This window comes from Nonomuraea jiangxiensis (genome assembly GCF_900099965.1).
Taxonomy (GTDB): domain Bacteria; phylum Actinomycetota; class Actinomycetes; order Streptosporangiales; family Streptosporangiaceae; genus Nonomuraea; species Nonomuraea jiangxiensis.
Genome location: NZ_FNDJ01000015.1, coordinates 1 through 114,593 on the forward strand (window position 1 = coordinate 1; position 114,593 = coordinate 114,593).

Sequence of the window (114,593 nt, forward strand, 5' to 3'; positions counted from 1 at the left end):
CCCCCACCCCCGCCACAAGCACCGCCGCTCACACGGCGCCCCCGACGCCACCAACGCCGTCGCCGCCCACGGCCCCGCCCCTGCCACAAGCACCGCCGCTGACGCCGCCCGCACCGCCTCTCACGCCGCAGCCCCTGCCACAAGCACGGCCGCTGAATGCCGCCCGCACGGCCACCCCCGCCGCTCACGCCGCCACCCCGCCGCTGCTGACGCCCCCCATTCGCCGCTGAGGCGCCCCCTCCCTCACCTGAAGGTGCGCCCACCCTGACATGCGCGGGTGCTCCGCGACGGGCTGCCGGGTGCGGGGCCGGAGGCGGTCAGGGGTTGTCGCGCATCTAAATCCTGGGCCGCCCCTGCCCCCGGGCCGCCCCTGCCCCCGGGCCGCCCCTGCCCCCGGGGCGCATCTGCATCCCAGGGGCACGGCGGCCCGGTTGCGCATCTGCATCCCGGGCGTCACCCGGTTCCGCGGCGCCGCCGCCTTCCCGCACGCCTCGAGGGCGTGGCCCGTCGTCGCGAAGGGCTCAAGGTCGCACTGCTTCCGGGGCCGGACCGGAGGGGGGCTCGTTGGTGCCCGCCCGGTGCGTGGCGGTCAGGTAGAGCAGGGACAGCAGGGCCAGCGCCGCGCTCGCGCCCAGGGCGACCGGCACGCTCACGGGCAGGAGCAGCCCGCCGAGCGCCGTGCCCGCCGCGATGCCGAGGTAGAGGGCGGAACCGTTCAACCCCACCACCACGGCGGTTCGGCCAGGAGCAGGGCGGCCCCCGGAACGGCTATCCGACGGCGGTCCGGCGAGCGGCGGCGCTGTCCTAAGGTCGTGGCTCCGGCCCCCGTCCGATGGCCAAGGGAGGCGGCGTGATCATCACCCCGCACGCCGTCACCGATCCCGTCGCCGAGCACGGGGAGAGACCCGTGTGTTAGATCGCTGGGGCGGGCTGCGATGGGTGGACCTGCCGGCCGGCGACGTGCTGGCGCTCGACGGCGAGGGCGGGGTTCCGGCTGGCTGACATGGAGGCACGGGGTGCGGGGCCGCCACGTGGGTGCCGTGGCCGCCGCCCTGCGTCCGCGCGTCTCCGGCGGGTGCGTGGTTGCCGCCGAACGCGACCTGCTGCTGTCCGACTCCGACGACCTGGAGGCCCCGCTGCGCGTGTTCGACTACGACCCGGCGGGCGGGCTGACGGGCGGGCGGCCGTTCGGCGTCGTCGATCCCGGGCACTGCGCCGCGGACGGCCTGACCGTGGACGCCGGGGGCGAGGGGCTCGGCCCCTTGTTCGTCACGGCCTCCGCCCTGGGCGTGGACCGCGCCGAGCAGCCGGCCGCGGGTGCCCTCTTCGCGGCCGACCCCGGTGTCCGGGGGCGGCACGTGCTGCCGACAACCCTCTGAGCCGGATAAAAGGGTTTGCAGCACCGAGCCTAATGCTCCTAGGTTTGGTCTAGAGAAGCTAGGTAGGAGACTTCACCATGAACCCGATTACCGAACACGATATCCGAACGTCCTTCATCAACTGCTCCAAGGGTGAGGCCCGCAGGCTCAACCTGCCGCGTGACCTGGCCGCGTCCCCCTGGCCCGACCTCGACTTCCTGGGCTGGCGCGATCCGGGGGCGCCCGAGCGCGCCTACCTGGTCGCCGAGCGCGACGGCGGGCTCGTCGGCATCGCCCTGCGCCTGTCGCAGGACGTACGCAGGAGCTTCACCAAGTCCACCTTGTGCTCGGTATGCGTGACCCCGCACTCGGGCGCCGGAGTCGCCCTGTTCACCGCGCCCAGGGTCGGCGCGGCCGGCCGCCAGGGCAACACGGTCGGCCTCTACATGTGCGCCGATCTGGCCTGCTCGCTCTACGTGCGCGGCAGGAAGCAGACCGAGCTCGGCGAGCGGTTCGAGTCGCTGACCGTCGAGGAGCGCGTTCTACGGGCCGTGACCAACCTGGACGCCTTCCTCGACCGCGTACGGGAGGACAACGCGGCCCCCACCGCGTAGCTGGTGGGGGGCGACGTCCAGCGCGCGCCAGCGGACGGGAAGGGCCGTACGCGGCGTCAGCCGGCTCGCCCCCGCAACACCCGGTCGCCTGCCAGGCGACCGCCCGGGCGGTAGGGCGCCGGCGTGAACGTCGCCCATGACTTGGACAGCGCTTCCCCGCCCTGCGGTTCCATCAAGATGCGAACCGGCTCACCGGAAACGCTTCACCGAGATGAGAACGGGCCCACCGAGGACGTTCCATCGAGATGAGAGCGGGCTCAGCGCGGAAGCCCCGCTCCTCAGCGTGAGCGCCTCACGGAACGGGCCGGGTGGCTGGGTGCCATGACGATGGGCGGCGCGTCACGGAACGGGCCGGGTGGCTGGGTGCCATGACGATGGGCGGCGCGTCACGGAACGGGCCGGGTGGCTGGGCGCCATGACGATGGGCGGCGCGTCACTGGACGGAGTCGGTGGCCGGGCTCCGTGATGGTGGGTGGCGCTTCACGGGTGGTGGGTGGTGGCGGCGGCGTGGCAGGCGCCGAAGCCGTGGGCGCGCAGGGTGATCCGGCCGGACTCGATCCTGATCGCCGTTTCCGTGCCGTCGCCGGGCTCCGCCACCCCGGCGGCCGCTGCCACCTCGCCCGACTCGTCGTACACCACCCGTAGTCGCGGCCAGGCCGGGCGCGGGAAGGACTGGCGCAGGCAGCTGGACAGCTCGGCGATCGCCAGCCGGGCCAGCGGCAGCAGCTCCTGGGGTGCGCTCGTCACCACCACGGCGGTGACCTCGGCGCCGGGCGGCGCGGCGCGTACGGCCTCCTCGGCCGCCGAGAGCCGGTGGACCCCCAGCACCGCCACCACCCCGTCATCGGCCAGGCGCGCGGGCTCGCCGGTGAGCGCGTCCGGCGCCGGGGGCGGCGCCCACGGCTCGTCGGCCCGCCGCACCTCGGGGAGCATCGGCGCCACCGCCCACCGATCGCCCAGGTCGAGGTCGGCGAGCTGCTCGCACACCCGGATGACGTTGAACGGCTCCACGAACCCCGGCGCCGCGGCCGACAACTGCCCGGCCCCCTGCAGCACGGTGAGAACGGCCTCGGCCAGCCGTACCAGCCGCCCGTCCGGCTCCCGTGGCGGACGCAGGCGCTCGATGGCGAGTCCGAGGAGGATCGCGTTCAGCTTCATGAGCTCCGCGAACGGGCGCCGGGTGACCTCGTCGGCGAGGATCTCGGGCATCAGGTACATGCCCAGCCGGGTGGGGCCGTGCTCGTCGTCGGTGACCAGCGGCAGCCGGGTCACCCAGGCGCGGGCCACCGCGGACAGCGCCTCCCGCACGGTGAGGGCCGGCTCCGCCGGCTCGGTCACGGGAGCGCGCTCGGCCAGGTCGGCCAGGACGGCGAAATACAGCGCCCGCTTGCCGGGGAAGTTGGAGTAGACCGCGCCGCGCGTCAGCTCGGCGCGGTCGGCGATGTCGTCGATCTTCGCGTCCCGGAATCCGCGCTCGGCGAACTCCTGTCTGGCCGCGGCCAGCACTTTCGCGCGATTTCGCTCCTGCGTCTCCGCCCTGGTGAGCCGGACCATCGTGCTCCTCGTTGCCGTTCACTCCCAGGCCAAGATACCGTGAACATCCAGATGATGGGATCATTCGAAATTGGGGAGCAGTGATGGGCGAGGTGCCTGAGGTCGACCTGACCGACATGGCGGTGCTGACGGACCCGTTCGGCGCGTACGGGCGGGTCAGGGAGCAGTCGCCGGTGGCGCGGTTGAGCGCGCCCGGATACGCGTTCTGGACCGTGACCAGGCACGAGGAGGCCAGGGCGATGCTCGCCGACCCGCGCCTGGAGATCAAAGCCGGCAGCTTCATGCGGCCCGACGTGCCCGAGCAGTACCTGCCTTACATGCGCACCATGGCCGAGACGAACGGCGCCGAGCACGCGCGGCTGCGCAGGCTGGTGGCACCCGCGTTCATGCCGCGCAAGGCCACCGAGTTCGCGCCGCGGATCCAGCGGATCGTCGACGGCCTGCTCGACGAGGTGGCGCGGCAGGCCACGGGCGGTCCGGTGGACCTGCTGGAGCACTTCGCGCGGCCGCTGCCGATCGAGGTGATCTGCGAGCTGGTCGGCATTCCCGAGGCCGACCGCCCCCGCTGGCGCGAGTACGGCGCCGCGATCGCGGCCGGGCACGGGGACAAGTTCCAGGAAGCCCTACCAGAGATCATGGAGGGCGCCAGGGCGGCGGCCGCCCGGGGCGGCGCGGAGCCCGGTGACGACCTGATCTCCGACCTCGCCCAGATCATGGAGGAGGACGGCGACCGGCTGAGCGACACCGAGCTGATCACCATGGTCTGGCTGCTCGTCCTGGCCGGCCAGACGCCGACGCACCTCATCGCCAACGCCGTGGCGGCCCTGCTGGAGCACCCCGAGCAACTCGCGACGCTGCGGGACGACCCGGACCTCATGCCGCGCGCCGTGGAGGAGCTGGTGCGCTGGGCCGGTCCAGGGCTGCTGACCATCCCCCGCTTCCCCAGCGAGGACGTTGAGATCGGCGGCGTGATCATCCCCAAGGGGGAGCCGGTCACCGCCGCGATCGCCGCGGCCAACAGGGACCCGCGGGTGTTCGCCGACCCGGACCGGCTCGACCTCTCGCGGGAGCCGGCCGGCCACCTTGGCTTCGCGCACGGGCCGCACTTCTGCGTCGGCGCGTCGCTGGCCCGGGTGGAGACCGGCATCGCGCTCGGCACGCTGCTGCGCCGCTTCCCCGGCCTGGCGCTCGCCGGCGAGGCCCGGCAGAACCCCGACCCGGGCATGTGGCGCCTGCCGTCCCTGCCCGTGACCCTGGCCGGCTGAGGCACCGGTGGCACACCCCAGGACGCCCGCCGCCGTGCCCGGCTGCTCGTTCTGCGAGAAGAGCCAGCAGGAGGTGCGCAAGCTCATCGCGGGCCCGCCGTCGGTCTACATCTGCGACGAATGCGTGGGACTGTGCACCGAGCTCATGGAGGAGGAGCGCCGGACCACCGCCGTCCCCGAGGTGCCCACGCCACGCGAGATCTTCGCCTTCCTGGAGCAGTACGTGATCGGCCAGGAACCGGCCAAGAAGGCCCTGTCGGTGGCGGTCTACAACCACTACAAGCGGATCGGCCCGCCCGCCACCGCCGAGCCGGAGCCCGTCGAGCTCGGCAAGTCCAACATCCTGCTGGTCGGCCCCACCGGCAGCGGCAAGACGCACCTGGTCCAGACGCTGGCCCGGCTGCTCGACGTGCCGTTCGCGCACGCCGACGCCACCGCGCTCACCGAGGCCGGCTACGTCGGCGAGGACGTCGAGAACATGCTGCTCAAGCTCATCCAGGCGGCCGGCGGGGACGTCGCCAGAGCACAGACGGGCATCGTCTACATCGACGAGATCGACAAGGTCGCGCGCAAGTCCGAGAACCCGTCGATCACCCGGGACGTCTCCGGGGAGGGCGTGCAGCAGGCGCTGCTGAAGATCCTGGAGGGCACGGTCGCGAGCGTGCCGCCGCAGGGCGGCAGGAAGCATCCGCACCAGGACCTCCTGCAGATCGACACGACGAACGTGCTGTTCATCGCAGGCGGCGCGTTCGAGGGGCTGGCGGAGATCATCGGGCGCCGGGCGGGGCGGGGGCACGCCGGCTTCGGGGCGGTGCCGGGGGTCGCGGGCGACGGACTCCCGCTCCCGGTCATGCCCCAGGACCTGGTGGCCTACGGGCTGATCCCCGAGCTCGCCGGGCGGCTGCCCGTGGTGACGGCGCTGCGTCCGCTGGACCGGACGGCGCTGATCCGCATGCTCACCGAGCCGCGTAACGCGCTGCTCAAGCAGTACCGCAGGTTGTTCGAGCTGGACGGGGTGGAGCTGGAGTTCGACGAGGACGCCGTCGCCGCCGTCGCCGAGCAGGCGCTGCTCCGCCGTACCGGCGCGAGGGCCGCTCGGGCCGTCCTGGAGGAGGTGCTGCTCAACCTGATGTACGAGGTGCCGAGCCGGGACGACGTGACCCGCGTCGTGATCACCCGCGACATGGTGCTCGCCAACGTCAACCCGACCCTGGTGCCCCGCGACCGCCACGACGCCGACCGCCACGACGCCGAACGCCACGACGCCGAACGCCACGACGCCGAACGCCACGACGCCGAACGCCACGACGCCGAACGCCACGACCGCACCGCCTGACCCCGCCCGATGGGGGCGGGGTCCCGTGTGAAGGTGCCGACATGCCTGCCACCCGGGCGGGACCGCCTTCCGCCCGGGTGGCAGCGGGTCTCGGAGTCCTTGGCCCGGTCCGGAGGCGGGCGGTCCGAGACCCCGGTGGCCGGAGGCCCGGGTGGCGTGGGCCCCCATGCCGTGGGTAGTCGTCCGGTGCTATCCGGCCAGCCGCTCGATCGGCCGCGCCGTGTCCGTGAGGCCGCTCCACGGATCCTCGCCGAGCGCCTCCCCCCGCCGTACGATCTCCACCGTGGCGAACTGAGCCCGCCTCGGGTGCCGGGAAACGCGGACGGCGGAAGCGCAGCAGGCCGCCGCGATTTCGCCGCCGAACGCCTCCAGGTCATCGGCGCAAATCCCCGCCCTGAGCAACAGGTAAGCCTTTTCCCCGGGCTCTGTCGGAGTAATCCAGAGGATCAGCGGAATTCTGCCCCGCCGGGTGTGCATGGGCGTCTCCAAGAAGACCCGCTGCAACCGGTGCCGGGAATACAGGCACCAGAAGCGGCGGGCGATCCATTTCCGCCCCGCGGGCACCGTCGCGGGCACGGACACGGTGCCGGCGAGCGCGAACAGCGCCCACCACGACCCCTGCCCCGCGGCCGCCGCCATCACCGCCGCCGCGCCGGCCGCCAGGGCGACCAGCGCGAGCTCGGTACGCCAGCGCCACAGCGTGACGAGGACACCCGGCCGAGGAGCCAGGATCAGCGCCTCGACCGGCGCGTACGGATTGTGTCGCAGGTTTCGCATGGTCATGACGATCACCTCCGGGCGCCGGTGCTCACGGGGGTCCGCTCGGCGAGCCGGGCGGCCTTGAGGGCGTCGAAGCGGGGGTCGCGGTAGCGCCTCGCGCCGAACCCTGTCTTGGTGACCGTCCACCCGCGCCGGCGGGCCCGGTCATCCTCTTCCGCGCACAATTCGTGGTCGGCACGGGCGACGAGTGAGCTGACCCATGCCGTCATTCGCGATAGTCGCTCGGTGACGTGAAACATTTCGGTCGCCACTTCCTCTCCATTTGTCGCCTCAGCAGAAATGCCTTATCTCTCCCATGGACTCTGCCGTCTCCGGCGTCGTTCCCGTTCGTGTCACCCCGGCCGTCCCGCCGGGTTCACTGATTTCTCCCGTCGCGCCAAGTCTCCTCTTGGCCCGTCAAATCTTCGATAAAGGTGGCTCCCGACTTCGGGGTTCGGTTTTCCGCACCGGGACGGTGGTGTCCCCGGGGCCGATCTGCGGATATTGAGTGTGTTCCGCCGGAGGGCTACGGTTTGGTGGTGAGGTCGCTCCGGATAGTGATCGCCGAGGACAATCTCCTGGTGCGCACGGGCATCCAGGCGCTGGTAGCCACCGAGGACGGCGTCGAGGTCGTCGGCGTCTGCTCCGGTTACGACGCGTTGATGGACTCCGTCGTCAAGGACGCGCCCGACGTGGTCGTCACGGATATTCGCATGCCGCCGACCTTGACCGACGAGGGCATCAGGGCGGCCACGGCGTTGCGTCAGACGCACCCGGAGATCGCCGTCCTGGTGCTGTCGCAGTTCCTCGACCCCGGCTACCTGCTGGCGCTCATCGCGCAGGGCAGCAGCCGGCGTGGCTACCTGCTCAAGGAGCGCGTCGCCGCCCCGGGCGAGCTGGTCTCCGCGGTCCGCACGGTCGCCTCCGGCGGGTCGTTCATCGACTCCGTGGTGGTCGACTCGCTGGTGTCGGCCAAGGCCCGCGACGAGACGGGCACGCTGCGGCAGCTCACCCCGCGCGAGCGGGAGACGCTGGCCGAGGTCGCCGCGGGCAGGTCGAACCTGGCGATCGCGGCCGGGTTCGGCGTCACCGAACGCGCGGTGGAGAAGTACATCAACTCGATCTTCCTGAAGCTGGGCCTGCGCGGGGACCGCGACACCAACCGCAGGGTCAAGGCGGTTCTGATGTTTTTGGACTCGCGTTCGGTGGCGGATTAGCGCGGGGCGGAGGATGCTGAGGACAGAACCGGGGCCGGTGCCCGGGAGACAAGGCCGGGGATAGTGATGGTGGCACCACCGACAGAACGGCGATCGGGTGCGACCATCTGCCTTGTGGAGCAAGAACTCGTGCGCGTTCTGGTGGTGGACGACCTGCCGTCGTTCCGCCGGGCGGTGGCGGGCGTGATCGCCGTGGCCGACGGGTTCGAGCTGGCGGGGGAGGCCGCCAGCGGTGAGGAGGCGCTCGGGTTCCTGGCTGATCACACCGTCGGCATGGTGCTGATGGACGTGAACATGCCGGGCATGGGGGGACTGGAGGCCGCGCGGCGGATCAGGTGCCGATATCCCGACGTCCTGGTGGTGTTGCTCTCGGTCAACAACACCGAGGACCTGCCCCGGGACGCGATGGTGATGGGCGCGGAATACCGGCACAAGGACCGCTTCGGGCCCGACGAACTGGAGGCGTTGTGGAGCGACGGGGGGCACGTTCAGCTCTAGCGGGTTTACGGGGGCACGAGATCATCGAAATCGGCGCGCCCGAATGGGAGCGTCTGCGCACCTACATCCAGGCCGACCTGGTCGGCGTCGTGGTGGCCGCCGCCTGGCTGACGGCGCTCAGGTTCGTGGTCGTGTTCGACGACTGGCTCATCGCGATCGTCTCGCTGCTGCTGGTCATGGCCGCGTTCCTGGTCAGGGCCATCCACATGATCCACCGCTACCGGCGCTTCGCCGCGGTCGTCGTCTTCGCCACGGCCAACTGGGTCGTGGCGATCCTCGTCACCGCGATCGTGCCGTTCGCGCTGGCCACCCTGGCGCTGGCGGTGCTGCTGCCGGTGCTGGTGGCCGTGCAGCACATGAACCACGCCCGGCTGTCGGCGATGCTCGGCGCGACCATGCTGGCGGGGACGGCGCTGGTGGTGGTCGGCAGGGTGTACGGCGGGGTCGGCGTCGCGGCGCCGGCGCCGGTCACGCACGCGCTGGCCATCGTGTTCATCCCGTTCATCACCGTACTGGTGTCGCTGGCCGCCTGGCAGAACCACGTGATGCTGGTGGCCAGGGCCGAGGCGCTGCAGGAGTCGCGGGCCCGGCTGGTGGCGGCGGCCGACCGGGAGCGCCGCGAGATCGAGCGCAACCTGCGCGACGGGGCCCAGCAGCGCCTGGTGGCGGCGGCCGAGCAGGCGCGGCTGGCGCAGTGCCTGCTGGCCACCCGGCCCGACCGGGTCGGCCCGCTGCTCGGCCGGCTCTCGGACGACCTCCAGGAGGCCAGCGCCGAGCTGCGCAAGCTGGCCCACGGGATCTATCCGCCGCAACTGGCCCAGTACGGGCTGGAGACGGCACTGCGGGCGGTGGCGCAGCACAGCCCGCTGCCGACGACCGTGAACGCGGTCGGCATCGGCCGGTACCCGCCGGAGATCGAGATCAACATCTACTTCTGCCTGCTCGAAGCCCTGCAGAACGCCACCAAGCACGCCGGCGGTCAGGCCACGGTCACCATCGCCCTGCTGGACCGCAACGGGCTGTCCTTCGACTTCCGCGACACCGGCAGGGGCGCCAGCCCCGCCCACCTGCGGGCCGGCGACGGCATGATCAACATGAACGACCGCCTGGGCGCCATCGGCGGAACCCTCACCATCGACACCAGGTCCGGCGGCGGGATGCGCCTGCACGGCCACCTGCCCAGGTCCGCGCTGGAGAGCGCCGGCGTGCGGCGGTCCACGCGGGAGCCCGGCAGGGCCGTACGCGCGGCACTGGTGGGCACCTGGCAGTTCATCGCCCGGCTCTACACCGGGGTGCAGCGCACCACGCATCCGCACCCGCAGCGCTACATCGCCGCCGGCCTGTGGACGATGCTGGGCTTCGCGCTCGGCGCGGGCGCCCTGGCCCTCCTGGGGTACGCCGCCACCGGCCTCCGGTGGTCGCTTGCCGCGGCGGCCGGGTGCGGGGTGGCGGCGCTGCTGATCCTGGTGACCCTGCGCCTGCTCCGGCGCCAGCGGGTAGAACGTGCCATCGCCATCTCCGCGGCCATCACCTGGTGCTTCGCCCTGGGGCTGACGGCGATGGTCCCGGACGCGCTCCCGTACGCCACGCTCGTGACGGTGGCGCCGGTCCTGCTGTCGGTCGCGTACCTGCGCCGCCAGCGCTTCAAGCTCGTCATGGCCTGCACGGTCGGCACCGCGGTCGCCATCACCCTGGCCGGTCGTTACCTGCCCGGCATCGGGCTCGGCGGGCACGGCCGGGAGTGGCTGGTGGACCTCCTCGTGATCGCCCTGGTTGTCCTGGGCTTCACCAGGGCCTCGTTCCTCGCCTGGCAGAACCACGTGATGTTGGTGGCCAGGGCGGAGGACCTGCAGGAGTCGCGGGCCCGGCTGGTGGCGGCGGCCGACCGGGAGCGCCGGGAGATCGAGCGCAACCTGCACGACGGCGCCCAGCAGCGCCTGGTCGCGGCGGCGGTGCAGTCGCGGGTGGCCCAGCGCCTGCTGGCCACCCAGCCCGACCGGGTGGGCCCGCTGCTCGGCCAGCTCACGGACGACCTTCAGGAGGCCGGCGCCGACCTGCGCGACCTGGCGCACGGGATCTATCCGCCGCAACTGGCCCAGTACGGACTGGAGACGGCGTTGCGGGCGGTGGCCCAGCACAGCCCGCTGCCGACGACCGTGAACGCGGTCGGCATCGGCCGGTACGCGCCGGAGATCGAGATCAACCTCTACTTCTGCCTCCTGGAGGCGATGCAGAACGCCATCAAGCACGCGGGGGAGAAGGCCACGGTCACCATCGACCTGCGGGACCAGGACGGGCTGTCCTTCGACTTCCGCGACGACGGCGTCGGCGGCAGCCCCCAGCTGATCCGCTCCGGGCACGGGATCACCAACATGTACGACCGCCTGGGCGCCATCGGCGGCACCCTCACCATCGACACGAGCCCCGGTGCCGGGGTGCACCTGCACGGCGACATTCCGGCCGGGGCCCTGCCGGGGACGCCCGCGTGCGGAAGGTGAGGGCCGTTCTGCTACTGTGAGGCCCAAAGATCGGCCCGAGGAGGTGAGACCCATTACCGCTTGTCAGGCTGGGTGCTCCCGTCCTGCGGCCGTATGGACGGCCCACCGGGACTAGGCCGCCGCGGGAGCGCCCATCGGCATTCCGAAAGGCTCCCATGTCGGTTTCCTCCTCTCCCATCCCCGCCGCCGCCGCCGCTGTCGTCGCCAGACTCCGGGCCGCCGGATGCGTCTTCGCCGAGGACGAGGCGCGGCTGCTCCTGTCCAGCGCGCACACGGCGGCCGAGCTCGAGACCATGGTCGGGCGCCGGGTCGCCGGCGAGCCGCTCGAACACGTCGTCGGCTGGGCGGACTTCTGCGGCCTGCGGGTGGCCGTGGGGCCGGGGGTGTTCGTGCCCCGGCCGCGTACCGAGTTCCTGGTCCAGCAGGCCGCCGCGCTGGCCCGCGAGGTCGCGGGCACGCCGGTCGTGCTGGACATGTGCTGCGGCACGGGCGCGCTGGGGCTGGCGCTGGCCGCCCGGCTCGGCCGGGCCGAGCTGCACGCCGCCGACCTCGACCCGGCCGCCGTGCGCTGCGCCCGGCGCAACCTGCCCGCCGGCCGCGTTCACGAGGGCGACCTGTACGAGCCGCTGCCCGCCTCGTTGCGCGGCCGGGTGGACATCCTGATCGCCAGTCCGCCCTACGTGCCGTCGCGGTCGATCGGGCTGCTGCCCCCCGAGGCCCGGCTGCACGAGCCGCTCCTGGCGCTCGACGGCGGCGGCGACGGGCTCGACGTGGTGCGCCGGGTGATCGCCGGCGCCCCCGAGTGGCTCGCGCCCGGCGGTCACCTGCTGGTGGAGACCGGCGAACGGCAGGCGGAGGCGGCCGTCCTGGCCGTCGCCGAGGCCGGACTGGCCGGGCGGGCGGCGGTCAGCGACGAGCGGGACGCCACCGCCGTCATCGGGACCCGCATTCTCTGATCTACAATGTAAAGGGCCGGCTACCGGATGAATTCTGGTGACCGGTCCTTTATGCACTGCGACGTACCCGTTATAGGTGCGGGACTTTGCTCGGATTTCGCGGTTTCATTTCTCCGTCAGTTCGGCCGGCGGTTCGGTGGCTTCGGGGGAATGAAATGAGTCGTTCGCGAAAAATAATGGCGTTTTCCGTCGCGTTCGCGGTGGCGTCGGTGGGCCTCGCGCCCCCGGTGTCGGCGGCGGAACCGCACGAGCCGGTGCGGATCACCCGCTTCCTGGGGGAGCAGCGGATCCCGCACAAGATGATGTTCGGCGGCACCACCGTGGGCGGTATCTCGGGGCTCGACCGGGACCCGCGCACCGGCACCTGGTACTTCATCTCCGACGACCGCTGGCGCTACAACCCGGCCCGCTTCTACACCGGCAGGCTCGACATCGACCGGCAGACCGGCGCGTTCACCGGGGTCCGGCTGACCGGGGTCACCACGCTCACCCGGACCGACGGGACGCCGTTCCCCGGCTACGGCAGGGCGCAGGCGGCCGACCCTGAGTCGATCAGGTTCGACCGGTGGGGCAAGCGGCTGCTGTGGGGGGACGAGGGCGACCGGCCAGACGCCGGCAATCCCGACATCCCGCTCTCGCCCGCCGCCGTACGCGGGATGAACCTGCAGGGGCGGCAGGTCAGCGAGCTGCGGATACCGTCCAACCTGCGGCTGACCGACGGCGAGAGCGGGCCGCGGCGTAATTTCGGCTTCGAGGGGCTGGCCGTCACCGAGCGCACGATCACAGCCGTGACGGAGGGCCCGCGTTACGAGGACGGGCAGGTCCCGACGGCGGAGCGGGGCGCGCCCGCGCGGCTGACCGTGTGGAGCCGCCAGGGCGCCCTGCGGGCCCAGTACGTCTACCCGCTGGACCCGTTGCCGGCCGCGCCGGTCCCGGCCGGCGGGATGGCCGACACCGGGGTCTCGGAGATCCTGCCCATCGACAAGTCCCGCTTCCTCGCCCTGGAGCGGGCCTGGATCGAGGGTGTCGGCTACCGGGTGCGGCTCTACGAGATCGACCTCGGTGCCGCCACGAACGTGCTCAACAGGAACGAACTCGGGGACGGCGACTCGTACGAGCCGGTGACCAAGCGCCTGGTCTACGACCTCGGCTCGTTCCGTGCGCCGGTGCAGAACCTGGAGAGCCTGGCCTGGGGGCCGCGGCTGGCCGGCGGGGAGTGCACGCTGGTGATCGGCTCGGACGACAACTTCGACCGGAGCGAGGTCACGCAGTTCATGGTGTTCGGCGTGTCGGGCTGCCGGTAGGGCTCACATGCCGTGGATGCGGCGGCCGGTGATCTGGCACGGCACGACGCGGATGTAGAGCTGGCGCTCGCCGCCCGCCCACGGCGTGACGCCGCAGCCGGCCACCTCGTCCATCTCGTCGGGCGGCACGTGGTGGGCGGCGCCCTGCACCAGGACGCTCCAGCCCTCCCGGTTGGGCTCGTCGATCATGTCGATCTCGAACGCGATCTTGATGTCGACGCCCTCCAGCCCGGTACGCAGGTCCTGGTCCATGGGGCCGCCCGCGGCGGTGCGGAAGATGACCGCACCCCGGTACATCTTGTAGTTGACGGGCAGCACCGTCGGCCCGTGCACGCTGTTGAAGGCCACCCGCCCGATCCCGCCGGGCTCGATCAGCCGCAGGCACTCCTCCTGGGCCAGGGCCTCCAGGGTCGGGTGGGACATGGCGGGCCCATGCCCCGGCGGGCGGTCCCGGCCGCCCCCCAGCAGCTCGTCGACCGTGGTGTGCAGGGCGTCGGCGAGGCGGTAGAGGGAGCCGGTGTCCGGGGTGTCGGCGTTCTCCTCCAGATAGGCGACATAGCCGGCCGACATGTCGGCACGCTCGGCGACCTGTTCCCGGGTCAGCCCGAGGCGTTCGCGGTGGTGGATGATCCGGCGGCCCAGATCTCCGGTGCCAGTCATGATCGATTCTCCTCGTCGGTAGGAACGGCGTGCGGTGCCGTTGACCCGCGCCTCGTGGTCGTCGGCGTCGATGAAGATCTGGCGCCCGTGGTAGCGGATCGGCATGGACAGCAGGCCGATCCGCTCGGGCACCCGGGGGTCCAGCCGGAACCCGTCCCGCTGGAGTTCGAGGCCCAGGTAGCAGCGCTGGAGGAGGTCGAGTGTGCCGCCCATGGCGCCCAGGTGGATGCCTTCGGCGGTGGTGCCGCGCTGCACGTCGTCGAGGTCGCCGCGCAGGGCCTCGGTGAAGAATTCCCAGGACTCGGCCCGGTTCGAGCGGGCCAGGACCCAGGCGTGCACGACGGCGCTGAGGGTGGAGCCGTGGCTGGTGCGCTGGAGGTAGTAGGCGACCGTCCGGGGGATCAGGCCGGGCTCGACGGGGTAGCCGAGGCGTTCGAGGACGGCGGCCAGCTCGCCACTGGTCAGCAGGTAGGAGAGCATGAGGGTGTCGGCCTGCTTGGAGGCCTTGTAGCGGTTGACGTCGTCACCCTCGGCCTCAAGCGCGCGGTCGAGGCGGCGCACCCCGCGATAGCGGTCCCAGTCGAGCTCCAGCAGGTCGGCGTAACCGGTGAACTGGCTGATGACGCCGTCGTGGAAGTCGACCCGCAGGCGGCGGCTGATCTCGTCCCAGCGGTCCAGCTCGGCGGCGGTGGGCGCCAGGTGGGGGGCCAGGGCGGCGGTCTCGCGGGCGCGGACGAGGAGCCAGGCGGTCATGATGTTGGTGTAGGCGTTGTTGGCCAGGCCGGGGACGGGTGCGCCGGGGTGACCGTCGTGATATTCGTCGGGGCCCATGACGCCGCGGATCTCGTACCGGCCCTGGTGCGGGACGGCCATCGAGGCGAAGCACCTGGCGATGTCGAGCAGCAGCTCGGCGCACCACGGCGGCATGGAGCCGGTGGCCTGGTAGTGGTGCCAGACGTTGTAGGCGATGGCCAGGCCGACGTGCCGCTGCAGGCGGGAGTGGTCGGGAAGCCAGCGGCCGGAGACCGGGTTGAGGTGCAGGGTCTGGGTCTCCTCGCGGCCGTCGCTGCCGCTCTGCCAGGGGAACATCGCGCCGTCGTAACCGGCCGCCCTGGCGGCGTCCCTGGCCTCCGGCAGGCGGCGCCAGCGGTAGCGCAGCAGGCCGAGCGAGATCTCGGGGAAGCGCAGGTCGAGCCAGGGCTGGACGAACAGCTCGTCCCAGAACACGTGTCCCCGGTACGCCTCTCCGTGCAGTCCGCGCGCGGGCACCCCGACGTCGAGGTCGGCGGTGTGCGGGGAGAGGGTCTGCAGCAGGTGGAAGACGTGCAGGTGCAGGTGGCGTGACAAATCGGGGCTGGTGACGTCGATGCGGGCACGCCGCCACAGGCGGTCCCATGCCCGCTTGTGGCGGGCCAGGAGGTCGTCGAAGGGGGGCGCCCGGCGTACGTGGCGCAGCGCCGCCGAGCGGGCGTCGTGACTGGCGTGATCGCGCGAGGTCGTCAGCGCGACGATCTTCGTGAGCCGGGCCGGCTCGCCCCTGGCCAGGTCGAGGACGTGGTCGGAGGTGATGTGGTCGGTGGCGAGGGACGGCCGGGCGGGCATGCCGTCGGTGTCGATCCTGGCGGCCAGCGCGACGGTGATGTGCGAGCAGCGGGTGACGGCGGTCAGCCAGGCCAGGTCGTCCTCCGAGCCGGTTTCGTGGCCGGTGAGGTGGTCGCCGCGCAGGTCCAGGTAGCGGGGCACGCCGCGGTTGGCGACCCGGCCCTCCAGGACGGCGTGGACGCGCAGGGGGCCGTGCCAGTTCTCGGCGGTGAAGGTGGTCTCCAGGGCGGCCAGGTAGGGGTCGGCCATGGAGACCAGGCGGCGTTGCCGGGAGCGGGTGACGCGGCCCGCGCCGTCGCGCCAGCTCAGGTCGCGCACCAGCACGCCGTGGCGCAGGTCGAGCTCGTGGCGGTAGTGCAGCAGGTCGGCCTCCTGCGGGCGGAACCAGCCGGATCCCGGCGTGGCGCACGTGAGGGGGAGCCAGTCGGGCAGGTTGACGAGGTCCTCGTTGGTGACGGTGTGCCCGGCGACGACGGAGTCGAGGCGGTCGTAGCAGCCGGCCACGTAGGTGCCCGGGGTGCGCGGCCGGCCGTCGGGGGTGGCGCCGCGGGTGGCGAGGCGGCCGTTGCCCAGGGTGCACAGGGCCTCGCGCAGGCTCTCTCCTTCCGGGTCGAAGCCGTCGTAGACGAGCCGCCAGGCATCGTTCATCGTCGCCCCACGGGCACGCGCCCGGTGACGCTCATCTCGGCCAGGTCCCCGACCACGACGTCCGCCCCCTCGGCCCGCCACCGCCGCTCGGCGAGATCCGCGGAAGCTCTCGCGGCGGTCCCGGCGGCGCTCCTGGCTACGGCCACGACCAGCCCGAAGCCGCCCCGGCGGCCGGCCTCGACACCCGGCAGCGCGTCGTCCACCACCGCGACCTCGGCGGCGGGCAGCGCCAGGCGGCGCGCGGCCTCCAGGAACAGCGCGGGATCGGGCCGGCCCGGCAGGCCCAGCTCGGCGGCGTCGATGCCGTCCACCAGCACGTCGAACAGGTGCAGCACGCCCGCCGAGGCCACGACGGCCCGGCAGTGCCTGCTGGCCGACACGACCGCGGTGCGGCAGCCGCGCCGCCGCAGCTCGTGCAGCAGGTCGACGGTGGAGGGGAAGGCGGCCACCCCGTGCTGCTCGATCTGCTGGGCGAACAGGGCGTCCTTGGCCAGCCCCAGCCCGTGCACGGTCGCCGTCCCCGGCGCGTCGTCCGGGCCGCCCTCGGGCAGCGAGATGCCGCGCGAGGCGAGGAACGTACGCACTCCGTCCAGCGGTGCCCGGCCGTCCACGTGCCGCAGGTAGTCGGCCCGGATGTCGAACGGCGCCGAACGCCCGCGCAGGAAGGCGTCGAAGACGTGCTTCCAGGCGGCGGCGTGCGCCCGTGCGGTGTCGGTGACCACGCCGTCGGCGTCGAAGGCGACCGCGCGGAGCCTGGTCAGGTCGAAGGTGGCCATGATGGAACGCTACCCGCGCACGGGCGGCCCAGCCCTGCGCCGCCGTACCCGCTGAGCTGGGGGTTCTTTTCGTGAAGGGGGTCGCCGCGAGGCGGGTACGTCTCTTGGTGAGGCCGGGAGGTGCCAATGGGACGGTTCGGCGGACGTGTGGTGCCGTTGCTGATCGGGGTCGGGCTGATCGTCACGGGCTGCGGGAACGAGTCGAGGCAGGCAGGCACGGCCACGGCGACGTCGCCGCCCCGGTCCTCCTCCGGGTCCGCCGATCCGCCGGGCGAGTCCGCCGCCCCGCCGACCAGGTCCCAGGCCCCGCCTGAGTCGCCGCCGGCGGCCACGACCCCCAGCCCCCGGCCCGAAGGGGTGCTGGTCGCCGGGCGGTACCAGCCGCTGTGGCCGTTCTCGGGACCGGAGGAGGTGGCGGACTGGGAGCGGGCCTACCGCGCGGAGGGGCGGGAGGCCTGGCGGCTGGACGCGGCCCGTACCGCGCTCGCCTTCACCCGCGACTACCTCGGATTCACCGACATCGACCGGGCCGTGAAGACCGTGCGCGAGGGGCGGCACGCGCGGGTGCACGTCGGCTCCACCCCCGAGGAGGGCTCCCGGCCGCTGGTCGCGGCCATCGTCCACCTCATCAGGTACGGCTCCGGCGAGCACGCGCCGTGGGAGGTGGTCGGCACGGACGACACGACGTTCTCGCTCACCGTGCCCCGGTACGGCGCGTCGGTGGGCTCGCCGCTGACCGTGGGCGGGCGCATCACGGGCGTGGACGAGAGCGTCCGGGTCCAGGTGCGCCACCCGGGCACGGCCGAGCCGGTGGGCGAGTCGTGCTGCGTGAGCGCGGGCGGGGAGAACGCGCCCTGGTCGGGCCGGGTCGCCTTCCGGGCGGCACCGGGACGGACGCTGACCGTCGTGGTCTCCACCGGCGGGCACGTCGCGCCCGTGGAGCGCTTCGCGGTGACCGGCGTGACCACCTAGAAGCATCAGGTATGGCCGGCGTTGCTGTTAGCATGCGCGGTTATGGAACTGCGCCAGCTCGAATACTTCGTGGCCGTCGCCGAGGAGGCGGGCTTCACCCGGGCGGCGGCCCGGCTGCACGTGGCGCAGCCCGGCGTGAGCGCGCAGATCCGCCAGCTGGAGCGGGAGATGGGGGAGGAGCTGTTCGACCGGTCGGGGCGTACGGTGCGGCTGACGGCGGTGGGCGAGGCCGTGCTGCCGTACGCGCGGGCGGCGCTGGCGGCGGTGGACGGGATGCGGCTGGTGGTGGACGAGTTCACCGGGTTGCTGCGCGGCCGCGTCATGATCGGCGGGGTGTCCGCGCCGTCGGTGCTCGACCTGCCCGGCATGCTGGCGGAGTTCCACGAGCGGCACCCGGCCGTGGAGATCTCGCTCGTGGAGACCGATCCGGAGACGCTGCTCGACGACGTCCAGAGCGGGCGGCTCGACCTGGGCATCCTGGGGCTCGGCGGCCGGATGCCGGACGGGGTGCGGGTGCAGGTCGTCGTGGACCAGGCGCTCGTGGCGGCCGTGCACCGCGGCCACGAGCTGGCCGGGCGGAGCTCGATCACGGTGGCGGAGCTGCGCGACCTGCCGCTGATCTCCCTGCCCGTCGGCACCGGGCTGCGGACGGCGCTGGAGGAGGTGTGCGCGCAGGCCGGGTTCGGGCCGCACGTGGCGTTCGAGGCCAGCGATCCGCTGGTGGCGGGGCAGCTGGCCGGGCGCGGGCTGGGAGTGGCCATCCTGCCCGAGTCGGCGGTCGCCAGGGCCGCGTCCGAGCTGGGCGTGCTGGCCGTGACCGAGCCGGTCATGCGCGGCAGGATGGGGCTGATCTGGCGGGAGAGCGGGCCGAAGAGCCCGGCTGCCAGGGCGTTCATCGAGCACGCCCGCCGTCACCTGCCCGACCTGGCAGGCTGACTCGCGAGCCGTCGGAGGAGACCGGAGCATGGGCAGGCCACGCACCACCAGCGACGAGGCGATCCTGCGGGCCGTCGCCCGCGCGATCGGGCGGCACGGGCCGCAGGGGCTCACGCTGGCCGCCGTCGCCCGCGAGGCGGGGCTGGCCCCGGCGACGCTGGTGCAGCGGTTCGGCTCGAAGCGGGGGCTGCTGCTGGCGCTCGCCGAGCACTCCGCGCGGACCGCGGGCCGGCCGTTCGAGCAGGCCCGGGCGGAGCACGGCTCGCCGATCGAGGCGCTGCGGGCCGCCCTGGTCCACCTGTCGGCCGGGGTGTCCACCCCCGAGGAGCTGGCCGGCAGCCTCGGCTTCCTGCAGCTCGACCTGACCGATCCGGAGTTCCGCGGGCACGCGGCCGCGCACGCCGGGCACGTCCGCGACGAGATCGCCGCCCTGCTGGCGGAGGCGGTGGCCCGCGGGGAGCTGAGGGGCGAGGTGGCTGTCGGGCGGCTGGCCCGCGCGGTCCAGGTGACGTACAACGGGGTGCTCGTCCTGTGGGCGCTGACCGGTGAGGACCGGCTCGCCGACGCCCTGCGGGAGGCCGTGGACGAGACGCTGCGGCCCTATCTCCGCTGACCGGCTCGATTCCCGTGACGCTCCCGTCAGAAAACTGGACCGGCACCCCCCGTGGCAGGGCAAGATCGTGAGGTGAACGGCCCATCGGTCACAGAGGTGCAACATGAGCCAAGTGGAGAGCGGTTCGCCGGAGTCGCTGGCCGAACTCGCCAGGAGGTACGGGCTCCGGCCCGCCATCGGGCGGCCGCGGTTCCCGCTGTACGTGCGGCAGTTGTGGCAGCGGCGGCATTTCATCCTGACATATGCCTCGTCGCGCAATGTGTCGCGATATTCCGGGTCGGCGCTGGGGCAACTGTGGCAGGTGCTCACACCGCTGCTGAACGCCGGGATCTACTACGTGATGTTCGGCCTGATCCTGGGCGGCAGCCGGGGGATCGACAACTACGTGGGGTTCCTGCTGACCGGGATGTTCGTCTTCACCTACACGCAGCGCACGGTCACGGCCGGGGCCAAGTCGATCTCCGGCAACCTGTCGCTGATCCGCGCCCTGCACTTCCCGCGGGCCTCGTTGCCGCTGGCGTACACGATCCAGGAGCTGCAGCAGCTCTTCATCTCCATAGGGGTGCTGCTGGTCATCGTGCTGATCATCGGGGAGCCGCTGAACTGGTTCTGGCTGATGATCCCGGTGGTGCTGCTGCTGCAGACGATGTTCAACATCGGCGCGGGGCTGTTCCTGGCGCGGGTCGGGGCCTCGCTGCGGGATCTCAACCAGTTGCTGCCGTTCATCATGCGTACGTGGCTGTACGCCTCCGGGGTGTTCTTCGCGATCCATGACAAGGTCGTCGGCAGTGCCCGGTTGCCGGAGTGGGTGGCGACCGTGATGTACCTGAATCCGGCGGCCTCCTACATCGAGTGGATGCGGGACATCCTCATCGCCGGCCACACGCCGCCGCGGCTGGTGTGGATGTCGTGCCTGGCTTGGGCGGTGTTCGCGCTGGGGGCGGGCTTCTGGTACTTCTGGCGAGCCGAGGACCGCTACGGTCGCGGCTGACCCGCCCGCCCGGCCCGGCCGGCGGCGGCTGACACGCTCACCCGGGCCTGGCCGGCGGTGGGTGGGGGCGCCGGGCGGCTCGGGTTCGCAGGGCGGGCTTGTGGGGCTCGGGTTTGCAGGGCGGGCTTGTGGGGCTCGGGTTCGCGGGGGTCAGGAGCCTCCGCCGCCGCAACCTCCGCCACCGCCTCCGCCACAACCGCTGCCTCCGCCGCCCCCGCCGCAGCTGCTGCCTCCACCCCCGCCGCCGAAGTCGCCGCCGCCGTACGAGCCGTGGGAGCCGTGGGAGCCGCCGAAGTCGAAGAGGCCGCCGAGGTCGAAGAAGCCGCCGCCCGAGCCGGAGTCGGTGGAGCCGCCGTCGAGGACGTAGACGCTGCCCCCGCCGTACGAGCCGCAGCGGCCGGGAGCGCAGCACGACGCGACCGACCCCCCGCGGGTCCTGGCGCGCGTGTCGCGCCGCAGCGTGTCGGCCAGCCGCCGGTCCGGCAGCTTGGTCAGCCCGTGCAGCGCCACCAGCCCGACCTCCTCCGAGGCCCGCCAGGAGCCGATCGCCGGGGCCGTGCCGGCCTGCGCCAGGGCGGCCCGCCCGGCCTTCGTCAGCGGGATCGCCAGCCGGCGCCGCGCCCAGAAGAAGCAGGCCGCCCCGGCGACGGCCGCCGCGGCCGCGATCACGATGGCGCCCAGCGGCCCGCGCAGGAACGGGCTCACCAGCGCCACGACGGCCGCCAGCGCGGCCAGGACGACGAGCAGGCTCGTCCGCCGCCGCGACCGTACCCGATCGGCCGGCGCCAGCAGCAGTCCCCGCTGCCACAGCGGCGTGGACAGCAGCCGCATCGCGTCGTCACCGCTCGCGCTGTGGCGCACCTTCGCCGTGGTACGCCGGCCCACCCCGGCCTTGACGTGCCGGTAGACCGCTCGTTCGACCGGGACCCGCTTGTCCGGCCGGTAGCCCTGCACCGGCGTGACGATCCCCTCCCGCGAGATCCGCACCCCGCCCTGCGCGACCAGCGACACCAGCGCCGTGTTGATCACCCGGCGGGGCCCGCCCGCGAGGTACGCCGCCTCGTACACGTCCAGCGGCGGGGGCGTCCCCTCGCCCCTGCGGGCGGACGCCAGCGTCAGGTGTGTCCGGATAGCGGTGAAAGCGATGAATGCGAACAATGCGATGGCGGCTGTGTAGAAAACCCCGTCGTCCATGTGAATCCCCCTGACGTCCGAATGCAAGCACCTCTTTTTCTGCGGTCCTTTCGCCTGCATTGACGTTTCCCGGATGAGCCGAGGTTCCCGGAGAAATAAGCAGAATGAGCAGAAGGCGCAGCAGATTTGTACCGCCGCATTCCGTGACGTTCGGCGCGGCGGAATGGGGGCCCGCCTCAGTCCGCCGCGAGGCCGGCGGCGCGCCCGGCCAGGAACTCCTGCTCGGCCGCGTTGTCCGTCAGCGCCAGCGCCGCCCGGTAGGCCGGCACCGCCTCCGCGTCCCGCCCCAGCCGGTGCAGCAGGTCGGCCTTGGTGGCGGGCAGGTAACGGTAGCCGGCCAGCCGGCCGTCGCGTTCGAGCGCCTCGACCTCGGCCAGCGCCGCCGCCGGGCCCTCCACCATCGACAGGGCGACCGCCCGGTTGAGCGCGACGACGGGCGAGGGCCAGATCCGCAGCAGCTCGCCGTACAGGGTGAGGATCTGCGGCCAGTCCGTCCGCTCGTAGTCCTCCGCCTGGGCGTGCACGGCCGCGATGGCCGCCTGCAACGTGAACGGCCCGGCCGGCCCGGCGGTCAGCGCAGCCACCAGCAGCCGGTCGGCCTCGGCGATCAGCTGCCGGTCCCAGGCCGAGCGGTCCTGCTCCTCCAGGCGGAGCAGTCTCCCGTGCCCGTCGGTACGGGTGGCCCGCCGCGCGTGGTGCACCAGCAGCAGCGCCAGCAGCCCGGCGGCCTCCCGGTCGGCGGGCAGCAGCCGGTGCAGCAGCCGCGCCAGGTCCAGCGCCCGGTCCGTCAGGTCGTCACGTACCAGGTCCCGGCCGGAAGGGGCGGTGTGACCGGTGGCGTAGAGCAGGTGGATGACGGTCAGCACGGCGTACATCCGCGCGGGCAACTCCTCGGCGGACGGCACCCGGTACGGGATGCGCGCCGTGGCGATCTTCTTCTTGGCCCGGGTGAGCCGGGCGGCCATGGTGGTCTCGGTCACCAGGAAGGCCCGCGCGATGTCCGGCGTCGCCACCCCGCACACCAGCCGCAGCGTGAGGGCGACGCGGGCCTCGGGGGAGAGCGCCGGATGGCAGCAGGTGAAGATCAGCCGCAGCCGGTCGTCGGGGATGGCGGTGTCGGGCTCGGGCATCTCGGCCTCCTCCGGCTCCGGCAGCAGCGGCAGCTTCCGCTCCAGCGTCTTGCGGCGGTGCAGCACGTTGAGCGCGTTACGCCGCGCGACCGTGGTCAGCCACGCGCCGGCCCGCTCGGGCACCCCGTCCCGCGGCCACGTGCGCAGCGCCTGGACGTAGGCGTCCTGCACCGCCTCCTCCGCCGTGTCCAGGTCGCGCGTCACCCGCACCGTCGCGGCGAGCACGAAGGCCCACTCGCGACGGTGCGCCTCGGCGACGGCCGCTTCGACCGGGGTCAGGGCCGCTCCAGGACTTCGAGGCCGGCCAGCGGCCGGACCTCCACCCCGCCCTGCACGACGGGGGTCAGCCCGGCCAGGACCAGCGCGTGGTCGAGGTCGCGGGCCTCCATGACGAAGACGCCCCCGAGCACCTCCTTCGTCTCGATGAACGGCCCGTCCGTCACCAGGTCGCCGCGGATCGCCGTGGCCGTGTCAGGGTGCTCCAGGGCCAGCCCCATGACGATCCGCCCGCCCAGCTCGGCCACCCGCTCGGGCATCCGCAGGTGCGCCTGCTTCACCTCTTCGGGCAGGTCCGCCGGCGGCACCCGCTCGTACAGCAGCACGGCGTACTGGGCCATCACGCCACCTCCAGGGCGGCCGGGTCAGTGGGCCACCGCTCCTCGAACTGCCGGGACATGTCATCGGCCTCCGTTTTCGCTCGTCTCGGCTCCTTCTACAACACCGACAACCGGGCACGGCGGGATTCGACCGCCGTGCCAGAGAATTTCCGGCTCACTTCGCCGCGGGCCGGGCGCGTACGTGCAGGCGCTCGCCCTGCGGTCCGAAGAGGGCGAGCACCTCGGAGGGCTCGTCGTCCGGGTTGAGGAAGGCGTGCGGCGTGCGCGTGTCGAACTCGGCCACCTCACCCGCCGTCAGCATCACGTCGTGCGGCCCGAGCAGCAGGCGTAACCGCCCGGACAGCACGTACAGCCACTCGTAGCCTTCGTGCACCTGCTGCTCCGGCTCGTAGCCCGGCCAGCGCGGCGGGTAGATCTGCTTGAACGCCTGCAGCCCGCCCGGTCGGCGGCTCAGCGGGATGTACGTGGTGCCGTGGCGCTTGATCGGGCGCATGTGCACCCGCGGATCGCCGGTCGCCGGCGCGTCGACCAGCTCGTCGAGCTGGACCTGGTGCGCCCGGGCCAGCGGGAGCAGCAGCTCCAGGGTCGGTTTGCGCTGCCCCGACTCCAGGCGCGACAGGGTGCTGACGGAGATGCCGGTGCTCTTGGAGAGCTGTGCCAGGGTCGCCCCGCGCTCCAGCCGCAACGCTCGCAGCCGGGGGCCGACCGACTGAAGCACGTCATCGAGGTCGTCCATGCGCCCAGATTGCCATTTCAGCAAGGAAGTTTGTCAAATCGCCGGTCTGCCGCGGACAGTGGCGCATCGGATGAAACGAGAGGAGCGTCGCGATGGACGCGAGGTATGACGTGGTGGTGATCGGGGGCGGAGCCGCCGGGTTGAGCGGCGCGCTCACGCTGGCCAGGGCCCGCCGCCGGGTGCTGGTGATCGACTCAGGGCAGCCGCGCAACGCCCCGGCGGACGGCGTGCACGTGTACCTGGGCCGCGAGGGCACCCCGCCGCGCGAGCTGCTGGCCACCGGTCGCGAGGAGGTGCGCGGGTACGGCGGCGAGATCGTCACGGGCACCGTCACGACCGCCGAGCGGATGGCGGACGGGCGGTTCCGGGTCGTGCTGGCGGACGGCTCGGCGGTCGAGGCCGCCCGGCTGCTGGTCGCCACCGGCCTGGTGGACGAGCTGCCGGAGGTGCCGGGACTGGCCGAGCTGTGGGGGCACGACGTGCTGCACTGCCCGTACTGCCACGGCTGGGAGGTACGCGACCAGCCGATCGGCGTCATCGGCGGCAGCCCGCTCACCGTGCACCAGGCGCTGCTGTGGCGGCAGTGGAGCGACGACGTGACCCTCTTCCACCACACCGCGCCCGAGTTGTCGGCCGACGAGCGCGAGCGGCTCGCCGCCAGGGGCGTCACCGTGGTGGAGGGCCTGGTGAGCGGGCTGGAGACGGACGGCGGCAGGCTCACCGGGGTACGCCTGGCCGACGGGCGGCTGGTTCCCCGCCGGGCCCTCGCGGTCGCCACCCGCCTGAGCGCCCGCGCCGGTGTCCTGACGGACCTGGGCCTGAAGGTGGAGGAGCAGGAGATGGGCGGCCATGCGGTCGGCACGGGCGTCGCCGCTGACCCGTCGGGGGCGACGAGCGTGCCGGGCGTGTGGGTGGCCGGGAACGTGACCAGCCTGGTCGAGCAGGTCATCGGGTCGGCGGCGGCAGGCGTACGCGCGGGAGCCGCCATCAACGCCGACCTGATCGCCGCCGAGACCAGCGCCGCCGTCACCGCCCACCGCACCCGCTCGGCGTCCGCGCACGCTCACCACGCCGACCCCGCGTCCGGGCACGCTCATCACGCCGACCCCGCGTCCGGGCACGCTCACCATGCCGGGTCCGGGTCCGCGGCTTCGGAGGAGGAGTTCTGGGACGCCCGTTACTCTGAGAAGGAGCGGATCTGGAGCGGGAACCCCAACGTCATGCTGGTCCGCGAGATCACGGACCTGGCGCCGGGCACGGCGCTGGACCTGGGATGCGGCGAGGGCGCCGACGCGATCTGGCTCGCCAGGCGCGGCTGGCGGGTCACCGCCGCCGACATCTCCGGCGTCGCCCTCGGCCGCGCCGCCGAGCAGGCCGAGGCCGCCGGGGTCGCGGATCGCATCGACTGGCAGCGGCACGACCTTGCCAGGTCGTTCCCCGCGGGCACGTTCGACCTCGTCGCCGCCTCGTTCCTGCACTCCCCGGTCGACCTGCCGCGCGAGGGGATCCTGCGGACGGCGGCGGCGGCCGTCGCGCCGGGCGGGGTGCTGCTCGTCATCGGCCACGCCGGCTGGCCGTCGTGGGAGCACGAGCCGCTCCCCGGCGTGCACTTCCCCACTCCGCAGGACGTGCTCGACGCCCTCGAACTGCCGGAGGGGGAGTGGGAGGTGCAGCTCAGCGAGGAGTACGAGCGCACCCAGAACGCCCCCGACGGCGCCCCCGGCACCCGCAACGACAACGTACTCAAGCTCCGCCGACTCCCCTGATCACGGCATCGCCCACGTGGTCAGGCCGGTGAGGGCAGGGCGCGGTAGGTGGTGCCCTTGCCGGTGAGGGAGGTCGGGGGCGCGGCGGCCGGGACGAACGCCGACTCGCCCGGCCGCAACGTCAGCTCGGCGCCGAGCCGCGCCTCGCCCTCGATGCAGACCACGATCTGCGGCTCCCCGCCCGGGATCGTGTGCGTGTTCCCCGCGCCGAGGTCATAGCGGGTCAGCGCGAACTCGGGGACCGGCGGCCGGTAGTGGTGCTCGCCCGGCCCCCCGTCCTCCGGCCGCACCAGGAACGGGTCGCCGGGGGTGAAGTCCACGACGCGCATCAGCTCGGGCACGTCGATGTGCTTGGTGGTGAGCCCGCAGCGCAGCACGTTGTCCGAGTTGGCCATGATCTCGACCCCGATGCCACCGAGGTAGGCGTGCGGCACGCCGGCACCGAGATAGAGCGCCTGGCCGGGGAGCAGGGTGACGTGGTGCAGCAGGAGCGCGGCCACCACGCCCGGGTCGCCGGGGCAGGCACGGGCGATGTCGGCGTGGACGGCGAGGTCGTCGCCGTCCCGCCCGAGCGGGCCCAGGTCGAGCAGGGCCCGCTCGACCTGGGCGCGGAGCGGGCGCGAGGCGTCGTCGAGCATCGAGGAGAACACGGCCCGCAGCGCCGCCCCGGGCTCCAGCGTGCGGAGCGTGTCGATCCACGGCCGCAGGTCGGGCAGGCCGAGGCGTTCGAGGAGGGCGGCGGTGGCGGCGGGCTCGCGGAAGCCGCACAGCCCGTGGAAGGGGGTGATCGCGCAGACCATCTCGGGCTTGTGCGAGGAATCCTTGTACGTGCGCGCGAAGTCGTCCAGCGCGATCCCCCGCGCGTTCTCCTCGGCGAACCCGGCCGCGGCCTGCTCGCTCGTGGGATGGACCTGCAGCGACAGCGGCCGTTCGATGGCCAGCACCTTCAGCAGGTAGGGGAGGACCGGTCCGAACCGGGTCGCCGCCCGCTCGCCCAGCGTGCCCGTCGGGTCGCCGGCGATGAGCCGGTCGAGCGGAGTGCCGTCGACGGTCGAGGGGTCGCCGGGATGCGCGCCCATCCAGAGCTCAGCCTGCGGCCGGCCGGTGGGCTCGGTGCCGAACAGCTCCGGCAGTGCGGTCACCGAGCCCCAGTCGTAGGGGCGGACGGCGGTGGCCAGGCGCATGGGCGCGGCGGTCTGGGGCACGGTGCGGACTCCAATCGTGGTGCAAAGGAGCCTAGACCGGGACCGGCCCCCGCCGGTAGCCGGGCCTGCCAGGCGGGCCGCCGGCCTGCCATCCGGGCTGCCGGCCCGCCCGCGGGTAGCCGAGCCGGCTACGCGGGACCGGCGGCCGGAGGGTCAGCGGGCCTGCCACCCGGGTCTGCTGGGCCCGCCCACGGGTCAGCGGGCTCGCGGGCCCAGGAAGACCGGCATGCTGCGGTAGCTGTTGCCCAGCAGGGTGTCCAGCGGGGCCAGGTCCTCGGGCCTGGCGGCGGGCGCGATGTCCGGGAACGCCGCGAACAGCGCCGACAGCGCTATCTCACCCTCCAGCCGGGCCAGCGGCGCGCCCAGGCAGAAGTGCGGCCCGTGCCCGAACGACAGGTGCGAGGCCGGCGGCTTGGACAGGTCGAAGACGTGGGCGGCCGTGCCGTACTGGCCCGGGTCGCGTCCGGCCGAGGCGAAGCAGGCCAGCACCGGCTCGCCGGCCCGCAGGTGCACGCCGTCGATCTCCAGGTCGCGTACGGCGTACCGCATCGGGAAGTAGGCGATCGGCGAGTCCCAGCGCAGCGTCTCCTCCACCGCCGCGCTGAACGGGCACTTGCCCGAGCGCAGCAGGTCGAGCTGGCCGGGCACGTTGAGCAGGGCGCCGATGGCGTTGGTGATGAGGTTGACCGTGGTGACGTGCCCGGCGATGAACAGCAGCTCGATCGTGGCGAACAGCTCCTCCGTGGACAGCCGCCCGCCGTCCCGCTCGCGCAGCCGGAACAGGTCCGTGATCAGGTCCTCGCCCGGCGTGTCCTGCCGCTCGTCGATGATCTGGCCGAGCAGCTCGTGCAGCGCCTTGCGCAGTTCGGGCGTGTCGTCGAGGCTTCCGCCCACCTGGGCCACCGCGTCGCTGAGCTCGTGCAGCTCTTCCTGATGGGCCTGCGGGATGCCGATCAGCTCGGAGATGACCTCGCGCGGCAGCGGGTAGGCGAACTCCTTGCGCATGTCCACCGGCTGGTCGGGCGGCATCTCCGCGAGCCGGTCGATCAGCCTGCCGGTGAGCGCCTCGATCTTCGGGCGCAGCCCTTCCAGCCGGCGGGCCGTGAAGGCGCCGGCCACCGCCGTACGCAGCCGCCGGTGGTCCTCGCCCTCGGCGTTGAGCATGGAGGTGTCCGTGACGATGCGGTCGATGGCCGTGCCCGGCGGCAACTCGTCCCTGGCCGCCCAGTGGCGGATCTCCCTGGACAGGCTCGGATGGGTCAGGACGGTCAGCAGCGTGGCGTACTGGGTCGCGGCCCAGGCCGGCACGCCCTCGGCCGTCACGGGCACCAGCGGGCCCGCCTCGCGCAGCCGGCGGTTGTCGCCGTGCAGGTCGCCGGTGGCGGGGTCGAGGACGAAGCGGTCGTCTGCCGGGTGCTGTTCTGTCATGGGTGTCACCCCGTGCGTTGTGGGCTCATGGCCAGGGCTGTCACGTCGAAACCGGGGTCCTGGTCGAGGTAGAGGTCGCGGACGAGCTCGCCGGCGGCCGGCGCGTTGCACAGGCCGTGCCCGGAGAAGCCGGTCGCGTACAGGAAGGCCGGCGGCCCCGGGTGGTGGCCGATGAAGGCGGTCTTGTCCGGGCTGGCGTCGCGCAGGCCGGTGACCGCGGTGTGCAGCGCCACCCCCGCCAGGCTCGGGTACGTGGCCGCCAGCCGCACCGCCACCTCCCGCCGCCAGGCTTCCCGGTCCGGCCCCGGATAGCCCATGCCGATCAGGAGCCGGTCGCCGCGCAGCCGTACCAGCAGGCCGCTGGCGGCGTGCAGGGTGACCGGAATGTCGGGCGTGCCCCGCGGCAGCGGGTCGGTGGTGAGCAACTCCTGCTCGATCGGCTCGGTGAGCGGCAGGTCCACGCCCGCGCAGCGCACCAGCGAGCCGGACCAGGCGCCGGCGGCGCAGATGATCGCGTCGGCGCTGATCTCGCCGTCCGGCGTCGTCAGGCGTCCCGCCCGGGTGTCGATGGAGGCGACGGGACAGCCGGTACGCAGCCGCGCCCCCGCCTGCTCCGCCGCCCGCGCGTAGGCACTGACGATGGCCGTGGTGTCGGAGATGTAGGCCTGCGGCGAGTACGCGGCGCCCAGCAGCGGCAGGTCACCGATCAGCGGGTTGCGCTCCCTGGCCTCCTCCGCGCTGATCAGGCCCACGTCCACCCCGGCGGCCCGCTGGTCGGGCAGGTCGGCCTCGAACGCGCTCACCTGCTCCGGCTCGGTGAACAGCACGAGGTAGCCGACCTGCCGCAGCGGCAGGTCGATGCCCGGCCGGTGCGGGAAGGCGTGGTAGGCATCCAGGCTGCGCACGGCCAGCGCCGAGCTGACGGGATTGCCGGCGAAGTAGGAGCGGACCACGTCGGCGGTGGCGCGGGAGGCGCCCGAACCGAGCACCCCCCGCTCCAGCAGCGTCGTGTCCACCCCGGCCTCGGCCAGGTGGAAGGCGATCGACAGCCCGATCACGCCGCCGCCGATCACCACCACACGCTTGCCGGTCACACCGCCTCCTGCACCCGTCGCAGATGCTCGCCCGCCTGCCACGGGAACAGGTGCAGGTTCCACCCGCCCAGGCAGTTGCAGTAGAGCGCCATGTGGGCCATGGTCGCGACGAAGTCCTCGTGGTTCTCCAGGCGCTCCAGCCCGGCCAGCAGCCGCTGGGTGAAGTCCCACAGGGTGTCCAGGCCGCAGTAGCCGAGGAACTCGGCGGGCGTGGCGGCCAGCAGGCGGGTCATCTGGCGCAGCCAGGGCATGGGCATGCCGTCCAGCGCGGCGCGTACGAGCCCGCCGTAGCAGCTGTAGCCGAGCGGCCGGGTCTCGCCGTTGACGAACAGCAACGTGGTCAGGACCGTCTCGTAGCTGCCCGCTCCGGATGGGATGCGGCCCGCGTGCAGGTCGAGCAGCTCCCGCGGCGGCTCCAGCCAGATGCGCTGGGTCTCCGCGTGCACGTCGGCGACCAGCGCGTTCAGGTGCGGGTCGCCGACGGGCAGCCGGGGCAGGTCGTGGCCGCCGGGCCCGCCCGCGCGGCGTACCTCGGCGATGACCGGCTCCTTGGTGGTGTAGACGGTCCGCCACACCTCGCGGCCGGCCTTGGCCAGGGCGTCGAGGTCGTCGTCGACGACCTTGCCCACCGGGGTGGCGGTCATGGGTTCGGTGAGCTCGCCGTACTTGATGCCGAGGTGCTGCAGTCGCGAGCAGAACAGGGTGCCGTCGGGTACGGTGCGCCGGTCCACGCGGTACTCCGCGGGAGCGTGCAGCAGCGAATGGACCGGGGCGACGTGGTACAGGTGGTATCCGGCGACCAGGGCATGCCCCTGCAGGCTGCGGTAAGGCAGCGCGTCCCACAGGCACTGGGCCAGGGCCGGGTTGCGCTGGTCGAGTTCGGCCGCCACGGTGATGCCGAGGTTCGGCCAGGCGATTTCCACACGCTTCGATTCGTTCACAGTAAGTCACTCTATCGTCACGATTTGTGGCGATAAAGGGGGGGTCGGGGTATTTACCGGTACATGACCTCCCCGGGAAGCGGCGGCATCAGCAGGGCCCGGCTCCGCTCGTCACCCCAGATCGAGTACGCGTCCACGTACGGGCGCAGCAGCGCCGTGAGCCGCGCGTCACCCCGGCCGTTGAGCTCGTCGGAGGCCACCTTCCTGGCCACGCCCGCCATCACGTCGGCCACCTGGACCCGGGCGTCCAGTCGCGACTCGACCAGCCGCAACCCGGCCAGCGCCGGGCCCAGGGCCGCCCGCAACCGGGCGATGCGCTCGTCGGTCAGGGTGGTCTGCCGGTCGTGCACGACCGAGACCGGCCGGCCGGGCCCGCCCTCCGCGGCGCCGCCCCAGGAGGTCACGGCCCGCACGATGGCCGGGATGAGGGGGTCGAGCGCGGGGAAGACGTCCGGACCGGCCAGCAGCCGCTCCCGGAACGCCGCGACCCGCGGCCTGGCCCGCCACAGCAGCTCCATCACCTCACCCGCCGGGCCGTCCGCCGTCCTCAGCTCGCCGACCAGGCGGAACGCGTCCTCGACGGACATGTCGATGCCCTGGCCGTTCTTGGCGCGCAGCAGGTAGTTGAACGAGTCCAGGAACGCCGTCCACCGCTTAGGCCCGAAGGCGGCCGGCCCCTCCCGGTAGAGCACGGTGGCCAGGGCCCGGGAGGAGGTGCAGGGAAAGAGACCGGGCGCCTCGCCCGGGTGGGAGGCGGGGCCGCCGTTCGGATGGGACGCGGGTGCGCCGTTCGGATGGGAGGCGGGTGCACCGTCCGGATGGGAGGCGGGTGCGTCGGACGGAGCGGCGGCGGGGGTGTCGTCCGGGGCGAGCAGGTCGGCCACCTTGCCGGCGACCAGGAACGTCTTGTCGGTGAGGTGGACGCGCACGTGCCCGAGCACCGGCCCGTCGGGACCGAGCAGCCAGCGCAGCGCCGCCCGGTGCTTCTCGCGCAGGATGTGGTTGGCCTTGTACTCGGTGACCGGGGACGGCGCCCGGGCCCGCAGCTCACTCATGCATGCGGCCGCCGAGTCGAGGTCCATCACGACGCTGGCGTGCGCGAACACGTCGGTGTTGCCGCCGACGAGCTTCTCGCCCTCTGCTCCTGACTCGTCACACCCGATCTCGACCGGTTCCCGCACGACTATCGAATCTAGCCAAGCCCGCCGCAGGTCCGCGAGGTGATTTCCGGCTCAGAGGGCGGCCCGGGCGAACTGCTGGTTCTGCCCACCATTGCACGGATACTGCTTGAACTGGACGTCCTCGCCCTGCGACGAACTCGGCAGATCCATGCACTTACCCGAATGCCGGGCCACCAGCCGCCGCTGACCGCCTGGATCCGCCACTGCTGGTTGGCGCCGGACGTCACCGTCAAAGCGACGGAAGGGGCGCCCGCATAGGCGATAGCGTCCCGCCACTGCCCGGCCGCGACGCCGCATCGTCCACTACCGCCTCACTGACGAGGACGCCGACAACATCAACCGGCGCCGCGACGACCACGAGGTGTTCCAACGCGGCCGGATACCTCGCACTGTCCGGTCAGCCCGGCCGGGACGGCCATGTCGCCCACGTCGGGAACCGTGCGATGGCGGGCGACACGTCCCCAGCCATGGTCGTGTGCACGTTCGACGCCGGTCATGTCAACCTCCAGGTCCACCTCGACGGGAGCGACAACTAACCGAACCAGCCGATCATCGTGTTGATCCATTCGGCCAGCGACACAGGATCAGTGAAGAGGAGCACGACGATCAACGAAACCAGGAGCCCAGGAAGGGCCGCGACGTAGCCGAGAACGAGTCCGGCCACCGCCATGCCGTGACCACCACTCCCGAGGCCGCGTTTGGTCTGACGCCTGGCCGCGTGGCCCAAGGCGATGGCCGCGATGGATGGAAGGCCAAACAGGCACCAGCTGCCCACAAGCCCGATGATCCCGAAGACGAGACTGGCGGTCGCTATTGCCGACGTCGGATGTGGGGAGGGAATTTGCTGGGGAGGGACGGGATAACCGGGGTCTCCGTCTCTTTCGGATAAGTGCATCTCGTTCCATTCACAGAGGACTCAGGCGTCACATTGTCCTACCTCGCCGTCGGCGATCAAGAGCTGAGGGAGACGACGCCCGGCGATGGGTGGCATGCGACCGGTGCGGTGTCAGGCCCGACCCGCAAGGGAATCTCCCGGCCAAGCACTTCGACGTGGGCCGGCCGTACACGAACGACCTGGGCAATCCGCTGGCAATGGTGGGTCTGCGAACACAAGTGGTCCCGCGACGACCCGTGGTGGACGCACGGCCGGATGGTCGAGAAGATTCTTCGTGCCGAAACGGTACAGCTACGAGTTCGTGGACGGGCCGGTGCTCGGCTGGATGAAGAAGCCCGAGGGCGACTCCCGCCAGGTGGAGCTCACACTCAAGCGGCGGCGGCTCGGTCGCCCGCACCGGAAGCGGGCGAAGTGGGCGTGGGTCGTGGACTGGGAGGCCCCGAACGGCGACATCCCCACCAAGCCGCACAGCCCCAACCGGATCACCGCCTCGGCCGTGAAGGTGCGCCCTCTATGTCAGAGGCGGCCGGTTCCCCTCTTGTCTGCTCATCCTTCGCGCCGTCCTCGGCCGACTCGTCCCGCGTCAGCACCGCGCCGTCGGGTCCAACCTCCACATACCAGTCCGGTGGCCACTCCTCCCGGTTCGTCACCCGCGCTCCTTGCATTTCTATATAGGCGTGCCGGGGAGAGAGCATCTCATGGAAACAAGCGACGCTGTTGAAGGTCGCCCCGAAGAAATCCGCCTCATTGACACGGCAAAATCTGAGAGAGAAGTCGAGTAACGTGGCGCCCCTCAGATTGAGGGAGATGCCTGGCCAGAAGAGGGCTGACCGTGGAAAGGCTCCCACCAGGGACGCTTCTTCCACTCCAGGTGATCGGCCAGGAGACGCTGGGCGGTTAGCCGGACCTGCCGTTCGTCTCGGCTCCAGCTGTCGTATCAGAATCGTCGCTTCCTGAGAAGGGACACCCCAAGCGCTAAGGCGACTCCCGCACCAAAGGCGGCGAGTGTCCTCTGCTGCGTTGATGCGGCTTTGGGGTGGTCCTGAAAGCCTGGAAAGTTCTCGCGAAACTGCGCTGCTGCCCTCGCCGCACGACAGCAATCGTGCAGGCCATCCTCGTCCTCGAAGGTGTCAAAGCGGACCGCTACTCAGGATGAAAAGGGCTCATTGGTCCTCCATCGTGGTCAGGTGGCGCGTACGTTCCAGGAATCGCTTTCTCCGCGTCGAAGCGGAGAACACATTCACCGAATCGGGGCCGGCCAACGGTGACTCAATCATCGCCACTTCTCATTTCGAGGCGCCGGTGATTTATCGGCGACGGGAATTCCCGATCGCATGCGCACGCCGAATCCCTTTCATAGGACCGAGTTGAGGCTCGGGCCATAAAAATGACGTCAAGCCGCCCTCGACCGCTCATCACACGCGGCCGTCCGCCGATCCCGCGAGCGGCCGCCGTCGAACCGACCGGGCGCCCTGGCCGTACCAGGCTCAGGAACGGCCGTCCGGCTTTGTCGGTACGCCCGTGTATGGTCGGCCACCGGTCATCCGAGAAACAGGAGTCAGCAGTGTCCCCCACCAACGAACTAGTGGTTAACCACAGATTCCTGGCCTTCCTGTACGACGATCCGTACTATCCGGACCCCGTCCTCGACAAGGGAAAAGCGATCCTGCTGCGGCTGTGCGAACGGATCGAAGCCGAGCAGCCATCGGACCTGCCGGAGCTGTACGTGCTCACGACGGCAGCGACCGACGAGTTCAACGCCCTGATGGAGGATTTCGACGCGGCGGACAGCGATATCGACACCGTGGCGCGAGAGGAGATAGCCGAGGACTTCTGGTTCGTGGCGTCGGCATATGGATTCGCGGACGCGGACGTGGAGAAGCTGATCGCCACACGTGACTGGTGAACGTCATGAAGCGTCGTAAGCGTGCACCGGCGGCCACGTACGATCGCGCCGCGCGGGAAGCCCGGTCAGCCTGAAGGCGGACGCTCCACGAGGTCACGAGCGAGATCGACCAGGTGGGTCAGGAACAGGGTCCGGCCGCCGCTTCCCGGAAGCGGGACATGCAGGGGCTCGGTCCAGTGCGCCGGGATCGCCGCCGGTCCGTACACGGCTCCGGCCAGCCCGCCGGTGACCGCGGCGACGGTGTCGGTGTCGCCGCCGAGATCGATCGCGGCCCGGATCGCGTCCTCGTAGTCATCGATGGTACGCACGGCCCATACGGCTGAGCCGAGACAGGGCCAGACCGCTCCGTTGAACTCGGTCGCCTGGTCGGGATGCCAGTCGGGGGCGAGGACGATGGCGTACCGCTCACGATGATCGGGCTGCACGGCCGCGAGCGTCTGGCCGAGGTCCGTCAGCGGATCCGCGCCGTCGAGGGCGACCCGGACGAGGTCGTGAAAGATCGCGCTGCCCTCCCACGCGGCCGGGTCGCCGTGGGTCAGAGCGGCGATCCACCGAGCGGCGTCCATGGCGGCCTGCCGCCCCCCGTGGGCGAAATACACCGCCGACGGGGGTGGCCCGCATCAACGCGCCGTTGCCCGCGGCCCGCCGGCCGCTTCGGTAATGATCGGCGGCGGCCTGATCCCAGGGCAGGCCCCGACCCAGGACGTCCTGAGTCTGCAGCCCGATGTCCTTGGGCTCATCGGCGGCCCACCGCCGGAAACGGGCGAATATATCCGGCAGATCCAGCCCGCCGCGTTCCAGCAGCGATTCCGCGACGTGAACGGCCATCTGCGGGTGGCCTCCCCGGCGTCCCAGCCGCCACCACCACTCATCTCGCCCCCGGCGCCTCGTACCGGAAAGCGAGCGGAGAACGCGCCCGCGGGCCCGAACTCGAAAGGAGCACCCAGGGCGTCTCCGACAGCCGACCCGACGACCGCGCCGACGGCACGCTCCACAAGATTCACATTCCACAGGCTAGTGGCGGCGACGGTGAGTGCGGCGATGCGCTTTGGAATGAGCAGGTCGGTCCAGGAGAAGCCCCTGTCGTACGTCGATAGTCAGAACCCGAAGCGGGCGTGGGGGCAAGAAGGCGGGTGGGGGCACGCGATCTTCGAGGGGCCTTGGCCCGGTTCGGTGACGGTGCGCTTGCGGGGGTGACCCGGAGTTCGTGTCCGGCCGCGGTGAGCGAGGGTTCTCCTGCGCCTCAGGCGGCTAGTTAGTAAGCATTCCTGACTTAATAGGGACCTTTACGAAACCCGGCGGGCGTGGTCAAGGGATAGAACTCGACCCAATGTCAGATTAACGACACTCGGTGTAAGCGTTCACGTATGTGTAACGCGGTATTGGGTCTTGCGCTACAGCGATCGGCAACTTACGATCCGCCCTAAGTTAGGAAACCTTCCTAACCATTGGCTAGCCGGGTGGAAGCACTCACGTCCTCGGAGGCTTGCACCCACCCCCTACCCTCGCCAGGAGCGCCAATGTCACGTGTGGTGCACCCATCACCCCCCAACCGCACTCGCCCTGGGCGGCGCCGTTCGTTAGTGGCGGCCGCTGTCACAGTGCTCACGCTCGCCGTACAGCCCCTGGCCGGCGCGGTCTCCCCGGCCGCGGCGACCACCGAACCCAAGGCGACCAAGGCCAAGACCGCCGCCGCTGCCGCGGTCGGCGCCAACGCTGCGATTCCCGACCTGACCAGCGCCAACCGCCGCGCGCCCGTCACCGGCCTGCCCGACTGGAGCAAGGCGGGCTATCGCGGAGGCATGGCCCTGCCGGAGGCGGCCCAGGCGCACCCCGACGCCGCCTGCCACATCACCGCGGACGAGTTGGCCAGCCAGTTCAACGTACGGGCCGGCGGGGCCGACGCCACCACCGGGCTGCAGGCCGCGATCGACCAGATCAGGACCAACTGCACCCCGGGGGCGAGCTACACCCGGTTGTCGTCCATCACCCTGCCCGAGGGCCGGATCACCGTGACCAGGCAGCTCGGCCTGGACGCCAGCTACCTCGTGCTCAAGGGCGCGGGCATGGGCAGGACGATCCTGGCCTTCCGTCCGGACACCAACACCCGTTACGACACGCTCACCCCGGACGGGAGCGACTGGGACGAGGACGGCGCGACGCACGGCTCGGGCAAGGGCGGCTGGACGTGGCCCGGCCGCGGCCTGATCCGCGTGCAGTCGCGTGAGGTGGCGAGCCGGTACGCCAGCGAGTACGCCTCCGCCCCCGCCAACCGCAAGGACATCTTCGAAGGCAGCATCAACCAGCACTGGGCCAGCGGCGTCCCGCTGCGGGAGGCCTCGGCCGTCGGGTCCAACGTGATCAGGCTGGCCACCAACGCCAACATGAGCCAGTTCCAGGTCGGCGGCTTCCTGTGGGTGGGCGCGGCCAACAGCATCAGGTTCTACCAGCAGCAGACGGTGACCAACACCGAGCAGTACATGAACCTGCACATGCGGCAACAGATCTTCCAGATCACCGCGGTGGACGCCACCGGCCGCAACCTCACCATCGACAAGCCCCTGGAGTACGACCTTCCGCTCAACTCCACGTCCGACGGCTCCGCGGCCATCGACGGGACGGTCTACCCCAGCCGGGTCACCCCGCTCAAGGCGATCCAGGGCGTCGGCATCGAGGACTTGACCATCACCCAGGACATGACCAACATGCCCAAGCTCGGTGGTGGCACGTACAACCTGACCCGGGCCGAGGCCCAGCAGAACTACGGGAACATGGCCCCCGAGTACGCCCTGCACGGCATCGTGCTGAAGTGGGCGGCCAACTCGTGGATCCGCCGGGTCGGCACGGACATGACCGGTTCGCACCCCATCGTCACGGAGAGCGCGAAGAACATCCAGGTCCAGGAGTCGGTCCTCGACGGCTCGTGGAACAAGGGCAAGGGCGGCAACGGCTACTTCCGCGGCTCACGCGTCTGGGACTCCCTGTACGCGTACAACACCAGCCGTAACCTGCGCCACTTCACCTTCCAGTGGTCGGCCGCGAACAACGTCGTCATCGGCAACGACTTCGACTCCGACCTCAACGTGCACGGCGGCTGGGAGCGGCGCAACCTGTTCGAGCAGAACAAGGTGGCCGTACCGTACGAGCACGCCTCGAAGAACTGCCGGTCCAACTGCGGCGACGAGGGCGGCGCGCCGCCGGACGACTCGTCGTGGTGGCCGATCTGGTGGGCCGCAGGACCGAAGGCGGCCAAGTGGTCGGGGTCGAGCGGTCCGCAGAACGTGTTCTACAACAACGACCTGACCAAGCAGACCACGCAGGGCGGGGCGTACCAGCCGTACTACCCGGACCGGCAGCGGATCTACCAGTTCGGCAGCGCGGCGAGCAACCCGGCCACGTTCCAGCACCTCGCGGTGAACGGCGCCACCATCCCCGACTGGGCCGGCCGGGAGACGGTGGACTACGCCAACTCCCCGAACTCCGGCGTCAACGCCACGAGGACGGACACTACGGGCTCGCTCTTCCTGAGGTCGGGAGGCGGCGGCCCGAGCGACGACACCACCGCGCCCAGCGTGCCCGGCAACCTTCGCTCGACGGGTACGACCTCCAGCAGCGTGTCCCTGGCCTGGAACGCCTCCACCGACAACGTCGGCGTCACCGGCTACGAGGTCTACCGGGGCAGCACGCTGGTGGCCACGGTCACCGGCACCAGCCACACCGACACCGGCCTGACCGCGTCCACGTCCTACACCTACACCGTCCGGGCGCGTGACGCCGCTGGCAACCGGTCGGCGGCCAGCGCGGCTGTCACCGCGCAGACGCAGGCCGGCGGCGGAGGCCCCGAGGACGGGCTCATCTCCAGAGGGAAGCCGACCACGGCATCGTCGATCGAGGGCGCGGGCTTCGAGTCCGGACTCGCGGTGGACGGCGACACCGTCAGCCGCTGGGCCTCGGCCGAGGGCAGCGACCCGCAGTGGATCCAGATCGACCTGCAAGGTTCGTACGCGATCTCCCGGGTCCGGCTGAACTGGGAGGTGGCCTTCGGCTCGGCGTACCGGATCGAGGTCTCCCCGGACGGCACGAACTGGAGCAGCATCTACTCCACCACCACGGGCGACGGCACCATCGACGACCTGACCGTCTCGGGCACCGCCCGCTACATCCGCCTGTACGGCACCGCGCGCGGCACCGCGTACGGCTACTCGCTGTACGAGTTCGACGTGTTCGGCCGTCCGGACGGCGGCAACCCGGGTGGCGACACCACGCCGCCGTCCACCCCGGGCAACCTGCGCTCCACCGGTACGACCTCCAGCAGCGTCGCGCTGGCCTGGAACGCCGCCACCGACAACGTCGGCGTCACCGGCTACGAGGTCTACCGGGGCAGCACCCAGGTGGCCACCGTCACCGGCACCACGCACACGGACACCGGCCTGACCGCGTCCACGTCGTACACGTACACCGTCCGGGCACGTGACGCCGCGGGCAACCGCTCGCCGGCCAGCGCGGCGCTCACCGTGCAGACCAGCGGCAGCAGCGGCGGCGGCACCCCGGCCGCGGCCAACGGCCAGCTCCGCGTGTGCGGCGTCCGGCTGTGCAACGAGAACAACAAGCAGATCCAGCTCCGCGGCATGAGCAGCCACGGCATCCAGTGGTACGACAACTGCCTGAACAACGCCTCGCTGGACGCCCTGGCCAACGACTGGAAGGCCGACATCTTCCGGATCTCGATGTACATCCAGGAAGGCGGCTACGAGACCAACCCCCGGCAGTTCACCGACCGGGTGCACCAGTTGATCGAGATGGCCACCGCCCGCGGCATGTACGCCCTGGTCGACTGGCACATGCTCACCCCCGGCGACCCGAACTGCAACCTCAGCCGGGCCAGGACGTTCTTCACCGAGATCGCCCAGCGGCACAACAACAAGAAGAACATCCTGTACGAGATCGCCAACGAGCCCAACGGCAGCAGCGTCACCTGGTCCGTCATCCGCAACTACGCCAACCAGCTCGTCCCGGTGATCCGCCAGCAGGACCCCGACGCCCCGATCCTGGTCGGCACCCCCGACTGGTCCTCGCTCGGCGTCTCCGGCCCCGGCGACCAGACCGACACGATCCGGGCCAACCCGGTCACCGGCACGAACATCATGTACGTCTTCCACTTCTACGCGGCCTCGCACAGCACGCCGTACCTGAACGCGCTGTCCCGCGCGGCCGACCTTCTGCCGATGTTCGTCACCGAGTTCGGCACCCAGCAAGCCTCCGGTGACGGGGGCAACAACATGAGCAGGTCACAGCAGTACATCGACCTGATGGCACAGAAAAAGATCAGTTGGGTCAACTGGAACTACTCCGACGACTCCCGTACCGGCGCGGTCTTCACCCCCGGCACCTGCCCTGGCGGCCCCTTCGCGGGGACGAGCAGGCTGAAGGAAGCCGGCGTCTGGATCCGCGACCGGATGCGCACCGCTGACGACTTCTGATCCAGAAGTCACCCGGAACGCGCGAGGGTGCGTCCCCTGCCGGACGCGCCCTCGCGTGAACCCACCGATCGCAGTACGACCCGCGCGCCCCGGGCGTGCCGGAAGAATCGGAGTGGTTTCGTGAAACCAAGCGCACGTGCGAAAACCCTCGCAATCGTGGCCATGCTGGCGGCGTCACTGCCGACGGCCGCCATCGCGTCCAGCAGCGCGGCCGACCCGCTGGTCTCCCAGGGCAAGCCCGCGACGTCCTCCTCCATCGAGGCCGCCGGCTTCGAAGCCGGCCTGGCGGTGGACGGGGACACCGGCAGCCGGTGGGCGTCGCTTGAGGGCGTCGACCCGCAGTGGATCCAGATCGACCTGGGCAGCTCGCACACGATCTCCCGGGTGCTGCTGAACTGGGAGGTGGCGTTCGGCTCGGCGTACCGGGTCGAGGTCTCGCCCAACGGCAGCTCCTGGACCAGCGTCTACTCCACCACCTCGGGTGACGGCACCATCGACGACCTGACCGTCTCGGGCACCGGCCGGTACGTCCGCGTTTACGGCACCACGCGCGGCACTCCGTACGGCTACTCGCTGTACGAGTTCGAGGTCTACGGCACCCCGGACGGCGGCAACCCGGGCGACACCACCGCGCCCAGCGTGCCCGGCAGCCTCCGCTCGACGGGTACGACCTCCAGCAGCGTGTCCCTCGCGTGGAACGCCGCGACCGACAACGTGGGCGTCACCGGCTACGAGGTGTACCGGGGGAGCACGCTGGTGGCCACGGTCACCGGCACTTCGCACACGGACACCGGGCTGAGCGTGTCCACGTCGTACACGTACACCGTCCGGGCGCGTGACGCGGCGGGCAACCGTTCGGCGGCCAGTTCGGCGGTCACCGTACAGACCGGCGGCAGCAGCGGCGGCTCCACGGTGGACGTCGCCACCGCCGCCCAGTTGAGCGCCGCGCTGTCCGCCGCCCAGCCGGGCCAGACGATCCGCCTGGCGGCCGGCGAGTACCGCGGCGCCTTCCTGGCCCAGCGCGCCGGCACGGCCTCCGCGCCGATCACCCTGACCGGCCCCACCAACGCCGTCCTGGTCAACGACGGCCCGTCCGGCACCGCCCCCTCATGCCCCGCCCCCACCAGCGGCTGGGACTCCGGCTACGGCCTCTGGCTGTTCGGCGCCAACTACTGGAGGCTGAACGGCTTCACCGTCAAGGACTCCAAGAAGGGCATCGTCCTCGACAACTCACGCAACGTGACCATCGACGGGGTCTACGTCCACCACACCGACGAAGAGGCCGTGCACTTCCGCAGGTCCTCCGCGGACGGCGTCATCCAGAACTCCCGCATCGACAACGCCGGCCTGGTCCAGCCCGGCTACGGCGAAGGCGTCTACATCGGCTCGGCCAACTCCAACTGGTCCTGCCACGGCAACTCCGGCGGCGTCGACCGCAGCGACCGCGTACGGGTGCTCAACAACGTCATCGGCCCCAACGTCGCCGCCGAGCACATCGACATCAAGGAAGGCACCTTCGACGGCGTCATCCGCGGCAACACCTTCAACGGCCGCGGAATCACCGGCCAGAACTCGGGCGACTCCTGGGTCGACGCGAAGGGCATCGGCTACCTGATCGAGAACAACACCGGCAACTTCTCCTCCCCCGGCACCTTCGCCAACGGGTACGAGACCCACAACCCCTCCACCAGCCCGTCCTTCGCCAACGGCTGCGGCAACATCTGGCGCTCCAACCGGTCGGACCTGGGCGGCGTCGGCGCGTACGCCATCAGGATCACCTCCACCTCGAAGTGCAGCGGCAACCCCAACGTCGTCTACTCCTCCAACACCGTCACCAACGCCCGCTCCGGCCTGACCAACATCCCGGTCACCCCGTAACCTCGCACTATCAGATCGAACCCCAGGCCGCCTCCGTCCATCGGAGGCGGCCTTTCCGGGTTCACTGGGCTGGGTCATCGAGCTTGCTGGCAATCCGTTCTCACGATAACCGGCAGTGATTTGTGTCATTCTCCCATGACAGAATGCGAACGCATGCCTGTCCGATAGCCGGAGAATGCCGACTATCCGTGCTCGTGCAGTTGTCGCCTGCCGATCTCTCCACGAAATGGCCTGCTAAGGTTGCCCGCAGGTCGGCATCGCGCATCAGGCCGAGGGCGTACATGGACCACCATTGGCTGACCCAGGCGTTCGCAACAAGCAACAGCCTGGTTGGGAAGTCGTCTTCGGGGCCAGTCCATTTACTGCCGTCGGCTTGAAACAGAGCGGGCTGGTCTATGGTGAGGCGGAGCAGCGACGGCCATGAGCGAGAGAGCCGTGAGAAGCATGGCGGCTGGGCCATACGCTTGGCCGATCTCGCTGAGCACAGTCCATTCGGAGCGGGGGACGAGTGTGGCGAGGGCCCGTAACGCTAGCGGCGACATGATGAGCGCGGTCACAAGAAAGAGAAGCGCCACCAGAATGAGCAAGGTCATCGTGGTGCGGCCGGCCCAGCGCCCCATCTGATCTCCCTTTGCCGGTATGAAGGCTCGACCACCTCATGATCCACTCAGCGGTTGACGTTGTCACGGTGGAGCCGGATCAGCCTGCCTCTCGCACGAAGGTCAGCATTCGGGTCAGCCCATGCGGTACGGGCTTCGCCAGGTCGCCTACCAGCCAAACGGGCCGCGTCTTGACGTGCTCGGGCAACACCCGGAGGGATTGACGTGCCGATCGGAGATCATCTAGCGTCGTGCGACCGGTTACCACCTCGGGGGAGATGACGTGAAATTACCGCCCGACGATCCGACCACCTCCTCCTTCACCGGTTACACCCGCGAGCACTGGCTCGCGGCGGCCGACGCGCTGCTGGAGGCCGTGGTGCCGTACGCGGCGCCGGGGTTCGCGCAGATCCGGCTGCCGGGTCCGGCGAGCGCGTCGGGGCCCGTACTGGACGGCCTGGAGGGCTTCGCCCGCACGTTCCTGCTGGCCGCCTTCCGCGGCCGGGACGACCTGCTCGAACGCTACGCGCGGGGCCTGGACACGGGGACCGACCCGAACTCGCCGTACGCCTGGCCCGCGATCACCGACAACTCCCAGCAGATCGTCGAGGCCGCCTCCGTCGCGCTGGCCCTGCACGAGAGCGGCCTGTACACCCACCTGTCCCCGGCCGTCCAGGAGCGGGTGGCCGGCTGGCTGGGCGGGATCAGCGGCAAGCGGGCCTGGCCGTGCAACTGGGTGCTGTTCAAGGTGATCGTCCAGCAGTTCCTGGCCAACGTCGGCGCGCCGCACCGGCCCGACGAGATCGAGGAGGCCCTGGCGCAGGTCGAGGGCTGGTACGTCGGCGACGGCTGGTACAACGACGGCGACGGCCAGAACTACGACTACTACTGCGGCTGGGCCATGCACCTGTACACGCTGTGGTACACGCGCATGTCGGGCGCCCCCGCGGACGTCTACCGTGAGCGGCTGCGTGCGTTCCTGGCCGGTTACCAGCACTTCTTCGGCTCCGACGGCGCGCCGGTGCACCAGGGGCGGTCGCTGACGTACCGGTTCGCCGCGGCGACCCCGCTGTGGCTGGGCGAGATCTTCGACGCCACGCCGCTCTCGCCCGGCACCACCCGGCGCCTGGCCAGCGGCACCCTGCGGCACTTCCTCGACCGTGGCGCCGTGGGGCCCGACGGGCTGCTCAGCCTGGGCTGGCACGGCCCGTACCTGCCGGTCACCCAGCCGTACTCGGGACCGGGCTCGCCGTACTGGGCCAGCAAGGGCTTCCTCGGGCTGCTGCTGCCCGCCGACCATCCCGTGTGGACCGCCGCCGAGGAGCCCGCCCCGGTGGACACGGCCGACCAGGTGGTGGCGCTGCCCGCGCCCGGCTGGCTGCTGCACTCGACCCGGCGCGACGGCATCGTACGGCTGCTCAACCACGGCAGCGACCGCCTCCCGCAGCCCCCGGCCCCCATCCACGACGACCCCCACTACGCCCGCCTCGCCTACGCCACCCACGCCGCCCCCGTCGTGGACGGCCCTGGCCCCTGGACACCCCGCCGCGCCCCGGAGCCGACCGGCACGACGGCCGCCGCGGAAGCGGCGGACGTGGGTGCGATCGACAACCGGGTCACCGTGATCGCGCCGGACGGGACCGCGAGCAGGCGCGGACGCATCCAGCGCATCGCCGTGACCGACCGTTTCGCCGCCTCCCGCGCCACCGACGACGCGCTGCCCGCCACCGTGGAGAGCGCCTCCATCGTGTACGGCCCGCACGAGATCCGGGTGCACCGCGTCACCGCCCCCGCCGGGCACACGGTGCGCGAGGGCGGATACGCCGTGCCCGGCGACGGCCCCGCCACCGCCATCACCCCGCTGCACGGCTGGCTCCGCACAGGCGTGTCCACGGCGGACACCGCCTTCGGCCCGGACGCGCGCACGCCCTACCTGGAGACCGACCACCCGGGCGGCACGATGCTGCTGGCCGGCGTCGTCACCCTCGGCCACGGCACGCTCACCTGCGACCTGCGGGCCGACGCCGACGGCTGCGCAATCACGTTCCCCGACGGCGAACGGGTCGAGATCCGCCTCGGCGACCATCCCCGCTACACCCGCCAGGCCCCCGACGGCACCACCGTCACCTGGGAGCCGGCCTGACGAGGTGCGGGCCGGCCGGGGCAATGCCGGGGAAAGAGTTGGCCAAGCTTTCCTGCCGGGTGCCCTGGCGGGTTTCGGGCCGCGAGCGACCTGGCGTTCCCGCTAGTGATACGCGGGTTGGTGGGTAGGGCTCCCTTGAAAGGTCATCCGATCCTGCTCGGGGAGGAAGAGATGAGCACATCAGGAGTCGGCAAGACCGTTCAGGACGTGATGCACGAGGGCGCGCAGTGCGTCGGTGAGAACGACACCCTGCGTACCGCGGCGCAGATGATGCGTGACATGTCGGTCGGCGCGTTGCCGATCTGTGGCCAGGACGACCGGCTGAAGGGCATCATCACCGACCGCGACATCGTGATCAAGTGCTGTGCCGAGGGCCATGACCTCGACCAGATCACGGCGGGCGAGTTCGCCCGCGGGCTGGTGTGGGTGGAGGCCGGCAGCAGCGTCGAGGAGGCGCTGGAGAAGATGGAGCAGCACCAGATCAAGCGGCTGCCCGTGATCGACAACCACCGCCTGGTGGGCATGATCACCGAGGCCGACCTGGCGAAGGAGCTGCCCGACAGCAAGCTCGCCGAGTTCGTGCACCGCGTCTACGCGGCCGCCTGACGCGGACGTCCGCACGCGGCCGGCGTGCGCGGGGCGCCCGGCAGGGGTCCCCGCGCGCGCCGGTCCGCGGCGGAGTGCGAGACCTGGGGGACGCAGAGATGCCGGATCCAGCATTCGCCCATGAGATGCGACAGGTCCTCGACGAGGTGTACCGCGATCAGGACAGGGCCCCCGTACGGGAGATCTACGGCCGCGCGTCGGCGCGCACACGCCTGACGGCGGACATGCTCGCGCACCTCAACGAGATCCCGGAGGGCGACTACACGCGGCGGGAGATGGTCGAGGAGATCAACAAGGTCATCCAGCGCCGGGGTGAGCAGGACAGCCTGGGCCTGCTCGACGTGCCCCCGCGGATCGAGGCCGTGGAGGACACCTGACCCCGGCGGCAGCGAATTCGTCGAGTAAACAAATGGTAGCAAATGGTATTGACGCAGGCTGTCAGGGTAGGGACACGCGCGCCGACGGGAAAAAGTCCCGTCATTTCGATGGGGGAGGTGGCGTCGACATGACCCACCAGATGGAGCAGCATCCCGACATCATCCGCATGCGCGAGAGGTACGAGGTAGCCGCGGCGAAACCGGCGGTACAGGTCGCGGACGGGCTGACCCTGCTGGCCGGACTGTTCCTGGCCGCGTCGCCGTGGATCGTGGGATTCACCGGTCACAGCGGGCTCACCGGGAACAACGTGATCACCGGCCTCACCGTGGCGCTGCTGGCGCTGGCCTTCAGCTCCGCCTTCGGCCGTACGTACGGCCTGGCCTGGACGGCACCGCTCATCGGGCTCTGGACGATCGTGGCGCCGTGGGTGATCCGGGGGGAGACCGCGACCACCGCGACGGTCGTCAGCAACGTGGTCGTCGGCGCGATCATCGCCATCCTGGGGTTCGTCACCATGAGCATGGCCATGACGAAAATGCGGTGAAAGCGGCTCCGGGCCGGACACCCATCCGGCCCGGAGCGGGGGTGAGGGACCGCACCCCCGTCGTCAGCCCTTGAGCCCGCTGAACGACATGGTCGCCACGAACTGCCGCTGCGCCACCACGAAGGCGATGATGAGCGGCATGGTGGCGACCACGTTCCCCGCCATGAGCAGCGACCACTGGGTGTGCCTGGTGCCCTGGAAGTTGGCCAGCCCCAGCTGGATCGTGTAGAGCTGGTCGTTGCTGATCGCGATCAGCGGCCAGATCAGGTCGTTCCACGAGCCCAGCAGGGTGAACACGGTGAGCGTGGCCAGCGCGGGCCTGGCCAGCGGCAATACGACCCTCCAGAACACCCCGAACGGCGAGCAGCCGTCGATGCGGGCCGCGTCCTCCAGTTCGGCGGGCAGCGAGAGGAAGAACTGCCGCATCAGGAAGATCCCGAACGCCGAGGCCAGCCAGGGGACGAAGGCCGCGGCCAGCGTGTCGATCAGGCCGATCCGGCTGAACAGGACGTACGTCGGGATCATCAGCAGCTGCGTCGGGATCATGATGGTCGCCAGGATCACCATGAACCCGGCGCCTCTGCCGAAGAACTTCAGCCGGGCGAAGCCGTACCCGGCCATCGAGCAGAGCAGCAGGTGCGAGAGCACGGCGATGGCGGACACGATGACGGTGTTCAGCAGCCAGCGCAGCGCCGAGGACTGCGCGAACAGGTCGGCGAACCCGCTCAGGACCAGCCGGCTCGGGATGAACCGGGGAGGGAACCGGTTGATGTCGCTGTCCGGCATGAACGCCGTCAGCACCATCTGCACCAGCGGCAGCGCGAACAGCAGGGCCAGCGGCATCAGCAGCAGGTGCCAGGGACTGAACGGCAGGCGCCGGATCCACGTGGGCGGGCGGGTCATCAGAAGGCCTCGATCTTGCTGCGCCGGGAGTAGAGGATCATCCCGGCGGTGATGAGCAGGGTCACGGCGAACAGCCCGTAGGCCACGGCCGAGCCGTAGCCGAACTTGGACAGCTCGAAGGCCTGGCTGTAGACGTAGTACACGATGGTCTGGGTCGCCCCCAGCGGGCCGCCCCTGGTGGTGGTGAAGACCAGGTCGAAGAGCTGCAGGGCGGTGATCGTCTGCCAGATGGCGGTGAACACCGTGACCGGGCCCAGCTGCGGCAGCGTGACGTGCCGGAACACCTGGCGGTTGTTCGCGCCGTCGATGCGCGCCGCCTCGACGACGTCCTTGGGGATGTCCTGCAGCGCGGCCAGGTACACCACGACGGAGAAGCCGACCTGGCCCCACAGCGCGATCAGGCAGATCACCAGCAACGCCTGCGACTGGCTCTCCAGGAACTGCTGCTGCGGCAGGCCGAGCACGCGCAGCGCGCTGTTGGCCGCGCCGTACTGCGGGTTGAAGACGAAGTTGGCCAGGATGCCGGTGGCCGCCGCCGAGGCCACGAACGGGATGAAGATACACGTACGGTAGAAGCCGACCAGCCGGATCGGCCGGTTCAGCGCGACCGCGATGAGCATCCCGAGGAAGATCGACGCCGGTACGAACAGCACCGTGAAGACGACCGTGTGCCTGACCGCCGCGAAGAGGTCCGGGTCCTGGGCCATGAGCTGGTAGTTCAGCCAGCCGATGGGCTTGGCGGGCGAGATCCCGTTCCACTTCTGGCGCGAGATGAGGAACGCCCAGACCGCCGGGAAGATCGACAGGCCGATGATGAGCGCGGTGGCGGGACCGGCGAACCCCCAGCCGACCAGGCTGCGGCTCAGCCACCGCGCCCGGCCGGCGGAGAGCGCCACCCGGCGGGTGGCCGGGTGGCGCCCGGCGAAGAGCAGCGACATGGTCAACCCCCGGCCAGCGCCTGGCGGGACTTGGTCGCCGCTTCGTCCAGGGCGGCCTGGGGAGTGGCCGCGCCCTGCAGCGCCTTGGCGATGGCCTCGCCAACGTATCTCGACATTTCCGGGTATCCGCTGACCGTGGGCCGCGCCTGCTTGGCGTTGTCCAGGTTGGCGACCAGCTTCTCCGCACCCGGGTAGGTCTTCACGTACTCCTCGTAGGCGGGCAGCGACTTCTCCGAGGCGCGCAGCGGCAGGTTGCCCTGGACCAGGTTCCACTTGGCGTCGCCCTCGGCCGAGGTGAGCCACTTGACCAGCTCGTAGGACCAGTAGGCCTTGTTGGCGTCACCGTTGTCGAACAGGGCCCACAGGTCCGGGCCTGACACCGTCTGGTGGTCGCCGTTGGTGCCGGGCAGCATGGTGACCCCGTACTTCGTCTTCTTCTGCTTGAGCTGGAGGAGCTCCCACGGGCCCGAGATGATCATGCCGATCCGGCCGTCCTCGAACAACGCCGGGTAACGCTGGTCGGTCTGGTCGAGGTAGACGCTCTTGTCGTCGATCGTCATGGCCCGCAGGAACTCCAGCGCCGCCACCCCCTGCGGGGAGTTGAACGCGGCCTGCTTCTGGTCGGCCGACAGGATGGCGCCGCCGCGCTGCCAGAGCAGCGGCCACAGGTGCCAGGTGGTGTCCTCGGTGCCGCTCACCGAGTAGGCGGTGCCGTAGATCTTCTCCGCCGGGTCGGTCAGCTTCTTCGCCGCGGCCCTGAAGTCGTCCCAGGTCCAGTCGTCGGTCGGGTACGGCACCTTCCTGGCGTCGAACACGGACTTGTTGTAGAGGAGCGCGAGGTTGTCCACGATCGCGGGGAAGCCGATGACCTGGCCGTTCGGGGTGACGGTGGTACGGGCGGCCGCGGGGAACTCCTCCCACTTGACGGCGGGGTCCTTGACCTTGTCCGTGATGTCGAGGGTCTTGCCGGACTCCTGGAGCTGCGAGGCCCAACTCCCGAAAGCGTACGAAATATCCGGATAAACCCCGCTGGCGAAGCCCGCCGACAGCTTCTGCAGCAGATCGTCGGTGGTGGACGCGCCCGAGGAGACGTCAATGGTGACGTTGGGATGCGCCCGGGTGAACTCGGCGGCCAGTCCTTCCAAGATCTTCTCGGCGTCGGTGGTCTGGCCCGTCCACCAGGTGAGCTGCACCTTCGCCTGAGGGTCCACCGTCTTGGCGCCCTGTTCCGGCGATCCCCCGCAGCTGGAGACCGCCAAAGTGATCGCGGCGACCAGTGCTGTCACGGTTGTTCTTCGCACTGTGGATGCTCCTCCCGGATGTTGGAGCCAATCATGGTTGCTTTCGAAGTCTTGTCAATACCTTCGATGAATCGCAAGGGTTGACAACGTTTCACAAAGCCTGGGACTGTGCCGTGGTGTCCAGAACGACGTTCGATCTTCTTGTCGTGGGCGACGCCAATCCGGACGTGATCGTGTCGGGTTCGCCTCGTCATCCCGCGTTCGGCCAGCACGAACAGCTCGTGCCCGCGGCCGGGCTGGTGCTGGGCGGCTCGGGTGCGATCACCGCGTACGGGGCCGCCAGGCTCGGGTTGCGCACCGCGTTCGTGGGACGGGTGGGGGACGACCCCGCCGGAGCCTTCGTCCTGGACTGCCTGCGAAGCGGAGGCGTGGACGTGTCCGGCTGCGTCGTCGATCCCGGCGCGCCCACCGCCATGACGGTGGTGCTGGTGGACGGCGACGACCGGGCCATCCTCACCGCCCCGGGCTGCCTCGACCGGCTCGCGGCGGCGGACGTGCCACCGGGGCTGATCGAGCGGACCGCGCACGTTCACGTCTCGTCGTACTTCCTGCAGCCGCTGCTGGCCGCCGGGCTGCCAGGACTGTTCGGCCTGGCGCGGGCCGCGGGCGCGTCCACCTCGCTCGACACCAACGACGACCCGGCGGGCCGGTGGGCGGGGCTGGACGAGGCGCTCCCCGTCACCGACGTGCTCCTCCCCAACGAGTCCGAGGCCCTGTCCATCGCGGCGTCCGTCTCGGCTCCCACCTCCGCGACCGCTCCGGCTCCCGCGTCCGGGACCGGTCCGGCTCCCGCGTCCAAGACCGGTCCGGCCGGCTCCCCGGCGGAGACCTCGGATGCCGTCTCGGATGCCGTCTCGGAGGCCGCGGGTCTGGAGCAGGCCGTGCGTGCGCTGGCCGCCATGGGGACGTTGCCCGTGGTCAAGCGCGGCGGGCGGGGCGCGCTCGCCTTCGCCGACGGCGAGTTCATCGAGACGCCCGCCCGGCCCGCGACCGTGGTCGACGCCGTCGGCGCGGGCGACAGCTTCAACGCCGGGCTGCTGGCCGCGCTGCTGCGCGGTCTCCCGCTCCGGCGCAGCCTCGCCGTGGCCGTGGCCTGCGGCACCCTTTCCACCCGCGCCGCGGGGGGCACCGCGGCGCAGCCCACCTGGGAGGAAGCAACCAGATGAAGAAGATCGTGTTCGTCGGGGCGGGAAGCGTCGTCTTCACCCAGGGCCTGCTCGCCGACCTGGTGAAATTTCCGGAACTGCACGGCACACACATCGCCCTGCACGACATCGACGCCGAACGCCTCCAGGTGGCCGAGGCCGTGGCCCGCCGCATCACGAACGGCGCGGCCACCGTCACCGCCCACCTCGACCGGCGCGCGGCGCTCGACGGGGCCGACTTCGTGATCAACATGGTCCAGGTCGGCGGCTACGACGCCACCGTCACCGACTTCGAGATCCCCGCCAGATACGGCCTGCGCCAGACCATCGCCGACACCATCGGCGTCGGCGGCGTGTTCCGCGCCCTGCGCACGTTCCCCCTGCTGGACGCGCTGGCCGCGGACATCGCCGCCGTGTGCCCCGACACGCTGCTGCTCAACTACACCAACCCGATGGCCATGAACGTCTGGTACCTGTCCGGCAAGGTCAGGAACGTCGTCGGCCTCTGCCACTCGGTCTACTGGACCATGCGGGGGCTCGCCGAACTGGTGTCGGTGCCGTACGAGGAGATCTCCTACGTCGCGGCAGGGGTGAACCACCAGGCGTGGGTGCTGCGCTTCGAGCGCGACGGAGAGGACCTCTATCCGCGCCTCGACGCCGACGACCCCGAGCTGCGGCGGCGGGTGCGGATCGACATGTACCGGCGGCTCGGCTACTACCCGACGGAGACGAGTGAGCACTCGGCCGAGTACGTCCCCTGGCTGATGCACCACGACGCCGAGCTCGACCGGCTGCGCATCCCGGTGGGGGAGTACCTGCGGGTCAGCGAGCAGAACCTGCGCCAGTACGAGCTCACCCGCGACCTCGTACGGAACGGCGGCGAACTCGACCTCGCCGGCACCGACGAGTACGCCCCGCAGATCATCCACAGCATCGTCACCGGCACGCCCCGGGTCGTCTACGGCAACGTCGTCAACGACGGGCTGATCTCGAACCTGCCGCCCGGCTGCGTGGTGGAGGTCCCCTGCGCGGTGGACGCCACCGGCGTGCGCCCCACCGCGATCGGTGCCCTGCCCCCGCAGTGCGCGGCGCTGAACCGGAGCTACGTGAGCGTCAACGAGCTGACGGTGCGCGCGGCGCTCGAAGGCCGGCCCGAGCATGTCAGGCACGCCCTGATGGTCGACCCGAACACCGCCGCGTCGCTCCCGCTGGAGGACATCTGGCGGCTGGCCGACGACCTGACGCGCGCCCACGGCGACCTGCTCCCCGAGTCCCTCAGACTCTGACGCCACCGCCGAACGGACGTCCGCGACCCCGGGTGGCGCCGGGGCCGGTCAGCGGGCGACCTCGATCTCCAGGCCCTTGTCGCGCAGCGCGGCGACGACCTCCGGGTCGGCCGACTCGCCGGTGATCAGCAGGTCGATGTCGCCGATCGCGCAGATCGGCGCCATCTCCACCACGCCCAGCTTGGAGGAGTCGACGACCAGGATCTTCCTGGCCGCGGCGCGGAGCATGCGCTGCTTCATCTCCGCGTCGGGCAGGCTCACGTTCGTCACCCCGGCGACCGCGTCCACCCCGCCGCAGCTCAGGATGGCGGTGTGGGCGCGGATGCCCTCCAGCAGTTTGCCGCCCAGCGGGTCGACCAGCGAGTGCTGCTGACGCCGCAGGCTGCCGCCCGTCACCACGACCGAGATCCGGGGCAGCGCGGGCTCCAGCTCCAGCGCCGTACGCAGGCCGTTGGTGAACACGGTCACCTCCGTCAGGTCGGAGCGCGCGACCAGCTCCCTGGCCACGGAGGCGGTCGTCGTGCCCGCCCCCATCAGCACGCTCTCCCCGGACCCGACCAGGCGCGCGGCCACCTTCGCGATGAGCGACTTCTCCACCGCCGCCGTGCCCAGCGACAGCTCGAACGAAGCCTCCACGTGCGGCGCGGGCGCGGCCGACACCGCTCCGCCGCGCACCCGGCGTACCTTGCCCTGCTCCTCCAGCGCGTCCAGGTCGGCCCGGACCGTCACGCTGGACACCCCGAACGCCTCCGCCAGCTCGGCGACCCGGGCGAACTCCTGCTCGGTCAGTAACGCCAGCATGCGTTCGCGCCGGACCTCGGTCGGCATCGACTCGATCATGCGCGGACCGCCTGCGGCAGCAGGTCGCCGTGCGCCTCGATCAGCTCGTCGCACAGCGACTGGATCGCGGGCAGCGGCAGCGTGGCCGCCGTGTTCGGGTCGAGCATCGCCGCGTGGTAGATGTGCCCGCGGTCGCCGTCGAGCACCGCGCGCACGGTCAGCTCCACCACGTTCAGGAACGTGCGGTTGAGCGCGGCGAGCTGGACCGGCAGGTCGCCGACCGCCCGCGGGCGCATCCCGCCCGTCCCGGCCAGGGCCGGCACCTCCACGCAGCAGCCCTCGGGCAGGTTGCCGATGAGGCCGTGGTTGGCCACGTTGACGTAGATCTCCTTCTCCTCGCCGGTCAGCATCGCGAGGATCGCGGCGGCGGCCGGCTCCTGGTGCTGCCATCTGATGAGCAGCGGGTGTCCCGCCGAGAGCGCGCGCCGGGTCTCCTCGTAGAGGTGCAGGCTCTTGCCGACGCGGCGCAGGTATTCCTCGACGGGGACGCCGAGCCGGGCGGTCTCCTCGGCATGGCGCATGATCCAGGGCACGTATTCGGCCGCGTGCTCGCTCGACTGCGTGGGGAAGTAGCCGAACTTGCGGTAGAGCTCCACGCGTACGTGCCGCCTGAGCTGCGGATCGCCGTCCAGCACCGCGTCGAGGTCGGGATAGAGCGAGCGGCCTCCCGCCTCGAACCGCAGCACGAACGACTGGTGGTTGAGCCCGGCGCTGAGGAAGGTCACCTCGTCCTGGCCGCGCCCGACCAGGTCCGCCAGGTAGGCGTGGGTGTCGCACACCGAGTGGCACAGACCGGCGAACCGTTCCATCCCCGTGGCCTCGTGGATCGCCCAGCCGGTCATCGCCATCGGGTCGTTGCAGCTCAGCAGCCAGGCGTCCGGGCACTGCGCGGCCATCTCGGCGGCCAGCCCGACCAGCACCGGGATCGTGCGCAGGCCGCGGAAGACGCCGCCGATGCCGATGGTGTCGCCGATGGTCTGGCGCAGCCCGTAGCGGTGCGGGATCTCGAAGTCGCGCAGGGTCGCCTCGAAGCCGCCGACGTCGAGGTGGCACACCACGAAGTCGGCGCCGGCGAGCGCCTGCCGCCGGTCGAAGACGCTGCGGATCTTCGCCGCCGCGCCCGCCTCGGCGTCGAGCGCGCGCACGAGCGTCTCCGCCGTGGCCAGCCGGCTCGGGTCGTCGTCGTGCAGCACGATCTCCAGCTCGCCGTGGAGCTCGGAGGCGAGCGACAGGGCGGACACGACGCGGCGCATCAACTCCACGTCACCGACCCCGATGAAGACGATCCGCGCCATCCCCGAAGTATGGCATGCCACGCGCCCTGCGCAGAGGCTTCGATTCGGAGGGATTTACCGGCATATATGCGCACGCGTGGGGCTGCTGTCATTCCGTTCAGGCGGCTATGTGGTTCCGCAGGCCGAGCTGCTCGGGGTACGGCGCGAAGTAGGTCTGCTCCTGCACGTACGTGGCCGACACCCCGAGGGCGTGGTGGCGCAGCAACGCCAGCGGCGCGCTGAGCGCCACCTCCCGGCGCTGGTAGGACCCGATGACCTCGGCGAGATCGGCCCGGCGGGCGTCGTCGAGCCGGTCGCTCACCATGCCCAGGCAGTGCTGCAGCACGTTGACGTGGCGGCCGACCGAGGAGCGGACGGCCAGTGTCCTGCGGAACGCCTGGCTGTAGCCGTCCATCAGCTCCGCCCGGTCACGGAGGCCGGCCTGGGACACCAGCCGGCCGGTCTCCCGGTAGCCGGCCGGGGAGTGGGCCAGGAGCTGCATCTTGTGCCGCGAGTGGAACGCCACCAGGTCCCCGGGCCGTGGGCCGCCCCGCATGAGGGCCCGCAGACGGGCGTGGGCGAAGACCCGCTCGACGAACGCCTCGCGCAGCACGGCGTCGTTCAGCCGCCCGTCGTCCTCGACCGGCAGCAGCGGATGCGACCGGATCACGGCGTCGGCGAACAGGCCGCGCCGGCGCCGGTCCACGGCCGTGTCGCCGGCGTAGAGCGGGATGCCGTGGATGCCACAGCTCGGGCTCTTGGCCTTGAAGACGTAGCCGTCCACGTGCAGGGTCGCGGCCCGGCCCGCGGCCAGCGCCGTCATCGCGGGCGTGAGGTCCCGGCGGGACCTGCGCGTCATCAGGCGCGGACCCTCCGCCGAACGCTCCAGCCGCAGCGTCTCGCGGGGCGCGCCGAGGCCGAGCTCCATCTCCGGGCAGATCGCCACCCAGTCCACGAACGGCGCCAAGACGTCGGTCAGGAACCGGGCCCTGCAGTGCTCACCGTTGTGCCGGACCGGCTCGCCGAGCAGGCAACTCGACACCGCGAGCCGGGGCCTGCCGTACTCCATGATCACCCCTTCGGCTCCACCGGACCGGCCCGCCCGCCTGCCGGACACCAGGACACCCTGGATGGAGCCGGTGTCGCTGTGGTCACCGCACACATACAGCCCGTAACGTCACCCTACCCTTCGTCGATGACGACACCGAGCACCGACGTGACCCCCAGCACCCGCCCGCTGCGCACGATGCACGAACGCACGGTCGGACATCCTCTGAAGGGGCCGGCCAACTCCCCGAATCGAGGGAGCCGGGGAGTTGGCCGAGCGGGGCGTCAACTCGGCGAACGACCCGTGCTAGGCGGCGTAGACAGGCGTGCAGTAAGTGTCCGCGCCATTCTTGCCGGCGCAAATCTTCCAGCTGGTCACGTGACCGCGGTCATATGCGAACTCGGAGCCGCAGGGCTCGGGGTAACCGTTGGCGTCCCCGACGATGTCGTACCCGTTGGCGTCCGTCCAGTAATGAATCCGGACTCCCAGCCCGTCATCGTTCATGTCGCACACCGTAATTTTGGTGTGGTTGGTCGTGACGTTTCCCTTGGCTCGGATGATGGTGTTGCTGTTTGTCCAGAGAACCTCGTACCTGTCGTGGGCGTATGCCGCCGGAGGATTGATGAGGGCGGTTGCGACCGTCGCGGCCAGTATGGAGCCCATCATCAGGCCGATCCTTTTCATGTACTCCCTCTCGCTCGGGTTCTGCCGACTTTGATAACGATAGGACGCCTACTCGGTAAAGCATTGACGCTGAGCGTCAGGTGCTTGGCAATCCGTGCCACGGCAACGGCGGCAAACGGTGACGCGCGACCCTGCCCAGGATGGATGGGTCGCCGGAGGCGGATGGGTGGCTTATCCGCCTTCATTCTGCGGAAATGACGACGCTTATCGGGCCGGCGTCTTCGGCTGGCCCAAGACACACAATGGAAGGTCATGTCTTCACGTGTTAAGCGCGTCAAGTTCGCCCTTACCAGTGCGCTCGGCGTCTTTTCCCCAGCTGCTGAGGCGAGCGCGGCGGCTGCGGCGACTACAAGCGCAACCGTCCCTTTGGGGGCCGTTATGAGCTTGAGTAGTGGATCGTTGTAGTTATGATCATGTCGCTGCTGTCTCGCCTCGCCCGCTTCAACCAACGGCACCCGTGGAGTCACAACGATCACTACGGCCGCTGGGTCGCGGGCCAGGTGGCCGCGTCTGGGGCCCGCCACGTTCTCGACGTCGGGTGTGGCACGGGGAACCTCGTTGCCCTGTTGCGCCGGCGCGCGGTCACCGTCACCGGGCTTGAACCCGATTCCGCAACTGCCCGCGCTGCGGTGGAGCGCTTCGCCGACGATGGTGCGGTCACCATCATCCAAACCGACTTCGCCGGGCGCGACCCGCAGCGACGACCTCGCTCGGGGACGAGCGGGCGAGTCCGTCGGTCGTGGCCCGCAACGCCTCCGTGAGGGCCGCGGCCGACCGGTCGGCCTCCACTCCCGAAGCGCGGCTGAACGCGACCGCCATGCCGCTGGTGTGGTCGACCAGCATGGCGTCCAGCGCCCCTGGTATGGACATGACCTCAGCCAGGCAGGTGTCTATTGATAATTCTCGCGACAAAATCCGGCAATTCCCCGCTTACTCGCGGGGACGCGGCCCCGGACCGCGATCACGACCGCGTCGCACCCGTTGCCACGTCGTCTGCGCGCGGCGGCGCGCCCCGCTCGCGCAGCCGGGACACCGCGTCGCCCACGGCCTGCCACAGTGCCGGATCCTCCCAGTAGCCCGTGTGGCTGCCCACCCGGGGAGGCGGCTCACCGTACCGGAACAGGCTGGACGGCGGGTCGGGCTGGAGGGAGTCGCAATCGGGCCGGTTGACCGTGCCGCCGATGTAGTCGGTCTCGTAGTAGAGGTTGCACCACGACGTGACCCGAAGGTTCTCCAGCAGGTGGTGGTTGAAGTACGCCGGGAAGACCCACTCGTACAGCTTGCACAGCGGCGAGCCCAGGGTCACCAGCGCCACCCGGTCGTCGTCGGCCCGGCAGTCGGCCTGGGCGAGCGCGGCGACGGCGAGCAGCGAGCCCTGGCTGTGCGCGGTGAGCACCACCGAGCCCCCGTTGTCGTGCAGCCACCAGATGCGCCGCTGCAGGTCGGGCACCGCCCGCTCGGCGTACGACGGCGGCGCGAACGGGTGGAAGGCCCGCGGCCAGAAGGTGCCCACGTCCCACAGCACGGCGATCACCTGGCGGTTCTTCGGATTGTTCAACCCCCACCGGATCACCAGGAACATCAGCACCGGCAGCAACGCGGCGACGGTGGTGCCCAGCCCGATCAGCCAGGCGGGCAGGTCGTCCGCGCCGCCCTTGACCCAGATGTGGATCTGCAGCGACACGAGCAGGAACGCGCCCACCACGGCGGTCCCGCTGAACAGCAGGTCCAGGTCGAGCGTCGCCCGGCCGAGCCGCCGCCATCCGGCCACGTCGCCCGCCCACGGCCGCCCGCCCAGCGGGTCCTCGGCCGCCGGATTCCTGATCGCCTCGTCCGCCACCGCCGAGGCCGTCCACACGGCGAGCCGCTCAGGCTCGGGCGGGCGCTTCCGCTCCCGCTCCTCGTACTCCTCGCGTACCCCCTTCGCGCCGGTGCGCCTGGCGACGAGGAACGCGCCGAGCTGCCAGAGGAAGAACAGCACCAGGATCAGCACGGGCGTGAAGACCAGGTAGGGGGTGAGTGGCCGGATCACCGAGAAGATCACGATGACCGGCTCCGACGTGGGGCCGTACCGGAAGTCCGGATAGCGCACCTCGCCGAGGAGGTCGGCCACCTTGATCAGCACGCCGATCATGAAGGTGTTCAGGGTCGCGACCGCCAGCGCCAGCACCACGAAGGGCGCCCCCCACCGGAACCGGCCGGGCGTCCGCTTCGACCGCAGCCCGATCGCCACGAACACCAGCAGCAGCAGGAACGCCGCGGCCAGCCGGGCCGCGAAGGCCTCCCACGTGTAGGCCAGCCAGAGCGCCGCCGCCGCGGCGAGTCCGAACAGGACCGCCCGCAGCAGGCTCTGCCTGCGAGCCCTGCGAAGGGCCGGATCCGCCTCCCTGCGCACGTAGCCGGCGAGGACCGTCAGCAGCACCAGGCCGAGCACGCCGAACACCGCGCCGTACAGGGTGTTCACCGCCAGGTCCAGGCCCGGCGGCTCGGCGATGTCCCGCGGCTGGCCGGCGGGCTGCAGCACGGCCAGGGCGAACGCCGCCGGCGTCAGCACGCACGCCACCCCGCGCGCCCACACCGCGACCGTGTCCGGCCACCTGCTGTCGGTCTCGGCCGCCACCGCCACCACGGCGGCGAGCAGCACCAGCGCGCACGCCACCAGCAGCGGGACGCCCACCGGCTCCGCCCGGCCGGCCTCGGCGGCCAGCGCGTGGGTCAGCCAGGAGAGCAGCGCGGCCAGCCCGGCCAGCGCCGCCGCCGTGTGCGCGGCTCCCAGCCTGGCCGCCACCCGCCGCCCGTGCCAGAATCGCCGATCGGCCAGGCCGGGAAGCACCGCCGCGCCCTTCCCGGGCTCCTTCAGGGGTTCGAGCCCCTCCTTCACCAGGGGTGGCACGGCCTCGAACCGGCGTACCGACCTGGCCGCCACGAACCACAGCACGAGGATCGCCGCCAGCGGCACGACCGCGGCCAGCGCCATCCGGCGCGAGGGCAGGTCGCTCATGGCCTGGAAGGGCTGCAGCCACCACGTCTCGGAGCATTTCTGGTCGGCGCCGCACTGGTAGCCCACGTAGTCGATGGGGATCCAGCTCGCCAGCAGCATGTAGTTCAGCGTCACCACCAGCGCCGCGATCCTGGTCACTGCGCGGTGCAGCGCGAAGCGCGCCGGCCGGGTCAGCAGCAGCTCCGAGCACATCCATCCGGCCATGTTCGCCAGCAGGAACGGCAGGAGCAGCAGCCACAGCACCCGCGTGCCGCTGCGCGAGGTCAGCCCGCCCCAGGCGTAGGCCTCCTGGTGCCGGCCGGCGGCGTCGCGGGTGCGGTGGAAGCCGGCGGACCGGTCGCCCGCCACCTGTACGGGGTCGGGCACGCCCAGCAGGTAGGCGGCGGTGGACCCGCCGACGCCGTGCACGCGGATCTCGGTCACGCCGTCGAGCGCCTCGACCGGCCCGGCCGGCCCTTCGCCCGCGTCGCCGCCCTGGGCCATCGCCGATACCGTCACAACGGCTCACCTCCGGCGGTCATGCTAGGGGGTGACGTTACCGGCCGCCTCAGGGTGTGGCCAAGGGAAAACCCTGGCGCACGCCGGCTCGTGACTGGTGTGGTGGGGGATACGTCGTTCGTCCCTTGTTCATGCTGTGGCCCGCGGGGGGCAGGGGCGTGTTCAGCCCTGGGGAATTGGGTCCTTATATCCCAATAGTTACCTCAAAGGGTTGAAATGGCTTCCTCATTTTCTCGCCGCGACGTGCTGCGTACCGGGGCCGCGGGCGGTCTCGGCATCGCCATCGCCGGCAGCATCGACGCGATTTCCGGCCCGGCCTACGCGGAGGCGGTCCAGAACGGTGTCGCCCGCGCCGCGGGTTACGGCCCCGTCGTGGCCGACCCGAAGAAGGTCCTCGCGCTCCCCAAGGGTTTCAAGTACCAGATCGTGGCCCAGGCGGGAGTGACCACGCTGGAGTCCGGTGAGCCGACGCCCAGCGACGCCGACGGCACCGGCTTCTTCCACACCGGCAACGGTGGCGTCCTGGTCCAGAACCACGAGATCGGCGGCGACGAGCCGTACGGCGTGCCCGCGCTGGAGGGCCTGGTCTACGACGAGGGCGGCCGCGGCGGCACCACCAACATCGTCGTGGACCGCAACGGCAAGCGGGTCCGCCAGTACGTCAGCCTGGCCGGCACCGTGCAGAACTGCGCCGGCGGCGTGACCCCGTGGAACACCTGGCTGACCTGCGAGGAGACCGAGGTCAGGGCCGGCGGTGACCTCACGAAGGACCACGGCTACGTCTTCGAGGTGGACCCGTTCGACAAGGACGCCAACAAGAACCCGGTCCCGCTGAAGTTCCTCGGCCGCTACGCGCACGAGGCCGTCGCGGTCAACCCGCGCAACTCCGAGATCTACCTCACGGAGGACGCCTCCACCCCCAACGGCCTGTACTTCCGCTGGACCCCGCCGCGGAACTTCCGTCCCGGCAAGGGCGCCCTGCGCAAGCTGGCGCTGGGCAAGGACGGCGACAAGGCGGGCACGCTGGAGACGATGACCTGCTACAAGGGCAGCAAGCACGTCGCCGACCTGTCCGAGGCCACCCAGCCGGGCACGAAGTACAAGGTGAAGTGGGTCGAGGTGCCCGACCGTGACGCGAAGACCGTCTCGGTGCGCAAGCAGCTCGGCGACGACAAGGTGACCCGCAGCCGCAAGCTGGAGGGCCAGTGGTGGGGTGACGGCGGCGTCTACTTCGTCTCCAGCTACGCCCGCCACGACGACGGCAGCGTCAACGAGCACGACGGCCAGGTCTGGTTCTACGACCCCGAGTCGGAGACCGTGACCCTCAAGACGATCTTCGGCGTGAACCCGGACCCGGAGCAGGATACCGACTACGACGGTCCTGACAACATCACCGTCTCCCCCTACGGCGGCCTCATCCTGGCCGAGGACGGCGAGGGCGTCCAGCACCTGGTCGGCGTCACCGAGAAGGGCTCGCCCTACCCGATGGCCCGCAACGACCTGAACGACAGCGAGTTCGCCGGCGTCGTCTTCAGCAACGACGGGAAGTTCCTGTTCGCCGCCATCCAGACGCCCGGTTACACGTTCTCCATCACCGGCCCGTGGTCCAAGCACGACGACCACGGCCCCGGCCGCGACGACCACGACGACCGCGACCACGGCCGCGACTGACCCGGCCGCACACCCCCGTCCCGCTCTCCCGAGCGGGGCGGGGCCCGCGTTCACCCCGCCTCCGCCACGAGGGCGAACGGGCAGTCCCGACCTGCCCGGCAGCGGCGGCGGCCCGGTCCGATGGTGGTCGGGATCTCCCCAGGTGCTGCTGAAAGTGCCGGCCGAGCGGTGGGACCCCGGCCGGGGTGTCGGGGGGCGGGCCACGGGATAATAACGGAATGGAATATCGCGAACTGGGCCGATCGGGCCTGCGGATATCGGTGCTCACCATGGGGACCATGAGCTTCGGCGGCACGGGCAAGTTCGCCTACGTCGGGTCCACCGGTGTGGAGGAGGCGCGCAGGCAGATCGACATGTGCCTGGACGCCGGGGTCAACCTCATCGACACCGCCGACGTCTACTCCGCCGGCCTGTCGGAGGAGATCGTCGGCAAGGCGATCGAGGGCCGTCGCGACGAGGTGCTGGTGGCCACCAAAGTACGGATGCCGATGGGCCCCGGCCCCAACGACGCCGGGCTGTCCCGGCACCACGTCATCACCGGTGCCGAAGCGAGCCTGCGCCGCCTCGGCACCGACCACATCGACCTGTACCAGGTGCACGAGTGGGACGGGCGCACCCCGCTGGAGGAGACCCTGGCCGCGCTGGACCACCTGGTGACCTCCGGCAAGGTCCGCTACGTGGGCGTCTCCAACTACGCCGGCTGGCAGCTCATGAAGGCGCTGGGCATCGCCGGCAGGCTCGGGCTGCCGGGCTTCGTCAGCCAGCAGATCTACTACTCCCTGCAGGCCCGCGACGCCGAGTACGAGCTGATTCCGGCCGCCGTCGACCAGGGCCTCGGCGTGCTGGTGTGGAGCCCGCTGGCCGGTGGCCTGCTGTCCGGCCGCTACCGCCGGGGCGTGCAGCCGGCGGAGGGGCGCCAGCTCACCGAGTGGAACGAGCCGCCGGTCCGCGACCAGGAGCAGCTCTACGACACGGTGGAGGTGCTGGTCGACATCGCCGAGGGACACGGCGTCTCGGCGGCGCAGGTGGCGCTGGCGTGGCTGCTGGGCCGGCCGGCGGTCACGTCGCTGGTGATCGGCGCCCGCACCGACGAGCAGCTCGCCGACAACCTGGCCGCGGCCGACCTGAAGCTGTCGGACGAGGAGCGTGCCCGGCTGGACGAGGTCAGCCGCCAGCCGCTGCTCTACCCGTACTGGCACCAGGCGGCGACCGCGTCCGACCGCCTCTCGCCCGCCGACCTCACCCTGCTCGGCCCGCACCTGTAGCGCCGGGAACGCCAGGGTCCCGGTAGTTCACCATGCCGGGGGCTCTCGCGGGTCACTGCTCCGCGGGGGCGGTCACCGCGTCGCTGCCGGTGCGGCGTGCTGCGGGTGACACCCAGGCCAGCGTGTACGCGGTCATCGCCACGCCCAGCCCCGTCAGCGCGGGAAGGACGGGGGAGAGCTCGTACAGGGAGGTGCCCAGCAGCGGGCCGACGATGAAGGTCGCGCCGATGGTGGAGTTGACCACGCCCGCGATCGAGCCCTGCTGCTCGGGCGTGGCGACCAGGGTCGGCGCGGCGGTGAAGCCGGGGAACGCGAGCCCGAGCCCCAGGGCGAGCAGCCCGAAGGAGGCGGCGATCAGCCACAGCTCGCCGGCGACCGCGAGCAGCGCGAAGGCGGACGCGGCGATCGGGCTGCCGACCCGCAGCAGCCGCCTGACCGGCCAGCCGAGCGCCGGGACCAGCCCGCCCTGCACCGTGACGAGCACCAGTCCCGCGGTGAACAGGGTGACGCCCACCGCGCCCGCGGTCTCCCGCGGGCCCAGGTGGAGGCGGTCGGCGACGAGGAAGCCGATGGTCACCTGGACGATGCCGAGGCACAGGTAGAGGCAGAAGCCGATGGCGAGCAGCGGCCACAGCCGGGCGTCCCACGGGCGCAACCGGGGGCCGTGCCGGTCGGCGGGCGCGCTCGCACGGGCCGGCCGTACGGCGGCCAGCACCCAGATCATCAGTAATAGGCACAGAACCGGCGCCAGGTAGACCGGGAGCAGCAGCGACACCACGGCCAGGGATCCGCCCGCGGCCGGGCCCAGCACCATGGAGAGCCCCTGGGCCGCGCCGATCAGGCCGGTGGCGCGGACACGTTCGGCCACGGTGGTGGTGACCGTGCCGGCGACGGCCAGGCAGGCCACCGTCAGGGCGGCGAACCCGGCGCCGAGGAAGAGGCTGCGGGTGGCCAGCAGCAGGGTGAGGATCAGCGGCGCGGGCATCGTACGGTCGAGGCCGACCGCCGCGACCACCGCGAACCCGGTCAGGCCCGCCGTGGACAACCCCAGCCCCGACACCAGGACCACGCGCAGGCCGATCTTGTGCAGGGCGAACCCCCACAGCGGGCTGGTGACGGTCAGGACCGCGGCCGCGACGGTGATGACCAGGCCCAGTTGCGTCTCGGTCAGGGACAGCTCCCGCGAGAGCGGCGCCAGGATCGGGGTCAGCAGTTGCTGGGCGGAGAAGACCACCAGGACGGTCAGGAGTAACGGAACCATTGCCTTGGGCATGCGCCAGACCCCTCTCCGTCGCACTCGACGCCGGCCGATCAGGGGTGTCGCCGGGCCGCCCCGTGAGTCTAAGAGCTGCCGCCCCGCCCTGCCACGGCCCGCCGGCCAGGCACACCACGCCCCGGCCTCAGGCGAAACGGCGCAGCAGCTCGTCGGCGCCGGCGAAGGAGGCGACCACGTCCGCGGCCGGGTGCGGGCTCTCGATCAGGCCCACGGCCTGGCCCGCGTAGACGTAGGCGGTGTCGAAGTCGCCGTCGCGGCGGGCCGCCGCCAGCTCCGCCCGTGCCGCCTCGTCCACACCCAGCTCCTCCTCCCGCCCGTGCCAGCGCTCGAAGAACGCGTTGCGCAGCGCGCGCCCGCCGAACTCCGGCGGCCAGCCCAGCCGCTGCGCGACGTCGAAGACGCGCCCGTACGCGGTGTCGGTCTCACTCGCGGCGAGCACCCGCCGCAGGGCCGGCTCGGACAGGGTGGTCTCCGCGCAGCCCAGGAAGGCCGTGCCGACCCAGCCGCCCTGCGCGCCCGCGGCCAGTACGGCGGCCAGCCCCCGGGCGGTGGCGATGCCCCCCGCGGCCAGCACCGGGACGTCCACCGCGTCCAGCACGTTCTGGAGCAGGGGCAGCGTCGCCACCTCGTCGCGGCCGTGCCCGCCGCCCTCACCGCCGCGCGCCACCACCACGTCCACCCCGGCCCGCTCGGCGGCGCGGGCCTCGTCGGTGGTGCCCGCCTGGGTGGCCACGACGATGCCCGCCCGCCGCAGCGGCTCCACATAAGGGGCGAAATCTCCGTAGCTGACCGAGACCAGCGCCGGCCGGGCGTCGAGCACCGCGTCGAGCTGGGCCCGGTCGTCGGCCAGCACCCAGGCCATCAGCCCGATCCCGTACGGGCGGCCGCTCGCGGCGGCGACGGCGGCCTGCTCGGAGACCCACGAGCCCGAGGCGTTGGCCGGCACGCCGAACATGCCCAGGGCGCCCGCCGCGGAGACCGCCGCGGCGAGCCGGCCGTCGCTCACCCCCGCCATCGGCGCGCCGACCACCGGCACGTCCAGCTCGAAGCGGTCGGTCAGCCAGGTCCGCGGCATCCTCGTCTCCGATCTTCCGTAAGAGCGCGGCTCCAACCGTACCCCGGCAGGTCAGCCGGCCCCGGTACGCAGGCGCAGGGCGAGCAGCGCGATGTCGTCGATCACGTCGTGCCGCATCCGGGCGAGCAGTTCGTCGCAGAAGTACGGCAGCGGGTGCCTGGCGAGTGCGGCGGCGTGGCGGCGCAGCCGGTTCATGCCCGCCCCGAGCGAGGACCCGACGGTCTCGACCAGCCCGTCGGTGTAGAGCAGGACGGTGCCCCGCGCCGGGATCGGCACACCGGCGTCCGGCCGGGTGGTAGGCAGGTCGGTGCCGAGCATCAGCCCCTGCCCCTCCTCCAGATAGCGGGCGGAGCCGTCGTCCTCGACCAGCAGCGGCGGCGGGTGGCCGGCGCTGGTCCAGCGCAGCAGCCGGGAGCCGTCCTCGTCCGGTGCCTCGACCAGGGCCAGCACCAGGGTGGCCAGCAGGTCGTCGGTCAGGTGCGGCAGCGCCTCGTCGAGCCGGCCGACCACCCGGCTCGGCGGCGTGCGCTGGGCCCAGGCCATCGCCCGCAGCATGTTGCGGATCTGCGACATCCCGGCCGCGGCCTGCAAATCGTGGCCCGCCACGTCGCCGATGACCAGCGTGGTCAGGCCGCCGGGCAGGGGGAAGGCGTCGTACCAGTCGCCGCCGACCTGGGCGCCGTGCGGGGCGGGCTGGTAGCGGGCGACGAGTTCCAGGTCCTCGACGTCGGGCAGCGGGGTGATCAGGTGGCGCTGCATGGTCTCGGCGATGCGGCGCTGCTGCTGGAACAGGTCGGCGTTGTCCACGGCGAGCCCGGCCCGGCCGGCGATGTCACTGATGAAGGCCACGTCGGCCGGGTCGAAGTCGGGCGAGGGCGGGCACCGGGCCAAGACGAGCGTGCCGAGCACGCGGCGCGGCGTGCGCAGCGGCGCGACGATCACCGACGTGGCGCCGATGCGGTCGTAGAGCCGCTGCAAGGGGCGGGCGGGGTGCGCATGCTCGCCCAGCTCCCGCGCGGTGAGCAGGATGGAGGGCGCGCCGCGCAGCACCCGGGCCAGCGGCGAGTGGAGGTTCTCCTCCAGCGGGGGGAGCGGGCCCGCCCAGTCCGCCGCCTCGCAGGCGTCCTTCGTGCTCCGCGACACGACCGACACCCTGCGCAACTCGCCGTCGGGGCCGAGCAGGTCGATCAGTGCCCAGTCCGCCAGCTGGGGCACCACCACCCGCGACAGCCGCCGCAGCATCTCCTCGACCTCCAGGGTGGAGGACAGCACGGTGCTGATCTCCGCCGTCAGCGACAGGCGGTCGGTCAGCTCGGTCAGGATGGTGAGGTGGGCCGCCTGCTCCTCCTCGACGGCCTTGTGCCGCAGCAGGTCGTAGAAGAGCACCACTCCGCCCCTGCCTTCCTCCTCGTCCAGCTGCAGCGGCGCCACCGTCAGGCCGACGGGGAGCAGGGTGCCGTCGCCGCGGGCGTACCACGTCTCGACCGTGCGGAGGGTCTCGCTGTCCCGGAGCGCCATCAGGTGCCGGCACCGCTCCCGCGGCATCGTGCTGCCGTCGGGGTTGCGGTGCAGCAGGTCGTGGGAGTCGGCGCCGACGAGTTGCCGGGCGGGACGGGCGAGCACCTGCTCGGTGGTGGGGTTGACCATGAGGATCTTGCCGGTGCCGTCCACGATGAGGAGCCCGACCCGCAGGCCGTGGAACAGCGCGCGGGCGAGCTCGCGACTGAGCCCGTAGCCCTCGGGACCGGGGAGGGGGTCGAAGCGTTTCTTGGCGATCCCCCCATCACACCCGCACGTGGGTTCCGCGCGGGCAATCGGCGGTCCACATTTCGACAAAATGACGTCACGGGCCGGCAATGGACCCGGCCCGGGACGCGAGTGGGTTTTCCCTCATTGACAGGGAACCTAACAGCCGTTGAGTAGATTTTTTACTCAGCTCTGTCATGCGAACCTCATGCGCCTTTACAATCCGGGAATGCGTTATGTCCCCTTCGTCCTGATTATCGCAACTTCGATCATCGGTACGGCGGCGCCCGCGTTCGCCATCACCAACGGTCCCGCCGACGGGGGCGCCCATCCCGAGGTCGGCGCCCTCATCGCCGACAAGGTCCATTCGGACGGCACCTGGGCCTACTGCACGGGCACGCTGATCACGTCAACCGTCTTCCTCACCGCCGCCCACTGCGGCGAGCGAAAGCAGAAGACCGCCAAGGTCACCTTCGCCGACCACTACGCGCCCGGAGCGAAGGTCTACAGCGGCCGCTACATCCCCGACTCGCGCTATTCCGACAACGCGGACGGTCACGACATGGCCGTGGTGGTCTTCGACCAGCCCATCCCGGGCATCAAGCCCGCCCAGTTGCCCGCCGGCGGCCTGCTCGACCAGCTCAAAGCCGACGGCAAGCTGAAGACGGCGCACTTCACCCCGGTGGGCTACGGCTCCCTGGCCCCGACCAGGAAGAAGCACGGCCAGAGGTTCCGCTACACCGACACCCGCCACCAGGCGACCATCTCCTTCAAGGCCCTGCACCCCAAGTGGCTCGACCTGTCGCTGAGCTCCAAGACCGACGGCAGCACCTGCTTCGGCGACTCGGGCGGCCCGAACTTCCTCGGCGGCCCCACCTCGCACCTTCTCGTGGCCACTTCGATCAGCGGCGCCGACGACGCCTGCCAGGACACCAACTACGACTACCGCCTGGACACGGCCACGGCCAGGAAGTTCCTCGGCAAGTACGTCCGCCTGCCCTGACCGCCCCCCGCGTCAGGACAGGACATAGACGCTGAAGGCGTATATGTCGGTCGTCGAGGTTCCCGGGTTCACGCCCCTGATGACCCTGCCCCGGCAGTCCGGCTTCTCGTAGAGCAGGACGATGGAAGTGGTGTGGTTGTCGAGGGTCAGGGGCGGGAAAGCGCCGTTGTGGCAGCCCACGGGATTGTTCACCCGCTGGCCGTCGAGGACGATGTACCCGGGGGCGGCCGACGCCGTGGTGGTGCCGCCGATGGCGAGGAAGCCGGTGGCGGCGAGCGCGGCGGCGGTGAGGGTGGCGGCGGCGCGGATCGGTCGGGACATGGAGCAGGCTCCTTCGCGGCGACGGTCGCTTACTGTAACGATCACATCACCATAGGTGCCCAGCCGATCTTGTTCGCACATGGTGCGCAAAGGAAGTTTTGCGCCTTGCAGGCGGCACCCTGGTTCCCGCGCGCCGAGGCCGGGCGCTGCCGCGCACGCCCCCTCCCGACGGGCGCGGTGGGCGTGCCGGGAGCCGGCCCGGCACGCCCGTACGTTCAGCGCACCGTTACCTGGGAGGCCGCCGTGCCGCCGCCGGTGGCCTGCCATCCGGCCACCACTCTCGGCTCGCCGGTCAGGGCCCGGGTCAGCGGCACGGTCACCGTCGTGGTGCCCTTGCCGGGCACGGTGACGACGCGGCTGCCCGCCGTGCCCTGGCCGTCCCGGACGAACAGGTGCGCACTGCCCCGCGCCGAGGCGCGCAGCGTCACCTTCACCGAGTCCCGCCCGCGCGTGGCCGACACGACCCCGCCGCTCTCGGACGCCCTCGCCGCGGGGGCGCCCGCCGGCGGGACGTGCACGCGGACGGCCTGCTCCAGTGACTGCGGCGAGTCAAGGCTGGACAGGGCGGTGTCCGGGATCACCGGGTCGGGCGGCGTGGTCGGCCGGTCCGGCGGCGGCTGGTAGCCGGGCAGCGTCGCGACGCCCCACCGGTACGGGTCGCCCTGCACGCCGCCCCACGTCGACCAGCCGATCCGGGTCTGACCGGTCTTGTCCTGGGTGTCGGAGTCGTACACCAGGATGTTCAGCCCGAGGTGCGCGGGATCGACGGCGCCGGGCAGCAGCTTCATCGGGATCGACATCTCCACGGTGTACCCGCCGGGGGTCACCTTCGAGGCCACCCGCATCCCGGGCGCGGTCTGCTCGCCGGGGCCCTGCCGGTTGTCGGCGTCCCGTTCGTAGCAGGGCGGTCCCATCGTCGCGGACCCGGCGACATCAGACTCAGCCGTGACGGGCAGCACCGCGGTCTTGAACGTGGTGGAGGTGTTCTCGGACCCGCCGCGCGGGTCGAGGGCGACCTCCACCGAGTCGGTACGCCAGTGCCGCTTGCAGTCGGAGGCGGGCAGCCGCGTGCCGAGCACGTCGTCCTTGACCTCGACCAGCAGGTAGAGCGTGTCGTCGCCCCAGGCCAGCCTGGCGGTCCCCGAGCAGTCGGCCGCCGACGAGCACGCGGTGCCCTCCCACAGGCGGGAGAGGTCCAGCGCCGGGCCGGGATACTCGCCGTCACCCGCGACCCCGTCCACCGACGGCGTCGCCTGCGGCACCGAGGTCGCCGGGACGAGCTCCAGCGCGGGCCTGCTCGCGACCGCGCCGTCCACGCTGATGGTGTAGGCGTAGTCGCCGCCCTCGTTGGACGTCTTCAGCGTGGGGTCGGAGTTGGTGACCGTGAACGGCACCGTCGTGGAGGCCCCGGCCGCCAGGTCGCGGTAGGGCGCCTCGGTCCGGTCGGCGGTGAAGCCCGCGGGCAGGTCCACCGCCACGGTGCCGGAGCGGGTGGTGTCGCTCACGTTGGTGACCACCACCCCCACCTGCCTGGAGCCGCCGGACGGCAGGGTCAGCACGCGCGTGACCAGGCCGCCCAGCTGCGGCACGCCGACCTCGCCGGTCCACTTCTCGTACTGGGCGACCTGGGGCAGCGGCTGCTGGACGGCGCGTACGGCCGGGCTGACCTCGACCTGCCGGTCGGTGTAGCCGCGTCCGTGCTCGGTGGCCAGCGTGGCCGCGACCCGCACCCGGCCCGGGGCGTCCTGGCCCGGCGTCACCGTGAACGTCGCGGACCCGGTCCGCCCGGCGGAGAGCCGGCCCAGGTCACCCGAGCCGCTGACCTGCCAGCCCGGCGGGACCCGCAACGTCACGGCCGAGCGGCCGAGCGGCTCGCGCGGCGGCGCGGTCGCGGTGACCTCGATCTTGAACGCCGCCCCGGGACGGACGTCGAACGCGCTGGTACGCAGCCCCAGCAGGGTGCCCACGGGAACGGCGCCGGCCGCCCTGGTCAGCGCCCCGTCCAGGATCGCGGTGGGCGTGGCCGCGGCCGCCGTGCCCGGCTCGGGGAACGGCACCCGCGCGTCCACCTGGGTGAAGAAGTCGCAGCCGAGCCGGGCGGGATCGGTGGGCACGTCGGGGAAGACGGCCCAGCCCTGGGAGGCGTACACGCGCTGGGCCTCCCGCTCGATGGCGGCCCACGTCTTGCCCTGGCTGGCGGAGGTGCGCCCGCTCCACACCCCGTACACGTTCTGCGCCGGGTTGGCCGGCCGGAACGTCGCGGCGCAGTCCTGGCCGGTCTGCGAGGTGCCGCGGCCACCGCCGGTGAACAGGCGCAGCGGCGCGAAGGGGCGCAGCCCCTCGCGGGTGATCTGCTCGGGGAAGGCCCTGGGGTCGCCCGCCGCGTAGAACGCCGCGATCGCCAGCCGCGCGGCCTCCTGGTGGTTGCCGTGGTTGCCGGGGGTGGGCGCCGGGTCCATGGTCAGCAGGATCTCGGGCCGGGTCTGGCGGACGACCCTGACCACCTTCTCCAGGGTGTCGCCGCCCCAGACCTGGTCGGTCAGCGGGGCGCTCACCGTGTAGTAGAAGTCCACGTCGTCGAGGTTGAACACCTCGCGCACGCCTCCCCGGGCCACCGCCGCCCGCTCCTCGGACTCGCGCAGCAGCCCGAGCGCCGGGCCCTCCTCGGGGCCGACGGCGTTGCCGCCGCCCTCGCCCCGGGTCACGGTGACGACGCCGGTGCGTACGTGGTGCTCCTCGTTCCACTGCCCGAGCGTCGACAGGGTGGACGCCTCGTCGTCCGGGTGGGCACCCACGAACAGCGCGTCGAGGTCCACCGGCGTACTGGACCGGGCCTGGCCGGGGGCGGGCTGGGTGGCCAGGGCGGGGGAGGCGGGGACGAGGGCGAGGACGGCGGTGCAGACCGCGACGACCATGCGGCGCCGCGATCGGGGATTTCGTGGTGATCCTGAAGTACTGCGCATGGAACCTCCGGGTGTTACTCGCGTACCGCTCCTTGGAGCAGCCCGCGGACGAAGTGGCGCTGGAGGAACAGGTAGAAGAGCACGACCGGGGTGGCGACGATCACCGACCCGGCCGCCAGGAGGGTGAAGCCGGAGGTGTACTGGCCCTGGAAGAAGGCCAGCCCCAGCGGCGCGGTCCGCAGCGACTCGCTGGTCACCATGATCAGCGGGATGAGGAACTCGTTCCAGGTCCACATGAAGACCAGCACGGTCAGGGTGACGACGGCGGGCCGGGCCGGCGGCAGCAGAACCTGCCACAGGATACGCCAGCTCGACGCGCCGTCGATGCGGGCCGCCTCCACGATCGCCCGGTTGGAGGCCCGGAAGTAGGCCCGCATCCAGAACGTGCCGAACGCCACCGACAACGCCACCTGCGGCAGCGACACCGACCAGAACGTGTCGATCAGCCCCAGTGAGCGCAGGTCGAAGTAGAGCGGCACCGCGATGGCCTCGCTCGGCATCATGATCCCGAGCATGAACAGGTAGAACAGCACCGCCTGGCCGCGGAAGCGCATGGTCCCGAACGCGTAGCCGCTCATGATCGACAGCACGACGCTGACGACCACGACGAACGCCGACACCGCCAGGCTGGTCCGCAGGTACGTGCCGAACCGGCCGGCTTCCCACGCCGCGGCGAAGTTGGCCAGCCCGGCGGTGCCGCCGCTGTCGGCCGGCCCGAGCGCGGCGGCCAGGATCACCACGACGGGACCCAGCGCGAATACGGCGAACACCGACAGGATCACGTAGTTGGCCAGCCGCTCCGCACGGGAGATCACGACACCCTCCTGTCCGCGAACCGGTTGATGCCGAACGAGATCGCGAAGATGACGACGGTCAAGGTGACGCCGACGGCCGCCGCCGAGCCGACCTGGCTGAGCCCGAAGGCGCGGTGGTAGACCTCGTACGACGGCACCGAGGTCGAGGTGCCCGGGCCACCCCGGGTGGTGACGTACACCAGGTCGAAGGTCCGCAGCGCGGCGATCACCGTCAGCGTCAGGGCGACCGCGATCTCCCCGCGCACCGACGGCAGCGTCACCGCGAAGAACTCCCGCACGGCCCCCGCCCCATCCAGCCGCGCCGCCTCGTACAGGTCCGCCGGGATGCGGCTCATCCCGGCCAGCAGCAGCACGGTCACCAGGCCGGTCTCGAACCAGGTGCCGACCACGCCCACCGCGGGCAGCGCGAAGGCGTAGTCGCCGAGCCAGCCCCGCGTCAGCGAGTCCAGCCCGAGCGCGCCGAGCAGGCTGTTGAGCGTGCCGTCCGGCGCGTACACGCGCCGCCAGGCGATCGCCACCACCACCATGGCGATGACCTGCGGCAGGAACACGACCGTGCGGAAGAACCCGAGCCCGCGCACCTTCGCGTGGTTGAGGATCGCGGCCAGCGCCAGCCCGATGACCAGCGGCCCCACCGCGTAGAACCCGATGAGCACCAGGGCGTGGCCGAAGGCGGCCCGCAGCCCCTCGTCGGCGAGGATGGCCGCGTAGTTGTCCAGCCCCGCCCACCGGCCCACGGACAGGCCGTCCCAGTCGTACAGGGAGAACTGCACCGCGCGGCCTATCGGATAGAGCAGGAACGCCGCGTAGACGACGAAGGCCGGCAGCAGGTAGAGGTAGGCGACCCGGCGCGGCTCTCCAGGCGGCCGGGAGGTGCTCGTCCGGCCGCCCTCGCTGACCCGGCTGCTCACCCGTTGCTCTCGGCGAAGGCCTTGTAGTCCTTCTCCAGCGTGGCCAGGAACTCCTGCGGGCTCGCCTTGGCGGCCATCAGGTCCTGCAGCGCCGCGCCCAGCGTGTCGGCGAACGTCGGGGTGGCGTAGTCCAGGTACGGCACCAGCCCGTTCCGCTCCGTCACCGTGCCGAACGCGGTGAAGACGTCCTGCTGCGGCCCCGCGGGCACACTCTGCCGCGCGGTGTCGGCGACCGGCAGGTTACCGGTGTCGGTGAGCACCTTCATGGCGTCGGCGCTGGTGATGAAGTCGATGTAGGCCGCCGCCGCGTCCGGGTTGGGGCTCTTGGCGGTGATCGCGAACGGCAGGCCGGTGCCGCCGGTCGCGACGGGCGCGGCGTCGGGCGTGGCCCCCGGCGGCAGGATGAAGCCCAGGTCCTCGCCCAGCGCCTGCTGCAGGTCGGCCAGCAGCCAGGTGCCCGCGATCAGGAAGACGCCCTCGCCCTTGCCGAACGCCTGCCACGCCGCGTCGTAACCCTGGCCGTTGAAGCCCTTGTTGAAGTAGCCCTTGTCCACCCAGCCGACCAGGTGCTCGGCGGCCTTGACGTTCTCCGGCGTGTTCCAGGAGGCGCCCTTGCGGCCGAAGGCCAGCGTGCCGATCTGCTCGGCCGGCACGTCGCGGCTCTGCACGGTGCCGAACACGTGGATGGCCGGCCACTTGTCGAGGTTGCCCAGTTGCAGCGGCACCTGCCCGGCCGCCTTGGCCTTGGCCAGCGCCGCCTCGAACTCCGCCCAGGTCTTCGGCGGCTGCAGGCCCAGCTCGGTCAGCTTGGCGGCGTTGTAGTAGAGGCCGACGACCTCGCCGACCTGGGGGAGGCCGTACAGGTTGCCCTCGCCGAACAGCTTGCCGTCGGCGCTGTAGCGGGAGTAGCGCAGCACCGTGTCGGGGTAGCGCTCCTTCCAGCCGTACGCCTCGGCGTAGGCGTCCAGCGGGCGGAGCTGGCCGGCCTTGACGAAGGCGCCCATCGAGGAGCGGCCGTTGTTGGCCTCCACCACGTCCGGTGGCTCGTTGCCGCTGAGCGCCAGGCGCAGGGTGGTGTTGAGGTCGTCGAAGGAGCGGGACACCCGGTTGAGCTTGATGTTGGGGTATTTGGCCTCGAACGCGGCGTTGAGCTGTTTCATCTGGGCGGCCTGCCCGCCGCGTACCTCCTGGTCCCAGACGGTGAGGGTGACATTGCCGAGGGCCGCGGCGTCGGTGCGGACCGACGAGGGGCTCGGTTGCGCGGAGGAGGCCGCCGGCGGCGGGGCCGAGGAGCCGGGCGCGCACGCGGTCAGGGTCACGACGGGGGCCAGGGCCACCGCGGCGAGCACGGTGAGCGTCCGGGAACCGTACGGCGTCCGCGTCGAGGCGGTCATGGTCTCACTCCTTCTGCACAGGCGCCCGGGGGGTGTCCGGGTCCTCGTCCTCGGGTTCCGATCGAGCCGCGGCGGGCCGGGGGCCGACGTCGGCGTACCGGGCGATGGTGGCGGCCGCGCGGCGCACCGCGCCCACCGGGACGGCGGGCACCAGCCGGTCCAGGAAGGCGTAGCGGCGGGCCAGCGAGTTGCCGTAGGCGCCGCTGTGGCGGGCCGACTCGCGCACCTCGTGCCACCAGTCGGCGATGTCCCCCCAGCCCGGCGCGGCCAGCGAGCCGCCGAACTGCTGCACGGCCAGCGCCGCGCAGACCCCGGCGAACGCCAGCCGGTCGGCCAGCGGCCAGCGGCACAACGTGCCGAGCACGATGCCGGCGCCGAACACGTCGCCCGCGCCGGTCGGGTCGAGCGCCGTCACCCGGGGAGCCGGGACGAACGCCTCCTCGCCGGTCGTGGAGTCGATGGCCATGGCGCCGTTGGCCCCGTCGGTCACCACGGCCAGCGGCACCCTGTCGGCGATCGCGTACAGCGCGTCACGGGGGGTGTCGGTACGGGTGTAGGCCATGGCCTCGGTCGCGTTCGGCATGAAGGCGTGGCAGACCGAGAGCTGGTCCAGCAGGGAGCGCGGCCAGCCGCCCGAGGGGTCCCAGCCCACGTCGGCGAAGAGCAGGGCGCCGTCGCGGTGCGCCCGCTCGGCCCAGCCGGACGGGCTGCCGGGGGTGTCGAGCGGCTCGTCGGGGGACAGCGTCACGATCACCGCCCGGGAGCGGGGCGGGCAGCCGATCAGCTCGGAGGCCGCGAGAGGCGGGCGATGGCCGTGCGTCACCATGCTGCGGTCGCGGTCGACCGCCATGGAGACCGTCACCGGCGAGTGCCAGTGCTCGAACCGGCGCGACCTCGACAGGTCCACCGCCTCCTGCTCCTCCAGCGTGCGCCAGCAGAAGTCGCCGTAGTCGTCGTCGCCGAACGCGGCGGCCAGCGACGTGCGCAGGCCCAGCCGGCTCGTCGCTATGGCCAGGTTGGCGATGCCGCCCGGGCACGAGCCCATGCCTTCGGCCCAGATCTCGGTGCCGGCGGCGGGCATCGCGGGTAGGCCGGTGAAGATGATGTCGAGAAAGACCGTGCCGGCCAGGAACACGTCGAACTGCGGGCCCTGCGGGGTCCGTTCACCGGCGAGAGGGTCGTACGCCTGGGCAGACACGGCAATGAGTCCTCCTCGACACACCGAACTCTGCGCAATCTTGCACGTTTGCTCGCGCACTTCAAGTGTTTCACGAGAGCGTTTGGCGCAAGATGCTCACTCTTGCGCGAATCCGGCTGATACACTCGCGGCGTGCTTCAGCGCCTCAGGCATGCCGAGATCATGCGCCGGGTCCGGCTTTCCGGGGCCACCAGCGTCCGCGATCTCGCCAGCCAGCTCGGCGTGAGCCCGTCCACGATCCGCCGGGACCTGGAGGTGCTCGACCGCGACGGCACGCTGCGGCGGGTCCGCGGCGGCGCCCTGGCCGACGCCGACACCGACCGGCCCTTCGCCGAGGTCGCGTGCGTGGACGAGCAGGACAAGGAGGCGGTCGCCGACCGCGCCGCGCAGCTCGTCCGCGACGGCGACGTGGTGCTGCTCGACATCGGGACGACGACGATGCGGCTGGCCCGGCGGCTGCGCGGGCGCCGCGTCACGGTCGTCACCTCCAGCCTCGCCGTGCTCGACGCGCTGCGGACCGATCCGGAGGTCGAGCTGCTGCTGCTCGGAGGCATGGTCCGGCGGCCCTATCACTCGCTGGTCGGAGTGCTCACCGAGGCCGCGCTGAGCCAGGTGGTGGCCGACCGGGTGTTCCTGGGGGCGAGTGGCGTACGGCCGGACGGCCAGCTCGTCGACACCACCCTGGCCGAGGTGCCGCTCAAGCGCGCCATGATCGCGGCGGCGGAGCAGGTCGTGCTGCTGGTGGACCGGCACAAGTTCCCCGGCACCGGCGCCCTGCGGGTGTGCGGCGCCGAGGACATCGACGTGATCGTCACCAACGCCGGCGCCGACGAGCCGACGCTGGGCGCCTGCGCGGCCGCGGGCGTGGAGGTGCTGCTCGCGTGAGCGTCCTCCGGCCCGCTGAGGGGACGACGACTCGCGCGGCGGGAGGCCGGCGCACCGAAGGGATGCCGACTCGCATGAAGGGACCTCGATGAGACTGGTCGTTCTCGGCGGCGGCGGCTTCCGCGTCCCGCTCGTCTACGGCGCGCTCCTGCGCGAGACCGCGAAGCCGCGCGTGGAGGAGGTGGTGCTCCACGACGTGTCCCCCGAGCGGCTGGAGGCCATCGAGCACGTGCTGCGCGGGCTGGCCGCCGGACATGACGACCCGCCCGTGGTCCGCACCACCACCGACCTGGACAGCGCGCTGCGCGATGCCGCGTTCGTCTTCTCGGCCATCCGCGTCGGCGGCCTGGCCGGCCGCACCGCCGACGAGCGGGTCGCCCAGGACCTGGGCCTGCCGGGCCAGGAGACGACGGGGCCCGGCGGCGTCTCCTACGGCCTGCGCACCATCCCGGTCGCCCTGCGGGTGGCCGAGCGGGTGGCCGCCCTCGCGCCCGAGGCCTGGGTGATCAACTTCACCAACCCGGCCGGCATGGTCACCGAGGCCATGCGGCGCGTGCTCGGCGACCGGGTGATCGGCATCTGCGACTCGCCCATCGGGCTGGTCCGGCGGGCGGCGACCGCCCTCGGGCTCGACCCGGCCCAGGTGTCGGCCGACTATGTGGGGCTCAACCACCTCGGCTGGCTGCGCGGCCTCACCCACCAGGGGCGCGACGAGCTGCCCCGGCTGCTGGCCGACGACACGGCGCTGCGGCAGGTCGAGGAGGCCCGCATCTTCGGCGCCGACTGGGTGCGCACCCTCGGCGCGCTGCCCAACGAATATCTCTATTACTACTACTTCACCCGGGAATCGGTGGCCGCGATCGCCGGGCAGACCCGCGGGGAGTCCCTGCTGGGGCAGCAGGACCGGTTCTACGCCGCGGTCCGGGCGCGGCCCGGCGACGCGCTGGCCGAGTGGCGGCGGGCCCGCAGGCAACGCGACGAGACCTACATGGCCGAGGCCCGCGACGCCACCGACGCGGGCGACCGCGCCGCCGCCGACCTGGAGGCGGGCGGCTACGAGGGCATCGCGCTCGCTCTCATGGCCGCCATCGCCCGCGGCGAGCCGGCCACCATGATCCTCAATGTGCGCAACGGCGCCGCCGTGCCCGGCCTGCCGGAGGACGCGGTGGTGGAGATCCCGTGCGCGGTGGACGGCGCGGGGGTCCGGCCGCTGGTCACCCGCCCGCTGCCGGGCCGCTTCCTGGGCCTCGTCCAGCAGGTGAAGGCCGTGGAGCAGACGGCCATCGAGGCCGCGGTGTCGGGCTCCGCCCGGCTGGCGGTGGCGGCGTTCGCGCTGCATCCGCTGGTCGACTCGGTGGCGACGGCACGCAGGCTGCTCGACGGCTACCGGGCCCGCATCCCGGAGCTGGCCGCGGTCTTCCCACGCTGACCCTCAGGGGCTCGGCACGAGGGTGCGGGCCAGCAGCAGGGCGACGTCGTCCTCCGGTGGGGCGCCGCCGACCATGCGGCCGATCACCGTGTCGCAGAGGTCCTCCAGCGGGAGCGAGGCCGGTGACAGGGCGACGGCGAGGCGGTCCATGCCCGTCCCCAGGTCGGCCTCGCGGGTCTCGACCAGGCCGTCGGTGTAGAGGGCGATCACGGTCCCCCCGGCGAGCTCCAGGTCGCGGGACTCGTACGAGCCCAGGCCCAGGCCGATCGGGGTGCCGGTGGGCAGCTCGGGAAAGCCGACGTCGCCGCCGGGAGCGGCGATCGCGGGCGGGGGGTGCCCGGCGGCGGCCATGGTGCAGCGCCGCAGGACCGGGTCGTAGACCACGCACAGGCAGGTCGCGGACAGGACGACGAACGGGAAGCCGCCGGCGGTGGTGTCCTCCTCCGCCTGGCGTACGGCCATCTCGTCCAGGTGGGTGAGCAGCTCGGCGGGCGGCAGGCCAAGGTAGGCGAGGGTGCGTACGGCGGTGCGCAGACGGCCCATCGTGGCGGCGGCGTTGATGCCGTGCCCGGTCACGTCGCCGACGACGAGCGCGATCCGGCCCTCGCGCAGCGGGATCGCGTCGAACCAGTCGCCCCCGACCCCTTCGCGGGTGTCGGAGGGCAGGTAGCGGGAGGCCACCTCGACGGCGCCGCCGCCGGTCAGGTTACGCGGCAGCAGGTTGCGCTGGAGCGCGAGGGCGGCGGTGCGCTCGCGGGTGTACTGGCGGGCGTTGTCGAGGCTCAGCGCCGCCCGCGCGGCGAGCTCCTCGGCCAGGTCGAGGTCGTCCCGGGTGAAGGGCGCGTGGTTCTCGGTCCGCACGAAGACGGTGATGCCCAGGATGTCGCCGCGGGCCTGGAGCGGGACGATGATCAGGCTGTGCATCCCGGTCGCTTTGATGATCTTCAGTCGGTCCGGGTCGGTGGCCAGCCAGGTGTGGTCCGAGGTGTCCAGTACGGGCTCGAAGTGGGACCGCCGCGAGTTCAGCACCGCGGTGAAGGGCGACGTCGGCGGGACGAACACCGCCTCCCCGCGCAGCCACAGCGACTCGCGGAAGTCGGGATGGATCGAGGCGGCGCCCGCGCGGCGGAACACCGGGATGCTCACCTCGGTGGCCTGCAGCCGCCGCAGGGGCTCGTCGTCCGGGAGCACCGCATCGGACAGATCGACCGTGACGTAGTCGGCGACGACCGGGACCGCCAGGTCCGCCAGCTCCTGCGCGGTCCTCCTGACGTCGAGCGTGCCGCCGAGCCGGCTGGCCTGGCCGAGCAGGCTCAGCCGGTCACGCGCCCGGCTGTGCGAGATGTCCAGGGCCAGCGAGCACAGCCCCACCGGCCGGCCGGCCACGCCTTCGAGCCGGAAGACGGAGGCCGAGAAGATCCGCTCCTCGCTCTCGCCCGGCGGCACCCAGCGGGTCTGGCGGTCGATCGTGGGTACGCCGTCGGAGAGCACCCGCCGCATCGTCTCCTCCATGGAGCCGGTGTCGAACCCGCGCAGCGCCTCCACCGGCGTCCGGCCGGCCATGTCGGCCAGCCGGATCCCGTGCGTGCGCTCGGCCGTCTGGTTGGCCCAGACGCAGCGCAGGTCCAGGTCCCAGACGCACAGGGACACGGGCGAGCTCATGATGAGCGGCTCCAGCAGCGACCTGCCGACGACGTCCGGGTCCGGGGCCGCCGACAGGAACCAGGCGGTCGTCTCTCCCGAGGTGGTCAGCCGGTGGGCCTCGGCGTGCAGGGCGACCCGGCCGCCGTCGCGGTGGCGGGCCGCGACGAGCCCCGACCAGTGCTCCGCGTCACCGAGCGTGGTGGCCCAGGCCCGGCGGCCGGGCATCATGAGGAACGCGGCCGGCCGGTCGAGGACGTCGCCCGGCCGATGGCCGAGCAGGTCCTGGGCGGCTCGCGTCCATCCGATCACGGTGCCCTCGGCGTCGATCACGGCCAGCGCCGGAATCCCGGCCTCCGCCGTGCTGTCTGGCATTATTCACCACCCATCCAGGCGTGAACGATCCCTCATCCTACCCGCTGACCTGGGATTTCCTGGCCGGAGGGCGGGCGCCGTCAGCCGAGGGCGTGGTCGAGGTTGAAGGCGGCGCTGATGAGCGCCAGATGCGTGATCGCCTGCGGGAAGTTGCCGAGCTGCTCGCCGGTGTGCCCGATCTCCTCGGCGTACAGGCCGACGTGGTTGGCGTAGGTCAGCATCTTCTCGAAGGCCAGGCGGGCCTCCTCCACCCGGCCGGCGCGGGCGAGGGCCTCGACGTACCAGAACGAGCAGATCGAGAACGTGCCCTCCGGCCCCTCCAGGCCGTCCGGGCTGGCCACCGGGTCGTAGCGGTAGACCAGCGAGTCGGAGACCAGGCCGCGGCTCAGGGCGTCGAGGGTGGACAGCCACTTGGGGTCCGTCGGCGAGACGAACTTGGCCAGCGGCATCATCAGCACGGACGCGTCCAGGACGTCGTCGTCGAAGTGCTGCACGAACGCCTGCTGCGTCTCCGACCAGCCGTTGTCCATGATGTCGTGGTAGATCGCGTCGCGCGCCCGGCGCCAGCGCGGGAGGTCGGCGGGCAGGCCGCGCTGGTTGGCCACCCGGATGGAGCGCTCGATGGCCACCCAGCACATCAGCCGCGAGTAGACGAAGTCCTTGCGCCCGCCGCGGGTCTCCCAGATGCCCTCGTCGGGCTGGTCCCAGTTGTCGGCGACCCAGTCCGCGATCTTGCACACCTCGTCCCAGCGCTGGCTGGAGATCGGGGTGCCCCACTTGTTGTAGAGGTAGATGGAGTCGATCAGCGCTCCGTAGATGTCGAGCTGGAGCTGGGTGACGGCGGCGTTGCCGATGCGTACCGGCTCGGACTTGCGGTAGCCCTCCAGGTGGCGCAGCTCCTCCTCCGGCAGGTCCTTGCGGCCGTCGATGCCGTACATGATCTGCAGCGGGCCGGTGCAGCAGCTTCCGGCGAACGGGACGTGGTTCGACAGGAAGGTCATGAACGCCTCGGCCTCCTCGGTGAAGCCGAGCCTGAGAAGCGCGTACACGCAGAACGCGGCGTCGCGGACCCACACGTAGCGGTAGTCCCAGTTGCGCCCGCCGCTGAGGTTCTCCGGCAGGCTGGTCGTCGGGGCGGCCACGATCCCGCCGGACGGCGCGTAGGTGAGCAGCTTCAGCGTGAGGGCCGAGCGGTGCACGACCTCCCGCCACCTGCCGCGGTAACGCGAGGCCGACAGCCACTTCCGCCAGAACCGCACCGTGGCGGCGAACTCGGCCTCCGCCTCCTCGATCGGGCAGCCGCGCGGCTCCACCCCGGCGCGGGTCCTGTCCAGGGCGAACACCGCGTGCTCGCCCTCCTGCAGCTCGAACCGGGCCCAGGCGTCGCGGCCGTCGGTCTCCATGGGCACGCTGGCGGAGAGCGCGAGGGACAGGGACGGCGACTCGAACAGCGTGTGCGCCCTGTCCTGGACGACCGTGTGGGACTGCCTGGCGTAGTCGAAGCGGGGGGCCACGTGGACGCGGAAGGGCAGTTTGCCGCGTACGCACGAGACCCGGCGGATCAGCCGGTGCCGGTCGGCCTCCTGGGGGTCGTCGGGGATCGGCATGTAGTCCTGGATCTCGCCGACGCCGTCCTGGGCGAAGAAGCGGGTGATCAGCACGTTGGTGTCGGGGAAGTAGAACTGCTTGGTCCTGGCCGGCACGTCGGCGTACAGCTGGAACGAGCCGCCCCGGTCGGCGTCCAGGATCGAGGCGAACACGCTGGGGGAGTCGAACCTTGGGCAGCAGTACCAGTCGATCGTGCCGTTGACGCCCACGAGCGCGACCGTGCGCAGGTCGCCGATCAGCCCGTGGTCACCGATCGGCAGATACCGCGAGTCCTCGGGGGGCCCGGAAGCCCCGGACGCCACATACTCTGTTTCTGCCCCCATGCCCTCAAAATACGCATCTGAGGGAATCGGCAGGCTCTGCTGTTCGTCAAAATGGCCACAGATCTTCATGAACGTGAAGGCGTGCGCCGCCCGGTACAGTGCCTGGGCAGGCAGAGGGGTGTCCGGGTCTGGAGGTGGGCAACCGTATGGGACGTACGTCGTGCCGCCGAGCGGGCGGGGGAGCGGGATGACCGGCGCGCGGCTGCTCCGGCGCGTCCGCGAGCTGGTCGAAGCCGACGACCGCGTGGTGATCGGCATCGCGGGATGTCCGGGCGCGGGCAAGACGACGCTGGCCGGCTGGCTGGCCGAGCACCTCACCGCCGCCGGGCTGCCGGCCGTGTGGGTGCCGATGGACGGGTTCCACCTGGCCGACGTCGAGCTCGAACGCCTCGGACGGCTGGCCCGCAAGGGCGCCATGGACACCTTCGACGCCCACGGCTACCTGGCGTTGCTCCGCCGCATCCGCGCCGAGACCGCCACCCTCGTCTACGCGCCCTCGTTCGACCGCGAGATCGAGCAGCCGATCGCCGGCGCCATCCCCGTGCCGCCCGCCGCGCGGGTCGTCGTCAGCGAGGGCAACTACCTGCTCGCCCGCGACGAGCCGTGGCGGCAGGTGCGCGCGGTCATGACCGAGGTCTGGTACGTCGACCTCGACGACCGCCTGCGCCTGGACCGCCTCGTCAAGCGGCACATCCGGTTCGGCAAGAGCCCCGACCACGCCGCCCGCTGGGTGGCCGAGGTCGACGAGCCCAACGCCGAGCGCATCCGCGCCACCCGGGGCGACGCCGACCTCCTCCTGGACTTCGACACCCTGGCCCTGTCCCCGTAGATCCAGGCACAGGCTCGCAGGCGCGGTTGTCAAGGGCGAATGTTCGTTCTACGTTGGGATCCCATGGCACGCATGCCCAAGGAGCACCTCGAAGCCCGTCGCCGCCAGATTCTCGACGCCGCCCGGCGCTGCTTCGTCCGCAACGGATTCCACGCCACCTCCATGCAGGACCTCCTGGCCGAGGCCGAGTTGTCGGCGGGTGCCGTCTATCGCTACTTCGGGAGCAAGGACGACATCATCGCGGCGACCGCCTCCGAGGCCCTGGCCGAGGTCGCGGCGGCGTTCGCGGCCGATGACGGCGCACCGCCGCCCGGCCTGGACGACGTGGTGGACCTCGTGCTGGGCGTAGAGCGTCCCCCGCTGTCCGGGTCGCGGGAGTCGGCCCGGTTCCTGGTGCAGGTCTGGGCCGAGGCGCTGCGCTCACCGTCGCTGTCCGCGCGGCTGAAGGAGGTCATGGCCGAGGCGCGCGGCGTGGTCGGGGGCCTGGTGGCGCGGCACCAGGAGCGCGGGCAACTGTCCGCCGACGTCCCGCCCGAGCAGGTGGCCGACGTCCTGATGGCTCTGGTCGACGGCTTCCTCGTGCGGCGGGCGGTCTACGGCCACGCGGATCCGGCGGCCTTCAGGAACGGCCTGCGCGCCCTGATGTCGGTGCCCGCCCCACGATAGCGAACGAACATTCGCTCTTGACCGAGCGCGCCGAGACATGCTCTCCTCAAGAGAACGAACATTCGTTCAAGCGAGAGAGGGATCAATGACGGCGGACGCAGACGTGCTCATCGTCGGCGCGGGGCCGACCGGCCTGGTGCTCGCCATCGAGCTGGCCCGGCGAGGCGTGATCCCGCGGATCATCGACGCCGCGGGCGCCGACCACCGGGAGAGCCGGGCGGTGTCGATCGTGGCCAGATCGCTGGAGCTGCTGGACGACCTCGGGCTCGCCGAGGCCGCCATCGACAGAGGTGTCCCGCTGCACGCGCTCAACTTCTACCAGGGCGCCACGACCCTGGCCGAGATGGACGTGACGGCCGTGGACTCCCCGTTCCCGCTGGATCTGTGCATCCCGCAGTGGCAGACCGTCGCCCTGCTGCGCGAGCGTGCCGCGGAGCTGGGGGTGAGCGTCGAATGGGACACCCGCCTGATCGGGCAGCGGGCCGGGGAGCACGGCGTCAGCGTGGAGCTCGCCCGCGGCGACGGCCGCCGCCTGCACGGCGAGACCCGCTGGCTGGTCGGCGCCGACGGCGCGCACAGCACGGTGCGTGAGGCGGCGGGGATCGCCCGGGTGCGAGCCGACCTGAAACGCGGCTTCATCCTGGGCGACCTGGCCGCGGACTGGCCGCTCAGCCGCGATCGCTTCCACGTCTACTTCGACAGGTCCGGCGTGCTGGCGGTCTTCCCCATGGCCGGGGGCCTTTGGCGGGTCCTGGCCGGCACGCCGGACGACCGGCCGCCGGAGACCCCCGGGCCTGCGGACTTCGCCGCCTACGTCGCCGGCCGCTCACCGCTGGACTCCCGCGTCCGCGACCTGCGATGGAGCTCGTCCTTCGTGGCCCGTGAGAGCCTGGCCGCCCGGCTCCGCCACGGCCGGGTCCTGCTGGCCGGCGACGCCGCGCACAGCCACAGCCCGGTGGGCGGCCAGGGCATGAACACCGGCATGCAGGACGCCAGCAACCTGGGCTGGAAGCTCGCGCTCGTCCTCACCGGGCGCGCCCCGGAGGCCCTGCTGGACAGCTACCACGCCGAGCGCTGGCCCGTGGCCAAGGCCGTGGTCGACGCGACCTCGACCGCCACGCGAGTGGCCACCGCCGGCACGCTGGTCGCCCGCCGGGCCAGACGGCACGCGCTGCGCCTGCTCGGCCGGCTCAACCCGGTGCAGCAGCGGCTCTCGAACGCCTTCGGCGAGCACCTCGTCCACTACCGCGGCAGCGACCTCGTCTCCGAACGCTGGCAGCAGTCGCGGGCCAGGGCCTGGAGCGACGCCTCCCGTACCGGGCCGGCGGCCGGGGAGCTGGTACGCGACGCCTATCTCGAGAACCGCTCGGGACCGGTGGCGCTCCGTCACCTCCTGCGCCCGCCGGGCCACCACCTGTTCCTCTTCGCGGCGGACCTGACCGACCCCGCCGCCCTGGCCGGCTGGCAGGCCGCCGCCCGCCGGGTCATGGCCGGGCACGGTGAGGTCCACCTCGTCACCCGCGGCCACCTGCCGCCCGCCGCCGGCCCCGGCATGGACGGCGCCCTCGCCGACCTGCGCAGCGACGCGCACAACCGCTACGGCGTGCGCCGCCCCAGCCTGTACGTGATCCGTCCGGACAACTACGTCGGCTACCGCGCCGATGACGCCGACCTCACGCCCGTCACCGGCTATTTCCGCACCCTGACCGGCTACACGCCCGGATGACCCGGGCCGCGTGACAGCGGTCCATGTCGCGTTCGGCGGTCAGGTGGAGGTGCCGGTGCCGGCCTCGGTGGCTTCGGCCAGCTCGGCGTCGCGGGTGCCCAGGCGGGCGTGCTCGTCGACCGCGGCCTGGTTGCGTTCGGCGCGGGCGAGGTCACGGTGGCCGAGGGCGAGGATGCCCACGCCGACCAGGATCGCGCAGGCACCCACCACGAAGGGCACGTGGACGTTGAAGCGCTCGGCCAGCTTGCCCGCCGCGAACGGGGCCAGGCCGCCGCCGATGAAGCGCACGAACCCGTACGCCGCCGAGGCCACCGGCCGGTCCACCGGCGCGACCATCATCACGGCCTGGGTCGTCAGCGTGTTGTTCACGCCGATGAACACACCCGCCACGATCACGGCCACGATCAGCACCACCCGCTGGTCGACGAAGGCGGCGATGACGAAGACGGTGAGCGAGAACAGGGTCAGGTTGCCGTAGAGCGTACGGGCCAGGCCGAGCCTGCGCTGCAACCACGGCGCCCCGGCCACCGAGAAGATCGCGACCATCAGGCCCCAGCCGGTGAAGACCAGGCCGAGGTGGATGGCGTCCAGCCCCATCGGAAAGGGGGCGTATCCGAGGACGGTGAAGAAGCCCCAGTTGTAGCAGAGCGCGGTCAGGCTCATGATCAGCAGGCCGCGGTGGCGCAGCGCCCGGATCGGGTCGAGCAGCGAGGTCCTGCGGGCGGGCCTGGGCTGGGGGCGTACGAGGAGGATGGTGGCGAGCAGGGCGATGCTCATCAGGGCCGCGACGCCGTAGAAGGGGCCGCGCCAGCTGATGCCGCCGAGGGCGCCGCCGAGCAGCGGGCCGATCGCGATGCCCAGGCCGAGCGCGGCCTCGTAGAGGATGATCGCGCCGCTGAAGCCGCCGCTGGCGGCGGCCACGATGACGGCCAGGGAGGTCGCGACGAAGAGCGCGTTGCCGAGGCCCCAGCCGGCGCGGAAGCCGATGATGCCGCCGATGCTGTCGGAGGAGCCGGCCAGCGCGCTGAACACGACGATCAGCACGAGGCCCGCGATCAGCGTCCGCTTGGCGCCGATGCGGCTGGAGACCCAGCCGGTCACCAGCATGGCGACCGCCATGACGACCAGGTAACTGGTGAACAGCAGCGTCACCTGGCTGGGCGAGGCGCGCAGGTCGGAGGAGATGGCGGGCAGGATCGGGTCGACGAGACCGATGCCCATGAAGGAGATCACGCAGGCGAAGGCCACCGCCCAGACGGCCTTCGGCTGCCGGAACGGGCTGGGGGCGCCCGTTTTCGGTGCTGTCATTCAGGTGCTCCGGTGATGGGGGAAGGGGTGCCCCGCGCCGCCGCCGCCGTCATGGGGGGGCGGGTTTTCCGCGGTTGCGGCGGTTGCGGGGATTACAGGGATGCGGGGAACGCCGGGGGTGCTGGGGGTGTCGGGGGCGATGGGGGCGACGGGGGGAGGGCGCCGAGGGCGTGGGCGGTCAGGCGGTCGAGGGCGGGCAGGGCCGCGGCGATGGCGGCCCGGTCGGCCTCCGAGAGCTCGGCGAGCAGCTCCGCCAGCCGCTTGGCCTGCGCCGCCCGGCGCCTGGCCAGCTCCGCCCGCCCGTGCTCGGTGATGGCGGCCACGACCACGCGGCGGTCGGCCGGGTCGGGCAGCCGCTCGGCCAGCTCCTCCCGCTCCAGCCGCGAGATGAGCTGCGTCATGGCCGGCTGGGTGACGCCTTCGAGCACGGCCAGCTCCGTGATCCGGCGCGGCCCCAGCCGCTCCAGGCTCGCCAGCGTGGACAGCGACGTCATCGAGAGGTCCCGGGGCGTGTCGAGCAGGCGCATCATCGTCTTGATCCGCCCCAGGCCGGCCGCCAGCTCCAGCTCGTCCACATGAGGGGTGTTCGGCTCCATAAGGGATTTATATCACTAGCTCATATAAGGCTCGTATGCATCCCTGGGCGGAGGCAGGCGGAGGGTGGCGACGGCGCCGCCGTCCGCCGCGTTGGCGAAGGTGAGGGCGGCCCCGATGACCCGGGCCTGGCCCAGCGCGATGGTCAGCCCGATGCCGTGGTCCCGGCCGCGTTCCGGGGTGCCGGTCCGGAAGCGGCGCGGCCCGTCGGCGAGCACGGCGGCGGGGTAGCCGGGGCCGTGGTCGCGCACGACGATCGTGGCGGCGCTCACCGAGATCTCGACCGGCGGGGCTCCGTGGCGGGCGGCGTTGGCCAGGAGGTTGGCCAGGATCCGGTCGAGCCGGCGCGGGTCGGTCTCGGCCGTGGGCCGGCCGGCGACCGTGACCCGGCCGTCGAGCCCGCTCCGCGCCAGCGCCGCCCGGACGAGCTCGGCGACCGGCACCGGCCGCAGGTCGGCCTGCTCGATGCCGGCGTCCAGGCGGGAGATCTCCAGCAGGTCCTCGGCCAGTGTCCGCAATGCCTGGACCCGGTTCGTGACCAGGTCGGTGGCCTCGCCGGGCGGCAGCAACGTGACGGCGGCGACCAGGCCCATCAGCGGGGTACGCAACTCGTGGGCGACGTCCGCGGTGAAGCGCTGCTCGTTCAGCAGCCGGTCGCGCAGGCTGTCGGCCATGGCGTCGACGGTGCCCGCGATCTCGCTGATCTCGTCGCGGCCCCCGCATTCCGGCGTCGTCCTGGCGTCCAGGTCCCCCGCGGCGATGCGCCGGGCGGTGGCCGCCACCCGCCGCAGCCGGCGGTTGGGCAGCTCGGCGGCCAGTGCCGACAGCGGGACGACCACCGCCAGCACCGTCAGTGAGGCGATCGCCATGTGCCGGTCGAGCGCCTCCAGACCGCGCAGGTCGGAGCCCATGTCGACCTTCACCGCCAGGATGCGGCCGCCGACGGCCTGGGCGGCCCACATCCACGGGATGTCCGGCCGGCGGTCGTCGTACCAGGTCACGAAGCCGTCCGTGCGCGCCAGCCGGGCGCGCACCGCGGGCGGCGGCGGCTCCTGCGCGAAGCTCGGCGTGCGGCCCGTCTGGCGGTAGGTGTGGACCGCGGGCAGCAGGGCGGTCACGGCCCGGTCCCCGCCCTCGCCCAGCAGCCGCTCGTACGTGCTGCGGTGCACCAGCAGCCCTACGGCCAGGGCGACCGCGCAGGCCGCCGTGGCGACGAGCGCGGCGATCTTCCAGCGCAGCGACCGCCACGCCGGATTCGCACGGGACGCCTCAGCGTCGGAGCTTGTAGCCGAATCCACGGACCGTCTCGATCCGATCGGCGCCGATCTTCTTGCGCAGCCGCTGCACGCACAGGTCCACGACCCGGCTGTCGCCGTCCCAGCCGTAGTCCCAGACGTTGCCCAGCAGCGTCTGCCGGTCCAGCACGATGCCGGGATGCGCGGCGAACTCCAGCAGCAGCCGCAGCTCGGTCGGCGCCAGCGCGACCGGCTGACCGCCCAGGAACACCTCCAGGCCACCGAGGTCGATCGCCAGATCGCCGAAGACGAGCCGGTCGTGCGGGGCGTGGTCCTCCGTCGCCACGAAGGCGGCCCGGCGCAGCAGCGAGCGGATCCTGGCCACGAGTACGGGGATGTCGACCGGTTTGACCACATAGTCGTCGGCCCCGGCCTCCAGCCCCGAGACCACGTCCAGGGCGTCACCCCGGGCGGACATCATGAGGATCGGCACCACGCTCGACTCCCTGATCCTGCGGCACAACCCGATGCCGTCCAGCTCCGGCAGCATCACGTCCAGCACCAGCAGGTCGTGCCGATCCTGCCGGAACAGCTCCAGCGCCCGCAGCCCGTCGGCCGCCACGGCGACCCGGAAGCCGTAGCGCTCCAGCGCCAGCGCCACCGCCCGGCGGATCGCCTCGTCGTCCTCGACGAGCAGGATCGTGGCGAGCGCGGACTCGGGCGGAAGGGACATTTCGCCTACTTTATGCGCCGGCCAGGAAGCTCGAAGAGCCAGGTGGCCCGCGCCTTCAGCAGCAGGCTCTCCGCCAGCAGGCACAACGCCACGATCAACGCGGTCATGACGGCCGGATAGACGAACACGAACGCGTACTGGCCGAGCGCCCCCACCCTGGACAGTGGCCCGATCAGCGCCTTGTGGAGCAGCGCGAGCACGGGCATGTGGATGACGTAGATCGGCAGCGTACGGCGGCCGAGCCAGGCCAGCCCGTCCCCGAGCCCGCGCACGGACGCGACCAGCGGGCCGGCCGACACGCCGAAGAGCGTGGCGACGACGCAGACCGCCGGCCAGGCGCCGGGGAACCGCTGCGCGCCGGTGGCCAGTAGAGCCAGCACCGCCACCCCGTACCCGGCCGTGATCAGCACCGCCCGGCGGGGGCCGGTGGTGTCGGCGAGCCGCTCGACGTACGGCCGGAAGTACAGCCCGGCCAGGAAGAACAGCAGGTTCTGCAGCAGCGACCCGCGGTTGGCCTCGATCGGCACGTATCCCGCGGCCACGACCGCCGACAGGATCAGGGCGGCTCCGAGCATGACGGGCTTCGGCACCCGGCGCAGCGCCCTGGCCACCGTGAAGTAGAGCGCCAGGGCGTACAGGTACCACAGGTTCGGCGGCGAGATCGTGAGCTGCTCGATGAACTCCGCCGGGCTCCCGGCGCTGGCGGTGTCGAACCCGGGCACCAGCGCCAGCAGCGCCGTGTGGACGCAGTCCCACAAGACGTACAGGTACAGGAACTTCGCCACCCGGGAGCGCGCCACCACCCGCCAGGGCCGCTGGAACGCGCCGGTCGCGAACATGCCGGAGATGGTGAAGAACAGCGGCATCCGCAGGGTCAGCAGCGCGTTCCGAGCAGGCCCCACAGGCCGGTGATCGGCACGTCGAGCCGCCAGTCGATCCGCAAGTAGTGCTTCACGACCACGTGCCACAGCACGACCAGCAGGATGCACACGCCCTTGGCGGTGTCGGCCCACCCGAGCCGCCCGCCGCCGGCGCGGACCGGCGGAGCGCCGACGGCGGCCGCGGGGGCGGCCAACCCCGTGGGGGCAGTGATCATCGCTGGAACACCTCCGCTGATTCCGACTCGCACCGGAAACACTTCGCGAATCGGATCTCCGCAGTGCCGACACCAGGTCGCCACCACGGCGCGGCCCTGTATCAGCCCGGTATCAAGGCGGCTGACATCCCGTGGCGGCCCGGGTCAGATCCCGCGATCGCGGGTGGCATCCACCCGCCCGTGAGGGACGAATGACAGGCGCTGCCAAGGGAGAGGGATGGAGCTCATGCGAGGATGGCCGTTCGTCGGGCGGGACGCGGAGCTGGCGAGTGCGCGCGCCTGCGGCTCCGGAGAGGCGATCGGAGTGATCATCGCCGCCGAGGCGGGGGTGGGCAAGACCAGGCTGGCCCGCGAGATCCTGGCCGGGTTCGAGGCCGACGGCTGGCACACCGGCTGGGTCGGCGCGACCCGCGCCCTGGCCTCCATCCCGTTCGGCGCGGTCGCCGGGCTGCTGCCCGCCGACCGGCTGCCGGAAGAGCCGGGCCCGTCGGTGCTCTCGCTGGCGGCCGACCACGTACGCGCCCGCGGCGCGCGGGTGGCGCTCTGCTTCGACGACGCCCACCTGCTCGACCGCGGCTCGGCCGCCGTGCTCGGGCACCTGGCGGCCCACGGCCTGGCCTTCCCCGTCGTCACCATCCGCGGCGACGAGCCGGTGCCCGACGTGGTCACCACGCTGTGGAAGGACGGCCCGGCGCGCTGGATCGACCTCGACCCGCTGCCGCCCGCCGCCGTGGACCAGCTGATCGAGCACGAGCTGCCCGGCGGTGTGGAGGGCGTGACCCGGACCCAGCTGCACGGCATCGCCGCCGGGAACCCGCTGGCCTTGCGCGAACTGCTGTCGGGGGCGCTGGCGGACGGCACGCTGCGCCGCACGTACGGGGTGTGGCACTTCACCGGCGACTACCGCCCCCGCGGCGGCATCCGCCAGCTCCTGGCCGACCGCCTCCACCCGCTCGACCCGCCCACCAGGCTCGTGCTGGAGCTGCTGGCCTGCGGCGAGCCGCTGCCGCTGGCCATGCTGGAACGGCTGACGGACGCGGCCTCGATCGAGGCGGCGGAGGGCCGCGGCCTGGCCGTGTCGGAGCGGGCCGGCGAGCGCGTGCTGGTGCGGCTGGCCCACCCCCTCTACGGCGAGCTGCTGCGCGCCGGGCTGTCGGCCGGCCGGGCCCGGCTGCTCGGCAGCCGGCTGGCCGGGGCCGCGCTGGCCACGCCTCAGCGCCGCCGCGACGACGCCCTGCGCGCCGGGCTCTGGCAGGTCGAGAGCGGTACGGTGACCCGCCCCGACATCGTACGGGTGGGCGCGCGCAAGGCGATCGACCGGGCCGACCTCGCGCTGGCGGAGCGGCTGGCCCGCGCGGCCCGCGACGCCGAGCCCGGCATCGGCGCCGACGCGCTGCTGGCCGAGGTCCTGGAATACCGGGGCCGCAGCGCGGAGGCCGCCGAGGTGCTGTCGGAGGTGCCGCCGCCCGGCCCGGAACGGGTGCGCTGGGCGCTGGCCCGCTCCGACACCTCCTACTTCGGCGCCGGTGACGTCGTGGCCGCCGAGCAGGCGCTGGACCTCGTGGCCGGCGGTCCCGGCGGCGACCTGGCCGAGGGCAACCGGTCCTGGATCCTCATGTTCGACGGGCGCTGCTCCACCGCGATCGAGACGGCCCGGCGGCTGCTGGCCTGGGAGTCGGCCAACGTCCAGGCCGTCATGTGGGCGGCCGCCGCGGCCACGGCATCGGCCGGATTCCTCGGGCGGCCCGCGGAGATGACCTACTTCTACGACCGCGGGCACGCGCTGGCGCAGGCGCACGTGGAGGAGTTCCCGTGGAGCGCCGTGCAGCTCGGCATCGCCCGCTGCCTGGGCTGCCTGGCCCTGGGCGACCTCGTCACCGCCTGGGACGTGGCCGAGGAGGGGTACCGCCGGACCCTGTCCGGGCCCGCGCCGCTCATGTCGGCCGGCTGGGTCGGCTTCCGCGGGCTGGTCGAGTGCGCCCAGGGCCGGCCGGTCACCGCCGCCACGTCGCTCGGCGAGGCCGTCACCGCGCTCAAGGAGCGTGACACCGTCCGCCTGACCGGCGCCTTCATGGCCGGGCTCGCCACGGCGAACGCGCTGAGCGGCGACCACGCCGCCGCGCGGGCCTGGTCGGACCGGGCCGCGCAGGCCGCCAACGGCGCCAACCGCCTGTTCGCGCCGTGGGCCGTGCTCGGCGAGGCCTGGGCGCGGGCGGCGGCCGGCACCCTCTCCGACGCCGTCGCCGCCGCCCGTGAGTCCGCCGCTCTGGCCCGCGACATCGACCTGCCCGCCGTGGAGGCCAGGGCCCTCTACGACGTGGCCCGGCTGGGGTACGGCGCGGAGCCGGCCCGTATGGAGGAGCTCGGCGAGCGGCTCGGCACGCCGTTCGTCCGGGCGCTCGCGACCGCCGCCCGCGGGCTGGCGGGCATGGACGGCGACGCGCTCAGCGCCGCCGCCACCGTCTTCACCGGCCTCGGCCACCCGCTGCTGGCCGCCGAGGCGGCCACCACCGCCGCCCGCGCCTACCGCCGGAGCGGTCTGACCGGCAAGTCGGCCCTCGCGATGGAACGGGCCGCCGCGCTGCGCGGGCACTGCGAGGGGGCCACGACCCCGCTGCTCGACCACGGCGGCACCGCGGTCCTCACCCGCCGGGAACGCGAGGTGGCCCTGCTGGCGGCCCATCACAGCAGCAAGCACATCGCGGCCCGGCTCGGGCTCTCGGTGGCCACCGTGAACAACAACCTCGCCCGCGTGTACGCCAAGCTCGGCATCTCCAACCGCGGCCAGCTCGCCGCCCTGGTGGACGGCGACGGCCCGCTCGAATGATGTCTGAAAGTTTCGGGAAATTTGTCGGCCGCATTCACCTGGACGAATGGTTTTTCTTTGCCGATTCCGGGCTAGCTGATCCGCAACTTCGCCGTTAATGGCGCTCTTGACATGCTGGTAAAGGCCCCTTATGTTGCCGCAATATTAAAGAGATCAATATGAAAGTTTCGGCAACATCACGGGCTGAAGGGATGGCATGAGGGGCCACGTACCAACGGACACGAGCCCGGAGAGCGCGCGATGGCGGGACCCGCGGCTGTCTCCCGCCGAGCGGGCCGAGGCACTCGTCCCGCTCATGACCTTGGAGGAGAAGGTCGCCCAGCTCGTCGGGGTGTGGGCCGGCGCCGACGCATCGGGAGAGGGCGTCGCCCCGCACCAGACCGACCTGGCGGCCAGCCTCGACTGGGACACCGTCATCAGCCACGGGCTGGGCCAGCTCACCCGCCCGTACGGGACCGCGCCGGTCGATCCCGCCGCGGGGGCGCGCTCGCTGGCCGCCTCCCAGCGGCAGATCGTGGCGGCCGGCAGGTTCGGGATCCCGGCGCAGGTGCACGAGGAGTGCCTGACCGGGTTCGCCGCCTGGCGGGCGAGCGTCTATCCGGCGCCGCTGAGCTGGGGGGCGTCCTTCGACCCCGAGCTGGTCGAGGAGATGGGCGGGCGGATCGGCCGGTCCATGCGGGCCGCGGGCGTGCACCAGGGGCTGGCCCCGGTCCTGGACGTGACCAGGGACTACCGCTGGGGCCGTACCGAGGAGACGATCGGCGAGGACCCGTACCTGGTCGCGACCGTCGGCGCGGCCTACGTGCGCGGCCTGGAGACGGCGGGCGTCGTCGCCACGCTCAAGCACTTCGCCGGCTACTCCGCCTCCCGGGGCGGCCGCAACCTCGCGCCCGTGCCGATGGGCGCGAGGGAGCTGGCCGACGTCGTGCTGCCGCCGTTCGAGATGGCGTTGCGGCTCGGCGGCGCCCGCTCGGTGATGAACTCCTACAGCGAGATCGACGGCGTGCCCGTCGCCGCCGACGAGACCCTGCTGACCGGGCTGCTGCGCGAGGAGTGGGGGTTCACCGGCACGGTGGTCTCCGACTATTTCGCCATCCGGTTCCTGGAGCGCCTCCACGGCGTGGCCGGGGACGGCTCGCGGGCGGCGGCGCTGGCCCTGCGAGCCGGGATCGACGTCGAGCTGCCCACGGCCGACACCTACGCCGCCCCGCTGATCGAGGCGGTGAAGGCGGGCGAGGTGGACGAGGCGCTGATCGACCGGGCGCTGCGCCGGGTGCTGGCGCAGAAGGCCGAGCTCGGCCTGCTCGACGCGGACTGGCGGCCCCTGCCCGGCGACCCGGACGGCCTCCGCCTCGACGACGGGCCGAGCCAGGACCTCGCCCTGCGCCTGGCGCGGGAGTCCGTCGTCGTGCTCCGCAACACCGGCGCGATCCTGCCGCTGGCGACCGGCCGGCGGGTCGCCGTGGTGGGCCCGGCCGCCGACGACCCGATGGCGATGCTCGGCTGCTACACCTTCCCCGCGCACATCGGCGCGCACCCCGAGCACGGGCTCGGGCTGGAGATCCCGTCGCTGCGCGAGGCGCTCGGCCGGTTCGTCCCGGACCTGGTGTACGAGCGCGGGTGCGGCATCACCGGCGACGACACCTCGGGCATCGCGGCGGCGGCCGCCGCGGCCGCGGCCAGTGACGTGTGCGTGCTGGCCGTCGGGGACCGGGCGGGGCTGTTCGGGCGGGGCACCTCCGGCGAGGGGTGCGACGCCGCCGACCTGCGCCTGCCGGGCGTGCAGCCCGAGCTCGTCCGGGCCGTGCTCGCCACCGGCACGCCCGTGGTGCTGGTGCTGCTCGCCGGCCGCCCGTACGCGCTGGGCCCGGAGACCGAGGCCGCCGCGGCCGTCGTCTACGGCTTCTTCCCCGGTCAGCGGGGTGGCCAGGCGGTGGCGGAGGTGCTCACCGGCGCGGTCAACCCGTCGGGGCGGCTGCCGGTCAGCGTGCCCCGCGACTCCGGCGGCCTGCCGGCGACCTACCTGTCGCCGAGGCTGGGACACCGCTCCGACGTGTCGTCGGTGGACCCGACCCCGGCCTACCCCTTCGGCCACGGGCTGAGCTACACGACCTTCGAGTGGAGCGACGCCGCCGTGTCGGCCCCGGGCGGACCCGGAGCGCCGGACCCGGACGGCCAGGCCGAGGCCGCGCCCGCGTGGCCGGTGGACGGGGAGGTGAGCGTCGGCATCACGGTCCGCAACACCGGGTCGCGCCCCGGCACGGAGGTCGTCCAGCTCTACCTGCACGACCCGGTCGCGCAGACCACGCGGCCGGTGGTCCGCCTGATCGGCTACGCGCGCGTGCCCCTGGAGCCCGGCCGCTCCGCCCGCGTGACCTTCGACGTCCCGGCCGACATCACCTCCTTCACCGGCCTGCGTGGCCGCCGCGTCGTCGAGCCCGGCCCGGTAGAGCTGCGCTTCGGCCGCTCCAGCGCGGACGTGGTGGCGAGCGTGCCGCTGCGCATCGTCGGCGCCGAGCGCGAGGTCGGCCACGACCGGCGGCTGGGGCCGGTGACGCGCGTCGAGGCCGGCCCACCGGAGGAGCGGGGATGAGCACATCCAAGACGCTGGACCAGGGCCCGGCGCGGGCGCCCCGGGCCGGGCCGCGTCCCGGCCGCCGCGCCCGGCCCCGGTCCGGCGGCTGGCGCGCCACGCTGCGCCGCGACTGGCGGCTGTACTCGCTGGCGATCCTGCCGCTGCTGTTCTTCCTGATCTTCCGGTACGGGCCCATGATCGGCAACGTGATCGCCTTCCGGAAGTTCGAGCCGGGCGGCAGCCTCCTGGGCGAGGAATGGGTCGGCCTGCGGTACGTCCGGCTGTTCCTGGGCGACCCGACGTTCTGGAACGTGTTCACCAACACCCTGGTCCTCGGCGCGCTGACCCTGCTGTTCTGCTGGCCGCTGCCGATCGTGCTGGCGCTGCTCCTCAACGAGGTGCGCAGCCGGCGCCTCAAGCGCTTCCTGCAGTCGGTGTCCTACCTGCCGCACTTCCTGTCGATCGTCATCGTGGCCGGCATCGTCATGCAGATGCTGGCCATCGACGGGCCGATCAACCAGATCGTCAAGGCGTTCGGCGGGGAGCCCACGGCGTTCCTGCAGAAGCCGGAGTGGTTCCGGACGATCTTCGTCTCGTCGGAGGTCTGGCAGACCGTCGGCTGGGGCACCATCCTCTACCTGGCCGCGCTGACGACCATCGACGAGCAGCTCTACGAGGCGGCCAGGATGGACGGCGCGAGCCGGTGGCGGCAGATCTGGCACGTGACCCTGCCCGGCATCCGGCCGACGGCGATCACGCTGCTGATCCTCAACCTCGGCACATTCATGACCACGGGCTTCGAGAAGATCCTGCTGCTGTACAACCCGCTGACCTATCCGACCGCCGACGTGATCACCACGTACCTGTACCGCATGGGCGTGGAGTCCAGCAACCTCAGCTACGCGGCGGCGATCGGCCTGTTCGAGGCCCTGATCGGGGTGGTGCTGATCGTGTCGGCGAACGCCATCTCCCGGCGCACGGTGGGGGCGGGCCTGTGGTGACGCCCACCAGGAGCCGCGGCCACCGCGTGTTCCAAGTGATCAACGCCGTCATCCTGACCGGCGTCGTGATCGTGACGCTCTATCCCTTCGTCAATATCATCGCCCGCTCGTTCAGCGACGAGCGCTACATCCTGAGCGGGCAGGTCAACCTCGTTCCCCGCGGGTTCAACCTCACGACGTACCGGATCGTGATCTCCGATCCGATGTTCTGGACGAACTACGCCAACACCGTGGTGTACACCGTCGTCGCCACGGCCATCGCGATGACGCTGACGACCTGCTACGCGTACGTGCTGTCCAAGAAGCACCTCAAGGGCCGTACGGTCCTGATCTGGGTGGCCATCTTCACCATGATCTTCTCCGGTGGCCTGATCCCCCAGTACGTGCTGGTCAACGGCCTCGGCCTGACGAACTCCATCTGGGCCATCGTCCTGCCCAACGCCATCAGCGTGTTCAACCTCCTGGTCATGAAGACGTTCTTCGAGAACCTGCCGAGCGAGCTGGAGGAGGCCGCCGCCATCGACGGCCTGAACACCTACGGCATCCTGGCCCGGATCGTGCTGCCGCTGTCGAAGGCGGTCATCGCCACGATGGTGCTGTTCTACGCGGTCTCGTTCTGGAACTCGTGGTTCACGGCGTTCCTCTACCTGAACGAGGCGGAGCTGTTCCCGGTGACCATCTACCTGCGCAATCTCATCGCCGGGGCCACCGGCGCCGAATCCGCCGGCGCCATCACGGCCGAGGTGTCGCAGGCCGCCGCCAACATCCAGTCGGTGGCGATCACGCTCACCGTCCTTCCCATCCTGGCGGTCTACCCCTTCGTCCAGAGGTACTTCGTCTCCGGAGTCATGCTCGGCGCGGTCAAGGGCTAGCCCGTCCCCTCCCAGGCAAAGGAATCCCCCCATGCGCGAACTCTCACGACGTCAGGCGATCATCGGTTTGGGCGCGATCACGCTCGCGGTCGCGGGTTGCGGCGAGGGCGAGACGCCGAAGAAGGCCGCCGACATGTCAGGGAACAAGGCGGGCTCGATGGCCGGCTACGGCCTCAACCAGCAGTTCAAGGCGACCGAACCGATCTCGTTCGACGTCCTCTACAACAACCACTCGTTCTACCCGCTCAAGAACGACTGGCTGTTCTGGCAGGAGCTCACCAAGCGGACCAACGTGACGCTCAAGCCGGTGGCGGTGCCGCTGAGCGACTACGAGAAGAAGCGCGGCCTGCTGGTGGGCTCCGGCCAGGCCCCGCTCATCATCCCGAAGACCTACCACCCGCAGGAGGAGGCCTTCGTCGCCTCCGGCGCCATCCTGCCGGTCAGCGACTACCTGGACCTGATGCCGAACTTCAAGGACCAGGTCGCCAAGTGGCGCCTGGAGCCCGCGCTGGACACGCTGCGGCAGGCCGACGGCCGCTTCTACCTGCTGCCCGGGCTCCACGAGGAGATCTGGGTGGACTACACCCTGGCGGTCAGGACCGACATCATGGAGAAGCTCGGCCTGGAGACCCCCAAGACCTGGGACGACCTCTACACCGTGCTCAAGGCGATGAAGGCGGAATATCCCGACCTCTACCCGATGACCGACCGGTGGGGCGTGCCCACGCCGGGCGGCAACCTGCTCAAGCTCGTCGCCCAGGCCTACGGCGCCAAGGGCGGGTGGGAGTACCAGCACGCGACCTGGGACCCCGCCCTCGGGAAGTTCGCCTACACCGGCGCCATGCCGCAGTACAAGCAGATGATCGAATACCTGCACAAGCTGGTGAAGGAGAAGCTGCTCGACCCGGAGAGCTTCACGCAGCAGGACGAGCAGGCCAAGCAGAAGTTCAACTCCGGCAAGTCGTTCGTCATCAGCACCAACGCGCAGTCGCTGATCAACGACTACCGGCCGACGCTGTCCAAGCTCAACCCGGACGCCAAGATCGCCAAGATCCCGGTGCCGCTGGGCCCGGTGGGGGAGTACAAGATCGGCCCCCAGACCGAGAACGGCATCATGATCTCCAAGAAGGCGCTGGAGAACAAGAACTTCGTGGCGATGATGCAGTTCATCGACTGGCTCTGGTATTCGCCCGAGGGCGCCGAGTTCGCCAAGTGGGGCGTGCAGGGGACGACGTACACCAAGGATGGCTCCGGGACGTACAAGCTGGCCGACGACATCGACTTCGTCGGACTCAACCCCGGGGCGCCCAAGCACCTGCAGAAGGACTTCGGCTTCTCCAACGGCGTGTTCGCCTACGGCGGCAGCACCGAGCTGCTGAACTCCACCTTCTCCGAGGAGGAGCTGGAGTTCCAGAACGTGATGAACGCCCGCAAGCCCTGGCCCGTGGAGCCGCCGCACCCGTTCAACGAGGAGGAGCGCGAGCAGGTCACGCTGTGGGAGACGCCGCTGAAGGACTACGTCACCCAGCAGACGCTCAAGTTCATCCTCGGCGAGCGCGACCTGAGCGAGTGGGACGCTTACGTCAAGGAACTGGAGGGCAAGAACATGACCTCCTACCTGAACCTCGTCAACACCGCCTACGAGCGGTTCAAGAAGGAGCACGGATGAGCCAGGCGGGCGTGGCCGGGCGTGGGTTCGGTCGGGGGCCTCTCTCGCGGGCCTCGGCGCTGGTCTACAACCTGCTGGTCGTCGAGCTGCTGTTCCTGGCCACCACCCTGCCCGGCCTGGCCGGGCTCGTCCTGCTCGACCGGTCGGCGGGCAACATCCCGCTGGCCGCCGCCTGCGCGCTGCCCCTCGGCCCCGCGCTGTCGGCCGCCCTGTACGCCCTGCGCCGCCGCAGCCGCGACCTGGCGGACCTGCGGCCGGCGGCGGCGTTCTGGCGCGGCTACCGGGCGAACGCGCGGGGCGTGCTGAAGCTCTGGGTCCCGTGGCTGGCGGGCATGGCCGTCATCGCCACGAACCTGGCCAACCTCGGCGCCGCGGGCGTGCCCGGCTGGTGGGCGGGGCCGCTGGTCCTGGTGGCGGTGGGGGCGACCCTGTGGGCCGGCAACGCGCTGGTCATCACCTCACTGTTCGAGTTCCGGGCGGTGGACGTGGCGCGGCTGGCGGCGTACTTCCTCGGCCGCCGGCCCGCCGTCACCCTGGCCAACCTCAGCCTGCTCGTCGTGGCCGGCGGTCTCACGCTGGTGGCCACCGAGGCGGCGGTGGCGCTGCTGGCCGCCGGGTTCGCGGCGGTGCTGCTGTGGAACTCCCGCTCGCTGGCCGACGAGGTCGAGCGGGAGTTCACCGCCTGATCAGAAGATGCGCCGGCCGCAGGCGTCGGGCACCCCCGACTTGCGGAAGAAGTAGGCGTTGACCTGGTCACGCCACTCCTCGGCGGAGCGGAGCTGCTCGTCGAGCAGCTCCCGCACCCTGGCGTGCAGCGCTGGGTTCACCCGGCCCGCGGCCTCCGCCCAGCGCCGCCGGGACTCGGCCACCTCCTCGGCGCCCGCGAAGTGGGTGTCGTAGATGTGCTGGATGACGGTCGAGCCGCTGTGCAGCACGTGCCCGTAGGGAACGTGGTGGAAGAACAGCAGCAGCTCGTCGGGACAGCGCTCGACCGACTCGTAGACGTCCGACCATGGCCGCGGGTACTGGCCGGTGAAGCCGGTGCCCGAGGCGCGGGTGCGGTCCACGCCGACGCCGTCGCGGTCGGCGAAGTGGTAGGTGCCCCACGGGGTGTACTCGTAGCCGTCGACGTCGGGGCCGTAGTGGTGGCCTGGGCGGACCATGAAGCCGACGCCGAGCGGCGCGGTGTAGCGCTCGTAGGTGCGCCAGGAGCCGTCCATCAGCGCGTGCAGCGTGCCGCGCGGCGGTTCGGGCGCCGGCGCGAACGTCAGGTCGATCCACTCGTCGAGGATCGCGGCCGGGTCCAGCCGGGGGTCCCAGGCCAGGCGGCCGAAGGCGTACAGGTTGGCCTGGGCGAGCGGGTGGCCCGTCCAGTACGGGTCGTCACCCACGTTGGACACCGCGACCAGGTCGCCCGCCAGGTCCGCCACCGCTCGCCCGTCCGGCCCCCACGGCCGGAAGTCCAGCACCTCACGCCACATGGGCGCCAGGTAGCACACGTGCCGCTGCTGGCCGGTGTACTCCTGCGTCGCCTGGAACTCCACCGCCAGCCGGGTCGTGGGCATCGCCGCGATCACCGGTGACACCGGCTCGCGCGGCTGGAAGTCGATCGGCCCGTGCTTCACCTGAAGGATCATGTTGTCGCGGAAGTGGCCGTCGAGCGGCTGGAAGTGGTCGTAGGCCGCGCGGGCCCGGTCGGTCGAGCGGTCGCGCCAGTCCTGGCGGTGGTTGTAGACGAAGGCCCGCCAGTGCACCACGCCGCCGAACGGCGCCAGCGCGTCGGCGAGCACGCCGGCGCCCTCGGCGTGGGTGCGCTCGTAGGCGAACGGGCCCGGCTGGCCCTCGGAGTCGGCCTTGACCACGTAGCCGCCGAAATCGGGGATCGTCTCGTAGACCCGCTCGGTGGTGGCGGCCCACCACTCGCGCACCCGCTCGTCGAGGGGGTCGGCGGTGGGCAGCCCGCCCAGGACGACGGGGGAGGTGAAGCCGACCGACAGGTGCACGCGGATCCCGTACGGGCGCAGCTCCCCGGCGATCGCCGCGACGTCGCCGAGCCGGTCGGTCAGCAGGTGGGCCTCCGTGGCGTGCACGTTGACGTTGTTGACCGCGACCGCGTTGACCCCGCACGCGGCCAGCAGCCGCCCGTAGGCCCGCACCCGGGTCAGGTCCCCGCGCGCCGCGCCGTCCGCCCAGAAGATCGACCCGCCCGCGTAGCCCCGCTCCACCTGGCCCATCACCGGGTGCACGGCCACGTTGTCCCAGTGGTCGACCATGCGCCGTCGCATCGCGGGCCGGTGCGTCTCCGCCGGCCGCGCGGCGCCGAACGCCGCCTCGCCCAGCCGTACGAGGTGGAAGAAGCCGTGGAGCAGGCCCGCCGGGTCGTCGGCGAGCACCACCGTGACGCCGTCGTGGCGGGCCAGCACGAAGCCCTGCTCGCCGGGCTCCTCCCGGCCGGCCAGCCGGGCCGCGGCGGCGGGCAGGGGCCGGGCGGTGGAGAGCGCGAGCACCAGGTCGGCCGGCTCGTCGGTCAGGCCGCCGCCATGCCGGGCGCAGGCCCAGGAGACCTCCGCGCGCACGGTGTCGGCGAGCAGCCCGTCGCCGCACACCAGCGTGCGCCGCGAGCCGATCGCCCGGAACGCCTCGGGGGGCAGCCAGGCCGCGTGGACGCCGTTCGGCTCGGGAATGGTCACGGGACTCCTTCGGCACGCCGGTGCGGGTCAAGATCATATCGCCCGGGATGTCAGAAGGGCACGGGGTTGTAGACCTTCCCCGCCAGGGCCAGGATCTGCTCCGCGTCGTCGACCGGAGGGTGGATCCTGTTCATGATCCACCGTTTGATCTCCATGCCCTCGGCCCCGGTACGCGCCACCACACGGTCCCAGCCGCGGGTGTAGAGGGCGCCGGCCGCGCCGAGGGCCAGGTCGGTGACGTACGGGGCCGGGGTGAAGTCGATCAGCGGCAGCCCCAGGAGGTCGGCGGCGGCGTTGGGGCCGGCCGTCTTCCCCATCGGGGTCGCGTGCTGGCAGCTCTGCACCGCGTAGTGCCCGGCGTCGGCGCGGGCCGCGGCCACGTCGCCCGCGGCGAAGACGGCCCCCCGCACCCGAAGGTGGCGGTCCACGGCGAGCCGCCCGAGCCGGTCTCTCGGGGCCGGGATCTGCGCGGTGAGCGGGCTGGCCTCCAGGCCGGCCGTCCACACGATCGCGTCGGCGGTGACACGCGTGCCGTCGGACAGCTCCGCCACCCCGCCGGCGGCGGAGACCAAGGTGGTGCCGAGCCGGCGTTCGACGCCCAGCTCGTCCAGCGCCGCCTCGATGGCGGGGCGCGGCGCCTCGCCGAGGTCCGGCCCGACCACGCCGGCCCGCTCGACCAGCACCACCCGGCCCCGCCGGGCCAGCTCGCCGGTGACCTCCAGGCCGGTGAAGCCCGCGCCCACCACGACCGAGGTGACGGACTCCCGGCCTCGCAGGTGCGCGGCCAGCCGGTTGGCGCCGTCGAGGGTGTCCACGTCGTACAGTTCCTCGGCGCCCGGCAGGTCAGGGCGGACCAGGCGGCTGCCGGCGGCCAGCACCAGGCGGTCGTAGCCGGCCACGTGCCCCCCGGCGCGCACCAGGCGGGCCGCCACGTCGATCTCCTCGACGGCCGCGCGGACGTGCTCGACGCCGATCGGCTCCAGGATCCGGCTCAGCGGGACGGTCGCCCGTTCCGGCTCCGGCTCGTACATCCGGGGCCGGAGCACCATGCGCTCGTTCGGGCTGATCAGCGTGATCCGCAGGTCGGCGGGGCCGCGCACCCGCGCGGCCGCCGCGGCGCTCCACACTCCGGCGAAGCCGCCCCCGACGATCACGATCCTTGGCATGTTCCGTCTCCTTCCCCTGAGGTGCCGTACGGCAGGGAGACAAGTCAGGCGGCTCAGAGGTGACCGGGAAGTTTGTCGGGATTGGCCACCCGCAGGTACGCGGCGATCCGCCCGTCGCGCACCTCGACGGTGTCGATCCAGCACAGCCGCCCCTCGCGGTGGGTCGCGAGCCCCGGATCCCCGTTCACCTCGACCACCTCCACCCGGTCACCGGGCCGGTGGGTGCCGAACCACAGCAGCAGCCGGGCGACCCGCTCCACCCCGTGCACGGGCACCCGCGCCGCCGTGGCCTTCCCGCCGCCGTCGGCCACGTAGACGACGTCGGGATCGAGCAGGCTGACCAGGCCCGCGAGATCGCCGGCCTGGGAGGCGGCGCGGAAGGCGTACAGCACCCGCTCCCGCTCGGCCCGGCTCGCCCGCGGCGGCACCCGCGCCCCCGCCACCCGCCGCCGCGCCCTGGAGGCCAGCTTCCTGCAGGCCACCGGCGACCTGCCGAGCGCCCCCGCGATCTGCTCGAACGGCAGCTCGAACACGTCATGCAGGACGAACGCCACCCGCTCCGGCGGCGGCAGCTCCCGCATCACCAGCAACATCGCCGTGCTGACCGAGTCGTCGACCAGCACCCGCTGCGCCACGTCGGGACCGGTCATGAGCGGCTCGGGCAGCCACGGCCCGATATATCCCACCTTGCGGACCCGCGCGGAGTTGATCACGTTGTACGAGATCCGCGCCGCCACGGTCACCAGCCAGGCCCGCAGGTCCACCACCTCGGACAGGTCGGCCGACGCCGCCCGCAGCCAGACGTCCTGGAGCACGTCCTCCGCCTCGGCGACGCTCCCGAGCAGCCGGTACGCGGCCCCGAACACGGCAGGCCGGTGCAGCTCCCACTCCTCGTCGAGCCGCGCACTCCGATCGAATCCCACCATTCCAGGAAACCGCAGGCCAGAGGCGCTTCGTTCGCCGGGGGGTCGCCGGGGGGCGTACCGGGGCCGGATCCCGCGTGCCCGGTCGCCCGGCTTGACTTAGAGCGCGCTCCAAGGGCGAACCTGAAGGGCATGACGATCCAGGAGGCCGCGCAGCGCTCCGGGCTGACCGCGTACACGCTGCGTTACTACGAGCGCATCGGGCTGATCCGGCCCGTGGGCCGCGACGGCAACGGTCACCGGGACTACTCGGAGCAGGACCTCGTGTGGCTGGAGTTCCTCACCAAGCTCCGCACCACCGGCATGCCGATCGCCGACATGTGCCGGTACGCGGAGCTGATGCGCGGCGGCTCCGGCACCGCCGGGGAGCGCCTGGAGATGCTGGAGGAGCACCGCGAGCGGGTGCGGTCCAGGATCGCCGAGCTCGCCCAGGACCTGAAGGCGCTGGACCACAAGATCGACTCCTTCCGGGCGCGCGTGTGAGCGACCCCCACCGCCGAGGTGGCCGCCGGGCCCCGGCAGCGACCCCCACCGCCGGCCTTCGGCGCGTTCGCGGTAGGGACCGACGGCTTCGTCGTGGCGGGGCTCCTGAGTAGGGGCGGTTCGTTTCAGCCGGTGGGAGCTTCGGGGGTGGCGGATGTCCCGGAGATGGCGGGAGTCTCGAGGGTGGCGCTCAGGTCGGCGGCCGTGCTGAGCTCGTCGGCCAGTCTTTCGCGGTCGGCGGCCGACAGTTCCACCTCGGCCACCTCGGCCAGCAGGCGGGCCGCGAGGTCGGGCGCGCCGGTGCGGATCCGCAGCTCGGCGAGGTAGACGAGGGCGGGCAGGCGCCGGCGACCACCGGCAGCAGCGACGACGAGTGGTGGGAGCGGCGTGCCCCGCTCCTCGGCGAGCGCATGGACGGCTACCCGTGCCGACACCCCGCCCTGACCCGGCCCGGTCCACCGGATGCCCCCGCATTGGCGACCCGGGTTGCCCGCGGCGGGGCGGATGAAAATTTCACGGGAATCCGCAGGTCGGTGCTCGCCGCCGGGCGGGCGGGTTGACGGTCGTTCCTTACTCGTGCCATCAAGGCTCTGACAGGGCCGGCCACGCTTCCAATTAGGCTGACCTTCCAACAAACTCCGGTGCCCGGCACCGGTCCGACCTGTGGGAAAGCGCTTACCAAGGAGCGCAGAGGGGTAGGGAAACGGCCTTGACACTCCCATCGCGTACCAGACGGCTGCTGGTGACGGCCACGGCCATGGCGGGCGTCGCCGCCGTGCTGCCGCCCGCAGCGCAGGCGCGGGTGCTGGACAGGGACGGCCCGTGGCCGTCGAACACCGGCAGCGTGCACATCACGGAGACCCGCAACACCGGCTCGTTCTTCGACGGCGGCATGAAGCGCTACTACGGCATCGGCGACGGCGGCCAGAGCGAGAGCCAGGACCCGATGTTCGTCGTCCCCAACGGCGGCACGATCCAGAACGTCATCCTCGACGCCCCCGCCGGTGACGGCATCCACTGCCAGGGCTCGTGCACGATCCGCAACGTGTGGTGGAACGACGTGGGCGAGGACGCCGCGACGTTCATGTCCTCCAGTTCGTCGGCCACCTATCTGGTGGACGGCGGCGGCGCCAGATCCGCCTCGGACAAGGTGTTCCAGCACAACGGCGCCGGAACGGTGACCATCAGGAACTTCCAGGTGCACAACTCCGGCAAGCTCTATCGCGCCTGCGGCAACTGCTCCACCTCCTACCGGCGGAACGTGGTCATGGACGGCATCACCGCCCGTTCCACCAAGGTGCTGGCCGGGATCAACACCAACTGGGGCGACACCGCGCGCTTCAGGCAGATCGCCGTGTACGGCAGCAGTACCACCATCTGCGAGAAGTACCGAGGCGTGCCCAAGGGCAGCGAGCCGGTGAAGATCGGTTCGGGCGCGGACGGCGTCAACTGCCTCTACTCCTCCTCCGACATCACGATCCGCTGACCTGAACCCCGGCCTCGGGGAAGCACGCCCTTCCCCGAGGCCAGGAGCGCCACCGCGTCGGCGTCGTACACCTCACCGTGGGAGAGCGTCGCGGCGATCAACGACGGCATCGACCCGCCGAGCTCCAACGACACCGCCAACCGCCGCTGGGGCACCTGGCCGAACACCGGCACCCAGTGGGCCGAGCTGACCTGGACCTCGGCCCAGGCGATCAGATCCGCCGACGTCTACTTCTTCGACGACGGCGGCGGCGTCCGCGTGCCGGCCTCCTGGCGGCTGCAGCGCTGGACCGGCAGCGCCTACGCCGACATCCCCGCCACCTACCCGACCGCCGTGAACGCCTACAACCAGGTCGGTTTCTCCCAGATCAGCACCACCCGGCTGCGGATCGTCATGCAGAGCGGGCAGGGCTCGGTCGGGCTGCTGGAGGTCAGGGCGTTCGTCGCCGACCCGCCGGGCGGCACCGGCTGGAGCCCGCCCGCCACCCTGGTCAGCCCGCTCACCCAGGTCTGGCAGCACGTCGAGAACACCTATCCCAACCTGTACGGGTTCCGCAACTACGGCTGGGACCAGATCATGGCGAACGGCGGCTCGATCAACTACTGCGTCCGCTGGGACACCGGCGCCTCGGTGACGGCGGCGCAGCGGGACCAGATCCACGCCACACTGGCCCGCCAGTTCAAGAAGTGGATGGACCTCATGGCAGGCCACGACAACTGGCCGTACAGCACGGTGCCGGTCAAGGTGGTCGGCTGGGCGGTGCGGGACCGGGCCCAGCTCCAGTAGAGCGACAACTCCGTGGACATCTACGTCGGCGACATCCGCGAGAACGCGCCGCAGTGCGCCGAGCCGTGTGGCCGGTTCTTCAACCAGAGCGGCACCTACCCGAACTGCCCGGGCGGCCCGTCACACCACTACGACATGTCGTTGTGGCTGACCTCCGGCTTCGGCGGCGGCGCGGGTGGTGACTGGGGGCAGCGCATCGGCAGCGAGTACTACATGTCCAACCTCAACGCCGACAACCTGCACATCCTCCTGCACGAGATAGGCCACTCGTTCGGCCTGGACGACTTCTACGACTGGACGCCGACGGGGGTGTGCTGCTTCCTGATGAAGGCGGGCTCCGCATCGTCGATCACGGAGTTCGACGCGTGGATGTTCCGCGACTGGTGGCGCCACCTGAAGAGCCGTTACGGCCGCTGACCGCCCCCGGGTGTGCTCCACCCCGTTCACGAGCGGGGTGGAGCACGGGGCATGGCGGCTCGTTCGCGGTCAGGCCAGGATCGGCACCCGGGTCCCGGTGCGCACGGACTCCAGGGCCGCCGTCACCATGGCCAGGCTGCGGATGTTGTCGTGGCACTCGCCCTGCGGCGCCCGCCCCGAGCGCAGCCCCGTCACGAACTCCTCCAGCCCCTCGGCCAGCCCCGCGAAGCGGCTCCGCCCGGGGAACGGGTCGGCGTGCGGGGCGGGCGGGCGTACGACGTGGCCCTGGACCGCCTCGGCGGTCGGCTCGCCGTTGCCGTCCCAGCGCGCCGTGCCGTGCGAACCGGCCGCCCGCCAGCTCCCCGTCCACGACGTCGCCCCGCCGGGCGCCGACCAGCTCCCGGTGAACGTGTAGCGCAGCCCGCCGGTCATCTCGAAGATCGCGGTGGCCGAGCACGCGCCGGGATACCAGGTCCACGCCGGCCGGAACGACTCGCAGTAGACGGAGACCGGATCGGCCCCCGAGAGCGCCCGTGCCGCGTCGAACAGGTGGATGGCCATGTCCTGTAACAGCGGGTGCTCCAGCTCGTCGAGGAACGGCCGCCCACGGTAGGGCATGTAGAACTCCGACGTCAGCAGCCCGAGCGGCCCCAGCTCGGCCACCGTGCGCCGGAACGCCACCAGGGTCGGCATGAAGCGCCGGTTCTGGTTGACCGCGAACAGCCGCCGCGCCTCGTCGGCTGCCCCGACCATGGAGCGCGCCTCCTCCAGCGTGACCGACATGGGCTTCTCGCTCAGCACCGAGACCCCGCGCTTGAGCGCGGTGACCGTCACGTCGTGATGCGCCCGTGGCACCGTGCAGTTGACGATGAAGTCGGGCTCCTCACCGTCGAGCACGGCGGTGAGTGAGGAGCTGACCGGCAGGCCGTCCAGGCCGAGCTCGGCGGCGGCGTCGCGGGCCAGGTCCTCGGCCACGTCCACCCAGCCGACCAGCTCGGTGTCGGGGTGGGCGAGCAGCTCCGGCGCCCACTGGCCGCCGATGAACCCGGCGCCGACCACCACGGCGCGCAACGGCCTGTCCGCCGTGACGAGGTCGAACGCGGGGCCGGCGGGGGATGCGTGAGTGGGGGTGTCGGACGGCATGGCGGCTCCTACCACTGGATGGGGGTGTGGGCGTTCTGCAGGGGGTCGCCGGGCCGGTCGGCCGGGGCGGCCCACAGGACCGCGTTGGCCAGCACACGCCGCACGTCGGGGTGGTGGTAGATGGGGTATTCCTGGTCGCCGGGGCTGAAGTAGAAGACCCGGCCGAGGCCCCTGCGGTAGCAGCAACCGCTGCGGAACACCTCCCCGCCGCTGAAGTTGCTGATGAAGACCAGCTCGTCCGGCTCGGGGATGCCGAACGGCTCGCCGTAGGTCTCCTGGCGCTCGATGACCAGCGGCCGGGGCACGCCCCGCGCGATCGGGTGGGCGGGGGAGACCGTCCAGACCAGCTCCCGCTCGGCCGCGTCACGCCAGTTGAGCGTGCAGGTGGTGCCCATCAGCGCGCGGAAGATCTTGGAGTAGTGGCCCGAGTGGAGCACGATCAGGCCCATGCCGCCCAGGACACGGCGGCGCACCCGCTCCACGATCTTGTCGTCGACGTCCTCGTGCGCCATGTGCCCCCACCAGGTGAGCACGTCCGTCGCGGCCAGGACCTCGTCCGTGAGGCCGTGCTCGGGGTCGTCCAGCACGGCGGTGCGCACGCGTACGCGATCGCCGAGCAGCTCGGTCAGTCCCGCCGCGATGGCGCCGTGGATGCCGTCGGGGTAGCGGCGGCGCACGTCCTCCTCGCGTTGCTCGTGGTAGTTCTCGCTCCAGACAGTGACGTTGACCGCCATCCGCTTCCCTCCGGTCGTGGATCGTCAGATCACTTTCTGCCCAGACCGACGGGACCGGGAAACGGGTCACGCCGCGCGGGCGTGCCATTCGATGTGGTGGGCGTAGATCCAGCGGCTGGGGTCGTCGCCGGTGCGGGCCATGCGGCGCATCGCCCAGCTCATGATCAGGTCGCGCGGGACACTGGCCACGGGGCCCAGGGCCTTCCAGCCGCCGGTACGGTTGCCCTGCTCCACGACGCGCTCGACCCGCTCGCGCCGCGCCCGCTCGTACGCGCCGAACGCCGCCTCGATGCCGGGCCCGTCGCGCAGGCAGCGGGCCAGGACGACGGCGTCCTCGATGGCCAGAGCCGCCCCCTGCCCGATCGACGGGGCGGTGGCGTGGGCCGCGTCGCCGATGACGATCATCCGGTCGCGGTGCCAGATGGGCACGGTGGGCACGTCGTAGCTGTTCCAGCCCGGGAAGATCTCGTCGGTGGCCGCGATGAGGTCGAGCGCGGGGCCGCGGTCGCGCCGGAACAGCTCGCTCAGCCGGGTCCGCCAGTCGACGGCGGCCAGCTCGGCCGGGGTCAGCTCCGCAGGCTGGACGGGGTTGGCCGCCCACCACACCTCGCCGTCGGGGTGCGACAGGTAGGCGAGGAAACAGCGCCTGCCGAAGATCGCGTGCATGCCGGGAGCCGGGTCGTGCCGGGGGCCGGTCGGGGTGGCGCGGGCGTAGCCGCCGGTGGTGAGCAGGCCGGTGTAGCGGGCGGTGGGGGCCGCGGGGTCGATGATCCGGCGGGTGCGCGAGCGCAGGCCGTCGGCGCCGATGAGCAGGTCACCCGCGGCCGTGGTGCCGTCGGCGAAGCGCGCCACGACCCCGTCGCCGGTGACGGCGGCGTCGGCGAGCCGCTTGCCGTACTCGATGCGCACGCCCCGGGCGAGAGCCCGCTCGCGCAGGAACCGGTTGAGGTCGCCGCGCTTGACGGTCCTGCTCGTCAGGCCGTCCATGGTGTACGGCAGCTCACCGAGCCTGCGGCCGGAACCGCCGGCGAGCGTGATCTTCGGGGTCTCGACGCCGAGGCCGCCCACGTCGAGGTCCATGGCGCGTAAGGCGTCGAGGGCGTTGACCGCCAGCGTGAGGAAGGCGCCCGCCTCGTCGGCGGCCCTGTCGTGGGCCTCGTGGACGACCACGCCGATGCCCGCCTTGCGCAACGCGATGGCGCTCGACAAGCCCGCGATGCCGCCGCCTATGATCAATGCTGTGTATGGCATATACTGAGTGTATGACATACACAGGCGACGATGGCAAGCTGCCGCCCGGCCTCGGCCTGCTCTGGGAGCGGCTCGGCGGCCCCGTCCGCGAGCCCAAGGTCGGGTTGAGCGTCGACCGCATCGCGCGGGCGGCGGTGGAGCTGGCCGACGAGGGCGGGCTCGACGCGGTGTCCATGGCCAGGGTCGCCGAGCGGCTGGGGTTCACCACGATGTCGCTCTACCGGCACGTCAAGAACAAGAACGAGCTGCTGCTGCTCATGCTCGACTCCGTCACGGCCGTGCCCGCCGAGCTGGACGAGCCCTGCGACGGCTGGCGGGCCGGGCTGGAGCGCTGGAGCCGGGCGCAGTGGGCGATGCTGCGCGCCCACGCCTGGATCGTCCACCTGCCCATCGCCGGGCCGCCCATCACGCCCAACCAGCTCGCGTGGACCGACCGTGCCCTGGCGGCGCTGCGCGGCACCGGGCTGTCCGAGGCCGACAAGGCCGGGGTGGCGCTGCTCGTCGCCACCTACCTGCTCAGCACCGCCCGGCTGGGCGCGGACCTGGGCCCCGCCGCCTCGGGGGAGTCCGTGGCCGCCTACAGCGCGCTGCTCGGAGCCCTGGTGGACGCCCGGCGCTTCCCGGCCCTGCGTACGGCGGTCGACGCGGGCGCGTTCGACTACCCGGCGGACACCCCCGAGGAGGAGCGGGACCTCGGCTACCGCTTCGGCCTGGACCGCATCCTCGACGGGGTGCAGGTCCTGATCAACGCGACCGGGTGACCAGCCCGCCGAGCTCCTCCGTGGGCACCCGGTGGGTCTCCTTGGCCGTGGCCACGGCGATCGCGCTGATCGCGCACAGGATCGCGGTGAAGATGCCGACGCCGACCCAGCCCTGCAGCCCCAGCCAGCCCTGCGGGGAGACGATCCCGGCCGCCGAGGCCACGGCGAAACCGGCGATGGCGAAGCCGATCTGGGTGCCGATCGCCGTGCCCGACAGGCGTACTCGGGTGCTGAACATCTCCCCGTAGAGCGCGGGCCAGATGCCGTTCGAGGCGCTGTAGACGACGCCGAGCGTGAGCACCCCGACCACGAACACCAGCGGGTAGCTGCCCGAGTTGATCGCCGCCAGATAGGCGAAGATCATGATCGGGCTGCCGATCGCGCCCACGAGGAACACGGGTTTGCGCCCGATCCGGTCCGACAGCCTGGCCCACAGCGGGATCGCGACGAGGGCGGCGGCGTTCGCGGCGATGCTGACCCACAGCATGGTGGCGCTGTCGAGCCCGATCTCGTCGCTGGTGGCGTAGTTGAGCGCCCAGACGGTGAAGATCGTGCTGACGGTCGCGATCAGCGCCGCGCACACCACGCGTACCACGCTGCCCCAGTGCTCGCGGAAGAGGACGGCGAGCGGCATGCGCGGCACGGTGCCCCGCGCGACCTCCTCCTCGAACGCCGGGGTCTCCTCCAGCCGCCTGCGGATGATCCACCCGGCCACGGCCACCGCCACGCTCAGCCAGAACGGCACCCGCCAGCCCCAGCTCAGCAACTGCTCCTCCGGCAGCGCCGCCACCGGGATGAACACGAACGTGGCCAGGATCTGGCCGAACTGGGTGCCGTTCAGGGTGAAGCTGGTGAAGTAGCCGCGCCGGTCGGCGGGGGCGTGCTCCAGGGTCATCGAGTTGGCGCTGGCCTGCTCGCCGGCGGCCGACAGGCCCTGCAGGATGCGCAGCAGCACCAGCAGGACGGGGGCCAGGCCGCCGATCTGGTCACGGGTGGGCAGGCACCCGATGAGGAACGTGGACACGCCCATGAGGATCAGCGTGAACACCATGATCTTCTTGCGCCCGAACCTGTCGCCCACGTGGCCGAGGACGAACGCGCCCACGGGCCGGGCCGCGTAGGCGACGCCGAAGCTGGCCAGGGACTGCAGGGTCGCGGTGGCGGGGTCGGAGCCGTCGAAGAAGACCCGGCCGAAGATCAGCGCGGCGGCGCTGCCGTAGATGAAGAAGTCGTAGTACTCGAGAGCGCTGCCGATCCAGGCGGCCACGGCGGCTTTGCGGGGAGTGCCCCGGCTGGGCGAGGTGTCAGTCACGCATGGCTCCCTTGGGGGTGTGGGGGTGGTCGGCGGGGCCCCCGGCGCCGATGGTGTTACGAACTAGATAGTTAATTAACGTTGCGGCAATGCTGCAAGGCGCGCGCGGCCGGTGTCAAGAGCGGGAAGTCATTACCATGGGGCGATGACCTCGCAGCCGGCCGCCAGGGCACGCCAGCGTGACGCCGACCGCACCAGGGCGGAGATCCTCGCCGTGGCGCGGAGCGAGTTCGCCCGCAACGGCTACGCCGGGGCCAGGGTCGACGAGATCGCCGAGCTGATGCGCACCACCAAGCGCATGATCTACTACTACTTCGGCAGCAAGGAGCGGCTCTACATCGCCGTCCTGGAGAAGGCCTACGCCGAGGTGCGCGACGTCGAGCGCACGCTGGACGTGGAGCACCTGGCGCCGGTCGAGGCCATCCGCACGCTGGCCGAGCTGACCTTCGACCACCACGACGCGCACCGCGAGTTCATCAAGCTGGTCGCCATCGAGAACATCCACCAGGCCGAGCACATCCGCAAGTCCGAGGTCCTGGCCAACCTGGGCACCCCGGTCCTCGACCTCATCTCCCGCATCCTGGCGGCGGGCCGGGCCACCGGAGACTTCGTGACCGAGGCCGACGCCATCGACGTGCACATGATGATCAGCTCGTTCTGCTTCTTCCGGGTGGCCAACCAGCACACGTTCGGGGCGCTGTTCGGGCGCGACATGACGGCGGGGGAGCACCGCGCCCGGCTGCGCCGGATGGTCGGCGAGATGGCGGTGGCCTACCTGCGCGGCGCTGGCGCACGAGCCTGACCGGCCGTGCTGGACGCGAACCCGGCCCGGGCATCGCGCCGTTGAGGGGCTCCGCCAGGACGGCGGTCGTCGCGACCGGCCACCGCACGCCCGGCGGGACCTCCCGCAAGGGATCGGGAGGTGCGGCTGTGGGCGGCCGGCCCCTGTAACGACCGCGTCCAGCCGGTTCCGGAGCCGTTCGGCGTCCGGACGTTCAGGTGGATCTAGATGAGTCCCCGGCCCGCACCGGTGTGCTGGCAGGGGGTTGAGGGGCGACGCGGCCCTGGATCGAGGTCTCCCGGTGTCCATGGGCCGAGGGGGAACGTTCCGACATTGATGATCGAATCCTTGCGATTGGTACGATGCCCCTTCCAGACCCTTTGCAGCCGGGTGAAAACCCGCTGCTGGCCTCTGTCATCGCGTTCGGGGAAGAGGAAGTCGTGGGGCTGCTGCGCATCCACTTCACGGCCGACGACCTGGCGCGCACGACCATGGCCGCCGCCGCGGACCCGCTGTGGGAGGTCGTGCTCAGCCGGTTCCGGCTGCGCGACCGGGACAAGGCGCTGGCGTACCGGTCGTGGGAGCGCGGCCTGCGCAGGAGCCCCGAGCGGGTGGCCCGGATGGGGGCGGGCGTGCGCTGGCTGATGGCGCTGGCGCCGGAGGGCCCGTACTTCCCGGACTTCCTCACGCCCGAGGCCGCGCGGGACGGGCTGGAGGCCGGGCTGAGCGCGTTACGGTCCACGCCGCGCCGCAGGTTCCGGTGGGAGCTCGGCTGGCTCGCCCGCTACGCGCCGGTGGCCGGCTGGGTGGGCGGGCTGGGCGACGGCGAGGTCACGTCCGTGGAGGGGCTGGCCACGGCCCTCAGCGACTACTACGGCGCGGCCATCGCGCCGCACGGCGAGCACATCAGGGCGGCCGTCGAGGCCGACCGCGCCTGGCGCGTCGGCCACCTGCTCAGCGGGGGCGTCGAGGCTCTGCTGAACGGCCTGCGGCCGACGATGCGCTGGCGGCCGCCGGTGCTGGAGGTCGACTACACCCTGGACCGCGACCTGCATCTGCACGGGCGCGGGCTGCGGCTGGTGCCGTCCTACTTCTGCCGCCGCGTGCCGGTCGCCCTGGCCGACCCCGAACTGTCGCCGGTGCTGGTCTACCCCATCGACGCGGCGTTCCGCTGGACGCCGGGCACGCGGGCCCCCGGCTCGCTGGAGGCGCTGGTCGGCGACTCGCGCGCCGCCGTACTGCAGGCCGCCCGCGGCGGCGCCACCACCACGGAGCTGGCGCGCCGGGCGGGAGTGTCGATCGCGGCGGCCAGCAGGCACGCGAAGGTACTGCGAGAGGCGGGCCTGGTCAGGAGCGTACGCCGGGGCCCTGCGGTGCTGCACCTGCTGACACCGCTGGGCACGGGCCTGCTCGAACCGTCGTGAGACCGCCTCCCGTGAGACCTGGTGGGCCCGCTGATCGGAAGCCTGATCGAGCCGGCCGACTTCGCCCCGACCTCCACCACGTACGGCGTGGGTCGCCGCCCGCCCCATCGTGGCGGCGGGGCTTCTACCACTTCGGTCCTAACCGCACGATCGGCCCAGCGCCACGCTTTGCGTCAAGCCTCCTGGAGACCCTGTATGCCCACGGAACCTGATCGGGTGGGGGTCGCAGCCGGCGGGGCGTGTCCACCGAGGTGGTCCGTCGCCGAGGAGCGGATGGCTCACTAAACCCGATGATCGCCGTCAGGTGGATGGTTAGTCTCGCTCCTCGGTGGCGATCGGCTGTTCGAATTGTCGTTATTCAAGCGCGAACATGCCAAGGAGCTGAGACATGAAGCGAATGCTGGTTGTATTAACTGCTGCCCTGCTGACCTCTGCTTTCGTAGCCGCGCCGGCTCACGCCGATGATGTGGCGACGCGGCAACTCGTTGCGGGTCCGGACGTGGCCAAGCAAGTGGCGTGGTTCTGGCTTGCCGACGGAGCCGCCAACCTGAAGAACGCCACGCCCTACGCCGTGCAGACCGAGGTTCACGGCGAGCGCGCCTCCATCCCCGTCGTCCCGGATGGCAAGCCCGGCCTCACCGCGCCGGCTCTGGGCCCGACCGAGCCGAAGGGGAAGACGCCCACGACCACGGGCAAGGTGTTCTTCGTCGATGCCGACGGGCAGCCGTACTGGTGTACGGGCACCGCCCTGCAGTCGCTATATCGCAATCTCGTCGCCACGGCCGGCCACTGCGTGTTCCGCTCCAACGGCACCACGGTCGCCAACTGGGTCTTCGTTCCCGATTACGCCGACGGCGCCACCCCGTGGGGCCTGTACGTCGGAAAGCAGGCCTCCACCCACTACGAGTTCTACACGTACACCGACTACAGCCGCGACTTCGCCTTCGTGAACGTCTTCAGCGGCGTCGTCTCCTCCTCCGGCGTGCTGACCGACGCCGGCAGGCTGGTCG

100 protein-coding genes and 2 pseudogenes (1 of these 102 running past the window's edge) are annotated in these 114,593 nt (G+C 71.8%); 47 read left to right on the forward strand and 55 right to left on the reverse strand.

Annotation, left to right across the window (positions count from 1 at the left end; translation table 11 throughout):
- Positions 1-521: 521 nt before the first annotated feature.
- Positions 522-719, reverse strand: coding sequence for a hypothetical protein (locus BLS95_RS30510; protein WP_143043919.1), 198 nt, complete (start codon positions 717-719; stop codon positions 522-524).
- Positions 720-1,016: 297 nt separating this feature from the next.
- On the opposite strand from BLS95_RS30510, the gene BLS95_RS30515 reads away from it, so the two are divergent.
- Together BLS95_RS30515 and BLS95_RS30520 are read left to right on the forward strand one after the other, a co-directional pair.
- Positions 1,017-1,379: an SMP-30/gluconolactonase/LRE family protein gene (locus BLS95_RS30515; protein ID WP_218136054.1), complete on the forward strand. Its 363-nt coding sequence runs from the start codon at positions 1,017-1,019 to the stop codon at positions 1,377-1,379.
- A 77-nt stretch (positions 1,380-1,456) separates the two neighbouring features.
- On the forward strand, positions 1,457-1,972 hold the full coding sequence (locus BLS95_RS30520; protein WP_090939073.1) for an FBP domain-containing protein: 516 nt from the start codon (positions 1,457-1,459) through the stop codon (positions 1,970-1,972).
- Positions 1,973-2,452: 480 nt separating this feature from the next.
- Here BLS95_RS30520 and BLS95_RS30525 read toward each other — a convergent pair whose 3' ends face one another.
- A complete protein-coding gene (locus BLS95_RS30525; protein ID WP_090939076.1) occupies positions 2,453-3,526 on the reverse strand; it encodes a TetR/AcrR family transcriptional regulator in 1,074 nt (357 codons plus the stop codon).
- 83 nt (positions 3,527-3,609) lie between these two features.
- On the opposite strand from BLS95_RS30525, the gene BLS95_RS30530 reads away from it, so the two are divergent.
- Together BLS95_RS30530 and clpX are read left to right on the forward strand one after the other, a co-directional pair.
- Positions 3,610-4,791 (forward strand): cytochrome P450 family protein, encoded by a 1,182-nt coding sequence (locus tag BLS95_RS30530; RefSeq protein ID WP_090939079.1) that lies wholly within the window; start codon positions 3,610-3,612, stop codon positions 4,789-4,791.
- A gap of 7 nt (positions 4,792-4,798) precedes the next feature.
- Positions 4,799-6,127: an ATP-dependent Clp protease ATP-binding subunit ClpX gene (clpX, locus tag BLS95_RS30535; protein ID WP_090939082.1), complete on the forward strand. Its 1,329-nt coding sequence runs from the start codon at positions 4,799-4,801 to the stop codon at positions 6,125-6,127.
- Between the two features lie 189 nt (positions 6,128-6,316).
- On the opposite strand, the gene BLS95_RS30540 is transcribed toward clpX, so the two are convergent.
- Complete coding sequence (locus tag BLS95_RS30540) at positions 6,317-6,910, reverse strand: hypothetical protein (protein WP_143043920.1); 594 nt, start codon at positions 6,908-6,910, stop codon at positions 6,317-6,319.
- 5 nt (positions 6,911-6,915) lie between these two features.
- A complete protein-coding gene (locus BLS95_RS30545; protein ID WP_143043921.1) occupies positions 6,916-7,116 on the reverse strand; it encodes a hypothetical protein in 201 nt (66 codons plus the stop codon).
- Positions 7,117-7,425: 309 nt separating this feature from the next.
- On the opposite strand from BLS95_RS30545, the gene BLS95_RS30550 reads away from it, so the two are divergent.
- The 5 genes from BLS95_RS30550 (at position 7,426) to BLS95_RS30570 (ending at position 13,359) form a co-directional block, all read left to right on the forward strand.
- Positions 7,426-8,103, forward strand: a complete 678-nt coding sequence (locus BLS95_RS30550; RefSeq protein WP_218136055.1) for a response regulator transcription factor — start codon at positions 7,426-7,428, stop codon at positions 8,101-8,103.
- A gap of 114 nt (positions 8,104-8,217) precedes the next feature.
- Positions 8,218-8,601, forward strand: coding sequence for a response regulator (locus tag BLS95_RS30555; RefSeq protein ID WP_176993451.1), 384 nt, complete (start codon positions 8,218-8,220; stop codon positions 8,599-8,601).
- Positions 8,571-11,099 (forward strand): sensor histidine kinase, encoded by a 2,529-nt coding sequence (locus BLS95_RS30560; protein WP_090939091.1) that lies wholly within the window; start codon positions 8,571-8,573, stop codon positions 11,097-11,099. The genes BLS95_RS30555 and BLS95_RS30560 overlap by 31 nt, the downstream gene beginning before the upstream one ends.
- A gap of 155 nt (positions 11,100-11,254) precedes the next feature.
- Entirely contained in the window at positions 11,255-12,055 is an 801-nt protein-coding gene (locus tag BLS95_RS30565) for a putative protein N(5)-glutamine methyltransferase (protein WP_090939093.1), read from the forward strand.
- Positions 12,056-12,231: 176 nt separating this feature from the next.
- Positions 12,232-13,359 (forward strand): esterase-like activity of phytase family protein, encoded by a 1,128-nt coding sequence (locus BLS95_RS30570; protein ID WP_090939095.1) that lies wholly within the window; start codon positions 12,232-12,234, stop codon positions 13,357-13,359.
- Positions 13,360-13,362: 3 nt separating this feature from the next.
- On the opposite strand, the gene BLS95_RS30575 is transcribed toward BLS95_RS30570, so the two are convergent.
- Together BLS95_RS30575 and BLS95_RS30580 are read right to left on the reverse strand one after the other, a co-directional pair.
- Positions 13,363-16,269, reverse strand: coding sequence for a pyridoxamine 5'-phosphate oxidase family protein (locus BLS95_RS30575; RefSeq protein WP_090939098.1), 2,907 nt, complete (start codon positions 16,267-16,269; stop codon positions 13,363-13,365).
- Positions 16,266-17,045 (reverse strand): HAD family hydrolase, encoded by a 780-nt coding sequence (locus tag BLS95_RS30580; protein ID WP_090939101.1) that lies wholly within the window; start codon positions 17,043-17,045, stop codon positions 16,266-16,268. Before BLS95_RS30580 ends, BLS95_RS30575 begins: the two co-directional genes overlap by 4 nt.
- 126 nt (positions 17,046-17,171) lie before the next feature.
- On the opposite strand from BLS95_RS30580, the gene BLS95_RS30585 reads away from it, so the two are divergent.
- The 4 genes from BLS95_RS30585 (at position 17,172) to BLS95_RS30600 (ending at position 20,557) form a co-directional block, all read left to right on the forward strand.
- Complete coding sequence (locus BLS95_RS30585; RefSeq protein WP_218136056.1) at positions 17,172-18,017, forward strand: hypothetical protein; 846 nt, start codon at positions 17,172-17,174, stop codon at positions 18,015-18,017.
- A 42-nt stretch (positions 18,018-18,059) separates the two neighbouring features.
- The gene (locus BLS95_RS30590) at positions 18,060-18,953 is read left to right on the forward strand and encodes a LysR family transcriptional regulator (protein ID WP_090939105.1); all 894 of its coding nucleotides are present in this window, start codon (positions 18,060-18,062) and stop codon (positions 18,951-18,953) included.
- A 28-nt stretch (positions 18,954-18,981) separates the two neighbouring features.
- Positions 18,982-19,566 carry a TetR/AcrR family transcriptional regulator gene (locus BLS95_RS30595; protein ID WP_090939108.1) on the forward strand — a complete coding sequence of 195 codons (585 nt, stop codon included), beginning with the start codon at positions 18,982-18,984 and terminating at the stop codon, positions 19,564-19,566.
- 103 nt (positions 19,567-19,669) lie between these two features.
- Positions 19,670-20,557: an ABC transporter permease gene (locus BLS95_RS30600; protein ID WP_090939110.1), complete on the forward strand. Its 888-nt coding sequence runs from the start codon at positions 19,670-19,672 to the stop codon at positions 20,555-20,557.
- A gap of 150 nt (positions 20,558-20,707) precedes the next feature.
- Here BLS95_RS30600 and BLS95_RS30605 read toward each other — a convergent pair whose 3' ends face one another.
- The 4 genes from BLS95_RS30605 to BLS95_RS30620 all read right to left on the reverse strand — a co-directional run bounded on the left by BLS95_RS30605 (position 20,708) and on the right by BLS95_RS30620 (position 24,234).
- Positions 20,708-21,751 (reverse strand): TIGR04222 domain-containing membrane protein, encoded by a 1,044-nt coding sequence (locus BLS95_RS30605; protein ID WP_176993452.1) that lies wholly within the window; start codon positions 21,749-21,751, stop codon positions 20,708-20,710.
- A 176-nt stretch (positions 21,752-21,927) separates the two neighbouring features.
- Positions 21,928-23,106: an RNA polymerase sigma factor gene (locus tag BLS95_RS30610; RefSeq protein WP_090939116.1), complete on the reverse strand. Its 1,179-nt coding sequence runs from the start codon at positions 23,104-23,106 to the stop codon at positions 21,928-21,930.
- A gap of 50 nt (positions 23,107-23,156) precedes the next feature.
- Positions 23,157-23,498, reverse strand: coding sequence for a YciI family protein (locus tag BLS95_RS30615; protein WP_090939119.1), 342 nt, complete (start codon positions 23,496-23,498; stop codon positions 23,157-23,159).
- 154 nt (positions 23,499-23,652) lie between these two features.
- Positions 23,653-24,234, reverse strand: coding sequence for a helix-turn-helix domain-containing protein (locus BLS95_RS30620; RefSeq protein ID WP_090939122.1), 582 nt, complete (start codon positions 24,232-24,234; stop codon positions 23,653-23,655).
- 92 nt (positions 24,235-24,326) lie between these two features.
- On the opposite strand from BLS95_RS30620, the gene BLS95_RS59580 reads away from it, so the two are divergent.
- Positions 24,327-26,000, forward strand: a complete 1,674-nt coding sequence (locus BLS95_RS59580; RefSeq protein WP_090939125.1) for an FAD-dependent oxidoreductase — start codon at positions 24,327-24,329, stop codon at positions 25,998-26,000.
- 20 nt (positions 26,001-26,020) lie between these two features.
- Here BLS95_RS59580 and manA read toward each other — a convergent pair whose 3' ends face one another.
- The 7 genes from manA to BLS95_RS30660 form a co-directional block, all read right to left on the reverse strand.
- Positions 26,021-27,205 carry a mannose-6-phosphate isomerase, class I gene (manA, locus tag BLS95_RS30630; protein ID WP_245765382.1) on the reverse strand — a complete coding sequence of 395 codons (1,185 nt, stop codon included), beginning with the start codon at positions 27,203-27,205 and terminating at the stop codon, positions 26,021-26,023.
- A 195-nt stretch (positions 27,206-27,400) separates the two neighbouring features.
- Positions 27,401-28,633 (reverse strand): cytochrome P450 family protein, encoded by a 1,233-nt coding sequence (locus BLS95_RS30635; protein ID WP_090939129.1) that lies wholly within the window; start codon positions 28,631-28,633, stop codon positions 27,401-27,403.
- 5 nt (positions 28,634-28,638) lie between these two features.
- Positions 28,639-29,727 (reverse strand): NAD(P)/FAD-dependent oxidoreductase, encoded by a 1,089-nt coding sequence (locus BLS95_RS30640; protein WP_176993453.1) that lies wholly within the window; start codon positions 29,725-29,727, stop codon positions 28,639-28,641.
- Positions 29,724-30,668: a cucumopine synthase-related protein gene (locus BLS95_RS30645; RefSeq protein ID WP_090939135.1), complete on the reverse strand. Its 945-nt coding sequence runs from the start codon at positions 30,666-30,668 to the stop codon at positions 29,724-29,726. Before BLS95_RS30645 ends, BLS95_RS30640 begins: the two co-directional genes overlap by 4 nt.
- Before the next feature lie 53 nt (positions 30,669-30,721).
- Entirely contained in the window at positions 30,722-31,849 is a 1,128-nt protein-coding gene (locus BLS95_RS30650; protein WP_090939137.1) for a hypothetical protein, read from the reverse strand.
- A 51-nt stretch (positions 31,850-31,900) separates the two neighbouring features.
- Entirely contained in the window at positions 31,901-32,146 is a 246-nt protein-coding gene (locus BLS95_RS59165) for an RICIN domain-containing protein (protein WP_090939140.1), read from the reverse strand.
- Positions 32,147-32,381: 235 nt separating this feature from the next.
- A complete protein-coding gene (locus tag BLS95_RS30660) occupies positions 32,382-32,744 on the reverse strand; it encodes a DUF4190 domain-containing protein (protein WP_090939143.1) in 363 nt (120 codons plus the stop codon).
- A 1,042-nt stretch (positions 32,745-33,786) separates the two neighbouring features.
- On the opposite strand from BLS95_RS30660, the pseudogene BLS95_RS54485 reads away from it, so the two are divergent.
- Positions 33,787-33,900 (forward strand): annotated as a pseudogene (locus tag BLS95_RS54485) (IS5/IS1182 family transposase); the annotation flags it as partial.
- Between the two features lie 408 nt (positions 33,901-34,308).
- Positions 34,309-34,650: a DUF5713 family protein gene (locus BLS95_RS30670; protein WP_090939149.1), complete on the forward strand. Its 342-nt coding sequence runs from the start codon at positions 34,309-34,311 to the stop codon at positions 34,648-34,650.
- A 65-nt stretch (positions 34,651-34,715) separates the two neighbouring features.
- Here the strand turns inward: BLS95_RS30670 and BLS95_RS57045 are convergent, their stop codons facing one another.
- Entirely contained in the window at positions 34,716-35,249 is a 534-nt protein-coding gene (locus BLS95_RS57045) for an ADP-ribosylglycohydrolase family protein (RefSeq protein ID WP_281250049.1), read from the reverse strand.
- 1 nt (position 35,250) lies between these two features.
- Positions 35,251-35,654, reverse strand: a pseudogene (locus BLS95_RS59900) (ADP-ribosylglycohydrolase family protein); the annotation flags it as partial.
- A 579-nt stretch (positions 35,655-36,233) separates the two neighbouring features.
- Between BLS95_RS59900 and BLS95_RS58185 the strand changes: the two are divergent.
- Positions 36,234-40,130, forward strand: a complete 3,897-nt coding sequence (locus tag BLS95_RS58185) for a cellulase family glycosylhydrolase (RefSeq protein WP_245765384.1) — start codon at positions 36,234-36,236, stop codon at positions 40,128-40,130.
- A 162-nt stretch (positions 40,131-40,292) separates the two neighbouring features.
- On the forward strand, positions 40,293-42,008 hold the full coding sequence (locus BLS95_RS57060; RefSeq protein ID WP_218136058.1) for a discoidin domain-containing protein: 1,716 nt from the start codon (positions 40,293-40,295) through the stop codon (positions 42,006-42,008).
- Between the two features lie 100 nt (positions 42,009-42,108).
- Here BLS95_RS57060 and BLS95_RS59905 read toward each other — a convergent pair whose 3' ends face one another.
- On the reverse strand, positions 42,109-42,468 hold the full coding sequence (locus BLS95_RS59905) for a DUF6082 family protein (protein WP_425434757.1): 360 nt from the start codon (positions 42,466-42,468) through the stop codon (positions 42,109-42,111).
- Positions 42,469-42,890: 422 nt separating this feature from the next.
- On the opposite strand from BLS95_RS59905, the gene BLS95_RS30700 reads away from it, so the two are divergent.
- The 4 genes from BLS95_RS30700 (at position 42,891) to BLS95_RS30715 (ending at position 46,278) form a co-directional block, all read left to right on the forward strand.
- Positions 42,891-44,750 carry a DUF2264 domain-containing protein gene (locus BLS95_RS30700; RefSeq protein ID WP_090939154.1) on the forward strand — a complete coding sequence of 620 codons (1,860 nt, stop codon included), beginning with the start codon at positions 42,891-42,893 and terminating at the stop codon, positions 44,748-44,750.
- Between the two features lie 171 nt (positions 44,751-44,921).
- Positions 44,922-45,356, forward strand: a complete 435-nt coding sequence (locus tag BLS95_RS30705) for a CBS domain-containing protein (protein WP_090939157.1) — start codon at positions 44,922-44,924, stop codon at positions 45,354-45,356.
- 98 nt (positions 45,357-45,454) lie between these two features.
- Positions 45,455-45,733 carry a hypothetical protein gene (locus BLS95_RS30710; protein WP_143043922.1) on the forward strand — a complete coding sequence of 93 codons (279 nt, stop codon included), beginning with the start codon at positions 45,455-45,457 and terminating at the stop codon, positions 45,731-45,733.
- Positions 45,734-45,861: 128 nt separating this feature from the next.
- A complete protein-coding gene (locus tag BLS95_RS30715) occupies positions 45,862-46,278 on the forward strand; it encodes an SPW repeat protein (RefSeq protein WP_218136059.1) in 417 nt (138 codons plus the stop codon).
- Positions 46,279-46,341: 63 nt separating this feature from the next.
- On the opposite strand, the gene BLS95_RS30720 is transcribed toward BLS95_RS30715, so the two are convergent.
- From BLS95_RS30720 to BLS95_RS30730, 3 genes are read right to left on the reverse strand one after another with little or no spacing between them, the layout of a single operon-like run.
- Positions 46,342-47,181: a carbohydrate ABC transporter permease gene (locus tag BLS95_RS30720; protein ID WP_090939165.1), complete on the reverse strand. Its 840-nt coding sequence runs from the start codon at positions 47,179-47,181 to the stop codon at positions 46,342-46,344.
- Positions 47,181-48,119 carry a carbohydrate ABC transporter permease gene (locus BLS95_RS30725; protein ID WP_090939167.1) on the reverse strand — a complete coding sequence of 313 codons (939 nt, stop codon included), beginning with the start codon at positions 48,117-48,119 and terminating at the stop codon, positions 47,181-47,183. Before BLS95_RS30725 ends, BLS95_RS30720 begins: the two co-directional genes overlap by 1 nt.
- A gap of 2 nt (positions 48,120-48,121) precedes the next feature.
- Positions 48,122-49,420 carry an ABC transporter substrate-binding protein gene (locus tag BLS95_RS30730; RefSeq protein ID WP_090939170.1) on the reverse strand — a complete coding sequence of 433 codons (1,299 nt, stop codon included), beginning with the start codon at positions 49,418-49,420 and terminating at the stop codon, positions 48,122-48,124.
- Between the two features lie 116 nt (positions 49,421-49,536).
- On the opposite strand from BLS95_RS30730, the gene BLS95_RS30735 reads away from it, so the two are divergent.
- Complete coding sequence (locus BLS95_RS30735) at positions 49,537-50,586, forward strand: carbohydrate kinase family protein (RefSeq protein WP_218136060.1); 1,050 nt, start codon at positions 49,537-49,539, stop codon at positions 50,584-50,586.
- Complete coding sequence (melA, locus tag BLS95_RS30740; RefSeq protein ID WP_090939178.1) at positions 50,583-51,851, forward strand: alpha-glucosidase/alpha-galactosidase; 1,269 nt, start codon at positions 50,583-50,585, stop codon at positions 51,849-51,851. Before BLS95_RS30735 ends, melA begins: the two co-directional genes overlap by 4 nt.
- A gap of 48 nt (positions 51,852-51,899) precedes the next feature.
- On the opposite strand, the gene BLS95_RS30745 is transcribed toward melA, so the two are convergent.
- From BLS95_RS30745 to BLS95_RS54490, 4 genes are all read right to left on the reverse strand, one after another.
- Positions 51,900-52,679: a DeoR/GlpR family DNA-binding transcription regulator gene (locus tag BLS95_RS30745; RefSeq protein ID WP_218136061.1), complete on the reverse strand. Its 780-nt coding sequence runs from the start codon at positions 52,677-52,679 to the stop codon at positions 51,900-51,902.
- 8 nt (positions 52,680-52,687) lie between these two features.
- The gene (locus BLS95_RS30750) at positions 52,688-53,986 is read right to left on the reverse strand and encodes a family 4 glycosyl hydrolase (protein WP_090939185.1); all 1,299 of its coding nucleotides are present in this window, start codon (positions 53,984-53,986) and stop codon (positions 52,688-52,690) included.
- A 97-nt stretch (positions 53,987-54,083) separates the two neighbouring features.
- Positions 54,084-55,034 (reverse strand): YbgA family protein, encoded by a 951-nt coding sequence (locus BLS95_RS30755; RefSeq protein ID WP_090939740.1) that lies wholly within the window; start codon positions 55,032-55,034, stop codon positions 54,084-54,086.
- A gap of 285 nt (positions 55,035-55,319) precedes the next feature.
- Positions 55,320-55,697: a hypothetical protein gene (locus BLS95_RS54490; RefSeq protein ID WP_143043923.1), complete on the reverse strand. Its 378-nt coding sequence runs from the start codon at positions 55,695-55,697 to the stop codon at positions 55,320-55,322.
- Positions 55,698-56,110: 413 nt separating this feature from the next.
- Here BLS95_RS54490 and BLS95_RS30770 point away from each other — a divergent pair, with 413 nt between their 5' ends.
- Positions 56,111-56,458: a class I SAM-dependent methyltransferase gene (locus BLS95_RS30770; RefSeq protein ID WP_090939743.1), complete on the forward strand. Its 348-nt coding sequence runs from the start codon at positions 56,111-56,113 to the stop codon at positions 56,456-56,458.
- Here the strand turns inward: BLS95_RS30770 and BLS95_RS30775 are convergent.
- Positions 56,361-56,567, reverse strand: a complete 207-nt coding sequence (locus tag BLS95_RS30775; protein WP_090939192.1) for a hypothetical protein — start codon at positions 56,565-56,567, stop codon at positions 56,361-56,363. The genes BLS95_RS30770 and BLS95_RS30775 overlap by 98 nt on opposite strands.
- A 91-nt stretch (positions 56,568-56,658) precedes the next feature.
- A complete protein-coding gene (locus BLS95_RS30780) occupies positions 56,659-59,196 on the reverse strand; it encodes a hypothetical protein (protein WP_143043924.1) in 2,538 nt (845 codons plus the stop codon).
- Between the two features lie 216 nt (positions 59,197-59,412).
- On the opposite strand from BLS95_RS30780, the gene BLS95_RS30785 reads away from it, so the two are divergent.
- Both BLS95_RS30785 and BLS95_RS30790 read left to right on the forward strand, forming a co-directional pair.
- Entirely contained in the window at positions 59,413-60,867 is a 1,455-nt protein-coding gene (locus BLS95_RS30785; protein ID WP_090939197.1) for an alkaline phosphatase PhoX, read from the forward strand.
- Between the two features lie 218 nt (positions 60,868-61,085).
- Complete coding sequence (locus tag BLS95_RS30790; protein ID WP_090939200.1) at positions 61,086-62,132, forward strand: aldo/keto reductase; 1,047 nt, start codon at positions 61,086-61,088, stop codon at positions 62,130-62,132.
- Positions 62,133-62,184: 52 nt separating this feature from the next.
- Here the strand turns inward: BLS95_RS30790 and BLS95_RS30795 are convergent, their stop codons facing one another.
- From BLS95_RS30795 to BLS95_RS30805, 3 genes are all read right to left on the reverse strand, one after another.
- Positions 62,185-63,393 (reverse strand): MFS transporter, encoded by a 1,209-nt coding sequence (locus tag BLS95_RS30795; protein WP_176993456.1) that lies wholly within the window; start codon positions 63,391-63,393, stop codon positions 62,185-62,187.
- A 139-nt stretch (positions 63,394-63,532) separates the two neighbouring features.
- Positions 63,533-64,483 carry an NAD(P)H-dependent flavin oxidoreductase gene (locus BLS95_RS30800; RefSeq protein WP_090939204.1) on the reverse strand — a complete coding sequence of 317 codons (951 nt, stop codon included), beginning with the start codon at positions 64,481-64,483 and terminating at the stop codon, positions 63,533-63,535.
- A 51-nt stretch (positions 64,484-64,534) separates the two neighbouring features.
- Positions 64,535-66,319 carry a SpoIIE family protein phosphatase gene (locus tag BLS95_RS30805; protein ID WP_176993457.1) on the reverse strand — a complete coding sequence of 595 codons (1,785 nt, stop codon included), beginning with the start codon at positions 66,317-66,319 and terminating at the stop codon, positions 64,535-64,537.
- A gap of 139 nt (positions 66,320-66,458) precedes the next feature.
- On the opposite strand from BLS95_RS30805, the gene BLS95_RS30810 reads away from it, so the two are divergent.
- Positions 66,459-67,232 (forward strand): trypsin-like serine protease, encoded by a 774-nt coding sequence (locus tag BLS95_RS30810; protein WP_176993458.1) that lies wholly within the window; start codon positions 66,459-66,461, stop codon positions 67,230-67,232.
- Between the two features lie 12 nt (positions 67,233-67,244).
- Here the strand turns inward: BLS95_RS30810 and BLS95_RS30815 are convergent, their stop codons facing one another.
- The 6 genes from BLS95_RS30815 to BLS95_RS30840 all read right to left on the reverse strand — a co-directional run bounded on the left by BLS95_RS30815 (position 67,245) and on the right by BLS95_RS30840 (position 74,834).
- A complete protein-coding gene (locus BLS95_RS30815) occupies positions 67,245-67,553 on the reverse strand; it encodes a hypothetical protein (RefSeq protein WP_090939213.1) in 309 nt (102 codons plus the stop codon).
- A 215-nt stretch (positions 67,554-67,768) separates the two neighbouring features.
- Complete coding sequence (locus BLS95_RS30820; RefSeq protein WP_090939215.1) at positions 67,769-70,468, reverse strand: sugar-binding protein; 2,700 nt, start codon at positions 70,466-70,468, stop codon at positions 67,769-67,771.
- Between the two features lie 62 nt (positions 70,469-70,530).
- Positions 70,531-71,331: a carbohydrate ABC transporter permease gene (locus BLS95_RS30825; protein ID WP_090939218.1), complete on the reverse strand. Its 801-nt coding sequence runs from the start codon at positions 71,329-71,331 to the stop codon at positions 70,531-70,533.
- On the reverse strand, positions 71,328-72,242 hold the full coding sequence (locus tag BLS95_RS30830) for a carbohydrate ABC transporter permease (RefSeq protein WP_090939221.1): 915 nt from the start codon (positions 72,240-72,242) through the stop codon (positions 71,328-71,330). Before BLS95_RS30830 ends, BLS95_RS30825 begins: the two co-directional genes overlap by 4 nt.
- A complete protein-coding gene (locus BLS95_RS30835; RefSeq protein WP_090939224.1) occupies positions 72,239-73,636 on the reverse strand; it encodes an extracellular solute-binding protein in 1,398 nt (465 codons plus the stop codon). The genes BLS95_RS30830 and BLS95_RS30835 overlap by 4 nt, the downstream gene beginning before the upstream one ends.
- Before the next feature lie 4 nt (positions 73,637-73,640).
- The gene (locus tag BLS95_RS30840) at positions 73,641-74,834 is read right to left on the reverse strand and encodes a PfkB family carbohydrate kinase (protein WP_090939227.1); all 1,194 of its coding nucleotides are present in this window, start codon (positions 74,832-74,834) and stop codon (positions 73,641-73,643) included.
- A 132-nt stretch (positions 74,835-74,966) separates the two neighbouring features.
- Here BLS95_RS30840 and BLS95_RS30845 point away from each other — a divergent pair, with 132 nt between their 5' ends.
- Positions 74,967-75,719, forward strand: coding sequence for a DeoR/GlpR family DNA-binding transcription regulator (locus tag BLS95_RS30845; RefSeq protein ID WP_090939230.1), 753 nt, complete (start codon positions 74,967-74,969; stop codon positions 75,717-75,719).
- Between the two features lie 88 nt (positions 75,720-75,807).
- Positions 75,808-77,148: a 6-phospho-beta-glucosidase gene (locus BLS95_RS30850; protein ID WP_090939232.1), complete on the forward strand. Its 1,341-nt coding sequence runs from the start codon at positions 75,808-75,810 to the stop codon at positions 77,146-77,148.
- A 3-nt stretch (positions 77,149-77,151) separates the two neighbouring features.
- On the opposite strand, the gene BLS95_RS30855 is transcribed toward BLS95_RS30850, so the two are convergent.
- Positions 77,152-79,164 carry a SpoIIE family protein phosphatase gene (locus BLS95_RS30855; protein ID WP_218136062.1) on the reverse strand — a complete coding sequence of 671 codons (2,013 nt, stop codon included), beginning with the start codon at positions 79,162-79,164 and terminating at the stop codon, positions 77,152-77,154.
- Between the two features lie 80 nt (positions 79,165-79,244).
- Positions 79,245-81,095: a glycoside hydrolase family 15 protein gene (locus tag BLS95_RS30860; protein WP_090939235.1), complete on the reverse strand. Its 1,851-nt coding sequence runs from the start codon at positions 81,093-81,095 to the stop codon at positions 79,245-79,247.
- Between the two features lie 187 nt (positions 81,096-81,282).
- Here BLS95_RS30860 and BLS95_RS30865 point away from each other — a divergent pair, with 187 nt between their 5' ends.
- The 3 genes from BLS95_RS30865 (at position 81,283) to BLS95_RS30875 (ending at position 84,316) form a co-directional block, all read left to right on the forward strand.
- Positions 81,283-81,924, forward strand: a complete 642-nt coding sequence (locus tag BLS95_RS30865) for a nucleoside/nucleotide kinase family protein (RefSeq protein WP_090939237.1) — start codon at positions 81,283-81,285, stop codon at positions 81,922-81,924.
- Positions 81,925-81,987: 63 nt separating this feature from the next.
- Entirely contained in the window at positions 81,988-82,590 is a 603-nt protein-coding gene (locus BLS95_RS30870; protein WP_090939240.1) for a TetR/AcrR family transcriptional regulator, read from the forward strand.
- A gap of 85 nt (positions 82,591-82,675) precedes the next feature.
- Positions 82,676-84,316 carry an FAD-dependent monooxygenase gene (locus tag BLS95_RS30875; RefSeq protein WP_176993459.1) on the forward strand — a complete coding sequence of 547 codons (1,641 nt, stop codon included), beginning with the start codon at positions 82,676-82,678 and terminating at the stop codon, positions 84,314-84,316.
- 39 nt (positions 84,317-84,355) lie between these two features.
- On the opposite strand, the gene BLS95_RS30880 is transcribed toward BLS95_RS30875, so the two are convergent.
- From BLS95_RS30880 to BLS95_RS30905, 6 genes are all read right to left on the reverse strand, one after another.
- A complete protein-coding gene (locus tag BLS95_RS30880; protein WP_090939246.1) occupies positions 84,356-85,624 on the reverse strand; it encodes an MFS transporter in 1,269 nt (422 codons plus the stop codon).
- 92 nt (positions 85,625-85,716) lie between these two features.
- Complete coding sequence (locus BLS95_RS30885) at positions 85,717-86,220, reverse strand: MarR family transcriptional regulator (RefSeq protein ID WP_245765385.1); 504 nt, start codon at positions 86,218-86,220, stop codon at positions 85,717-85,719.
- Positions 86,221-86,235: 15 nt separating this feature from the next.
- The gene (locus BLS95_RS30890; RefSeq protein WP_090939248.1) at positions 86,236-87,516 is read right to left on the reverse strand and encodes a sensor histidine kinase; all 1,281 of its coding nucleotides are present in this window, start codon (positions 87,514-87,516) and stop codon (positions 86,236-86,238) included.
- Positions 87,488-88,186, reverse strand: a complete 699-nt coding sequence (gene cseB / locus BLS95_RS30895; RefSeq protein ID WP_090939251.1) for a two-component system response regulator CseB — start codon at positions 88,184-88,186, stop codon at positions 87,488-87,490. The genes BLS95_RS30890 and cseB overlap by 29 nt, the downstream gene beginning before the upstream one ends.
- A 5-nt stretch (positions 88,187-88,191) precedes the next feature.
- Complete coding sequence (locus tag BLS95_RS30900; RefSeq protein ID WP_143043925.1) at positions 88,192-89,088, reverse strand: acyltransferase family protein; 897 nt, start codon at positions 89,086-89,088, stop codon at positions 88,192-88,194.
- Entirely contained in the window at positions 89,061-89,282 is a 222-nt protein-coding gene (locus BLS95_RS30905) for a hypothetical protein (RefSeq protein WP_143043926.1), read from the reverse strand. The genes BLS95_RS30900 and BLS95_RS30905 overlap by 28 nt, the downstream gene beginning before the upstream one ends.
- A 217-nt stretch (positions 89,283-89,499) precedes the next feature.
- Here BLS95_RS30905 and BLS95_RS30910 point away from each other — a divergent pair, with 217 nt between their 5' ends.
- From BLS95_RS30910 to BLS95_RS30935, 6 genes are all read left to right on the forward strand, one after another.
- Positions 89,500-92,109 carry a helix-turn-helix transcriptional regulator gene (locus tag BLS95_RS30910; protein WP_090939260.1) on the forward strand — a complete coding sequence of 870 codons (2,610 nt, stop codon included), beginning with the start codon at positions 89,500-89,502 and terminating at the stop codon, positions 92,107-92,109.
- A gap of 196 nt (positions 92,110-92,305) precedes the next feature.
- On the forward strand, positions 92,306-94,702 hold the full coding sequence (locus tag BLS95_RS30915; RefSeq protein ID WP_090939263.1) for a beta-xylosidase/alpha-l-arabinosidase: 2,397 nt from the start codon (positions 92,306-92,308) through the stop codon (positions 94,700-94,702).
- On the forward strand, positions 94,699-95,685 hold the full coding sequence (locus BLS95_RS30920; protein ID WP_090939266.1) for an ABC transporter permease: 987 nt from the start codon (positions 94,699-94,701) through the stop codon (positions 95,683-95,685). Before BLS95_RS30915 ends, BLS95_RS30920 begins: the two co-directional genes overlap by 4 nt.
- Positions 95,686-95,711: 26 nt before the next feature.
- Complete coding sequence (locus BLS95_RS30925; protein ID WP_245765386.1) at positions 95,712-96,557, forward strand: carbohydrate ABC transporter permease; 846 nt, start codon at positions 95,712-95,714, stop codon at positions 96,555-96,557.
- Positions 96,558-96,588: 31 nt separating this feature from the next.
- The gene (locus BLS95_RS30930) at positions 96,589-98,226 is read left to right on the forward strand and encodes an ABC transporter substrate-binding protein (protein WP_090939272.1); all 1,638 of its coding nucleotides are present in this window, start codon (positions 96,589-96,591) and stop codon (positions 98,224-98,226) included.
- Positions 98,223-98,912, forward strand: coding sequence for a YesL family protein (locus tag BLS95_RS30935; protein ID WP_090939275.1), 690 nt, complete (start codon positions 98,223-98,225; stop codon positions 98,910-98,912). Before BLS95_RS30930 ends, BLS95_RS30935 begins: the two co-directional genes overlap by 4 nt.
- Here BLS95_RS30935 and BLS95_RS30940 read toward each other — a convergent pair whose 3' ends face one another.
- From BLS95_RS30940 to sigJ, 3 genes are read right to left on the reverse strand one after another with little or no spacing between them, the layout of a single operon-like run.
- The gene (locus BLS95_RS30940; RefSeq protein WP_218136063.1) at positions 98,913-100,916 is read right to left on the reverse strand and encodes an alpha-glucuronidase; all 2,004 of its coding nucleotides are present in this window, start codon (positions 100,914-100,916) and stop codon (positions 98,913-98,915) included. It lies immediately after the preceding gene.
- A gap of 50 nt (positions 100,917-100,966) precedes the next feature.
- Positions 100,967-102,082: an NAD(P)/FAD-dependent oxidoreductase gene (locus BLS95_RS30945; RefSeq protein WP_090939278.1), complete on the reverse strand. Its 1,116-nt coding sequence runs from the start codon at positions 102,080-102,082 to the stop codon at positions 100,967-100,969.
- Between the two features lie 53 nt (positions 102,083-102,135).
- Positions 102,136-103,008, reverse strand: a complete 873-nt coding sequence (gene sigJ, locus BLS95_RS30950) for an RNA polymerase sigma factor SigJ (RefSeq protein WP_090939281.1) — start codon at positions 103,006-103,008, stop codon at positions 102,136-102,138.
- Between the two features lie 129 nt (positions 103,009-103,137).
- Between sigJ and BLS95_RS30955 the strand changes: the two genes are divergently transcribed.
- Positions 103,138-103,488, forward strand: coding sequence for a MerR family transcriptional regulator (locus BLS95_RS30955; RefSeq protein ID WP_090939283.1), 351 nt, complete (start codon positions 103,138-103,140; stop codon positions 103,486-103,488).
- A gap of 125 nt (positions 103,489-103,613) precedes the next feature.
- On the opposite strand, the gene BLS95_RS30960 is transcribed toward BLS95_RS30955, so the two are convergent.
- Positions 103,614-103,922 (reverse strand): hypothetical protein, encoded by a 309-nt coding sequence (locus BLS95_RS30960; RefSeq protein ID WP_090939286.1) that lies wholly within the window; start codon positions 103,920-103,922, stop codon positions 103,614-103,616.
- A 275-nt stretch (positions 103,923-104,197) separates the two neighbouring features.
- Here BLS95_RS30960 and BLS95_RS30965 point away from each other — a divergent pair, with 275 nt between their 5' ends.
- Entirely contained in the window at positions 104,198-104,974 is a 777-nt protein-coding gene (locus BLS95_RS30965; RefSeq protein ID WP_245765387.1) for a pectate lyase, read from the forward strand.
- Here the strand turns inward: BLS95_RS30965 and BLS95_RS55925 are convergent.
- Entirely contained in the window at positions 104,944-105,147 is a 204-nt protein-coding gene (locus BLS95_RS55925) for a hypothetical protein (protein WP_218136064.1), read from the reverse strand. The two genes, BLS95_RS30965 and BLS95_RS55925, sit on opposite strands and share 31 nt — an antisense overlap.
- 85 nt (positions 105,148-105,232) lie before the next feature.
- Between BLS95_RS55925 and BLS95_RS57065 the strand changes: the two genes are divergently transcribed.
- Both BLS95_RS57065 and BLS95_RS57070 read left to right on the forward strand, forming a co-directional pair.
- Complete coding sequence (locus tag BLS95_RS57065; RefSeq protein WP_218136065.1) at positions 105,233-105,760, forward strand: hypothetical protein; 528 nt, start codon at positions 105,233-105,235, stop codon at positions 105,758-105,760.
- A gap of 12 nt (positions 105,761-105,772) precedes the next feature.
- Complete coding sequence (locus BLS95_RS57070; protein ID WP_218136066.1) at positions 105,773-106,177, forward strand: hypothetical protein; 405 nt, start codon at positions 105,773-105,775, stop codon at positions 106,175-106,177.
- 69 nt (positions 106,178-106,246) lie between these two features.
- Here the strand turns inward: BLS95_RS57070 and BLS95_RS30980 are convergent, their stop codons facing one another.
- The 3 genes from BLS95_RS30980 to BLS95_RS30990 all read right to left on the reverse strand — a co-directional run bounded on the left by BLS95_RS30980 (position 106,247) and on the right by BLS95_RS30990 (position 109,305).
- Positions 106,247-107,320 (reverse strand): Gfo/Idh/MocA family protein, encoded by a 1,074-nt coding sequence (locus BLS95_RS30980; RefSeq protein ID WP_090939292.1) that lies wholly within the window; start codon positions 107,318-107,320, stop codon positions 106,247-106,249.
- A gap of 8 nt (positions 107,321-107,328) precedes the next feature.
- Positions 107,329-108,054, reverse strand: coding sequence for a ThuA domain-containing protein (locus BLS95_RS30985; RefSeq protein WP_090939299.1), 726 nt, complete (start codon positions 108,052-108,054; stop codon positions 107,329-107,331).
- Positions 108,055-108,120: 66 nt separating this feature from the next.
- Positions 108,121-109,305 carry an FAD-dependent monooxygenase gene (locus tag BLS95_RS30990; protein ID WP_090939302.1) on the reverse strand — a complete coding sequence of 395 codons (1,185 nt, stop codon included), beginning with the start codon at positions 109,303-109,305 and terminating at the stop codon, positions 108,121-108,123.
- 11 nt (positions 109,306-109,316) lie between these two features.
- Here BLS95_RS30990 and BLS95_RS30995 point away from each other — a divergent pair, with 11 nt between their 5' ends.
- Positions 109,317-110,066, forward strand: coding sequence for a TetR/AcrR family transcriptional regulator (locus BLS95_RS30995; RefSeq protein WP_090939304.1), 750 nt, complete (start codon positions 109,317-109,319; stop codon positions 110,064-110,066).
- Here BLS95_RS30995 and BLS95_RS31000 read toward each other — a convergent pair.
- Entirely contained in the window at positions 110,050-111,378 is a 1,329-nt protein-coding gene (locus tag BLS95_RS31000; protein ID WP_090939309.1) for an MFS transporter, read from the reverse strand. The genes BLS95_RS30995 and BLS95_RS31000 overlap by 17 nt on opposite strands.
- Positions 111,379-111,523: 145 nt before the next feature.
- On the opposite strand from BLS95_RS31000, the gene BLS95_RS31005 reads away from it, so the two are divergent.
- The 3 genes from BLS95_RS31005 to BLS95_RS31015 form a co-directional block, all read left to right on the forward strand.
- Complete coding sequence (locus tag BLS95_RS31005; protein WP_090939312.1) at positions 111,524-112,180, forward strand: TetR family transcriptional regulator; 657 nt, start codon at positions 111,524-111,526, stop codon at positions 112,178-112,180.
- Between the two features lie 341 nt (positions 112,181-112,521).
- Positions 112,522-113,583, forward strand: coding sequence for an ArsR/SmtB family transcription factor (locus tag BLS95_RS31010; RefSeq protein ID WP_245765388.1), 1,062 nt, complete (start codon positions 112,522-112,524; stop codon positions 113,581-113,583).
- 388 nt (positions 113,584-113,971) lie between these two features.
- Positions 113,972-114,593: the 5' portion of a trypsin-like serine peptidase gene (locus tag BLS95_RS31015; RefSeq protein WP_090939315.1), read on the forward strand. It continues 404 nt past the right edge of the window; 622 of the gene's 1,026 nt are visible here — the first part of the coding sequence; its start codon is at positions 113,972-113,974; the stop codon falls past the right edge of the window.

Coding starts and splice junctions, on each gene's coding strand:
- BLS95_RS30775 (WP_090939192.1), bottom strand. CDS start 56,567: ATGTCCATACCAGGGGCGCTGGACGCCATGCTGGTCGACCACACCAGC.
- BLS95_RS30835 (WP_090939224.1), bottom strand. CDS start 73,636: ATGACCGCCTCGACGCGGACGCCGTACGGTTCCCGGACGCTCACCGTG.
- BLS95_RS30795 (WP_176993456.1), bottom strand. CDS start 63,393: ATGGTTCCGTTACTCCTGACCGTCCTGGTGGTCTTCTCCGCCCAGCAA.
- BLS95_RS30935 (WP_090939275.1), top strand. CDS start 98,223: ATGAGCCAGGCGGGCGTGGCCGGGCGTGGGTTCGGTCGGGGGCCTCTC.
- BLS95_RS30575 (WP_090939098.1), bottom strand. CDS start 16,269: ATGAACGATGCCTGGCGGCTCGTCTACGACGGCTTCGACCCGGAAGGA.
- BLS95_RS31010 (WP_245765388.1), top strand. CDS start 112,522: ATGCCCCTTCCAGACCCTTTGCAGCCGGGTGAAAACCCGCTGCTGGCC.
- BLS95_RS30595 (WP_090939108.1), top strand. CDS start 18,982: ATGGGCAGGCCACGCACCACCAGCGACGAGGCGATCCTGCGGGCCGTC.
- BLS95_RS30590 (WP_090939105.1), top strand. CDS start 18,060: ATGGAACTGCGCCAGCTCGAATACTTCGTGGCCGTCGCCGAGGAGGCG.
- BLS95_RS30930 (WP_090939272.1), top strand. CDS start 96,589: ATGCGCGAACTCTCACGACGTCAGGCGATCATCGGTTTGGGCGCGATC.
- BLS95_RS30790 (WP_090939200.1), top strand. CDS start 61,086: ATGGAATATCGCGAACTGGGCCGATCGGGCCTGCGGATATCGGTGCTC.
- BLS95_RS30745 (WP_218136061.1), bottom strand. CDS start 52,679: ATGCCGACCGAGGTCCGGCGCGAACGCATGCTGGCGTTACTGACCGAG.
- BLS95_RS30565 (WP_090939093.1), top strand. CDS start 11,255: ATGTCGGTTTCCTCCTCTCCCATCCCCGCCGCCGCCGCCGCTGTCGTC.
- BLS95_RS54490 (WP_143043923.1), bottom strand. CDS start 55,697: ATGAAAAGGATCGGCCTGATGATGGGCTCCATACTGGCCGCGACGGTC.
- BLS95_RS30990 (WP_090939302.1), bottom strand. CDS start 109,305: ATGCCATACACAGCATTGATCATAGGCGGCGGCATCGCGGGCTTGTCG.
- BLS95_RS30525 (WP_090939076.1), bottom strand. CDS start 3,526: ATGGTCCGGCTCACCAGGGCGGAGACGCAGGAGCGAAATCGCGCGAAA.
- BLS95_RS30710 (WP_143043922.1), top strand. CDS start 45,455: ATGCCGGATCCAGCATTCGCCCATGAGATGCGACAGGTCCTCGACGAG.
- BLS95_RS30715 (WP_218136059.1), top strand. CDS start 45,862: ATGACCCACCAGATGGAGCAGCATCCCGACATCATCCGCATGCGCGAG.
- BLS95_RS30585 (WP_218136056.1), top strand. CDS start 17,172: ATGGGACGGTTCGGCGGACGTGTGGTGCCGTTGCTGATCGGGGTCGGG.
- BLS95_RS30800 (WP_090939204.1), bottom strand. CDS start 64,483: ATGCCGCGGACCTGGCTGACCGACCGCTTCGAGCTGGACGTGCCGGTG.
- BLS95_RS30850 (WP_090939232.1), top strand. CDS start 75,808: ATGAGACTGGTCGTTCTCGGCGGCGGCGGCTTCCGCGTCCCGCTCGTC.
- BLS95_RS30880 (WP_090939246.1), bottom strand. CDS start 85,624: ATGACAGCACCGAAAACGGGCGCCCCCAGCCCGTTCCGGCAGCCGAAG.
- BLS95_RS30815 (WP_090939213.1), bottom strand. CDS start 67,553: ATGTCCCGACCGATCCGCGCCGCCGCCACCCTCACCGCCGCCGCGCTC.
- BLS95_RS30770 (WP_090939743.1), top strand. CDS start 56,111: ATGTCGCTGCTGTCTCGCCTCGCCCGCTTCAACCAACGGCACCCGTGG.
- BLS95_RS30865 (WP_090939237.1), top strand. CDS start 81,283: ATGACCGGCGCGCGGCTGCTCCGGCGCGTCCGCGAGCTGGTCGAAGCC.
- BLS95_RS30660 (WP_090939143.1), bottom strand. CDS start 32,744: ATGCACTTATCCGAAAGAGACGGAGACCCCGGTTATCCCGTCCCTCCC.
- BLS95_RS30905 (WP_143043926.1), bottom strand. CDS start 89,282: ATGATCACTGCCCCCACGGGGTTGGCCGCCCCCGCGGCCGCCGTCGGC.
- sigJ (WP_090939281.1), bottom strand. CDS start 103,008: ATGGTGGGATTCGATCGGAGTGCGCGGCTCGACGAGGAGTGGGAGCTG.
- BLS95_RS30755 (WP_090939740.1), bottom strand. CDS start 55,034: ATGGAGTACGGCAGGCCCCGGCTCGCGGTGTCGAGTTGCCTGCTCGGC.
- BLS95_RS59580 (WP_090939125.1), top strand. CDS start 24,327: ATGGACGCGAGGTATGACGTGGTGGTGATCGGGGGCGGAGCCGCCGGG.
- BLS95_RS30750 (WP_090939185.1), bottom strand. CDS start 53,986: ATGGCGCGGATCGTCTTCATCGGGGTCGGTGACGTGGAGTTGATGCGC.
- BLS95_RS57060 (WP_218136058.1), top strand. CDS start 40,293: ATGCTGGCGGCGTCACTGCCGACGGCCGCCATCGCGTCCAGCAGCGCG.
- BLS95_RS30620 (WP_090939122.1), bottom strand. CDS start 24,234: ATGGACGACCTCGATGACGTGCTTCAGTCGGTCGGCCCCCGGCTGCGA.
- BLS95_RS30530 (WP_090939079.1), top strand. CDS start 3,610: ATGGGCGAGGTGCCTGAGGTCGACCTGACCGACATGGCGGTGCTGACG.
- BLS95_RS59165 (WP_090939140.1), bottom strand. CDS start 32,146: ATGCGGCGTCGCGGCCGGGCAGTGGCGGGACGCTATCGCCTATGCGGG.
- BLS95_RS30915 (WP_090939263.1), top strand. CDS start 92,306: ATGAGGGGCCACGTACCAACGGACACGAGCCCGGAGAGCGCGCGATGG.
- BLS95_RS30875 (WP_176993459.1), top strand. CDS start 82,676: ATGACGGCGGACGCAGACGTGCTCATCGTCGGCGCGGGGCCGACCGGC.
- BLS95_RS30725 (WP_090939167.1), bottom strand. CDS start 48,119: ATGTCGCTGCTCTTCGCCGGGCGCCACCCGGCCACCCGCCGGGTGGCG.
- BLS95_RS30615 (WP_090939119.1), bottom strand. CDS start 23,498: ATGGCCCAGTACGCCGTGCTGCTGTACGAGCGGGTGCCGCCGGCGGAC.
- BLS95_RS30870 (WP_090939240.1), top strand. CDS start 81,988: ATGGCACGCATGCCCAAGGAGCACCTCGAAGCCCGTCGCCGCCAGATT.
- BLS95_RS30810 (WP_176993458.1), top strand. CDS start 66,459: ATGCGTTATGTCCCCTTCGTCCTGATTATCGCAACTTCGATCATCGGT.
- BLS95_RS30705 (WP_090939157.1), top strand. CDS start 44,922: ATGAGCACATCAGGAGTCGGCAAGACCGTTCAGGACGTGATGCACGAG.
- BLS95_RS30720 (WP_090939165.1), bottom strand. CDS start 47,181: ATGACCCGCCCGCCCACGTGGATCCGGCGCCTGCCGTTCAGTCCCTGG.
- BLS95_RS30920 (WP_090939266.1), top strand. CDS start 94,699: ATGAGCACATCCAAGACGCTGGACCAGGGCCCGGCGCGGGCGCCCCGG.
- BLS95_RS30995 (WP_090939304.1), top strand. CDS start 109,317: ATGACATACACAGGCGACGATGGCAAGCTGCCGCCCGGCCTCGGCCTG.
- BLS95_RS30910 (WP_090939260.1), top strand. CDS start 89,500: ATGGAGCTCATGCGAGGATGGCCGTTCGTCGGGCGGGACGCGGAGCTG.
- BLS95_RS30580 (WP_090939101.1), bottom strand. CDS start 17,045: ATGGCCACCTTCGACCTGACCAGGCTCCGCGCGGTCGCCTTCGACGCC.
- BLS95_RS30545 (WP_143043921.1), bottom strand. CDS start 7,116: ATGACGGCATGGGTCAGCTCACTCGTCGCCCGTGCCGACCACGAATTG.
- BLS95_RS30980 (WP_090939292.1), bottom strand. CDS start 107,320: ATGCCGTCCGACACCCCCACTCACGCATCCCCCGCCGGCCCCGCGTTC.
- BLS95_RS30985 (WP_090939299.1), bottom strand. CDS start 108,054: ATGGCGGTCAACGTCACTGTCTGGAGCGAGAACTACCACGAGCAACGC.
- BLS95_RS30860 (WP_090939235.1), bottom strand. CDS start 81,095: ATGGGGGCAGAAACAGAGTATGTGGCGTCCGGGGCTTCCGGGCCCCCC.
- BLS95_RS30570 (WP_090939095.1), top strand. CDS start 12,232: ATGGCGTTTTCCGTCGCGTTCGCGGTGGCGTCGGTGGGCCTCGCGCCC.
- BLS95_RS30540 (WP_143043920.1), bottom strand. CDS start 6,910: ATGACCATGCGAAACCTGCGACACAATCCGTACGCGCCGGTCGAGGCG.
- BLS95_RS30885 (WP_245765385.1), bottom strand. CDS start 86,220: ATGGAGCCGAACACCCCTCATGTGGACGAGCTGGAGCTGGCGGCCGGC.
- BLS95_RS30820 (WP_090939215.1), bottom strand. CDS start 70,468: ATGGTCGTCGCGGTCTGCACCGCCGTCCTCGCCCTCGTCCCCGCCTCC.
- BLS95_RS59905 (WP_425434757.1), bottom strand. CDS start 42,468: ATGGCCCAGCCGCCATGCTTCTCACGGCTCTCTCGCTCATGGCCGTCG.
- BLS95_RS30605 (WP_176993452.1), bottom strand. CDS start 21,751: ATGGACGACGGGGTTTTCTACACAGCCGCCATCGCATTGTTCGCATTC.
- BLS95_RS30955 (WP_090939283.1), top strand. CDS start 103,138: ATGACGATCCAGGAGGCCGCGCAGCGCTCCGGGCTGACCGCGTACACG.
- BLS95_RS30855 (WP_218136062.1), bottom strand. CDS start 79,164: ATGCCAGACAGCACGGCGGAGGCCGGGATTCCGGCGCTGGCCGTGATC.
- BLS95_RS30520 (WP_090939073.1), top strand. CDS start 1,457: ATGAACCCGATTACCGAACACGATATCCGAACGTCCTTCATCAACTGC.
- cseB (WP_090939251.1), bottom strand. CDS start 88,186: ATGTCCCTTCCGCCCGAGTCCGCGCTCGCCACGATCCTGCTCGTCGAG.
- BLS95_RS30785 (WP_090939197.1), top strand. CDS start 59,413: ATGGCTTCCTCATTTTCTCGCCGCGACGTGCTGCGTACCGGGGCCGCG.
- BLS95_RS30945 (WP_090939278.1), bottom strand. CDS start 102,082: ATGCCAAGGATCGTGATCGTCGGGGGCGGCTTCGCCGGAGTGTGGAGC.
- BLS95_RS30635 (WP_090939129.1), bottom strand. CDS start 28,633: ATGACAGAACAGCACCCGGCAGACGACCGCTTCGTCCTCGACCCCGCC.
- BLS95_RS30600 (WP_090939110.1), top strand. CDS start 19,670: ATGAGCCAAGTGGAGAGCGGTTCGCCGGAGTCGCTGGCCGAACTCGCC.
- BLS95_RS31005 (WP_090939312.1), top strand. CDS start 111,524: ATGACCTCGCAGCCGGCCGCCAGGGCACGCCAGCGTGACGCCGACCGC.
- melA (WP_090939178.1), top strand. CDS start 50,583: ATGAAGAAGATCGTGTTCGTCGGGGCGGGAAGCGTCGTCTTCACCCAG.